117 protein-coding genes (1 of these 117 only partly in view) are annotated in these 109,149 nt (G+C 65.0%); 58 read left to right on the forward strand and 59 right to left on the reverse strand.

What is annotated here, in order from left to right; all coding sequences use genetic code 11:
- Positions 1–1,139 (reverse strand): elongation factor Tu (gene tuf / locus BMX43_RS15170; RefSeq protein WP_091302899.1); only part of this gene is annotated, 1,139 nt, incomplete at its 3' end.
- Between the two features lie 89 nt (positions 1,140–1,228).
- Positions 1,229–1,855 (reverse strand): hypothetical protein, encoded by a 627-nt coding sequence (locus BMX43_RS15175; protein WP_091302901.1) that lies wholly within the window; start codon positions 1,853–1,855, stop codon positions 1,229–1,231.
- A gap of 115 nt (positions 1,856–1,970) precedes the next feature.
- Here BMX43_RS15175 and BMX43_RS15180 point away from each other — a divergent pair, with 115 nt between their 5' ends.
- Positions 1,971–3,323, forward strand: coding sequence for a cytochrome P450 (locus tag BMX43_RS15180; protein ID WP_091302903.1), 1,353 nt, complete (start codon positions 1,971–1,973; stop codon positions 3,321–3,323).
- Positions 3,324–3,422: 99 nt separating this feature from the next.
- On the opposite strand, the gene BMX43_RS15185 is transcribed toward BMX43_RS15180, so the two are convergent.
- Positions 3,423–4,412 carry a hypothetical protein gene (locus BMX43_RS15185; protein WP_091302905.1) on the reverse strand — a complete coding sequence of 330 codons (990 nt, stop codon included), beginning with the start codon at positions 4,410–4,412 and terminating at the stop codon, positions 3,423–3,425.
- Between the two features lie 14 nt (positions 4,413–4,426).
- The gene (greA, locus tag BMX43_RS15190; RefSeq protein ID WP_175482132.1) at positions 4,427–4,897 is read right to left on the reverse strand and encodes a transcription elongation factor GreA; all 471 of its coding nucleotides are present in this window, start codon (positions 4,895–4,897) and stop codon (positions 4,427–4,429) included.
- A 287-nt stretch (positions 4,898–5,184) separates the two neighbouring features.
- Here greA and BMX43_RS15195 point away from each other — a divergent pair, with 287 nt between their 5' ends.
- From BMX43_RS15195 to BMX43_RS15205, 3 genes are all read left to right on the forward strand, one after another.
- On the forward strand, positions 5,185–6,828 hold the full coding sequence (locus BMX43_RS15195) for an electron transfer flavoprotein-ubiquinone oxidoreductase (protein ID WP_091302908.1): 1,644 nt from the start codon (positions 5,185–5,187) through the stop codon (positions 6,826–6,828).
- Between the two features lie 107 nt (positions 6,829–6,935).
- Complete coding sequence (locus BMX43_RS15200; RefSeq protein WP_091302910.1) at positions 6,936–8,711, forward strand: tetratricopeptide repeat protein; 1,776 nt, start codon at positions 6,936–6,938, stop codon at positions 8,709–8,711.
- Positions 8,701–9,534, forward strand: coding sequence for a 4-(cytidine 5'-diphospho)-2-C-methyl-D-erythritol kinase (locus tag BMX43_RS15205; protein ID WP_091302912.1), 834 nt, complete (start codon positions 8,701–8,703; stop codon positions 9,532–9,534). Before BMX43_RS15200 ends, BMX43_RS15205 begins: the two co-directional genes overlap by 11 nt.
- On the opposite strand, the gene BMX43_RS15210 is transcribed toward BMX43_RS15205, so the two are convergent.
- Complete coding sequence (locus tag BMX43_RS15210) at positions 9,527–10,528, reverse strand: polyprenyl synthetase family protein (protein ID WP_091303150.1); 1,002 nt, start codon at positions 10,526–10,528, stop codon at positions 9,527–9,529. The two genes, BMX43_RS15205 and BMX43_RS15210, sit on opposite strands and share 8 nt — an antisense overlap.
- 56 nt (positions 10,529–10,584) lie before the next feature.
- Between BMX43_RS15210 and BMX43_RS15215 the strand changes: the two genes are divergently transcribed.
- From BMX43_RS15215 to BMX43_RS15225, 3 genes are all read left to right on the forward strand, one after another.
- Positions 10,585–10,800 carry a putative signal transducing protein gene (locus tag BMX43_RS15215; protein ID WP_091302914.1) on the forward strand — a complete coding sequence of 72 codons (216 nt, stop codon included), beginning with the start codon at positions 10,585–10,587 and terminating at the stop codon, positions 10,798–10,800.
- The gene (locus BMX43_RS15220) at positions 10,800–11,558 is read left to right on the forward strand and encodes a tRNA1(Val) (adenine(37)-N6)-methyltransferase (RefSeq protein ID WP_091302916.1); all 759 of its coding nucleotides are present in this window, start codon (positions 10,800–10,802) and stop codon (positions 11,556–11,558) included. Before BMX43_RS15215 ends, BMX43_RS15220 begins: the two co-directional genes overlap by 1 nt.
- Positions 11,559–11,655: 97 nt before the next feature.
- Positions 11,656–11,823, forward strand: a complete 168-nt coding sequence (locus tag BMX43_RS15225; RefSeq protein ID WP_091302918.1) for a YdcH family protein — start codon at positions 11,656–11,658, stop codon at positions 11,821–11,823.
- On the opposite strand, the gene yddG is transcribed toward BMX43_RS15225, so the two are convergent.
- From yddG to BMX43_RS15245, 4 genes are all read right to left on the reverse strand, one after another.
- Positions 11,814–12,683 (reverse strand): aromatic amino acid exporter YddG, encoded by an 870-nt coding sequence (yddG, locus tag BMX43_RS15230; protein WP_091303151.1) that lies wholly within the window; start codon positions 12,681–12,683, stop codon positions 11,814–11,816. The genes BMX43_RS15225 and yddG overlap by 10 nt on opposite strands.
- Positions 12,684–12,780: 97 nt before the next feature.
- Positions 12,781–13,506: an acetoacetyl-CoA reductase gene (phbB, locus tag BMX43_RS15235; RefSeq protein WP_091302920.1), complete on the reverse strand. Its 726-nt coding sequence runs from the start codon at positions 13,504–13,506 to the stop codon at positions 12,781–12,783.
- Positions 13,507–13,686: 180 nt separating this feature from the next.
- Complete coding sequence (locus BMX43_RS15240; RefSeq protein ID WP_091302921.1) at positions 13,687–14,862, reverse strand: acetyl-CoA C-acetyltransferase; 1,176 nt, start codon at positions 14,860–14,862, stop codon at positions 13,687–13,689.
- Positions 14,863–14,996: 134 nt separating this feature from the next.
- Positions 14,997–15,833 (reverse strand): EAL domain-containing protein, encoded by an 837-nt coding sequence (locus BMX43_RS15245; RefSeq protein WP_091302923.1) that lies wholly within the window; start codon positions 15,831–15,833, stop codon positions 14,997–14,999.
- A gap of 99 nt (positions 15,834–15,932) precedes the next feature.
- Between BMX43_RS15245 and BMX43_RS15250 the strand changes: the two genes are divergently transcribed.
- Entirely contained in the window at positions 15,933–16,505 is a 573-nt protein-coding gene (locus BMX43_RS15250) for a DNA-3-methyladenine glycosylase I (RefSeq protein ID WP_091302924.1), read from the forward strand.
- A 138-nt stretch (positions 16,506–16,643) separates the two neighbouring features.
- Positions 16,644–17,183, forward strand: a complete 540-nt coding sequence (locus tag BMX43_RS15255; protein ID WP_091302926.1) for a DUF2087 domain-containing protein — start codon at positions 16,644–16,646, stop codon at positions 17,181–17,183.
- Here BMX43_RS15255 and BMX43_RS15260 read toward each other — a convergent pair.
- The gene (locus BMX43_RS15260) at positions 17,161–17,715 is read right to left on the reverse strand and encodes a TlpA family protein disulfide reductase (RefSeq protein WP_091302928.1); all 555 of its coding nucleotides are present in this window, start codon (positions 17,713–17,715) and stop codon (positions 17,161–17,163) included. The two genes, BMX43_RS15255 and BMX43_RS15260, sit on opposite strands and share 23 nt — an antisense overlap.
- A gap of 21 nt (positions 17,716–17,736) precedes the next feature.
- On the opposite strand from BMX43_RS15260, the gene argH reads away from it, so the two are divergent.
- The 6 genes from argH (at position 17,737) to BMX43_RS15285 (ending at position 23,684) form a co-directional block, all read left to right on the forward strand.
- Positions 17,737–19,140: an argininosuccinate lyase gene (gene argH / locus BMX43_RS15265; RefSeq protein ID WP_091302930.1), complete on the forward strand. Its 1,404-nt coding sequence runs from the start codon at positions 17,737–17,739 to the stop codon at positions 19,138–19,140.
- A gap of 30 nt (positions 19,141–19,170) precedes the next feature.
- Positions 19,171–19,317, forward strand: a complete 147-nt coding sequence (locus BMX43_RS19535) for an argininosuccinate lyase (protein WP_175482133.1) — start codon at positions 19,171–19,173, stop codon at positions 19,315–19,317.
- Entirely contained in the window at positions 19,314–19,550 is a 237-nt protein-coding gene (locus BMX43_RS15270; RefSeq protein WP_091302932.1) for a hypothetical protein, read from the forward strand. The genes BMX43_RS19535 and BMX43_RS15270 overlap by 4 nt, the downstream gene beginning before the upstream one ends.
- The gene (locus BMX43_RS15275; RefSeq protein ID WP_091302934.1) at positions 19,551–19,868 is read left to right on the forward strand and encodes a DUF2834 domain-containing protein; all 318 of its coding nucleotides are present in this window, start codon (positions 19,551–19,553) and stop codon (positions 19,866–19,868) included. It begins immediately after the preceding gene.
- Positions 19,869–19,937: 69 nt separating this feature from the next.
- On the forward strand, positions 19,938–21,203 hold the full coding sequence (gene lysA / locus BMX43_RS15280) for a diaminopimelate decarboxylase (RefSeq protein WP_091302936.1): 1,266 nt from the start codon (positions 19,938–19,940) through the stop codon (positions 21,201–21,203).
- A 27-nt stretch (positions 21,204–21,230) separates the two neighbouring features.
- Positions 21,231–23,684 carry a DUF4175 domain-containing protein gene (locus BMX43_RS15285; protein WP_091302938.1) on the forward strand — a complete coding sequence of 818 codons (2,454 nt, stop codon included), beginning with the start codon at positions 21,231–21,233 and terminating at the stop codon, positions 23,682–23,684.
- Between the two features lie 37 nt (positions 23,685–23,721).
- Here BMX43_RS15285 and BMX43_RS15290 read toward each other — a convergent pair whose 3' ends face one another.
- A complete protein-coding gene (locus BMX43_RS15290) occupies positions 23,722–24,519 on the reverse strand; it encodes a zinc-ribbon domain-containing protein (protein WP_091302940.1) in 798 nt (265 codons plus the stop codon).
- Positions 24,520–24,687: 168 nt separating this feature from the next.
- Here BMX43_RS15290 and BMX43_RS15295 point away from each other — a divergent pair, with 168 nt between their 5' ends.
- From BMX43_RS15295 to BMX43_RS15305, 3 genes are read left to right on the forward strand one after another with little or no spacing between them, the layout of a single operon-like run.
- Entirely contained in the window at positions 24,688–25,359 is a 672-nt protein-coding gene (locus BMX43_RS15295; RefSeq protein WP_091303152.1) for a cell division ATP-binding protein FtsE, read from the forward strand.
- Positions 25,356–26,252, forward strand: coding sequence for a cell division protein FtsX (locus tag BMX43_RS15300; protein ID WP_091302942.1), 897 nt, complete (start codon positions 25,356–25,358; stop codon positions 26,250–26,252). The genes BMX43_RS15295 and BMX43_RS15300 overlap by 4 nt, the downstream gene beginning before the upstream one ends.
- A complete protein-coding gene (locus tag BMX43_RS15305) occupies positions 26,252–26,986 on the forward strand; it encodes a lysophospholipid acyltransferase family protein (RefSeq protein WP_091302944.1) in 735 nt (244 codons plus the stop codon). Before BMX43_RS15300 ends, BMX43_RS15305 begins: the two co-directional genes overlap by 1 nt.
- Positions 26,987–27,007: 21 nt before the next feature.
- Here BMX43_RS15305 and BMX43_RS15310 read toward each other — a convergent pair whose 3' ends face one another.
- Positions 27,008–27,967: an acetyl-CoA carboxylase carboxyltransferase subunit alpha gene (locus tag BMX43_RS15310; RefSeq protein WP_091302945.1), complete on the reverse strand. Its 960-nt coding sequence runs from the start codon at positions 27,965–27,967 to the stop codon at positions 27,008–27,010.
- 264 nt (positions 27,968–28,231) lie between these two features.
- Entirely contained in the window at positions 28,232–29,197 is a 966-nt protein-coding gene (locus BMX43_RS15315; RefSeq protein WP_091302947.1) for an L-malyl-CoA/beta-methylmalyl-CoA lyase, read from the reverse strand.
- 242 nt (positions 29,198–29,439) lie between these two features.
- Here BMX43_RS15315 and BMX43_RS15320 point away from each other — a divergent pair, with 242 nt between their 5' ends.
- On the forward strand, positions 29,440–30,300 hold the full coding sequence (locus BMX43_RS15320) for a D-amino-acid transaminase (protein WP_091302950.1): 861 nt from the start codon (positions 29,440–29,442) through the stop codon (positions 30,298–30,300).
- A 2-nt stretch (positions 30,301–30,302) separates the two neighbouring features.
- Here the strand turns inward: BMX43_RS15320 and BMX43_RS15325 are convergent, their stop codons facing one another.
- Positions 30,303–30,887, reverse strand: a complete 585-nt coding sequence (locus BMX43_RS15325) for a hypothetical protein (RefSeq protein ID WP_217643969.1) — start codon at positions 30,885–30,887, stop codon at positions 30,303–30,305.
- Between the two features lie 121 nt (positions 30,888–31,008).
- Positions 31,009–31,749: an N-formylglutamate amidohydrolase gene (locus tag BMX43_RS15330; RefSeq protein WP_091302954.1), complete on the reverse strand. Its 741-nt coding sequence runs from the start codon at positions 31,747–31,749 to the stop codon at positions 31,009–31,011.
- 184 nt (positions 31,750–31,933) lie between these two features.
- Between BMX43_RS15330 and pyk the strand changes: the two genes are divergently transcribed.
- The 5 genes from pyk (at position 31,934) to pheS (ending at position 35,598) form a co-directional block, all read left to right on the forward strand.
- Positions 31,934–33,379, forward strand: coding sequence for a pyruvate kinase (gene pyk, locus BMX43_RS15335; protein WP_091302956.1), 1,446 nt, complete (start codon positions 31,934–31,936; stop codon positions 33,377–33,379).
- Positions 33,380–33,411: 32 nt separating this feature from the next.
- A complete protein-coding gene (locus tag BMX43_RS15340; RefSeq protein WP_091302962.1) occupies positions 33,412–33,636 on the forward strand; it encodes a hypothetical protein in 225 nt (74 codons plus the stop codon).
- A gap of 121 nt (positions 33,637–33,757) precedes the next feature.
- A complete protein-coding gene (rpmI, locus tag BMX43_RS15345; protein WP_091303153.1) occupies positions 33,758–33,958 on the forward strand; it encodes a 50S ribosomal protein L35 in 201 nt (66 codons plus the stop codon).
- A gap of 12 nt (positions 33,959–33,970) precedes the next feature.
- Positions 33,971–34,336, forward strand: coding sequence for a 50S ribosomal protein L20 (gene rplT / locus BMX43_RS15350; protein ID WP_091302965.1), 366 nt, complete (start codon positions 33,971–33,973; stop codon positions 34,334–34,336).
- A gap of 182 nt (positions 34,337–34,518) precedes the next feature.
- Positions 34,519–35,598, forward strand: a complete 1,080-nt coding sequence (pheS, locus tag BMX43_RS15355) for a phenylalanine--tRNA ligase subunit alpha (protein WP_091302967.1) — start codon at positions 34,519–34,521, stop codon at positions 35,596–35,598.
- A 32-nt stretch (positions 35,599–35,630) separates the two neighbouring features.
- Here the strand turns inward: pheS and BMX43_RS20405 are convergent, their stop codons facing one another.
- On the reverse strand, positions 35,631–36,455 hold the full coding sequence (locus tag BMX43_RS20405) for a calcium-binding protein (protein ID WP_091302969.1): 825 nt from the start codon (positions 36,453–36,455) through the stop codon (positions 35,631–35,633).
- A gap of 69 nt (positions 36,456–36,524) precedes the next feature.
- Positions 36,525–38,828, reverse strand: coding sequence for a DNA topoisomerase IV subunit A (gene parC / locus BMX43_RS15365; RefSeq protein WP_091302971.1), 2,304 nt, complete (start codon positions 38,826–38,828; stop codon positions 36,525–36,527).
- 137 nt (positions 38,829–38,965) lie between these two features.
- Here parC and BMX43_RS15370 point away from each other — a divergent pair, with 137 nt between their 5' ends.
- The 6 genes from BMX43_RS15370 to BMX43_RS15395 all read left to right on the forward strand — a co-directional run bounded on the left by BMX43_RS15370 (position 38,966) and on the right by BMX43_RS15395 (position 42,999).
- A complete protein-coding gene (locus BMX43_RS15370) occupies positions 38,966–39,424 on the forward strand; it encodes an SH3 domain-containing protein (protein WP_091302973.1) in 459 nt (152 codons plus the stop codon).
- Between the two features lie 65 nt (positions 39,425–39,489).
- Positions 39,490–40,323 (forward strand): SDR family NAD(P)-dependent oxidoreductase, encoded by an 834-nt coding sequence (locus BMX43_RS15375; RefSeq protein ID WP_091302975.1) that lies wholly within the window; start codon positions 39,490–39,492, stop codon positions 40,321–40,323.
- A gap of 69 nt (positions 40,324–40,392) precedes the next feature.
- Complete coding sequence (locus BMX43_RS15380; RefSeq protein WP_091303154.1) at positions 40,393–40,602, forward strand: twin transmembrane helix small protein; 210 nt, start codon at positions 40,393–40,395, stop codon at positions 40,600–40,602.
- Complete coding sequence (locus BMX43_RS15385) at positions 40,602–41,174, forward strand: cob(I)yrinic acid a,c-diamide adenosyltransferase (RefSeq protein WP_091302977.1); 573 nt, start codon at positions 40,602–40,604, stop codon at positions 41,172–41,174. The genes BMX43_RS15380 and BMX43_RS15385 overlap by 1 nt, the downstream gene beginning before the upstream one ends.
- 137 nt (positions 41,175–41,311) lie before the next feature.
- The gene (locus BMX43_RS15390) at positions 41,312–42,073 is read left to right on the forward strand and encodes an electron transfer flavoprotein subunit beta/FixA family protein (RefSeq protein WP_091302979.1); all 762 of its coding nucleotides are present in this window, start codon (positions 41,312–41,314) and stop codon (positions 42,071–42,073) included.
- Complete coding sequence (locus BMX43_RS15395) at positions 42,073–42,999, forward strand: electron transfer flavoprotein subunit alpha/FixB family protein (RefSeq protein ID WP_091302981.1); 927 nt, start codon at positions 42,073–42,075, stop codon at positions 42,997–42,999. The genes BMX43_RS15390 and BMX43_RS15395 overlap by 1 nt, the downstream gene beginning before the upstream one ends.
- Before the next feature lie 62 nt (positions 43,000–43,061).
- Here BMX43_RS15395 and BMX43_RS15400 read toward each other — a convergent pair whose 3' ends face one another.
- Complete coding sequence (locus BMX43_RS15400) at positions 43,062–43,865, reverse strand: DUF6473 family protein (protein ID WP_091302983.1); 804 nt, start codon at positions 43,863–43,865, stop codon at positions 43,062–43,064.
- Positions 43,866–44,027: 162 nt separating this feature from the next.
- Between BMX43_RS15400 and BMX43_RS15405 the strand changes: the two genes are divergently transcribed.
- The gene (locus BMX43_RS15405) at positions 44,028–44,903 is read left to right on the forward strand and encodes a 3-hydroxybutyryl-CoA dehydrogenase (protein WP_091302985.1); all 876 of its coding nucleotides are present in this window, start codon (positions 44,028–44,030) and stop codon (positions 44,901–44,903) included.
- A 52-nt stretch (positions 44,904–44,955) separates the two neighbouring features.
- Here the strand turns inward: BMX43_RS15405 and BMX43_RS15410 are convergent, their stop codons facing one another.
- Genes BMX43_RS15410 through BMX43_RS15440 form a run of 7 tightly spaced genes read right to left on the reverse strand, consistent with a single transcriptional unit; the run spans position 44,956 to position 50,264 of the window.
- Positions 44,956–45,831 (reverse strand): lysophospholipid acyltransferase family protein, encoded by an 876-nt coding sequence (locus BMX43_RS15410; protein WP_425431809.1) that lies wholly within the window; start codon positions 45,829–45,831, stop codon positions 44,956–44,958.
- Positions 45,815–46,084: an HPr family phosphocarrier protein gene (locus BMX43_RS15415; RefSeq protein ID WP_091302989.1), complete on the reverse strand. Its 270-nt coding sequence runs from the start codon at positions 46,082–46,084 to the stop codon at positions 45,815–45,817. Before BMX43_RS15415 ends, BMX43_RS15410 begins: the two co-directional genes overlap by 17 nt.
- Positions 46,081–46,500 carry a PTS sugar transporter subunit IIA gene (locus BMX43_RS15420; RefSeq protein ID WP_091302991.1) on the reverse strand — a complete coding sequence of 140 codons (420 nt, stop codon included), beginning with the start codon at positions 46,498–46,500 and terminating at the stop codon, positions 46,081–46,083. The genes BMX43_RS15415 and BMX43_RS15420 overlap by 4 nt, the downstream gene beginning before the upstream one ends.
- 7 nt (positions 46,501–46,507) lie before the next feature.
- A complete protein-coding gene (gene rapZ, locus BMX43_RS15425) occupies positions 46,508–47,419 on the reverse strand; it encodes an RNase adapter RapZ (protein WP_091302992.1) in 912 nt (303 codons plus the stop codon).
- Positions 47,420–47,431: 12 nt separating this feature from the next.
- Positions 47,432–47,863, reverse strand: coding sequence for an HPr kinase/phosphorylase (locus BMX43_RS15430; RefSeq protein WP_091303155.1), 432 nt, complete (start codon positions 47,861–47,863; stop codon positions 47,432–47,434).
- Complete coding sequence (locus BMX43_RS15435) at positions 47,863–49,554, reverse strand: sensor histidine kinase (RefSeq protein ID WP_091302994.1); 1,692 nt, start codon at positions 49,552–49,554, stop codon at positions 47,863–47,865. Before BMX43_RS15435 ends, BMX43_RS15430 begins: the two co-directional genes overlap by 1 nt.
- A gap of 8 nt (positions 49,555–49,562) precedes the next feature.
- A complete protein-coding gene (locus tag BMX43_RS15440) occupies positions 49,563–50,264 on the reverse strand; it encodes a response regulator transcription factor (protein WP_091302996.1) in 702 nt (233 codons plus the stop codon).
- Between the two features lie 398 nt (positions 50,265–50,662).
- On the opposite strand from BMX43_RS15440, the gene BMX43_RS15445 reads away from it, so the two are divergent.
- Complete coding sequence (locus tag BMX43_RS15445; protein ID WP_091302998.1) at positions 50,663–52,261, forward strand: phosphoenolpyruvate carboxykinase; 1,599 nt, start codon at positions 50,663–50,665, stop codon at positions 52,259–52,261.
- Between the two features lie 189 nt (positions 52,262–52,450).
- Positions 52,451–54,115 (forward strand): acyl-CoA dehydrogenase family protein, encoded by a 1,665-nt coding sequence (locus BMX43_RS15450; protein WP_091302999.1) that lies wholly within the window; start codon positions 52,451–52,453, stop codon positions 54,113–54,115.
- Between the two features lie 32 nt (positions 54,116–54,147).
- On the opposite strand, the gene BMX43_RS15455 is transcribed toward BMX43_RS15450, so the two are convergent.
- From BMX43_RS15455 to folK, 12 genes are all read right to left on the reverse strand, one after another.
- Entirely contained in the window at positions 54,148–55,365 is a 1,218-nt protein-coding gene (locus BMX43_RS15455; RefSeq protein ID WP_091303002.1) for an MFS transporter, read from the reverse strand.
- 152 nt (positions 55,366–55,517) lie between these two features.
- On the reverse strand, positions 55,518–56,240 hold the full coding sequence (recO, locus tag BMX43_RS15460) for a DNA repair protein RecO (RefSeq protein ID WP_091303004.1): 723 nt from the start codon (positions 56,238–56,240) through the stop codon (positions 55,518–55,520).
- Positions 56,241–56,370: 130 nt separating this feature from the next.
- Positions 56,371–56,706, reverse strand: a complete 336-nt coding sequence (locus tag BMX43_RS15465) for a DUF1491 family protein (RefSeq protein ID WP_091303006.1) — start codon at positions 56,704–56,706, stop codon at positions 56,371–56,373.
- A 19-nt stretch (positions 56,707–56,725) separates the two neighbouring features.
- The gene (gene era / locus BMX43_RS15470) at positions 56,726–57,640 is read right to left on the reverse strand and encodes a GTPase Era (protein ID WP_091303008.1); all 915 of its coding nucleotides are present in this window, start codon (positions 57,638–57,640) and stop codon (positions 56,726–56,728) included.
- Positions 57,633–58,322: a ribonuclease III gene (gene rnc, locus BMX43_RS15475; RefSeq protein WP_091303010.1), complete on the reverse strand. Its 690-nt coding sequence runs from the start codon at positions 58,320–58,322 to the stop codon at positions 57,633–57,635. Before rnc ends, era begins: the two co-directional genes overlap by 8 nt.
- Complete coding sequence (lepB, locus tag BMX43_RS15480; RefSeq protein WP_091303013.1) at positions 58,319–59,107, reverse strand: signal peptidase I; 789 nt, start codon at positions 59,105–59,107, stop codon at positions 58,319–58,321. Before lepB ends, rnc begins: the two co-directional genes overlap by 4 nt.
- 55 nt (positions 59,108–59,162) lie before the next feature.
- Positions 59,163–59,588: a holo-ACP synthase gene (gene acpS / locus BMX43_RS15485; protein ID WP_091303016.1), complete on the reverse strand. Its 426-nt coding sequence runs from the start codon at positions 59,586–59,588 to the stop codon at positions 59,163–59,165.
- Between the two features lie 31 nt (positions 59,589–59,619).
- Complete coding sequence (locus BMX43_RS15490) at positions 59,620–60,366, reverse strand: pyridoxine 5'-phosphate synthase (RefSeq protein ID WP_091303018.1); 747 nt, start codon at positions 60,364–60,366, stop codon at positions 59,620–59,622.
- 28 nt (positions 60,367–60,394) lie between these two features.
- Positions 60,395–61,087, reverse strand: coding sequence for a DUF2062 domain-containing protein (locus BMX43_RS15495; RefSeq protein WP_091303020.1), 693 nt, complete (start codon positions 61,085–61,087; stop codon positions 60,395–60,397).
- A gap of 21 nt (positions 61,088–61,108) precedes the next feature.
- Complete coding sequence (locus BMX43_RS15500) at positions 61,109–63,226, reverse strand: RelA/SpoT family protein (protein WP_091303022.1); 2,118 nt, start codon at positions 63,224–63,226, stop codon at positions 61,109–61,111.
- A 29-nt stretch (positions 63,227–63,255) separates the two neighbouring features.
- The gene (rpoZ, locus tag BMX43_RS15505; RefSeq protein ID WP_091303024.1) at positions 63,256–63,615 is read right to left on the reverse strand and encodes a DNA-directed RNA polymerase subunit omega; all 360 of its coding nucleotides are present in this window, start codon (positions 63,613–63,615) and stop codon (positions 63,256–63,258) included.
- An 88-nt stretch (positions 63,616–63,703) separates the two neighbouring features.
- Positions 63,704–64,408 (reverse strand): 2-amino-4-hydroxy-6-hydroxymethyldihydropteridine diphosphokinase, encoded by a 705-nt coding sequence (gene folK / locus BMX43_RS15510; protein WP_091303025.1) that lies wholly within the window; start codon positions 64,406–64,408, stop codon positions 63,704–63,706.
- Here folK and BMX43_RS15515 point away from each other — a divergent pair, their 5' ends adjacent.
- The 5 genes from BMX43_RS15515 (at position 64,409) to pheT (ending at position 69,706) form a co-directional block, all read left to right on the forward strand.
- Positions 64,409–64,981, forward strand: a complete 573-nt coding sequence (locus BMX43_RS15515) for a LabA-like NYN domain-containing protein (RefSeq protein ID WP_091303027.1) — start codon at positions 64,409–64,411, stop codon at positions 64,979–64,981.
- Between the two features lie 47 nt (positions 64,982–65,028).
- Entirely contained in the window at positions 65,029–65,523 is a 495-nt protein-coding gene (locus tag BMX43_RS15520) for a hypothetical protein (RefSeq protein WP_091303030.1), read from the forward strand.
- A complete protein-coding gene (locus BMX43_RS15525) occupies positions 65,520–65,963 on the forward strand; it encodes a YqaA family protein (protein WP_091303032.1) in 444 nt (147 codons plus the stop codon). The genes BMX43_RS15520 and BMX43_RS15525 overlap by 4 nt, the downstream gene beginning before the upstream one ends.
- A gap of 44 nt (positions 65,964–66,007) precedes the next feature.
- Entirely contained in the window at positions 66,008–66,961 is a 954-nt protein-coding gene (gene ispH / locus BMX43_RS15530) for a 4-hydroxy-3-methylbut-2-enyl diphosphate reductase (RefSeq protein ID WP_091303034.1), read from the forward strand.
- 327 nt (positions 66,962–67,288) lie between these two features.
- Positions 67,289–69,706 (forward strand): phenylalanine--tRNA ligase subunit beta, encoded by a 2,418-nt coding sequence (gene pheT / locus BMX43_RS15535; RefSeq protein ID WP_091303036.1) that lies wholly within the window; start codon positions 67,289–67,291, stop codon positions 69,704–69,706.
- 108 nt (positions 69,707–69,814) lie between these two features.
- On the opposite strand, the gene BMX43_RS15540 is transcribed toward pheT, so the two are convergent.
- Positions 69,815–70,468, reverse strand: a complete 654-nt coding sequence (locus BMX43_RS15540) for a DUF1523 family protein (RefSeq protein WP_091303038.1) — start codon at positions 70,466–70,468, stop codon at positions 69,815–69,817.
- A gap of 14 nt (positions 70,469–70,482) precedes the next feature.
- Positions 70,483–70,749 carry a hypothetical protein gene (locus BMX43_RS15545; protein WP_091303040.1) on the reverse strand — a complete coding sequence of 89 codons (267 nt, stop codon included), beginning with the start codon at positions 70,747–70,749 and terminating at the stop codon, positions 70,483–70,485.
- 198 nt (positions 70,750–70,947) lie between these two features.
- On the opposite strand from BMX43_RS15545, the gene BMX43_RS15550 reads away from it, so the two are divergent.
- Positions 70,948–72,243, forward strand: coding sequence for an acetylornithine deacetylase/succinyl-diaminopimelate desuccinylase family protein (locus tag BMX43_RS15550; protein ID WP_091303156.1), 1,296 nt, complete (start codon positions 70,948–70,950; stop codon positions 72,241–72,243).
- A 68-nt stretch (positions 72,244–72,311) separates the two neighbouring features.
- Here the strand turns inward: BMX43_RS15550 and panC are convergent, their stop codons facing one another.
- A complete protein-coding gene (gene panC / locus BMX43_RS15555) occupies positions 72,312–73,151 on the reverse strand; it encodes a pantoate--beta-alanine ligase (protein ID WP_091303042.1) in 840 nt (279 codons plus the stop codon).
- Positions 73,148–73,987 (reverse strand): 3-methyl-2-oxobutanoate hydroxymethyltransferase, encoded by an 840-nt coding sequence (gene panB / locus BMX43_RS15560; RefSeq protein ID WP_091303044.1) that lies wholly within the window; start codon positions 73,985–73,987, stop codon positions 73,148–73,150. Before panB ends, panC begins: the two co-directional genes overlap by 4 nt.
- A 163-nt stretch (positions 73,988–74,150) precedes the next feature.
- On the opposite strand from panB, the gene BMX43_RS15565 reads away from it, so the two are divergent.
- Positions 74,151–74,492: a cupin domain-containing protein gene (locus BMX43_RS15565; protein WP_091303046.1), complete on the forward strand. Its 342-nt coding sequence runs from the start codon at positions 74,151–74,153 to the stop codon at positions 74,490–74,492.
- Between the two features lie 59 nt (positions 74,493–74,551).
- Here BMX43_RS15565 and BMX43_RS15570 read toward each other — a convergent pair whose 3' ends face one another.
- Complete coding sequence (locus BMX43_RS15570; protein ID WP_245749499.1) at positions 74,552–75,364, reverse strand: L,D-transpeptidase; 813 nt, start codon at positions 75,362–75,364, stop codon at positions 74,552–74,554.
- A gap of 152 nt (positions 75,365–75,516) precedes the next feature.
- On the reverse strand, positions 75,517–77,685 hold the full coding sequence (locus BMX43_RS15575) for an esterase-like activity of phytase family protein (RefSeq protein ID WP_091303157.1): 2,169 nt from the start codon (positions 77,683–77,685) through the stop codon (positions 75,517–75,519).
- Between the two features lie 179 nt (positions 77,686–77,864).
- Between BMX43_RS15575 and BMX43_RS15580 the strand changes: the two genes are divergently transcribed.
- Positions 77,865–78,197 (forward strand): GYD domain-containing protein, encoded by a 333-nt coding sequence (locus BMX43_RS15580; protein ID WP_091303050.1) that lies wholly within the window; start codon positions 77,865–77,867, stop codon positions 78,195–78,197.
- A gap of 35 nt (positions 78,198–78,232) precedes the next feature.
- Here BMX43_RS15580 and BMX43_RS15585 read toward each other — a convergent pair whose 3' ends face one another.
- Complete coding sequence (locus BMX43_RS15585) at positions 78,233–79,438, reverse strand: M24 family metallopeptidase (protein WP_091303052.1); 1,206 nt, start codon at positions 79,436–79,438, stop codon at positions 78,233–78,235.
- 331 nt (positions 79,439–79,769) lie between these two features.
- Between BMX43_RS15585 and BMX43_RS15590 the strand changes: the two genes are divergently transcribed.
- Positions 79,770–80,819, forward strand: coding sequence for a Hint domain-containing protein (locus BMX43_RS15590; RefSeq protein ID WP_091303054.1), 1,050 nt, complete (start codon positions 79,770–79,772; stop codon positions 80,817–80,819).
- A gap of 74 nt (positions 80,820–80,893) precedes the next feature.
- The gene (locus BMX43_RS15595; RefSeq protein WP_091303058.1) at positions 80,894–81,895 is read left to right on the forward strand and encodes a P1 family peptidase; all 1,002 of its coding nucleotides are present in this window, start codon (positions 80,894–80,896) and stop codon (positions 81,893–81,895) included.
- A 22-nt stretch (positions 81,896–81,917) separates the two neighbouring features.
- Here BMX43_RS15595 and BMX43_RS15600 read toward each other — a convergent pair whose 3' ends face one another.
- The 3 genes from BMX43_RS15600 to pgsA are packed head-to-tail and all read right to left on the reverse strand — an operon-like array spanning position 81,918 to position 83,273.
- Positions 81,918–82,358 carry a molybdenum cofactor biosynthesis protein MoaE gene (locus BMX43_RS15600; protein WP_091303060.1) on the reverse strand — a complete coding sequence of 147 codons (441 nt, stop codon included), beginning with the start codon at positions 82,356–82,358 and terminating at the stop codon, positions 81,918–81,920.
- A gap of 1 nt (position 82,359) precedes the next feature.
- Positions 82,360–82,605 (reverse strand): molybdopterin converting factor subunit 1, encoded by a 246-nt coding sequence (gene moaD / locus BMX43_RS15605; RefSeq protein WP_091303158.1) that lies wholly within the window; start codon positions 82,603–82,605, stop codon positions 82,360–82,362.
- A gap of 5 nt (positions 82,606–82,610) precedes the next feature.
- On the reverse strand, positions 82,611–83,273 hold the full coding sequence (gene pgsA, locus BMX43_RS15610) for a CDP-diacylglycerol--glycerol-3-phosphate 3-phosphatidyltransferase (protein WP_091303062.1): 663 nt from the start codon (positions 83,271–83,273) through the stop codon (positions 82,611–82,613).
- Positions 83,274–83,379: 106 nt separating this feature from the next.
- Here pgsA and BMX43_RS15615 point away from each other — a divergent pair, with 106 nt between their 5' ends.
- Complete coding sequence (locus BMX43_RS15615; RefSeq protein ID WP_091303064.1) at positions 83,380–84,624, forward strand: Hsp70 family protein; 1,245 nt, start codon at positions 83,380–83,382, stop codon at positions 84,622–84,624.
- A gap of 12 nt (positions 84,625–84,636) precedes the next feature.
- On the opposite strand, the gene queF is transcribed toward BMX43_RS15615, so the two are convergent.
- The 7 genes from queF to BMX43_RS15650 all read right to left on the reverse strand — a co-directional run bounded on the left by queF (position 84,637) and on the right by BMX43_RS15650 (position 92,179).
- On the reverse strand, positions 84,637–85,101 hold the full coding sequence (gene queF, locus BMX43_RS15620) for a preQ(1) synthase (RefSeq protein ID WP_091303066.1): 465 nt from the start codon (positions 85,099–85,101) through the stop codon (positions 84,637–84,639).
- Positions 85,102–85,310: 209 nt separating this feature from the next.
- Positions 85,311–85,532: a formate dehydrogenase subunit delta gene (locus BMX43_RS15625; protein WP_091303068.1), complete on the reverse strand. Its 222-nt coding sequence runs from the start codon at positions 85,530–85,532 to the stop codon at positions 85,311–85,313.
- A complete protein-coding gene (gene fdhD, locus BMX43_RS15630) occupies positions 85,522–86,331 on the reverse strand; it encodes a formate dehydrogenase accessory sulfurtransferase FdhD (RefSeq protein WP_175482134.1) in 810 nt (269 codons plus the stop codon). Before fdhD ends, BMX43_RS15625 begins: the two co-directional genes overlap by 11 nt.
- Entirely contained in the window at positions 86,328–89,204 is a 2,877-nt protein-coding gene (gene fdhF, locus BMX43_RS15635) for a formate dehydrogenase subunit alpha (protein WP_091303072.1), read from the reverse strand. The genes fdhD and fdhF overlap by 4 nt, the downstream gene beginning before the upstream one ends.
- Positions 89,201–90,733 (reverse strand): formate dehydrogenase beta subunit, encoded by a 1,533-nt coding sequence (locus tag BMX43_RS15640; RefSeq protein WP_091303074.1) that lies wholly within the window; start codon positions 90,731–90,733, stop codon positions 89,201–89,203. Before BMX43_RS15640 ends, fdhF begins: the two co-directional genes overlap by 4 nt.
- Positions 90,733–91,200 carry a formate dehydrogenase subunit gamma gene (locus BMX43_RS15645; protein WP_091303076.1) on the reverse strand — a complete coding sequence of 156 codons (468 nt, stop codon included), beginning with the start codon at positions 91,198–91,200 and terminating at the stop codon, positions 90,733–90,735. The genes BMX43_RS15640 and BMX43_RS15645 overlap by 1 nt, the downstream gene beginning before the upstream one ends.
- A gap of 85 nt (positions 91,201–91,285) precedes the next feature.
- Positions 91,286–92,179: a LysR family transcriptional regulator gene (locus BMX43_RS15650; RefSeq protein ID WP_091303078.1), complete on the reverse strand. Its 894-nt coding sequence runs from the start codon at positions 92,177–92,179 to the stop codon at positions 91,286–91,288.
- Positions 92,180–92,265: 86 nt separating this feature from the next.
- Between BMX43_RS15650 and BMX43_RS15655 the strand changes: the two genes are divergently transcribed.
- From BMX43_RS15655 to BMX43_RS15675, 5 genes are all read left to right on the forward strand, one after another.
- Positions 92,266–93,066, forward strand: coding sequence for a S49 family peptidase (locus BMX43_RS15655; RefSeq protein ID WP_091303080.1), 801 nt, complete (start codon positions 92,266–92,268; stop codon positions 93,064–93,066).
- A gap of 1 nt (position 93,067) precedes the next feature.
- Complete coding sequence (locus BMX43_RS15660; RefSeq protein ID WP_091303082.1) at positions 93,068–93,247, forward strand: hypothetical protein; 180 nt, start codon at positions 93,068–93,070, stop codon at positions 93,245–93,247.
- 62 nt (positions 93,248–93,309) lie between these two features.
- Positions 93,310–94,086 carry an SDR family oxidoreductase gene (locus BMX43_RS15665; RefSeq protein WP_091303084.1) on the forward strand — a complete coding sequence of 259 codons (777 nt, stop codon included), beginning with the start codon at positions 93,310–93,312 and terminating at the stop codon, positions 94,084–94,086.
- Between the two features lie 350 nt (positions 94,087–94,436).
- The gene (uvrC, locus tag BMX43_RS15670) at positions 94,437–96,281 is read left to right on the forward strand and encodes an excinuclease ABC subunit UvrC (RefSeq protein ID WP_091303159.1); all 1,845 of its coding nucleotides are present in this window, start codon (positions 94,437–94,439) and stop codon (positions 96,279–96,281) included.
- A 185-nt stretch (positions 96,282–96,466) separates the two neighbouring features.
- Positions 96,467–96,673, forward strand: a complete 207-nt coding sequence (locus tag BMX43_RS15675; RefSeq protein ID WP_091303086.1) for a cold-shock protein — start codon at positions 96,467–96,469, stop codon at positions 96,671–96,673.
- Between the two features lie 108 nt (positions 96,674–96,781).
- Here the strand turns inward: BMX43_RS15675 and BMX43_RS15680 are convergent, their stop codons facing one another.
- Both BMX43_RS15680 and mnmC2 read right to left on the reverse strand, forming a co-directional pair.
- Positions 96,782–97,681: a DMT family transporter gene (locus BMX43_RS15680; protein ID WP_091303088.1), complete on the reverse strand. Its 900-nt coding sequence runs from the start codon at positions 97,679–97,681 to the stop codon at positions 96,782–96,784.
- 40 nt (positions 97,682–97,721) lie between these two features.
- A complete protein-coding gene (gene mnmC2 / locus BMX43_RS15685) occupies positions 97,722–98,396 on the reverse strand; it encodes a tRNA (5-methylaminomethyl-2-thiouridine)(34)-methyltransferase MnmC2 (RefSeq protein WP_091303090.1) in 675 nt (224 codons plus the stop codon).
- 49 nt (positions 98,397–98,445) lie between these two features.
- On the opposite strand from mnmC2, the gene BMX43_RS15690 reads away from it, so the two are divergent.
- Entirely contained in the window at positions 98,446–99,486 is a 1,041-nt protein-coding gene (locus tag BMX43_RS15690; protein WP_091303092.1) for an NAD(P)/FAD-dependent oxidoreductase, read from the forward strand.
- Positions 99,487–99,578: 92 nt separating this feature from the next.
- Here BMX43_RS15690 and BMX43_RS15695 read toward each other — a convergent pair whose 3' ends face one another.
- Both BMX43_RS15695 and BMX43_RS15700 read right to left on the reverse strand, forming a co-directional pair.
- Entirely contained in the window at positions 99,579–100,184 is a 606-nt protein-coding gene (locus BMX43_RS15695; RefSeq protein ID WP_091303094.1) for an MlaC/ttg2D family ABC transporter substrate-binding protein, read from the reverse strand.
- Position 100,185: 1 nt separating this feature from the next.
- On the reverse strand, positions 100,186–101,025 hold the full coding sequence (locus tag BMX43_RS15700; RefSeq protein WP_245749495.1) for an MlaA family lipoprotein: 840 nt from the start codon (positions 101,023–101,025) through the stop codon (positions 100,186–100,188).
- 102 nt (positions 101,026–101,127) lie between these two features.
- On the opposite strand from BMX43_RS15700, the gene BMX43_RS15705 reads away from it, so the two are divergent.
- The 7 genes from BMX43_RS15705 (at position 101,128) to BMX43_RS15735 (ending at position 107,946) form a co-directional block, all read left to right on the forward strand.
- Complete coding sequence (locus BMX43_RS15705) at positions 101,128–102,876, forward strand: type I secretion system permease/ATPase (protein WP_091303098.1); 1,749 nt, start codon at positions 101,128–101,130, stop codon at positions 102,874–102,876.
- An 89-nt stretch (positions 102,877–102,965) separates the two neighbouring features.
- Complete coding sequence (locus BMX43_RS15710; protein ID WP_091303160.1) at positions 102,966–104,318, forward strand: HlyD family type I secretion periplasmic adaptor subunit; 1,353 nt, start codon at positions 102,966–102,968, stop codon at positions 104,316–104,318.
- Positions 104,319–104,407: 89 nt separating this feature from the next.
- The gene (locus BMX43_RS15715) at positions 104,408–104,866 is read left to right on the forward strand and encodes a RidA family protein (RefSeq protein ID WP_091303100.1); all 459 of its coding nucleotides are present in this window, start codon (positions 104,408–104,410) and stop codon (positions 104,864–104,866) included.
- Entirely contained in the window at positions 104,866–105,633 is a 768-nt protein-coding gene (locus tag BMX43_RS15720; protein WP_091303102.1) for a glycerophosphodiester phosphodiesterase family protein, read from the forward strand. Before BMX43_RS15715 ends, BMX43_RS15720 begins: the two co-directional genes overlap by 1 nt.
- A 96-nt stretch (positions 105,634–105,729) precedes the next feature.
- Entirely contained in the window at positions 105,730–106,914 is a 1,185-nt protein-coding gene (locus BMX43_RS15725) for a GNAT family N-acetyltransferase (protein WP_091303103.1), read from the forward strand.
- A gap of 43 nt (positions 106,915–106,957) precedes the next feature.
- Positions 106,958–107,569 carry a glutathione S-transferase family protein gene (locus tag BMX43_RS15730; RefSeq protein ID WP_091303105.1) on the forward strand — a complete coding sequence of 204 codons (612 nt, stop codon included), beginning with the start codon at positions 106,958–106,960 and terminating at the stop codon, positions 107,567–107,569.
- Complete coding sequence (locus tag BMX43_RS15735) at positions 107,566–107,946, forward strand: 4a-hydroxytetrahydrobiopterin dehydratase (protein ID WP_091303107.1); 381 nt, start codon at positions 107,566–107,568, stop codon at positions 107,944–107,946. The genes BMX43_RS15730 and BMX43_RS15735 overlap by 4 nt, the downstream gene beginning before the upstream one ends.
- Before the next feature lie 18 nt (positions 107,947–107,964).
- Here BMX43_RS15735 and BMX43_RS15740 read toward each other — a convergent pair whose 3' ends face one another.
- Positions 107,965–108,453 carry a peroxiredoxin gene (locus BMX43_RS15740; protein WP_091303109.1) on the reverse strand — a complete coding sequence of 163 codons (489 nt, stop codon included), beginning with the start codon at positions 108,451–108,453 and terminating at the stop codon, positions 107,965–107,967.
- A gap of 101 nt (positions 108,454–108,554) precedes the next feature.
- On the opposite strand from BMX43_RS15740, the gene BMX43_RS15745 reads away from it, so the two are divergent.
- Positions 108,555–109,149: the 5' end (the start) of an NAD(P)/FAD-dependent oxidoreductase gene (locus BMX43_RS15745; RefSeq protein ID WP_091303111.1), read on the forward strand. It continues 614 nt past the right edge of the window; 595 of the gene's 1,209 nt are visible here — the first part of the coding sequence; it begins with the start codon at positions 108,555–108,557; its stop codon lies beyond the right edge, outside the window.

The raw sequence follows: 109,149 nt of genomic DNA on the forward strand, positions 1-109,149 counted from the left end.
GTACGGCCGCCTTCACGGATGGCGAAGCGCAGCTTCTCTTCCATGGCGATCGGCGCGATCAGTTCGACGTTGAACTTCAGGTTGTCGCCCGGCATCACCATTTCCGTGCCTTCCGGCAGTTGCACCGTCCCCGTCACGTCGGTCGTGCGGAAGTAGAACTGCGGACGGTAGTTCGCGAAGAACGGCGTGTGACGGCCGCCTTCTTCCTTGGTCAGGATATAGGCCTCGGCTTCGAACTTGGTGTGCGGTTTCACCGAACCGGGCTTGCACAGCACCTGGCCGCGCTCGATCCCGTCACGGTCCACGCCGCGCAGCAGCAGGCCGACGTTGTCGCCCGCTTCGCCCTGATCCAGCAGCTTGCGGAACATTTCGACGCCGGTGCAGACGGTTTTCTTGTTCGGGCGGATGCCGACAATCTCGACTTCCTCGCCGACCTTCACCACGCCACGCTCGATCCGGCCGGTGGCAACGGTGCCGCGGCCCGAGATCGAGAACACGTCTTCGACCGGCATCAGGAACGGCTGGTCAACCGCGCGCGCCGGGGTCGGGATATAGGCATCCACCGCCGCGATCAGCTCGCGGATCGACTTCTCGCCAATTTCCGGGTCGGTGCCGTTCATCGCCGCCAGAGCCGAGCCCTTGATGATCGGAATGTCGTCGCCGGGGTAATCGTAGGAGGACAGAAGCTCGCGCACTTCCATTTCCACCAGTTCCAGCAGTTCCGGGTCATCAACCTGATCGACCTTGTTCATGTAGACGACCATGTAGGGAATGCCCACCTGACGCCCGAGCAGGATGTGCTCGCGCGTTTGCGGCATCGGGCCGTCCGCCGCGTTCACAACCAGAATCGCGCCGTCCATCTGCGCCGCGCCGGTGATCATGTTCTTCACATAGTCGGCGTGGCCGGGGCAATCGACGTGGGCGTAGTGACGGGTTTCCGACTCGTATTCCACATGCGCCGTCGAGATCGTGATCCCGCGCGCACGCTCTTCCGGCGCACCGTCAATCTGGTCATAGGCCCGGAATTCGCCGAAATACTTCGTGATCGCAGCGGTCAGAGTGGTTTTGCCGTGGTCAACGTGGCCGATCGTCCCGATGTTGACGTGCGGTTTCGTCCGTTCAAACTTTGCCTTTGCCATGGTGGCCCTCGCGGATTGGGGGGCCCTGGAGCGGGGCCCGTGATCTACACCGGGCGCGATCTATCCATTGGCACAAGGAAAATCAAGCCTCACTTGCCCGCAGCGGGCGGGGTGTCGGTCCCGGCGGGCCCGGCCGCCGGGGCCGGTTTCGTCCCCGGGGGAACAGCGGTTTTCGGCGGCAGGCCGAACCATTGCGGGTTTTCGAGGAACCAGCCCTCCACCGCCTTGACCGCGTTATAGGACAGTGCCGCCATCTGCTGTTCCTTGGTGCGCGTCAGGCCGGTGCCGATGACGTTTTCGCCGTCGAAGTTTTCCCAGATGGTGAACTGCTTGCCCTCGGCGTTCAGCTTCTGGCCCTTGGCGTCGTCCCAGACATTGGCGGTGATCACCAGCACCGATTTCGGCGCGGCAACGACGGGGATGCCGGGCGGGGCCAGCGCATAGGCATCAATGGAAATGCCGACATTGTAGATATGGCTGCCCTCGTAGCGCCCGAAGCGGTCGTCCACCGCCTGTTTCATCGCGGCCTCCCAGGCCTCGATGCTCGCCTCGCGCGAGATCGGCACCTTCTGCACCTTGTCGGCCACGACGATGTTCAGGCCAAGCACGAAATCCCCCAGATCGGCAGGCGGATCGGCGAGATCGTTCTTCGCACAGGCGGCAAGCGCCAGAAGGCTGAGGGCAGCGGCGCGCAGTGCGGGGCGGATGGCGGGCATCGGGGGCTCCGGTCAGGGTTCCCCCCTCGCATAGCCGCTTGGCCTGCGGCACGCAACGGGCGCGGTTTGCCCCGCGCCGGGCAGCGCCTATATGACAGGGGAAAGGAGCCCCGCCATGACCCCACCCCCCGCCCTGCCCGTCCGCGTGCCCCTGGCGACCGATCCGCTGGGGATCTGGGGATCGCTGCAGGCCGGGCGGCGCAATGTGCTGGAGCTGATCCCCGAGATCGCCACCCATGCGCCGATCCTGTCGGGGCGGACCGGCAAGCGCTGGCATATGGTGATGGAACCCGGCGCGCTGAAACGCATCCTGCGCGACCGCGTGGCGGACTATCCGAAATCGCTGGTGACCAAGCTGATTCTGGAACCGGCGATCGGCGACAGCCTGTTCGTCGCGGAAGGCGCCAGCTGGATGTGGCAGCGGCGCACGGCGGCGCCGGTGTTTTCGCATCGCAACGTGGCGGCGCTGGCGCCGGTGATGACGGCCGCCGCCGAACGCGCCTGTGCCCGGCTGGACCACAGCGTGGGCCGCGCGGCGGATCTGTTCGACGAGATGGTGACGACGACCTTCGAGGTGATCTCGGATGTGACCTTTTCGGGCGGCGGCGCGTTTGACCGGGCGGCGGTGCATCGCGCGATCGAGCATTACATCGCGGGCACGGCCAAGATCTCGGTCTTCGACATTCTGGGCCTGCCGGGCTGGGTGCCGCGCCCGGCGCGGCTGATCGCGGGCGGGCAGATGCGGGCGATGAAGGCCATGGCGGATGCGGCGATTGACCGGCGCCGGGCCGAGGGCGGCGCCCCGGTGCCCGATCTGCTGGATCTGCTGATGGCGGGGCATGACCCGGAAAGCGGGCGGCAGATGACGACGGGCGAACTGCGCGACAACCTGCTGACCTTCATCGTCGCGGGGCACGAGACGACGGCACTGACGCTGGGCTGGGCGCTGTATCTGTGCGCCTTCGCGCCCGAGGTGCAGACCCGCGCCCGGGCCGAGGCGCAGGCGGTGCTGGGCGGGCGCGCGGCCACGGCAGAGGATATGGCCGCCCTGCCCTATACCCGCGCCATTGTCGAAGAAACGCTGCGGCTCTACCCGCCCGCCGCCTTTCTGTCGCGCACCGCCCAAAGCGACGATGCGCTCTGTGGCCGCGAGGTGCGGCGCGGCGATACGGTGATCCTGCCGATCTATGCGCTGCACCGCCACCATGCGTTGTGGCGCGACCCCGATGCCTTCGACCCCACGCGCTTTCTGGACAAGCGCCCCGAACGGTTCAGCTTCCTGCCCTTCGGCGACGGGCCGCGCATCTGCATCGGGGCGAATTTCGCGCTGCAAGAGGCGGGGATCATCTTGGCGACCCTGCTGTCGCGCTTCCGTTTCGCCCCGGTGCCGGGCCGCGCCCCAAAGCCGGTGATGATCCTGACCCTGCGCCCGCAAGGCGGCGTCTGGCTGCAGGTGGAGCGCGCCTGAGCCTGTTCATTTTCTGTTCAAAAATATCCCGGGGTCCGGGGCAGAGCCCCGGTCCGCCCTCAGCCACCTGGCGCCGTGCCGTGTGGAAGCGGAGAAAGATCAGTCAAACACGCCGGCGACGCGGCCCAGCAGCATGAAGGCGCGGGCGGTGCGGGTATCGGCCAGATCGACCAACTCGCTGTCGGTGGCGTTCTTTTCGAACTCGGCGAAGGTGCGGTCGAAGGTGCGCAGGAAATGGTGGGCGGCATCGCGGAAGATCGGGTCTTCGCGCATCCGCCCGGCGGTCAGCGCCAGCGACGAGCGGTCGCGGATGCCGCCAAGGCCCGAAATCGCCCGGCCCCGTTCGCCCTGCGCGAAGGTGCGCCACAGTTCCGGGCGGGCGCGGTCGGGTTTGAGGTCATCCATGTAGATGCCCTCCTGGCTGAGCAGGGTCAGCACGTCCTGTGCGGCGCGGATCAGCTTGGCGACGGTGCGGTCTTCCAGCGCCAGACGCAGCGCGCGAAAGCCTTCCTTGTCATCGGGGTTTTCGGGGAATTGCAGCGCGCGGATGAAATCGCCCACCGACAGCGGCGCGCGCAGATCCTCGGCCGGGGTGCCAAGGGCGAGGGCGGGCTGGTCATCGGCGGGGGCGGCTTTGGCGGGGGCCGTCAGTGCCGCCTTGCGATCGGCCGATGGCACGGCCAGCGCGGTATCGCGGCGCGTGGAGAAGGTGGCCAGCACGGTTTCCGCCGTCTTGGCCGCGCGTTCGATCTCTTCGAGCTTGCGCTCCATCTCGGGCGGGGTCTGGCGGCTGGTATAGGCGTTGCGCATCGCCTCGACCGCCGATTGCAGCCGCGCCGCCTCGGCCCGCAGATCCTGCACCGAGCGCAGCGTGGTGACGGTGACCCAGATCAGCGCGATGGGCAGGAACACCATCATCAGCGTCATCACCAGCCCCAGCGGCCCGGCCTCGTCCGGCCCGGCATAGACATAGGCCGCGACCGCCACGATCCACACGAGGCTCAGCCCCGCGGCCGCCGCCTCGGTCGCGGTGACGCGGCTGCGGGGGGCGGGGGCGGTGAAAAGCGGTTTGTCCTGCGGCTCGGCCATGGGCGTTCCTGGGGTCAGAGGTAGCGGATGTTCAGCACTTCGTAGCTGCGCTGGCCGCCCGGGGTTTTCACCTCGACACTGTCGCCTTCGTCCTTGCCGATCAGGGCGCGGGCGAGGGGCGAGCGGATGTTGAGCAGGCCGCGTTCGATGTCGGCCTCCACCTCGCCGACGATCTGGTAGGTCTTTTCCTCGTCGGTGTCTTCATCGACAAGCGTCACGGTGGCGCCGAACTTGATGGTGCCCGAGAGTTTCGCCGGGTCGATCACCTCGGCCAGCGACAGGATCCCTTCGAGCTCTTTGATTCGGCCTTCGATGAAGCTCTGCTTTTCACGCGCCGCGTGGTATTCGGCGTTTTCCGACAGGTCGCCATGTTCGCGCGCCTCGGCAATGGCGCGGATCACGGCGGGACGCTCCACCGATTTCAGAACTTTCAGTTCTTCGTCCAGCGCGACAAAGCCCGCGCGGGTCATGGGTATTTTTTCCATAGGCCTCTCACCCAAAAAACAAAGCCACGGCCCGGCAAGGCCATGACTCTGTGACATGTTGCGATCACCTGACCCCAGCGGGGCGGCAAATGCAAGGGGGCGAGGTGTGGAAACGGCATGGGGCGGCCTGGAAGCGGCATGAGGGCCGCAAGAATATTGCGCCTATGCCGCGATGCGGCGTTTTGATGTTGCGTCACGATTGACGCCTGCCTTCCCTTGGGGCAGAGAAAACCGTCAGTTTCAAGCAAGGCGCCCGTCCGGGCGCCGGATGCCAGAGGGGAGTTGCGATGAGCGGGATCGAGCGCGAAAGCATGGACTATGATGTCGTCATCGTCGGCGCGGGGCCGTCGGGGCTTTCGGCGGCGATCCGGCTGAAGCAACTGGACCCCGATCTGTCGGTGGTGGTGCTGGAAAAGGGCTCCGAGGTCGGCGCGCATATCCTGTCGGGCGCGGTGCTGGACCCGTCGGGGCTGGATGCGCTGCTGCCCGACTGGCGCAGCATGGATGCGCCGATCAAGACCGAGGTGAAGGAGGACAACTTCTATATCCTCGGGCCGGCCGGGCAGATGCGGATCCCGAACTGGCCGATGCCGCCCTTGATGAACAATCACGGCAATTACATCGTGTCGATGGCCAATGTCTGCCGCTGGATGGCGGGGGTGGCCGAAGGGCTTGGGGTAGAGATTTTCCCGGGCATGTCGGCCTCGGCGCTGGTCTATGACGGCGACCGGGTGGCGGGCGTCGTGGCGGGCGAATTCGGTCTGGGCGAGGATGGCCAGCCGGGCCCGAACTATGAGCCGGGGATGGAACTGCGCGGGAAATATGTCTTCCTCGGCGAAGGCGTGCGCGGGTCTCTGGCAAAGGAAGTCATTGCGAAATATGATCTTTCCAAAGGCCATTGCCCGCAGAAATTCGGGCTGGGCATGAAGGAGATCTGGGAGATCGACCCGGCCAAGCACAAGCTGGGGACGGTGACCCATACGATGGGTTGGCCGCTGGGCAGCAATGCCGGGGGTGGCTCGTTCATTTACCATCTGGAAGGGAATCAGGTGTATGTCGGGTTTGTGGTTCACCTGAACTACGCCAACCCGCATCTGTATCCTTACATGGAGTTCCAACGGTTCAAGCATCATCCCATGGTGGCGGAGCTGCTGAAAGGCGGCAAGCGCGTGGCCTATGGCGCAAGGGCGATCAGCGAGGGCGGCTGGCAGTCCATGCCCAAGATGGTGGCGCCGGGCGTGGCGCTGCTGGGCTGCTCGGTCGGCATGGTGAACGTGCCGCGCATCAAGGGCAACCACAACGCCATGCTGTCGGGCAAGGCGGCGGCAGAGGCGGCTTATGCGGCGATCACCGCCGGGCGCGAAGGGGACGAGCTTTCGGATTACGAGGCCGAGGTGCGGGGCGGCGCCATTGGCAAGGATCTGAAGAAGGTCCGCAACGTCAAACCGATGTGGTCGAAATTCGGGCTGGTCGCCTCGCTGATGGCGGGGGGCGCCGATATGTGGGCCAATACTTTCGGGCTGACGGTGCTGGGCACGCTGCGCCATGGCAAGAGCGATGCGGCGGCCACCGGGCTGGCCAAGGATCATGCGCCGATCGACTATCCGAAGCCCGATGGCAAACTGTCGTTCGACCGGCTGACCAATGTGGCCTTCAGCTTTACCAACCATGATGAAAGCCAGCCGGCGCATCTGAAGCTGAAGGATGCGGGCATCCCCATTCTGGTCAACCTGCCGAAATATGACGAACCGGCGCAGCGCTATTGCCCGGCGGGGGTGTATGAGGTGATCGGCGAGGGGGCGGACGCGCGGTTCCAGATCAACTTCCAGAACTGCGTCCATTGCAAGACCTGTGACATCAAGGACCCCAGCCAGAACATCAACTGGACGACGCCGCAGGGCGGCGACGGGCCGAACTACCCCAATATGTAAACACTTCTGCGCGAGTTTGCGCCGGTGCGGGGCGGTCTTCGGGCCGCCCCGCATTGCGTCTGTCCCGGCCCGGCCCTAGGCTGGGCAAGACCCCTGCGGAGACCCTGATGCGCCTGAGCCAGACTGCCATCGCCCTTGCCCTTGCCCTGCTTGCCGCAGCCCCGCTGCGCGCGGAAACCAAGCCCGCCCCCAAACCCGCGCCCGAGGCTCAGACCGGGGCGCAGACCGGGACGGAAGGCGCGGGCACGCAGAACGCAGGCGCCTATCTGGCCGCACGCGTCGCAGCCGCCGAAAGCGATTACCGCGCGGCGCTCGGCTGGTTCACCCTTGCGCTGCAAAGCGACCCGGACAACCCGCAACTTCTGGACAGTGCGGTGATTTCGGCGCTTGCCGTCGGGGATTTCGACAGTGGTGCCGCCTTTGCGGAGCATATGGCCAAGCTGGGCCAACGCAGCCAGATCGGCGATCTGGCGCTGATCGCGGCCAAGGCCAAGGCAGGCGATTATGCCGGCCTGCTGGCGGCACAGAATGACGGCCGTTCCGTGGGGGCGCTGTTCGATCAACTGGTCGCGGCCTGGGCCAAGGCCGGGCAAGGCGAGATGAGCGATGCGCTGGCCACCTTTGACAAGGTGGCGGACACCCGGGGGCTGGAAGTGTTCGGCACCTATCACAAGGCACTGGCCCTGGCCTCTGTTGGCGATTTCGAGGGGGCAGATGCGCTGCTTTCGGGAAAGAGCAAGGACGAAATCAAACAGTTGCGCCGCGGCCTTCTGGCCCATGCCCAGGTGCTGAGCCAACTGGAGCGTAACCCGGATGCCGTGGCGCTGCTGGATGCGACCTTCAAGCGCGGGCAAGACCCGGCGGTCGATGTGCTGCGCGCGCGGCTGGTTGCGGGCGAAATCGTGCCCTATGACATTGCGATGGATGCGAAACAGGGGCTGGCCGAGGTGTTTTACACCATGGCGACCGCGCTGAACGGCGAGGCGGAGAACGGCTATACGCTGATCCACAGCCGCGCCGCAGCCTGGTTGCGGCCTGACCATACCGAAGCGGTGCTGATGTCGGCGGCGCTGCTGAATGATCTGGGCCAGCTTGATCTGGCGGCAGAAACCTATGACACCGTGCCGACCGATGCGCCGGAATTCTATCTGGCTGAAATCGGCCGGGCGGAAACGCTGCTGGCCTCGGATCGGGCCGATGCGGCGCTGGAGGTGATGCAGGCACTGGCGAAACGCCACCCCGATCTGCTGGCCGTGCAATCGACCTATGCCGAGATGCTGCGCCGCAAGGAAAAATTCGAGGAAGCGGTGGTGGCCTATGACCGCGCGATTGCCCTGCTGGGCACGCCCACGCAACAGAACTGGTCGCTGTTCTTCAGCCGCGGCATCTGCCACGAGCGCCAGAAGCGCTGGGATCAGGCCGAAGCGGACCTGAAACGCGCACTGGAGCTGAGCCCGGATGAGCCGCAGGTGCTCAACTATCTTGGCTACAGCTATCTGGAATTGAACAAAAATCTCGACGAGGCACTGAGCCTGATCCAGCGCGCGGTCGCGGCGCGGCCCGACAGCGGCTATATCACCGACAGTCTCGCCTGGGCCTATTTCCGGCTGGGGCGCTATGAGGAGGCGGTGAAACCGATGGAGGCCGCCTCGGTGATGGAGCCGGTGGACCCGATCGTGACCGACCATCTGGGCGATGTCTATTGGGCCGTCGGGCGCAGGCTGGAGGCGCAGTTCCAGTGGCGCCGCGCGCTGTCTTACGGGCCGCAGGATGCGGATGCCGCGCGCATCCGCCGCAAGCTGGAGGTCGGACTGGACAAGGTGTTGGCCGACGAGGGCGCGAAGCCGCTGGAGGGCGTGAAGGCGGCGCAGAATGACGGCTGAATTCGCGCCCGCGAAGGTCAATCTGACCTTGCATGTGACGGGGCGGCGGGCGGATGGCTATCATCTGCTGGACAGTCTGGTGGTGTTCGCAGCGGTGGGCGACGTGCTGCGCGTGACCCCGGCAGAGCGTTTGACGCTGCGGATCAGCGGGCCGCAGGCGCGCGCGCTGGCGGCAGAGGACGACAATCTGGTGCTGCGGGCGGCGCGGGCGTTCGGCTTGAACCGGGGGGCAGCGATCGAGCTGGAAAAACATCTGCCGGTGGCGAGCGGGATCGGCGGCGGCTCTGCCGATGCGGCGGCGGGTTTGCGCGCGCTGGCGCGGCTGTGGGGCGTGGCGCTGCCCGATGCGGCGACGGTGCTACGTCTGGGCGCGGATGTGCCGGTCTGTCTGGCCGGGCGGCCAGTGCGGATGGCGGGGGTGGGCGAGACCCTCACCCCCCTGCCCGCCTTGCCCGAAGCCTGGCTGGTGCTGGCCAATCCGGGCCTGGGTGTCAGCACGCCCGAGGTGTTCCGCGCGCTGGCCCGGCGCGACAATCGGGCGATGCCGGAGGTGCCGGGTTTTGCTGATGTGCGTGACTTTGCAGGGTTTCTGCGTGGGTTGCGCAATGACATGGAACCGGCGGCAGAGAGCTTGTTGCCAGTGATCGGCACGGTGCGCGCGGCGCTGGCGGCGCAGAAGGGCTGTCTGCTGGCGCGGATGTCTGGGTCTGGCGCCACCTGTTTCGGGCTGTTCGGCGCCGAGGCCCAAGCGCAGGAGGCCGCCCGCGCGGTGCAGGCGGCGCAACCGGGGTGGTGGGTTCAGGCCGGGCGGATGCTCAGTTGATCCGCGCCACGACGTAATCGGCAAGATCGGCCAGCATGGCGCGGATCGGATGATCGGGCAGCACGGCCAGCGCCACTTTCGCCTTGGCCGCCCAGCCCAGCGCATCGGCGCGCGCGGCCTCCATCGCGCCGTGGCGGGCCATGATCGCCAGCGCCTGTTCCAGATCGCCGTCGCGCTGGTCGCCCTTGGCGATGGTGCGCTGCCAGAAGGCCCGCTCGTCAGCATCGGCCTGCGCCACGGCCTTGATGACCGGTAGGGTCAGCTTGCGTTCGCGGAAATCATCGCCGGTGTTCTTGCCGATCACCGCGGTGGTGCCGCCGTAATCCAGCAGGTCATCGACGATCTGGAAGGCGATGCCCAGCGCGTCGCCATAGGTATAGAGCGCCTGGACCTGAGCCTCGTCACTGCCCGCGATCACCCCGCCGACCTCGGTCGCCGCCGAGAACAGTGCGGCGGTCTTGCCGCGCACCACTTGCAGATAGATCGCCTCGGTCGTGGCCAGATCCTGCGCGGCGGTGAGTTGCAGCACCTCGCCCTCGGCAATGGTGGCCGAGGCATTGGCGAGGATGTTCATCACCCGCATCGAGCCGGTTTCGGTCATCAACTGAAAGCTGCGGGCGAACAGGTAATCGCCGACCAGAACCGAAGATTTGTTGTCCCACAACAGGTTGGCTGTCGGGCGGCCCCGGCGTTGTGCGCTTTCATCCACCACATCATCATGCAGCAAGGTGGCGGTGTGGATGAACTCGACCGTGGCGGCGAGGTGGATGTGGTAGGGGCCGTCATAGCCGCACAGCCGGGCTGCGGCCAGCGTCAGCAGCGGGCGCAGGCGCTTGCCCCCGGCCTCGACCAGATGGGCGGTGACCTGCGGAATGCGCGGCGCATGTTCCGAGGCCATGCGGTCGCGGATCATCTGGTTCACCGCCTCCATATCGGCGGCGAGCCACGCGCTCAGGCGATCATGCGGCTTCTGCGCGACCTCGTCCAACCCCATCTTGCCCCCCGCTTCGCGTCTCGACATTTGCTGCCGATTGCGCACATCTGTTTGCCATGAAAGAGCTTCTGCGCAGCACCGACCCGACGATCATCGCCTTTGCCACAGCCCTTCTTGAGGGCGAGGGTATAGCGGTGTTTCCGCTGGACGTCCACATGAGCATCCTGGATGGCAGCCTTGGAATATTGCCGCAGCGGCTCATGGTGGCGGACCGGGACTTCTTCATGGCCGAGGTGGTGCTGCGCGACAATGAGGTGCCGACAGGGCGCTGATGTTTACCGAATCGCAACTCACCGATGACAAGTTCCTGTGTGGGCGGTTGCGGTTGTGGCAACCGGCGCAGGGCTATCGCGCGGCCACCGACCCGGTGCTGCTGGCGGCGGCCTGCCCGGCAGTGCCGGGGCAAAGCGTGCTGGATCTGGGATGCGGCGCCGGGGCGGCGGTGCTGTGTCTGGGGCTGCGCGTGCCGGGGTTGCAGTTGGCGGGGCTGGAGCTTCAGCCCGCCTATGCCGATCTGGCCCGGCGCAATGCGGCGCGCAACGGCGTAGCACTGGAGGTTGTGGAGGGCGATCTGCGCCAGATCCCGGCGGTGCTGCGCCGGGACTTCGACCATGTGATCTGCAACCCGCCCTATTACCCGGCGGGGGGCACGCCCTCGCCCATCGCAGCGCGGGCGACGGCGATGCAGGTGGAGGCGGTGCCGCTGGCGCTGTGGCTGGAGGTGGCTGCGCGGCGGTTGCGGCCCGGCGGCTGGCTGACCATGATCACCGGCGCCGATGCGCTGCCCGAATTGCTGGGCAGCCTTGGCAAGCTGGGCGCGGCTGCGGTGCTGCCGCTGGCGCCGCGCGAAGGCCGGGCGGCAAAGCGGGTGATTCTGCGGGCGCGGAAGGGCGGGCGGGCGCCGTTCCGGCTGCTGGCGCCCTTTGTGATCCATCACGGCGCCGCACATGACGGTGATCGCGAGAGCTATACCGATGCCGCGAACAGCATTTTGCGCATGGGCTGCGACCTGTCGGCGCAGTTCAGCTAATTGCACAGAATTGCCGCGACGCGGCGGTGACATTTTGATGACAGACGGGCCGAATCGTGCTGCAATCATCAAACCGAAACATCACAGGAGGTCTGGAATGTCTGTCGCTTCGCACGTCACCGAGCTGAAAAAGAAGCACGAACACCTCACGGAAATGGTGGAGCGTGCGCAGCGTTCGCCCGCCACCGATGACCTCAGGATTGCCGAGATGAAGAAGCAGAAACTCCGCATCAAAGAGGAGATTGCACGACTGTCTCACTCCTGATCGCGTCCGGCGCTGGCGCGAGCCGCCAGTGCTGCCCCCCCGGTGATGAAAATCGCCGCGACAAGGAGGAGAGGCGAAGGGGGCGCTATACCGGCAATCACCAGCACCAGCGTCGAAAGGAGCGGTGCAGCATAGGAGGCGACGCCCAGCAACTGGATGTCGCCTTTTTTCATGCCGATGTCCCAGGTGAAAAACGCGATCCCCACCGGCCCGATGCCCAGCGCCAGCACCGACAGCCAGCCCGCGGCGGTCGCAGGCCAGACGGTTTGTTCCAGCGCCAGATGGGCCAGCGCGGACAGAACCGCGGTGGCGAGGCAAAAGACCGTGACAGCGGCGGTCGGCACGGCCCCCAGGCTGCGCGAGGCGACGGAATAGAGCGCCCAGGTGACCGCGCAGGCGAAGGCCAGAATCAGGCCCAACGCCGAGCCTTCGGCCCCACCCGCCCGGTTCAGCACGATCAGCGCCGCCCCGGCAAAGGCGATCAGCGCGCCCAGAATATGCAGCGGGCGCAAGGTCTCGCCCGGCAGCAAGCCCGACAGCAGCACGATGAACAGCGGCCAGAGATAGGCGATGAGGCCGGTTTCCGCCGTGGGCGACAGGCGGAAGGCGGTGAAGTAGAGGAAGTGGTAACCAAAAAGCCCAACTGTGCCAAAGAGATAGACCTTCAGCGGCACGGCGCGCAGGCTGGCCAACTGGCCGGTGGCCAGCGTCCAGACCAGACCGATGGTGCCGCCCACGGCAAAGCAGATCGCGTTCAGCAGCAAGGCCGGCACCGGCGCCGAACCGATGGTGAACAGCGCCAGCAGCGCCCAGAGCAGGATGGCGGAAAAGCCGATGGCGGTGGCGCGGGAACGGGTCATGCAGGTCTCCAATCGGCGGGCACTCTGCCGCCCCACCCTGCGCCCTGCAAGCAAAAAGGCCCGCCAAAGCGGGCCTTTAGCCGGTCATCCGACCCGATCAGACGAAGAACTGGCCACCATTGGCGCTGATCGTCGCGCCGGTGATGAAGCCCGCATCATCGGCAGCAAGGAAGACGACGCAGCGCGCGATCTCTTCCGGTTCACCCAGACGACCGACCGGGATTTGCGGGATGATCCGCTCGTTCAGGACTTTTTCATCAATCGCGCGCACCATTTCGGTGCCGATGTAGCCCGGGCAGATGGCGTTGACGGTGATCCCGGCGCGCGCGCCTTCCTGTGCCAGCGCCTTGGTGAAGCCGAGGTCGCCCGCCTTGGCGGCGGAATAGTTGGCCTGACCGGCCTGGCCCTTCTGGCCATTGATCGACGAGATGTTGATCACACGCCCGAACTTGCGGTCACGCATCCCCGTCCAGACCGGATGGGTCATGTTGAACAGACCGGTGAGGTTGGTGTCCATCACCTCTTTCCACTGACCGGGGGTCATCTTGTGGAACATGGCGTCGCGGGTGATGCCCGCATTGTTCACCAGAACGGCGACCGGGCCCAGCTCCGCCTCGACCGTGGCGATGCCAGCGGCGCAGGCGTCGTAATCGGCGACCGACCATTTGTAGGTCTTGATCCCGGTCTCGGCGGTGAATTTCGCGGCAGCCTCGTCATTGCCCGCATAATTGGCAGCGACGGTATAGCCCGCGTTCTTCAGCGCAACGGAAATCGCCGCGCCAATCCCGCGCGAGCCCCCAGTGACCAATGCAACTTTCGACATGATTCCTCCTTCAAGTCCGTGTTGGAATCTTGCTATCCAATTCAAGACAGTAGCGCAACATTCTTCCAAATTATTTTTTGCCAGTGCAGCAATATTGCGTGACGGGCTGCACTCGCAGAAAAAAGGGGACGCACGAAGCATCGCGCGTCCCCGGTTTGCAATCAAGAGCAGAGTGCGCGATCAGGCGCGTTCGATGCACATGGCGACACCCATGCCGCCGCCGATGCACAGCGTGGCCAGGCCCTTGCCCGCACCCCGACGCTGCATTTCGAACAGCAGGGTGTTGAGGATGCGCGCGCCCGAAGCGCCAATCGGGTGGCCGATGGCAATGGCGCCGCCGTTCACGTTGACCACTGCCGGATCCCAGCCCATGTCCTTGTTCACGGCACAGGCCTGCGCGGCAAAAGCCTCGTTCGCCTCGACCAGATCGAGATCGGCAGCCTTCCAGCCCGCCTTGGCCAGCGCCTTGCGCGAGGCGAAGATCGGCCCGACGCCCATGATCGACGGATCAAGCCCGGCGGTGGCGTAAGAGGCGATGCGCGCCAGCGGCTTGAGCCCGCGCTTTTCGGCCTCTTCCGCCGACATCAGCAGCACGCCCGCCGCCCCGTCATTCAGACCCGAGGCATTGCCTGCAGTCACCGAGCCATCCTTGGTGAAGGCCGGTTTTAGCTTGGTCATCGCGTCGATCGTGGCGCCAGCGCGGATATATTCGTCGGAATCGACGGTGATATCGCCTTTGCGGGTCTTGATCAGGAAGGGGATGATTTCATCCTTGAACTTGCCGGCCTTCTGCGCGGCTTCGGCCTTGTTCTGGCTGGCCACGGCGAATTCGTCCTGCATCTCGCGGCTGATCTGCCACTGGTTGGCGACGTTTTCGGCGGTCTGGCCCATGTGATAGCCGTTGAAGGCATCCCACAGACCGTCCTTGATCATCGAATCGATGAACTTCATGTCACCCATCTTGGTGCCCGCGCGCAGATGCGCGACATGGGGGCTGAGCGACATGCTTTCCTGACCGCCCGCCACAACGATGGAGGCATCGCCAAGCTGGATATGCTGCGCCGCCAGCGCCACCGCCCGCAGGCCCGAGCCGCACACCTGGTTGAGCGACCAGGCCGAGGCTTCCTGCGGCAGACCGGCGCGGATATGCGCCTGACGGGCCGGGTTCTGGCCCTGACCGGCGGTCAGCACCTGGCCCAGAATGGTTTCCGACACTTCGGCCTTGTCGACCCCGGCGCGAGCAACCACCGCCTCGATCATGGCGGCGCCAAGCTCGTGCGCGGGGGTATTGGCGAAAGATCCGTTGAAGCTGCCCACAGCGGTGCGCGCAGCGGAAACAATAACGACATTGGTCATGGCTCTGGTCTTCTCCCCTTGGCCGGTGCGGTGGGGGCGCTCCCCCGCCGCTCTGCAGCGAGGGGTAAGCAAGAACGCCGCGTGACGCAAGAAAATTGCGCAATACGGGGGGCAATTTGGAACAGATGCGGCGATCAGGCGCGCTTGCGGCGCGGCTGCGGCATGAAGGCCGGGGTCATCGTCGGGGCACCGAACAGATAGCCCTGCAGGCAATCCACCCCCAGCTTTTGCAGGAACGCCGCCTCCTCGGGCGTTTCGACGGCTTCGGCGATGGCGAACATTTCGAACTGGCGGGCGATGGACAGCAGGGCACGGGTCAGCACCTGATTGTCGGGGTCGCTGTGGATATTGCGGATGAACTGACCATCGATCTTGATGATGTCGAAGAAGAAATCCTTGAAATAGCGGAAGGCGGTGAAGCCCGCGCCGAAATCATCCAGCGCGAAGGCGATCCCTTCGCGCTGCAACTCATCCATGAAGGCCGACACGATTTCCGGCACCAGAATCACCGAGCTTTCGGTGATTTCGAGAATCAGCCGTTCCGCCACCCCCGGCGCATCGGCAAGCCCCTGTCGCAGCACCTTCATCCAGCGGGGATAGCCGATGGAACGGGCGGAGAGGTTCACCGACAGGCGGATGCCGGGATATTGCGCCAGCGTCTGCAGGCCAAGCTCCAGCGCCGCGCAGTCAATCTCGCGCCCCAGCTCGTGCCCTTCCACGGCCCCCATGAAATCGCGCGCGGGGATGATGCGGCCGGTGTCATCCAGCACACGGATCAGGCCTTCGTAAAAGGCGACGCGGGTGGTGTCTTTCGACAGGACGATGGGCTGAAAGGCGAGGCGCATTCGTTTGTGTCGCAAGGCGGCTTCGACCAGCTTGATCGACTGGCGATCCTGTTCCGCCACCACGAAGCCGAGCGGGTTGGCATCCCGTTCAAAATCGACCCGGCTGCGCCGTCCCTGGTTGGCCATGATCCCCTCCGGCTTTGCGTTTTGACACAATGGCGGACCAGAGGTAAACACGGGGTGAACGTTCACATTTAGTTCTAATTTTTCACAAGGAACGGCAGCATGGAAAAGCGCTGTGGCTGGTGCGGCACCGATCCGCTTTATGTGGCCTATCACGATGAAGAATGGGGCGTGCCGGAATGGGACGCGCGCGCGCTGTGGGAAAAGCTGGTGCTGGACGGGTTTCAGGCCGGGCTGAGCTGGATCACCATCCTGCGCAAACGCGACAGTTTCCGCGCGGCCTTTGCCGGGTTTCAGCCCGAGATCGTGGCGGGCTGGGGCGAGGCCGAGGTGGTGCGGCTGCTGGGCGATGCGGGGATCGTGCGCCACCGCGGCAAGATCGAGGCGACGATTGCCGGGGCGCAAGCCTTTCTGAGAATCGAGGCCCGCGAAGGCTTTGCGCCCTTCCTGTGGAACTTCGTCGGCGGCGCGCCGATCCTCAATGCCCCGTCGGGCATGGCCGATGTGCCGACGCAAACGCCGCAATCACAAGCCATGGCCAAGGCGCTGAAGGCAGAGGGGTTCAAGTTCTGCGGCCCGACCATCACCTATGCCTTCATGCAGGCCACCGGCATGGTGAACGACCATATGGTCGGCTGCCCGGCGAGGCTTGCGGCACAGACGGTGGGACGCTAGATTATCATCAGGGTCCGCAGTTCACCCAGGCGTCACCAGCCGCACGGCCAGCTAAACCTGCCCCGCCTCGGATCATGGTTCCCCCATGCCCGACCGCCAAGGGTGACCAGCGCTTGCCGGGTATGAGTTGAGGATGCCATGAGCAGACTTTCCCTTCCCTATCAGGTCGATGACCTGTCTTCGCTTGCCCGCCATCTGAAGGTGCAGCTTGCCGCCACCGCCGAGGCGCCGGGCCATCTGGCGCTGATGAACATGCTGGCGCGTGGCGCCGGGTTTCGCAATTTCCAGCACTTCCGCGCCTCGGCAGCGGCAGGGGAGCGGCTGGCCACCCCGCCCGCCCCGCCCGTCGACCTGAAGGAGGTTGAACGGGTGCGCCGGTATTTCGACGCCGCAGGGCGGTTGACAAGCTGGCCCGCCAAGACCTCGGCCCAGCATCTGGCGCTTTGGGCGATCTGGGCGCAGGTGCCGAAAGGCGGGGTGTGGAGCGAGCGGGGATTTTCCGACCTGCTGCGCGCGTTGCACCTGTTCGGCGACCCGGCGATCCTGCGGCGCACCATGGCGCAGCGCGGCATGATTGCCCGCACGTCGGACGGGCGCGACTATCGGCGAATCGAACAGGCGCCCCCGGCGGAAGCTCTGGCCCTGATCCGCGCGATCAGGGCGCCATCAGCGCGGTAAGCACGGCGCGCGCCTCGGCGCTGTTCCAGTCGGCATCGCCGATCAACCGGCCAACCTCGGCGCCTTCGGGGTTCAGGATCACGGTGACCGGCAGGCCGACAATCCCCATCTCGCGCGACAGCGCGCCTTTCGGGTCGCGCAGCGCGGCGAGATGGGTCACCCCGGCCTCGGCCATGAATTTTTCGATCTGCGGCACGCCGTTGCGGCCTGCGGCCACGGTGACCACCTCGAATCCCGGGCCGCCGAGGCTGTGTTGCAACGCGCCAAGGCTGGGCATTTCGACCCGGCAGGGGGCGCACCATGTGGCCCAGAAATTGACCAGCACCCATTTGCCCTTGAATTCGTCAAGGCTGCGCGGCGCGTCATCAAGGCCCAGCAAGCCCACGGCAGGCACGGCATCGGGGGCGGCGAGGTTGAGCTTTTTCATGTCGCCCGCGCGCAGGGCATCGGCGGCCATGACATCGGCGGCAGCCGGGTTTGCACCGAAGAACAAGGCCGTATAAAGAGCGGCAAGACGAATGACAGGCAGCATTTCACCTCCAGAGGCAGGCCCATGAGCGCAGACACCCCCAAATCCTCCGCCAACGCCATGTGGGGCGGGCGTTTCAGCGCCGGGCCGGATGCCATCATGCAGGCGATCAACGCCTCCATCGGGTTCGACCAGCGGCTTTACGCGCAGGATATTGCCGGTTCGCGCGCCCATGCCGCGATGTTGGCGGCGCAGGGCATCCTTAGCGATAAAGATGCCGAGGCGATCCGGGAAGGCCTGCTCACGGTGTTGTCAGAGATCGAGGCCGGAAAGTTCGTGTTCCGGGTGGAACAGGAAGACATCCACATGGCCGTGGAAGCGCGGCTGACCGAGATCGTCGGCGAGGCCGGCAAGCGGCTGCATACGGCGCGCAGCCGCAACGATCAGGTGGCGGTGGATTTCCGGCTGTGGGTGCGCGACCAGTGCGACGCGGCGATCACCGGGCTGGAGGCGCTGATGCGGGCGTTTCTGGCACAGGCCGAGGCGGGGGCCGATTGGGTGATGCCCGGCTTCACCCATCTGCAAACCGCGCAGCCGGTGACCTGGGGCCACCATATGCTGGCCTATGTGGAGATGCTGGCGCGGGATCGGTCACGCTTCATCGATGCGCGCAAGCGGATGAACGAATGCCCGCTGGGGGCGGCGGCGCTGGCGGGGACATCCTTCCCGATCGACCGGCACATGACGGCGCAGGCGCTGGGGTTTGACCGGCCGACGGCGAACAGCCTGGACAGCGTGTCGGACCGCGATTTCGCGCTGGAGTTCCTGAGCGCCTCGTCGATCTGTGCCATGCACCTGAGCCGGTTTGCCGAGGAGCTGGTGATCTGGTCGTCTGCGCAGTTCCGCTTCGTGCGGTTGAGCGACAAGTGGACCACCGGGTCTTCCATCATGCCGCAGAAGAAGAACCCCGACGCGGCAGAGCTGCTGCGCGCCAAGCTGGGCCGGATTCTGGGGGCGACGGTGGCGCTGTTCACCGTGATGAAGGGGCTGGCGCTGACCTATTCCAAGGACATGCAGGAAGACAAGGAACAGGTCTTTGATGCCGCCGATACGCTGATGCTGGCGCTGGCGGCGATGACCGGCATGGTCAGCGACATGCAGGCGATGGTCGACAACCTGCGCGTGGCGGCGGCCAGCGGCTTTTCCACCGCCACCGATCTGGCCGACTGGCTGGTGCGCGAGTTGGGCCTGCCGTTCCGCGAGGCGCATCATGTGACCGGCACTTTGGTCGCCATGGCCGAGACCAAGGGCTGCGACCTGCCGGAACTGACGCTTGCGGATATGCAATCGGTTTATGCGGGTATCCGCGCCGATGTGTTCGACGTGCTGGGGGTGGTGAACTCCGTCAACTCGCGGCAGTCTTACGGCGGAACCTCGCCGGTTCAGGTGCGGGCACAGATCGCCCGCTGGAAGGCCACGCTGGCCTGAGCCAGACTGGCGGGAAAGATGGAGAGACCGATGACACGCCTGATCCCGCCGCTGCTGATGCTGAGCCTGCTTGCCGCCTGTGGCGCCGCAGGTGCCCCCGTGGCCCCCGCCGCCGCCCCTGCCCCGGGGGTTGCCCTGCATGGGCAGGTGAAGGTCGGCGTCGGCTATTCCGAATGATCCGGCTGGCGCTGGCCCACACATTGCTGTCGGCTGTGCTGTGCGCCAGCCTGCTGGCGGGCTGCGTCGGCCAGCGGCCCCGTGCCGGGGTGGATACCGTGATGACCCCGCAGGGGGTGCGCATGGTGCCCCATGCCGGGGTCGGCGTGGGCGGGGTGCGGCTGGGCGTCAACCCGAATGGCGGGCGCATCGGCACCCGGGTCGGGCCGCTGAATGTGGGCTGGGGGTTCTAGATGTCGGCACTGCGCATGGCCTATCTGGCGCTGGCGCTTTGGGGCGCGGTGCATCCGATGCTGTGGTTTCTGCGCCATATGCGCGACACCGGCACCGGCCTGTCGGGGCTGATCGACGCCTGGTATGTGAACGCCTCGACCACCGGGCTCACCTGGGATCTGACGATTGCCGCGCTGACGCTGACGCTGTGGGTGCTGGCGGAAACCTGGGTGCGGCGCAACTGGCTGGCGCTGGTGGCGATACCGGCGACGTTCTGCATCGGGGTCAGTTGCGGGTTGCCGCTCTATCTGTTCCTGCGCACGCGGCCCGTGGTGTGAGCGCCCCCTGCGATTGCACGGCGCGGGCGTTCTGCTATAGGCAGGATAACGGCGGCGAAGGGGCGGGCGATGGATCATTTTCTCTATAAAAACGGCAGCCTCCATGCCGAGGATGTGGCGCTTTCCGAAATCGCGGCGACGGTGGGCACGCCGTTCTACTGCTATTCCGCCGCGACGCTGACCCGGCATTATCAGTTGTTCAAGGACGCGCTGGCACCGATGCCGAACCTTGTGTGTTTCGCCATCAAATCGCTGTCCAATGTGGCGGTGCTGAAGCTGCTGGGCGATCTGGGCGCGGGCATGGATGTGGTGTCGGGCGGCGAATATCTGCGGGCGAAGGCGGCGGGCGTGCCGGGTGACCGGATCGTGTTTTCCGGCGTCGGCAAGACGCGCGAGGAAATGCGGCTGGCGCTGACCGGCGGCATCCGGCAGTTCAATGTGGAATCCGAGCCGGAGATGCGCGCGCTGTCCGAAGTGGCGGTGTCGCTGGGGGTGAAGGCGCCGATCGCGGTGCGGGTGAACCCCGATGTCGATGCGCGCACCCATGAAAAGATCGCCACCGGCAAAAGCGAAAACAAGTTCGGCATCCCCATCGCCCGCGCGCGCGAAGTTTACGCCGAAGCCGCCGCCCTGCCTGGGCTGGAGGTCGTGGGAATCGACGTGCATATCGGCAGCCAGTTGACCGAGCTGGAGCCGTTCGAGCAGGCTTTCACCAAGGTGGCCGAGCTGACCGTGGCGCTGCGCGCCGACGGGCATGACATCCGGCGGCTGGATCTGGGTGGCGGCTTGGGCATCCCCTACACAAGATCGAACGAGGCGCCGCCGCTGCCGATGGATTACGGCGCGCTGATCGCCCGCACGCTGGGCCATCTGGGCTGCGAGATCGAGATCGAGCCGGGGCGGCTGATTTCCGGCAATTCGGGGGTGCTGGTTTCGGGCGTCATCTATGTGAAGAATGGCGAGGGGCGCGATTTCCTGATCCTCGATGCGGCGATGAACGATCTGGTAAGACCTTCGATGTATGGTGCCCATCACGACATCGTTGCCGTTGCCGAACCCGCCCCCGGCGCGCCGACCCTGCCGTTCGACATTGTGGGCCCGGTCTGCGAAACCGGCGATACCTTTGCCAAGGCGCGCGAGTTGCCGCTGCTGGCAGAGGGCGATCTGGTGGCCTTCCGCTCGGCCGGGGCTTATGGCGCCGTCATGGCGTCGGAATACAATACAAGGCCCCTCGTGCCCGAGGTGCTGGTGAAGGGTGATCACTTCGCCGTCATTCGCGCGCGACCGAGCTTTGACGAAATTCTGAAGCGGGATAGCATCCCCGAATGGTTGTAACAGGGCCGCGCTGACGCGGCGGAGGGCATGGCAGACACAAGCTCCCCCGAGGTGATGCGGCGCATCCGTTGGCCCCTGCGGCTGACTTGGGCGGGGCTTTGGGCTGAACGCCTGTCGCGTGCCTTCTGGCCGCTGTGGTCGGTGCTGCTGGCCACACTGGCGGTGCTGGCCTTCGGCGTGCCCGACATGCTGCCGCTGGAGGCCGCCTGGGCGCTGCTGGTTGCGGCGGTGGCGGGCGGGCTGTGGTCGGTCTGGCACGGGGCGCGGCAGTTCCGGCGCCCCCGGCGGGCCGAGGCGCTGGCGCGGCTGGATGCCTCGCTGCCGGGGCAGCCGATTTCAGCTCTGGCCGATGATCAGGCCATTGGCAGCACCGATCCAGCCTCGGTTGCCGTTTGGCAGGCGCATCGCAGTCGCATGGCGGCGCGGGCGGCGCAGGCCCGCGCGGTGCGCCCCGATCTGCATCTGGCGCCGCGCGACCCCTTCGGGCTGCGCTATCTGGCGCTGACGGCGCTGGTGGTGGCGCTGATGTTCGGCTCGCTGTGGCGGGTTGCCGCGGTCGGCGGGCTGGCGCCCGGTTCGGCCGAAGCGATGAAGGCCGGCCCGACCTGGGAAGGCTGGGCGCAGCCGCCGCTGCATACCGGCAAACCGGCGCTTTACCTGAACGACATTCCCGCCGGGCCACTGAGCCTGCCGAAAGGCACGCGGGTGCAAGTGCGGCTCTATGGCCCGGTTGGCGCGCTGACGCTGAGCGAGACGGTATCGGGGGCAACCACGCCGCCCCCCGCCTCGGATCTCGCGCAGAAGTTCGAGGTGATGCAGGACGGCGCGGTGGCGATCAACGGCACGGGCGGGCGGGTGTGGCAGGTGGTGGCCCTGCCCGATCATGCGCCGAAAATCCGGGTGACCGGCGCGGTGACGCGCGAGCGGGATGGCAAGATGCGCCTGCCCTTCGCGGTGGAGGATGACCATGGCGTGACCGGCGGCAGCGCCACGGTGACGCTGGATCTGCCGCAGGTGACGCGGGCTTATGGGTTGGCGATGGAGCCCGAGCCGCGCGACCCTCTGGTGCTGGACCTGCCGCTGCCGATCAGCGGCAACCGCGCGACCTTCGAGGAGGCATTGGTCGAAGACATCTCGCAGCATCCTTTCGCCAATCTGCCGGTGGAGATCCGGCTGAGCGCGACCGATGCGATGGGCCAGACGGGCAATGCCGAGGTGGTGAAGGTGGTGCTGCCCGGCAAACGGTTCTTCGACCCGCTGGCGGCGGCGATCATCGAGTTGCGCCGCGATCTGCTGTGGAACCGCGCAGGCGCGCCGCGGGTGGTGCAGATCTTCCGGGCGATCACCCATCTGCCCGAGGGGCTGGTGCGGGATGAGAAGACCTTCGCGCGGCTGCAGGCGGCGCTGGCGCGGCTGGATGCCGATGCGGCAAGCCTAGCGCCCAAGCTGCGTGACGAGCTGGCGGCTGAGCTGTGGCAGATCGCGCTGCTGGTCGAAGAAGGCGATCTCGCCTCGGCCCGCGCGCGGCTGCAACGCGCGCAGGACCGGCTGAACGAGGCGATCCGCAACGGCGCCGACCCTGCCGAAATCCAGAACCTGATGGACGAGCTGCGCGAGGCGACCCGGGATTACTTGCAGATGCTGGCCGATCAGGCGCAGCGCAATCCCGACCGCGACATGGCCGAAAACCAGCAGCGGATGGAAATGACCGGCGACCAGATTCAGGAGATGATGGATGAAATCCAGCGTCTGCTGGAGGAAGGCAAGATGGACGAGGCCGCGCAGGCCATGGCCATCTTGCAGCAATTGCTGGAGAATATGCAGATCACCGAAGGCGGCAGTGGCGGTCAGGGCGGCCCCACCATGCCGGGCATGGGCGAATTGCAGGACACGCTGCGCGACCAGCAAGGCCTGTCGGACGAGGCGTTCCGCGAGCTGCAGCAGGGCGACAGCGGCCAGCAACCCGGGCAGGAGCCGGGCGAAGGCGGCACGCTGGCCGACCGGCAGGGCGCCTTGCAGAACCAGCTGGACCGGCTGAATGGCGACCGCCTGCCCGGCGCAGGCACCGAAAAGGGCGAGGCCGGGCGGCAGGCGCTGGACGAGGCGGAACGCGAGATGCAAGAGGCCGAACGGGCCCTGCGCGACGGTGATCTGTCCGGCGCGCTGGACCGGCAGGCCGAGGCGATGGACCGGATGCGCGACGGGATGCGCGCGCTGGGCGATGCGCAGGCAGAACAGCAGCGGCAGGAACAGGGCGACGGTCAGGCGCAGGGCCGGTCTGATCCGGGCAACCAGCGCGACCCGCTGGGCCGCCAGCAGGGCGAAGCCGGGCGGATCGGATCGGACCGGAACCTCTTGCAGGGGCAGGATGTCTATCGCCGCGCGCAGGATCTGCTGGACGAGATCCGCCGCCGCGCGGGCGAACAGCAACGCGCGGAAACCGAACGCGATTACCTCAAGCGGTTGCTCGACCTGTTCTGAACCGGGCTGTTCTGAACCGGGTCACATGGCGACAGGCTCAGCCCTGCACCAACGCGAGCGCCTTGCGCACCACCCCATCCAGCCCCATGCGCAGCGAATCGACGATCTGGACATAGGCTTTCAGCACCCCCGCCAAAGCGGGCACCTTCTGCGTCAGCCCCGGAGCCAGCACGTAAAGCGCCACCAGCGCCACAGCCAGCAGAACCATCGCGGCAAAACCGCTGCGGAACGCATTGCGCGCCGCCTCGATATCGGCCACCGGCACATGATCGAGCAGCGTGTTGTCCCGGTCCGATGGGCGCAGGGTGGAGTTGATTTCTTCGATATCCGGCAGAAGGTCGCGGCCCTTTGGAACGCTGATGGGGGCGGAAGCTTCGTCCTCGATCGCTTTCAGCGCCGCAAGACGGCGGGCCGAGGGGCTGACCGCGACGGCAGGCGCTGCCATGTCCAGCCCCAGCTCGCCCTGCATCTCCAGCGGGCGCGGCTCTTCGCGCGACCGGGCCTGCACCTCGCGCTCCGCCTCTTCGCGCAGCACGGCCAGCAGGCTTTCATCCACCGCCCGGCGGGCACGGGGCGGCGGTGCATCGGCAGGCGCAGACTCGGCCCCGGGCAGATCGGCGAGCAGTTCCTCGGGCAGCGGCGCCTCTTCCGGCTCCTCTTCCGGGAGCGGCGGCTCGAACAGCGCGGCCTCCTCCTCCTCCTCGGCGATCAGATAAGGTGCGCGCTGAAACCACGCATGGCCACAGCTGGAGCACTGCACATCGCGCCCGTCCTCGGGGATGGCATCCTCCGGCACTTCATATTGCGCATCACAATTCGGGCATATCAGCCGCATCTGTCCCCGCCCCACCGATTTACGGCTTGTTGCTCAACCGTTTGTAGCAACCATAACCTTTAATTCCAAGCGTTGCACAGTCAGGAAATTTCGCCTAGGCCCGGCCTGCCCGTTGAAAGCGCCGCGCCGCTGGGCGATTGTGCGGCGCAGGTGCGCGAGAGGCAGACCGTGATAGCTTTCGAGAATGTGGCCTATAACTATGGCGGGGGGGAACTTCTCTCCGACATGTCCTTGCGTCTGGCGCCGGGATCGTTTCATTTCCTGACCGGGCCATCCGGTTCGGGCAAATCGACCTTCCTCAAGCTCTGCTATGCCGAGCTGAAGCCCACGGCGGGCCATGTCACGCTGTTCGACCGCGAAGTGCGCACGCTGGCGCGCGATGATGTGGCGCAGATGCGGCGCCGGATCGGGGTGGTGCATCAGGATTGCCAGTTTCTGGATCACCTGCCGCTGGCCGCCAATGTCACCCTGCCGCTGACGGTCTCGGACCGCGAGGTCAGCCCCGAGGATGTCGGCGATCTGCTGGGCTGGGTCGGCCTGCGGCATCTGGCCGATGCCCTGCCGCCGCAGCTTTCGGGGGGCGAGCGGCAGCGGGCGGCGGTGGCGCGGGCGGTGATCATCGGGCCGGATGTGATTCTGGCCGACGAGCCGACCGGCAACCTGGATTGGGAACTGTCGCTGCGGCTGCTGAAACTGCTGGTGGAGCTGAACCGCATGGGCAAGACCATCGTCGTGGCGACGCATGACATGAACCTGATCCGGCAGACAAAATCGCAGGTCGCCGCACGGGTGCTGCGCATCCAGAACCGCCGCATCCAGCTTGCGGGGGCCGATCTGTGACGCGCTTTTTCACGCTTTTGCTGCATGGCGACCGCCACGCCGACCGGGTGGTGCCACCGACCGGGCACACCGCCTGGCTGACCAGCTTCACCGCCGGCGCGATGACCTTTCTGGCGGTGTTCGCGCTGGCGCTGAGCCTGGCCTCGGGGCGCATGGCGGATCGCTGGTCCGATGCGCTGGCGCGCACGGCGACGGTGCGCATCTCTGCCCCCGCCGATCAGCTGGATTTCCAGACCCGCGCGGTGCTGGATGTGCTGGCCACCACGCCCGGCGTGGAAAGCGCCCGCGCGATGACGGATGAGGAACAGCGCAAGCTGCTGGAGCCGTGGTTCGGCCCCGATCTGCCGGTGGATGCCCTGCCGATCCCGCGACTGGTGGAGCTGACCGAGGCGTCGGACGGGTATGACAGCGAGGGCCTGCGCCAGCGTCTGGCAGCCGAGGCGCCGGGCGCGGTGCTGGACGATCACACCCGCTGGCGCCGCCCGCTGGCCACCGCCGCCGGGCGGCTGCGGCTGCTGGGCCTTGCGTCGATCCTGCTGATCGGGGTGACCATGGCGGCGATGATCACGCTGGCCGCCAATGCCTCGCTGGCCGCCAATGCGCAGGTGATTCAGGTGCTGCGGCTGGTCGGGGCGCGCGACACCTATATCGTGCGCGCCTTCGTGCGCCGCTTCACCTTCCGCGCGCTGGCCGGATCGGCGGCGGGGGCGCTGGCGGCGATGATCGGCGTGGCGCTGCTGCCGTCGGCCGATGCGGCGGGCGGCTTTCTGACCGGGCTGGGCTTCACCGGCTGGGGCTGGCTGCTGCCCTTGGCCCTGCCGCTGCTGGCCGCCCTCGTCGCCTTCTTCGCCACCCGCACCGCCGCCTTCCAGAAACTGAAGGAGCTGCCCTGATGCGCCGCATCCTGCCGCTGCAATGGCTGCTGTCGCTGGTCTTCATCATCCAGATGTATCTGGTGATGACGCTGATCGGGATCTTCTACCTGATCCCGGCGCTGATCGACCGGCGGTTCGCGCAGGCCGCCTGCCGGCATTTCTGCATCTATGTGCGCGAATCGCTGCATGTGATCTGCGGGCTGCGCAGCGAAACGCGGGGCACGGTGCCGCAGGACGAGGTGCTGATTGCCGCGAAGCATCAAAGCTTTCTCGACATCATCCTGATCTTCGCCGCCGTGCCGCGCGGCAAGTTCGTGATGAAGAAAGAGCTGCTGCGCGCGCCGGTGCTGGGCTGGTATGCCACGCGCATCGGCTGTGTCGCGGTCGATCGCAGCAAGCGGGGCGGCGCGATCAGCAAGATGGTGGCGGATGTGAAATCCACGGCGGGCCTGCCGGGGCAACTGATCATCTATCCGCAGGGCACGCGGGTCGCGCCGGGGGTGAAGGCGCCCTACAAGGTGGGCACGGCGCTGCTGTATCACCAGCTGAAGCAGGATTGCGTGCCGGTGGCGACCAATGTCGGGCTGTTCTGGCCCAAGCGCAGCATCCTGCGCAAACCGGGGGTGGCGGTGATCGAGTTCCTGCCGCGCATCCCGCCGGGGCAAAGCCATGGCAGCTTCATGGCGCGGCTGGAGGCCGAGGTGGAGGCCGCCTCGGATGCGTTGCTGGTCGAGGCGCAACAGGCGCGCTGAGGCGCGCGCCCGTAAGCCGGTTCAGGCGGCCAGACCGCGCGACCCCATGTCGAGGAATTTCTGCCGCCGGTCGCGGATCAGCACCTCGGGCTTCTTGCCCGACAGCTCTTTCAGCATGGTTTCCAGCGCCTTGCCCACCGCTTCGATGGTTTCCTTGCGGCCGCGCTGCGCACCGCCCAGCGGTTCCTTGATGATCCGGTCGATCACGCCCAGCTTTTGCAGATCCTGCGCCGTCAGCCGCAGCGCCTCGGCGGCTTCGCGCATCTTTTCGGCATCCTTCCACAGGATCGAGGCGCAGCCCTCGGGCGAGATCACCGAATAGACGCTGTGTTCCAGCATGGCGATGCGGTTCGCCGTGGCAAAGGCCACTGCCCCGCCAGATCCCCCCTCGCCGATCACCACCGAAATCAGCGGCACGCCGATCTGCAGGCATTTCTCGGTAGACCGGGCGATGGCCTCGGCCTGCCCGCGTTCTTCGGCGCCCTTGCCGGGATAGGCGCCGGGCGTATCGACCAGCGTCACCACCGGCAGGCCAAAGCGATGCGCCATGTCCATCAGCCGGATCGCCTTGCGATAGCCTTCGGGCCGGGCCATGCCGAAATTCCGCTCGATGCGGGATTTGGTGTCATTGCCCTTTTCCTGCCCGATCACCACCACGGCCTGATCGTTGAACCGCGCCAGCCCGCCCATGATGGCGTGATCGTCGGCAAAGTTCCGATCCCCCGCCAGCGGCGTGTATTCGGTGAACAGCGCGTCGATGTAATCCTTGCAATGCGGCCGGTCGGGATGGCGCGCGACCTGGCATTTCCGCCAGGGGGTCAGATCCTTGTACAGATCCTTCAGCAGCACATCGGCCTTCTTGTCGAGTGCGGCGGCCTCTTTCTCGACATCCATTTCCGAATTGGCCCGCGCGAGCGCCCGCAGCTCTTCTGCCTTGCCTTCGATCTCGGCCAGCGGCTTTTCGAATTCGAGATAGTTCATCGCGCTCTCCAGTTCGGAACCGCTTCTATATGGCCAAGCTGGGGCCAAGATGCAACTCGCCAAGATTTGCGCAGGATAGGGTCGCAGCGCGGGGGCTTAAAATGGCAGCGCCCCGTAGCTTGCGCTACAGGGCGTGCTCCTCCCGACTTGCTGCGGCGGGGCCTCCTCTCCCCTCCGCAGCGCGGATAACCTTCTTCTCAGATCGCTTAAAAGTTCACCGATGATTTAGGTAGCTTGCACACCAGCAAGGCGACCTGTCAACGATTATTCCGTGCCCGAGGCGATCATTTCAGACTGCCGCACGATGACTTCGGCCTGTTTGATCGAGGCGATGTCCACCAACCGGCCCTTGTAGACGGTGGCGCCTTCGCCCCGGGCCTTTGCGGCCTCCATCGCAGCCAGAATCTCGCGCGCTTCGGCGACGGCGGTTTCCGACGGGGTGAACACCTCGTTGGCCAGCGCGATCTGTTTCGGGTGGATCGCCCATTTGCCCACCATGCCCAGCGTGGCCGAGCGGCGCGCCTGCGCGCGATATCCTTCGTCGTCGCTGAAATCACCGAACGGGCCATCGACCGGCAGAATGCCATGGGTGCGGCAGGCGGCCACAATGGCGGCCTGCGCCCAATGCCACGGGTCCGACCAGTATTTCGCGCCTTCGCGCAGCATGTAATAGTTTTCCTGCGTCCCGCCGATGCCGGTGGTCTGCATCCCCATGCTGGCCGCGAAATCGGCAGCACCAAGGCTCATCGCCTGCAAACGCGGCGAGGAGGCGGCGATTTCTTCGACATGGGCGATGCCGGCGGCCGATTCGATGATCACCTCGAAGCTGATCGGCTTGGTGCGGCCCTTGGCACGCTCGATCGCCGTCACCAGCGCATCGACGGCGTAAACATCGGCGGCGCAGCCCACCTTGGGGATCATGATCTGGTCCAGCCGGTCACCCGCCTGTTCCAGCAGATCGACGACATCGCGATACCAATAGGGCGTATCCAGCCCGTTGATGCGGACCGAGAGGTATTTCTTGCCCCAGTCCAGCGTGTTGATCGCCTCGATGATATTGGCGCGGGCCTGATCCTTGTCGGAGGGCGCGACCGAATCTTCCAGATCAAGGTTGATCACATCCGCCGCCGAGGACACCATCTTGGCGAACAGGGCAGGACGGGAACCCGGCCCGAACAACTGGCAGCGGTTCGGACGGGCAGGCGCGGCAGGCTGGATGCGGAAGCTCATCGGCAGATTCTCGGCAATGATATTTCAGGGATCACGGCGCTTTGGTTATATTCTTGCGCGCGCGAAATCAAGCGCGATTTGCAGCCGCAGCAATCCTGCCGCGCCGCCGCAAAGCCCCGCGCTGTGGGAAACTCTGCCCTGCAAGGGCCGCGCAACCCTTGACGTGCCGCGCCGGGTGGCCCAAACCCGCCTCAGCCCGGACCATCCGGGGCAACCACCCGATGCCAGCTGTGGGGGACTGAATGAGCCGCACCGTCTATGTGAACGGAGACTACCTGCCGGAAGAAGAAGCCAAGGTCTCGGTCTTCGACCGGGGTTTCCTGATGGCCGACGGCGTTTACGAGGTGACCAGCGTGTTGGGCGGCAAGCTCATCGACTTCGCGGGCCATTGCAAACGCCTCGCCCGCTCGCTGGCAGAGCTGGACATGACCAACCCGCACAGCGATGACGACTGGCTGGCGATCCACCGCGAACTGGTGGCGCGGAACGGCATCGACGACGGCATGGTTTACCTGCAGGTCACCCGCGGCAATCCCGGCGACCGCGATTTCGCCTTCCCGCCCGCCGATCTGCCGCCGACAGTGGTGTTGTTCACCCAGGCCAAACCCGGCCTTGCCGACAACCCGATGGCGCAAACCGGCATGCGCGTGATCTCGATCCCCGACATCCGCTGGGGGCGGCGCGACATCAAGACGGTGCAACTGCTCTATCCGTCGATGGGCAAGATGATGGCCAAGAAGGCCGGCGTCGATGACAGCTGGTTCGTCGAGGATGGGCTGGTGACCGAGGGCACCTCGAACAACGCCTATATCGTCAAGGGCAACAAGATCATCACCCGCGCGCTGTCGAATGACATCCTGCACGGCATCACCCGTGCCGCCGTGCTGCGGTTTGCCGCCGAAGCGCAGATGGAGGTTGAAGAGCGCAGCTTCACCATCGACGAGGCCAAGACGGCAGACGAGGCGTTCATCTCCTCCGCCTCGGCCTTCGTGATGCCGGTGGTGGAAATCGACGGCGCCGCAATCGGCACCGGCAAGGTGGGCCATGTGGTGCCGCGCCTGCGCGAGATCTATCTGGACGAAATGCGCAAGGCGGCGGTCTGAGGTCAGGCCAGCAACGAAATATCATCCGGCCCGATCTGATCGGGCTGGATGCCTTGCAGCAGCGCCACAGTATCGGCGCCGATCTGCACCAGTGTGCCCGAACCATCCTCGGTGGCGGTCAGCATCAGATCTTCGGGGCTTTCGCCCTCGACCAAAGACACTTCCAGCACATCTTCACCGGGGCGGAAATCGGTCAACGCCACCGGATCGGCCATGGAATTGGTCATGGGATCGGTAGTGGGGGCAGGCTCTGCCGCCTCTTCCGTCTCGGCGGTTTCCGGGAAAAGGTCGGCCTCGGGCGCCGTCTCGGCTGGCGCGGCGGCGTCCTCGGGGGCGGGGCCTTCCGGCGCAGGGGCCGCAGCTTCCTCAGCCACAGCCGTATCTTCTGCCGCCTCGGGCATCTCCCCGTCAACAGCGGGGTCCGGCGCGGTCAGATCGCCCATCTCGGGCGGCGCCTCGTCTTCCATCAGGGCGGCGTGGCGATCTTCCTCCCCCTCGTCCTCCTCATCGTCATGGTCGTTCAACCCACCCAGACTCATGCCGAACAGGGCCAGCGGTAGGGTGACAAGCATGGCGAGGATTTCCAAGGGGCGCACCTTTCTGATGGCAGGCGCACAGTATCCGCCAGCCCCGGCGCGGGCGTCAAGAAACCGGCCCTGCGCTGCCCCGCAGCGGAAACGATGCAGCCCTGCAGCTAGGATTGTCGCGTCAGCTCAGCCCCGCCAGCACATCCGACAGAATCGGCGCCAGCCGCGCGGCCCAGGCCTGCTGCGCCTCGGGCGTGGCGATCAGGTCATTTCGCAGCTCGATCAGCGTGTTGTGCCGCCCCGGCTGCAAGGCGTGCCGGTCAATCGCATCGCCGGGCAGATAACCGGAATAGGGCTGGTTATCACCGATGCACAGATCGGGTTCTAGCCGCAGCCGCGCGATCAGCGGCGCCGACAGGCGCACATCCTGTTCGGCATACAGCACACCCACATGCCAGGGCCGGGGCGCACGCCCGCGCAGGCAAGGGGTGAAACTGTGGATCGCCAGAATGACCGTATCCGCCCGTCGCGCCGCAAGCCCCGCCAGCGCCGCATGATAGGGCCGATAGAGCGTCGCCATGCGCCGCTCCACCTCGGCCGCATCCACCGTGCGGTTGGTGGGGATGATCGTGCCGTCATAGAGTTTCATCACCAGCGTCGGGTCATGTTCCCCGCGATTCGGATCGATCACCAGCCGCGAGTAATCGGCGCAGATCACCGGGCTGTCCAGCGCTTCGCCCAATGCCTCGGCCAGCCCCGCCGCGCCCGGATCATAGGCGATATGGCGCTGCATATCCTCGGGCGCGATGCCCAAAGAGCCGCCGCCGATATCGGCAGGCACGCGGTTCGTGGCATGATCGCAGGTAACAAGCCAGCGTCCCGGTCGGGTCTGGCCGGAAATCCAGTAGGGATTATGTGTCATGGTCCGGTCATTTTGCGGGGCGAAACGGCCGGATGCAATGCCCCGTCCTCGGGATCGGAACTTTTTCGCCACTTTTCCAAGAGGAAATGTTACCGCTAACAAATGTCGGATTGCCGCATGGCGCATTATCGGTCATAACGCCGATGGCCCCCCAATGACGACCACTGGATAAGGAAACGGCAGCATGAGACGCCTGCGCAATGTCAAGATCGTGGCCACGCTCGGCCCTGCTTCGTCGGATTATGCCATGATCCGCAAGTTGTACGAGGCCGGGGCCGACGTGTTCCGCCTGAACATGAGCCACGGCACGCATGACGACATCCGCGCCCGCCACAGCATCATCCGCCAGATCGAGGCCGAAACCGGCATGCCGATCGCCATTCTGGCCGACCTTCAGGGGCCGAAACTGCGCGTGGGCACCTTCGCCTCCGGCGCGGCCGATCTGGAAGAGGGCCAGCATTTCCGCTTTGACCTTGACCCGACGCCGGGCGAAGGCCACCGCGTGCAGCTGCCCCACCCCGAGATTTTCGCGGCGCTGGAACCCGGCGCCTCGCTGCTGGTCAATGACGGCAAGATCCGCATGAAGGTGGAAACCTGCGGCGCCGATTTCGCCGATTGCATCGTGACGGTGGGGGGCACCATCTCCAACCGCAAGGGCGTGAACGTGCCCGACGTGGTGCTGCCGCTGGCAGCCCTGTCCACCAAAGACCGCGCCGATCTGGAATTTGCCTGCGAACTGGGCGTGGACTGGCTGGCGCTGTCTTTCGTGCAGCGCCCCGAAGATGTGCTGGAAGCCCGCGCTCTGGCCAAGGGCCGCGCCGCGATCCTGTCGAAGATCGAAAAACCCGCCGCCGTGAAGGCCTATGATGCGATCCTCGCGGTGTCCGACGGCATCATGGTCGCCCGCGGCGATCTGGGGGTGGAACTGCCGGTCCATGCCGTGCCGCCGATCCAGAAGCGCCTGATCCGCGGCGCCCGCGCCGCCGCCAAGCCGGTGATCGTGGCGACGCAGATGCTGGAATCCATGATCGAAAGCCCGATGCCGACCCGCGCCGAAGTCTCGGACGTGGCGACAGCGATCTATGAAGGCGCCGATGCGGTGATGCTGTCGGCCGAAAGCGCCGCCGGTCAATACCCGATCGAGGCGGTGACCACGATGAACAACGTGGCCATCAGCGTTGAAAGCGATCCGACCTATCGCGACGTGATCGAAGCCTCGCGCAAGGCCAAGCGGCAGACCGTGGCCGACGGCATCGTGGCCGCCGCGCGCGAGATTGCCGAAACCACCGATATCAAGGCGATCTGCTGCTTCTCGCAGACCGGCACGACCGTCAGTCTTGTGGCCCGCGAACGACCCCGCGTGCCGATCATCGCGCTGACGCCGCTGGTGCGCACCGCGCGGCGGCTGTGCCTGACCTGGGGCACCACCTGCACGCTGACCGAAGAGCAGGAACGCTTCAAGGGCGCGGTGATCTCGGCGGTGCGGGCGGCGCGCAAGTTCGGTTTCGCCACCGAAACCGATCAGATCGTGGTCACGGCGGGTGTGCCCTTCAACACCACCGGCACCACCAACATCCTGCGCGTGGCCCCCTGTGACGAGCGGTTGATTCACCGCGCCGACCCGGAGTAACCTGCCCCCATTCCGGGCACGAGGTATATGCGGTGAACCCTGACCTGTTTCTGGTGATCGGCATCATCCTCGGCGTCCTGTCCCTGCCCCCGATGCTCTCGGCCCTGTCAGAGGGCCGGGCGCCCCGGGTCGCGGCGATTCTCGTGCTGATCGCCGGGGCCCTGATCGTGACCGCCTTCACCAAAAAGCCGGGCGGTTACACGGTGCGCGACATTCCGACGGCCTTTTACCAGGTCATCGGCGACTTGCGGCACTGAACCGGGCGTTTTCGCCCTTGCACGACCACCGGATGGGCCCTATACGGCCCGCTCTATACCCGCGCGACCGGCCCCTGTGGCATTGCCGAGTCGTGCGTTCACCCTCAACGAGGAGATGGAAATGCCCAAGATGAAGACCAAATCGGCGGCGAAGAAGCGGTTCAGCTTCACGGCTTCCGGTCGCGTGAAAGCTGGCCCCGCCGGCAAACGCCACGGCATGATCAAACGGACGACCAAGTTCATCCGCGACGCATCGGGAGCCATGATCCTGTGCGCGAGCGATGCGAAGATCGTCAAGAAATACATGCCGTACGACCGGTAAGGAGAGCTTCACATGTCCCGCGTTAAATCCGGCGTCGTCACCCACGCCCGCCACCGCAAGGTGATCAAGGCCGCGAAAGGCTATTACGCCGCTCGCTCCACGAACTTCCGCACCGCAACTCAGGCCGTTGACAAGGCCAACCAGTATGCGACCCGCGACCGCAAGACCCGCAAGCGCAACTTCCGCGCCCTGTGGATCCAGCGGATCAACGCCGCTGTGCGTCTGTTCGATCTCGAAATGACCTATTCGCGTTTCATCAACGGTCTGGCGAAAGCCGGGATCGAAGTGGACCGCAAGGTTCTGGCCGATCTGGCCGTGCATGAGCCGGAAGCGTTCAACGCGATCGCCGCTCAGGCCAAGGCCGCTCTGGCAGCCTGATTTTCTGCGAAAATCAGCAAAGGCCCCGCCCCGGCGGGGTCTTTTGCATTTCTGGCGCAGGGGGCGCTGCCCCCGCCGCCTGCGGCGCCTCCCCCGGGATATTTGGGCCAAGATGAAGGGGGGCGGTCTTGCAAATAAGGCCCGGCGCAGCTAGCACCGGGGCCGTAAGACAGAGGTGGACCATGGACCTGAGCGAACTGCGTGGCAAATACATCGAGGCCGTCGCCAAGGCTGCCGACGAAGCGGCACTGGAAGAGGTGCGACTGGCCGCGCTTGGCAAGAAGGGCGAGATTTCGGCCCTGATGGCCACGCTGGGCAAGATGGACCCCGAGGCACGCAAGGCCGCAGGGGCCCAGCTTAATGTGCTGAAGGACGAGATCGACGTGGCGCTGCGTGCGCGCAAGGCCGGGCTGGCCGATGCCGCGCTGGATGCCCGGCTGAAATCGGAATGGCTGGATGTGACGCTGCCGGGCCGCCCGCGCCGCATGGGCAGCATCCACCCGGTCAGCCAGGTGATGGACGAGCTGACCGCGATCTTCGCCGACATGGGCTTTTCGGTAGCCGAAGGGCCGCAGGTGGAAAGCGACTGGTATAATTTCGACGCGCTGAACATCCCGCCGGAACACCCGGCGCGGCAGGAGCATGACACCTTCTTCATGCACCGGGCCAAGGGCGACAATCGCCCGCCGCATGTGCTGCGCACGCATACCTCGCCGGTGCAGATCCGCGCCATGCTGGCACAGGGCGCGCCGATCCGGGTGATCGCGCCGGGCCGCGTCTACCGCATGGACATGGACCAGACCCATACCCCGATGTTCCATCAGGTCGAGGGCATGGCGATTGACCGCGACATCTCCATGGCCAACCTGAAATGGGTGCTGGAAGAATTCTGCCGCGCCTTTTTCGAGGTGGACAAGGTGGAACTGCGCTTCCGCGCCAGCCACTTCCCCTTCACCGAACCCTCTGCCGAGGTGGACATCCGCTATTCCAATGTCGGCGGCCAGTTGAAGATCGGCGAGGGCGACAAGTGGATGGAGATCCTCGGTTCCGGCATGATGCACCCGAAGGTGCTGGCGGCGGGCGGGATTGACCCCGACAAATGGCAGGGCTTCGCCTTCGGCATGGGGATCGACCGGATCGCCATGCTGAAATACGGCATCCCCGACCTGCGCGCCTTCTTCGACGCCGATCTGCGCTGGCTGCGCCATTACGGCTTTTCACCGCTGGATATGCCAGACCTGCCGGGCGGGTTGAGCCGTTGAAATGAAGAAGGGGGCTGCGGCCCCCTTCCCTGTCAGATGATGTCGAAATGCGCGAAGGTCAGCGCCGTGCCATCGGCCACTTCGGCGATCAGAATCTGGTCGGCACTGCCGGTGCCGTCGCGGTCATAGAAAATCTGGCCGCTGCTCCGGTCATAGATGATCCGGTCCCCGGGATCACCAGCCTCGGTGCCGCGCACAAAGCGCCCCTCTACCAGATCGCCATCGGCGCCAAGCCTGGTGAAGATCTCGTTGTCCAGCTCGATCCCGTCCTGCCGGACCGCGAAGTTCAGGATCACGTCGAAATTCGCGTTCCCCGCCTTCGTATCAAACCGGAAGGTATCCGCCCCTGCCGCGCCGTCCAGCGTGTCATTCCCCGCGCCCCCGGCCAGCACGTCATTGCCAAGCCCGCCATTCAGCACATCGTTGCCACCCAGCCCCGACAATACGTCGCGCCCAGTGCCGCCGATCAGCCGGTCATTGCCGCCGACGCCGCTGATCCGGTCATTTCCCGACAGCAGCAGATCGACCGCCGCCTCCGAATCGCCGCCGATGATCAGCCCGGCAAGATCATGGGCATCGACATTCAGCCCGGTGACGCCCAGCCCCACAATGCCGCCGCTGATATGCGACAATCCGGTGATCGTGCCGGAATTCACCCCGACCACAATGCCGAAAAACGTCTCGTAGGTCAGACCCGTTCCCAGAAAGCTGAACGAATCGCCGCCCCCGGCAAAGCGCAGCTCGGTCGATGTTGCCGCATCCACATCCATGTCGCCGATCACATCGGCGAAACTGTTGCGCACATCCACCAGATCGACCGAGCTGTAGACCTGCGCCGAAAATTTCCAGACAGCCATCGGAACCTCCTCCAAAACCTGCCTGACTATCCGCCTGATCCCCTGCTGCGTCAACGACGCCGCGCGGTATCAGGTGAACCGATTGTCGCGCGGGAAGCCGCGCGGCGCCATCGCGCCGGTCGAGGCGCGCATCCCCTGCCATTGCGCCAGATCCGTCTCCAGCCGCGTGCGCCCCGCCGGGTCTTTCCAGCTCAGCCCCGAGGCAAGGGTGAAGGTGATCGCATCCGACAAGCCGCCATCCTTGTATTTCTGCAACCGCACGCCCTTGCCCTTGGCCATTTCCGGCAACTGGATCAGCGGGAAGACCAGCAGCTTGCGGTTTTCGCCCACCACCGCCACGGAATCGCCCGACACCCGGCGGCACAAAGCGGTCTTCACCCCCTCGCGCACGGTCAGCACCTGCTTGCCCGCCCGCGTCTGCGCCACCACCTCTTCCGAGGCGACCACGAACCCGTCGCCCGCGGTCGAGGCGACCAGCAGCTTTTCCCCGCCGCGCCAGATCATCAGATCGACGATCTCGCTGTCATTGGGCAGATCGACCATCAGCCGCACGGGTTCCCCCATGCCGCGCCCACCGGGCAGGTTGGCACCGATCAGCGTATAGAACCGGCCATTGGCGCCGATCAGCAGGATCTTGTCGGTGGTTTCGGCGTGGAAGATGAAGCGGCCTTCGTCGCCATCCTTGAACTTCACCTCGGTTTCCAGCGCGACATGGCCCTTCATCGCGCGGATCCAGCCCATCTTGGAACAGATCACCGTGATCGGCTCGCGCTCGATCATCGCTTCGAACGGCACCTCTTCCGCGTCGGTCCGGTCGGCGAAATCGCTGCGGCGCTTGCCCATCGCGGTGCCCTTGCCGAACAGCTTTTGCACCTCGGCCAGATCGCGGCCGATGCGCGCCCATTGCAGCCCGGCATCCGCCAGCAGCGCCGCCAGATCGGCCCGTTCGTCGCGCAGCGCGTCGCGTTCGGCGATCAGCTCCATCTCCTCCAGCTTGCGCAAGCTGCGCAGCCGCATGTTCAGGATCGCTTCGGCCTGCACCTCGGACAATTCGCCCTTGCCGGGTTTCGGCGGCACATAATCGTCTTCCGAGGTGGCCCGCTTGTGCTTGCGCCCCCAGACCTCTGCCATCAGCGCCGCCTTCGGCTCGCTGTCATAGCGGATGATGTCGATCACCCGATCCAGATTGAGGAAGGTGATGATGAACCCTTCCAGAATCTCCAGCCGGTGGTCAATCTTGTCGATCCGGTGCTGGCTGCGCCGCTGCAACACGTCGCGGCGGTGATCCAGAAACGCCCGCAGCACCTCTTTCAGGCTGCACACCTTCGGCACGCGCCCGTCGATCAGCACGTTCATGTTCAGGTTGAAGCGAATCTCCAGATCCGAATTGCGGAACAGCATCCCCATCAGCATGTCCGGGTCCACCGTGCGGCTGCGCGGTTCCAGCACGATGCGCACATCCTCGGCGCTTTCGTCGCGCACATCGGCGAGGATCGGCACCTTCTTGGTCTGGATCAGTTCGGCCAGCCGCTCGATCAGCTTGGATTTCTGCACCTGATAGGGAATCTCGGTGACCACGATCTGCCAGGCCCCGCGCCCCAGATCCTCCACCGCCCAGCGCGCCCGCAGCCGGAAGGCGCCGCGCCCGGTGCGATAGGTTTCCAGAATCGTCTCGCGCGGTTCCACGATCACGCCGCCCGTCGGGAAATCGGGGCCGGGCACCAGCCGCACGATCTCGTCATCGCTGGCCTCGGGGTCGTTCAGCATCAACTGGCAGGCGTCGATCAGCTCGTGCAGGTTATGCGGCGGGATATTGGTCGCCATCCCCACCGCGATCCCGCTGGATCCATTGGCCAGCAGGTTGGGAAAGGCGGCGGGCATCACCACCGGCTCTTCCAGCGTGCCGTCATAGTTGGGGCGGAAATCGACCGCGTTTTCCGCCAGCCCTTCCATCAGCGTCTCGGCAATCGCCGTCAGCCGCGCCTCGGTATAGCGGCTGGCGGCCGGGTTATCGCCGTCGATATTGCCAAAGTTGCCCTGCCCATCGACCAGCGGGTAGCGCACGTTGAAATCCTGCGCCAGACGCGCCATCGCATCATAGATCGCGGCATCGCCATGCGGGTGATAGTTGCCCATCACGTCGCCGGAAATCTTTGCCGATTTACGGAACCCGCCGGTGGGGGAAAGCCTTAGCTCCCGCATGGCATAAAGGATGCGCCGATGAACAGGTTTCAACCCGTCGCGCGCATCGGGCAGTGCCCGGTGCATGATGGTGGACAGCGCATAGGTCAGATAGCGCTCGCCGATCGCGCGGCGCAGCGGTTCCGAATGCTCGGTGGGCTCGATCTTGGGGGCGTCGGTCTTTTCGGTCATGGATGTGGTGTAAACGCCTGCCCCCGCACGGTCCAGACGGATTTGCGGCAAGGGGGGAGCGTTACCAGAATTTCCCCCGGCAAACCGTTGCACGAATCTGCTAAAGTCACCGTATTCTGCGTGAGTGAGGGTGTGTGATGATCCGTTTGATTCTGCTTCTTTCCGCCGTGCTTTTTCTGACCCTGCAAGTCGCAGGCCGGGACTTCGGACAGAAGCGCCCCGGCCTGATGGCCGCGCAAGAGACCGGCATTGCCGCGCCCGCCACGCCGCCACAACAGGCAGCCGCCCAGCCCGAAGTCTATGTCGCCAGCAATCTGCCGGTCGTGCAGCCGCTGGCGAAAGCCGCCCTTCTCCAACCTGCGCCGACCGTCATCGCAGTGCAGGATGACGAATTCGAGGTCCGCTATGTCACCGCCAAATCGGTGAATGTGCGCGAAGGGCCTTCGACCGAATTTGCCGTGGTGGATCGGCTGTCAAAAGGCGATGCCGCCCGGGTGATCGCCGAAGAGGAAAATGGCTGGGTTCTGATCCTGATCGAAGGCGATGGGATTGAAGGCTATGTTTCGGGGCGGCTGCTGGCCACAACCGCGCCCTGACCGGCAGCGCGATTGCGCAAGCGCAGCATTGCCCCTATTGCGGTTGCAAACCACCGGAGCCGCAGATGCCATCCCCTCGCACCCTTCTGATCACCGGCTGTTCCTCGGGCATCGGTTACGATGCCGCCCATGCGCTGAAATCCCGCGGCTGGCGCGTTTTCGCCACCTGCCGGCAAGAGTCCGATTGCGCCCGCCTGCGTGCCGAGGGGCTGGAAAGTTTCGTGCTGGATTACGCCAACGAGGCGTCGGTCGCGGCGGCGGTGGAAGAGGTAAGATCCCGCACCGGCGGCACGCTTGACGCGCTGTACAACAACGGCGCCTTCGCCTGCCCCGGCGCCGCCGAAGACCTGCCGCGCGGCGCCCTGCGCGAGATTTTCGAGGTCAACCTGTTCGGCTATCACGACCTGACCCGCCGGGTGATCCCGATGATGCGCGCGCAAGGCCATGGCCGAATCATCAACTGTTCTTCCGTGCTCGGTCTGGTCGGCATGAAATGGCGCGGCGCCTATGTCGCCACCAAATTCGCGCTGGAAGGTCTGACCGACGTGCTGCGAATCGAGATGAAGGGCACCGGCATCGACGTGATCCTGATCGAGCCCGGCCCGATCCCGACCCGCATCCGCCAGAACTCCATCCCGCATTTCGAACGCTGGATCGACTGGAAACATTCCGCCCGCGCCGAGGAATATCGCCAGCTTCTGGGCCGCCTCTATGAACCGAAATCCGGCCCCGACCTGTTCGAGCTGCCCTGTTCCGCCGTCACCGCCAAGCTGATCCGTGCGCTGGAAAGCCCGCGTCCGCGCCCGCGCTATTACGTCACCAATGCCACGCATCTGATGGGCCTTGCCCGCCGCATCCTGCCCACCCGCGCGCTGGATTGGCTGATCGCCAAGGGCTGAGCCCAGAAACCTCTCGCCTTTCCGGCAGGGGCCGCTACATCTCGGGCAAAATGAAGGGGAACCGCCATGCTGCTTCACGATCCGCTTTTCCTCGTCGCCGCAGGGGCGGCCCTTGTCGTGCTGGTGATCCTGATGATCGGCATCGGCGGCTTCGCCAAGGGGGGTGAGTTCAACCGCAAACATGCCAACCGCCTGATGCGCTACCGCATCATTGCGCAGGCGGTGGCGGTGCTGCTGATCCTTGCCTTCGCCTATTTTCACGGAAAACGGGGGGCCTGATGGTCGTTTTGTCGAAAATCTACACCAAAACCGGCGATGCGGGCGAAACCGCGCTCGGCAATGGCGCCCGCGTCGCCAAACACGCGCTGCGCGTTTCGGCCTATGGCACGGTGGATGAAACCAACGCGACGCTCGGCATGGCCCGGCTTCATGCGACGGGCGAGATGGATGCCGCGCTGCAACGCATCCAGAACGATCTGTTCGATCTGGGGGCTGATCTGTGCCGCCCCGACATGGCCCGCGACCACGAGGCCGGTTACACGCCGCTGCGCATCCTCGACACCCAGGTCGAACGGCTGGAAGCCGAGATCGACGCGATGAATGCCCGCCTCACCCCGCTGCGCAGCTTCATCCTGCCCGGCGGGTCTGCGCTGGCGGCGCATCTGCACCTGTGCCGCACCGTCTCGCGCCGGGCCGAACGGCTGACGGTCGAACTGGCCACGATGGAAGAGATCAACACGGCGGCGGTGAAATACCTCAACCGTCTCAGCGACTGGTTCTTCGTCGCGGCGCGCATCGCCAATGACGATGGCAAGGCCGATGTGCTTTGGGTGCCCGGCCTGACCCGGTGACGTAAGGTAAATGACGCGGCGTCGCGGCGTCGCGGCGCGTCGCTTTTGGATTGTTTTCTGCGCGCCCTACGGGCTAACAACGCTGCGGAGAGCTTGGGATGGCCCCTCGGGGCCGGGTATCTAGGAGATTGCCGCTGATGAAGGTTTTGGTGCCTGTCAAACGCGTGATTGACTACAACGTGAAGGTCCGCGTGAAGGCGGACGGAAGCGGTGTCGATCTTGCGAATGTGAAGATGTCGATGAACCCGTTTGACGAAATCGCGGTGGAAGAGGCGATCCGTCTGAAGGAAAAGGGCGTCGCGTCCGAGATCATCGTGGTTTCGATCGGCGTGAAACAGGCGCAGGAAACCCTGCGCACCGCGCTGGCGATGGGCGCCGACCGGGCGATCCTGATCGAGGCGTCGTCGGACGTGCATCAGGACATCGAGCCGCTGGCGGTGGCCAAGCTGCTGGCTGGCGTGGTCAAGGCCGAAGAGCCGGGCCTCGTGCTGACCGGCAAGCAGGCGATCGACAATGACATGAACGCCACCGGCCAGATGCTGTCGGCGCTGCTGGGCTGGGCGCAGGCGACCTATGCCTCTGAACTGGCCGTCGAGGGCGATTCTGCCACCGTGACGCGCGAAGTCGATGGCGGGTTGCAGACGATCAAGGTGAAGCTGCCCGCGGTGATCACCGTGGACCTGCGCCTGAACGAGCCGCGCTATGCCTCGCTTCCCAACATCATGAAAGCGAAGAAGAAGCCGCTGGAAGAAAAGACCGCCGCCGATTACGGCGTCGATGTCACGCCGCGCCTGACCGTGATCAAGACCACCGAGCCCGCTGGCCGGAAGGCCGGGATCAAGGTCGCCTCGGTGGACGAGCTGATTGCGAAACTGAAAGATGAAGCGGGGGTGATCTGATGGCCGTTCTCCTGATTGCCGATGTGCATGGTGGCCATCTTGCCACCGATTCGGTTGCCAAAACGTTGACGGCGGTGAAGTCGCTGGGTGACGTGCATGTGCTGGTCGCAGGCGAGGGTGGCGATGCCGCCGCCGCCGAGGCCGCGACGCTGGCTGGCGTGTCGAAGGTGCTGTTCGCTGCCGATCACGCCTTCTGCCACGGCATGGCCGAAGCGACCGCCGACCTGATCGTGTCGCTGGCGCCGGGCTACAGCCACATCGTCGCCCCGGCGACGGCGGGCGCCAAGAACGTGCTGCCGCGCGTCGCCGCCCTGCTGGACGTGATGGTGCTGACCGATGTGACCGCCGTGATCGACGCCGACACGTTCGAGCGCCCGATCTATGCCGGCAACGCGATCCAGACGGTGAAATCCACCGATGCAACCAAGGTTGCAACGATCCGCACCGCCTCGTTCGAGGCGGCGGGCAAGGGCGGCGCCGCCCCGGTCGAGGCCGTGTCGGCCGCTGGCACCTCCGGCCTGTCGTCCTGGGTCGAAGACAAGGTTGCCACCTCCGACCGGCCGGAACTGACCTCGGCCAAGATCGTCGTCTCGGGCGGGCGCGGTGTCGGCTCCGAAGCCGATTTCGCACTGATCGAGGCGCTGGCCGACAAGCTCGGCGCCGCTGTCGGCGCCTCGCGCGCAGCCGTGGATTCGGGCTTTGCCCCGAACGACTGGCAGGTTGGCCAGACCGGCAAGGTGGTTGCCCCGGCGCTCTACGTCGCCGTCGGCATCTCGGGCGCGATCCAGCACCTCGCCGGGATGAAGGATTCGAAGGTCATCGTCGCCATCAACAAGGACGAAGAGGCCCCGATCTTCCAGGTCGCCGATTACGGCCTGGTCGGTGACCTGTTCACCGTCGTCCCGGAACTCACCGGCAAACTCTGATCCTGAAGGGTGGGTGACCCCGCACTTCACAAAAGGCCGCGCCGCAAGCGCGGCCTTTCTGTTTACGCCAGCACCGCCGCCAGCCGCCGCGCCGCCACCTGATGCGCCACCGCCCCCGGCAGGCCCAGCAATTCCGGCTGGGCAAACAGGTGCGGCCCTGCCCGGCCCGGCGGCGTCATGCCCCCCGTCACCACCTCCAGACAGGCCGCGGCCTGCGCCTGCACGGCGCGCAGCATGGCCGCATCGACCAGCAACGGGTCGCAGCCAAGGTCCGCCTGTGGCGCCTCTGGCGGCGCATGTTCGGCGAACCAGAACAGCACCGGCTGTGGCAGCAGGGCCAGCAACTGCCCCATCCGCTCCACCCAAAGCCGCTGCACCTCTGCCGCAACCACCGCAAACCGCTCGACCGATATCCGCCGCAGCCCATGCAGCAGATGCCGGGTAAAGCTGAACTCGGTGAAATCCACCTCGGGGAACAGCGCCCGAAGCTCTGGCCGCGCCGCGACAAACCGGTCATTGCGCCGAGGATGCACCGCATAGAAGCGGTTCGTCAGGTTCTGCGCCCCCATCACCTGCACCACCACCCGCTGCGCCTGCGTCGCGATCCGCAGCAGCGCCGGGTCGTGCAGATACAGATCAAGCCCGGCATTGATCACGCCCAGGTTCACGCAACCCGTTCCCAATTCCTCCTCCAGCAGCGCGCCATAGGGCTGCGCGATGAACTTGCCATAAGTCTCCGTCCCGCCCAGCAGGGCGATATACGGCCGGTCCAACCGCCTGCGCGGCCCCCGGAACTGCAGCTTCGACATGCCATAAAGGCACGGCTCATAGTCGAGCGCCCCCGCGCCCTGAGCAACATAGGCCATTGCACCCACCCAGATTTTTCAACACCCGGGACTCAGTTTGCGCCACAGCCCTTGCCAAAAGCCTAACGTCGCAATTTGTATCGAATTCCATCACTTGCGATCAGCCCTTGCACCTGCCGCGCCCCGCCGCATAAGCTTTCGCCGAAGTGAGTGGAGGCAGGAATGGCAATCGAAACGGTAGGCGTGGTGGGCGCCGGGCAGATGGGCAACGGCATCGCGCATGTCTTTGCGCTGGCGGGGTACAACGTGCTGCTGAACGATGTCAGCGAGGCGAGCCTGTCCAAAGCCTTGGACACCATCGGGAAAAACCTCGACCGCCAGGTCAGCCGCGGCAAGATCACGGCCGAGGAAAAGCAGGCGGCCATGGGGCGCATCAACACCACCATGACGCTGGCCGATCTGGGCCAGACCGATCTGGTGATCGAGGCTGCGACCGAGAAGGAAGTGGTCAAGCAGCAGATCTTCGACGCGCTGCTGCCGCATCTGAAACCGACCACGATCCTGACCTCGAACACCTCGTCGATCTCGATCACCCGGCTGGCCAGCCGCACCGACCGGCCCGAAAAGTTCATGGGGTTCCACTTCATGAACCCCGTGCCGGTGATGCAACTGGTCGAACTGATCCGCGGCATCGCCACCGATCAGGAAACCTATGAATTGCTGCACGAGGTGGTGCGCAAGCTGGGCAAGACTGCGGCCAGCGCCGAGGATTTCCCGGCCTTCATCGTGAACCGCATCCTGATGCCGATGATCAACGAGGCGGTCTATACGCTGTATGAAGGCGTGGGCTCGGTGAAATCCATCGACGAATCGATGAAACTTGGCGCCAATCACCCGATGGGGCCGCTGGAGCTGGCCGATTTCATCGGGCTGGATACCTGCCTTGCCATCATGAACGTGCTGCATGAAGGGCTGGCCGACACCAAGTATCGCCCCTGCCCGCTGATGACGAAATATGTCGAGGCGGGCTGGCTGGGCCGCAAAACCGGTCGCGGCTTCTACGATTACCGCTCGGGCACGCCGGTTCCCACGCGCTGATCCCGGCTCTGGCTGCAAGGCCACACAGGCGGCTCTGCGCGCAAGAGCCGCCTTATTTCCCCAGATTCAGCGTATGCTCGCGCATCCACGCCAGAAACCCGCGCGGATTGCCGTCCCACTGCTTCAGTTCTTCGGGCGAGATCGGCGCGCCGATATGCGGGCGCTGCGGCTTGAACAGCGCGCGGCGGATCTCGTACAGCAGCAGCCCCTGCCGCAGCGTCGCCGACAGCTTGTTGGCAATCTGATAGGCCCGGCTGTTCTGCCCGGTGAAATGGATCGGCACCACCGTCGCGCCGGACCGCATGATCATCTTGTGGGTGAACGGGTTCCATTCCGGCTCCACCGCCGGGCCGAACCACCCTTCCGAGGTGGCAACCTTGCCCGCCGGGAACAGGATCACCAGCCCACCGCTTTTCAGATGCGCCATCGTGTCATTGCGCATCTTCAGCCCCAGTTCGCGCGCGTTTTCCTCATGTGGAAACGGCACCGGGATCATGAATTCCTCGATCTCGGGGATGCCGGTCAGCAGGGACCGCGTTAGGATCCTGAAATCCCCGCGCACCCGCGCCACCATCTCTGCCATGATCATGCCATCCACCAGCCCATGCGGATGGTTGGCCACCACCACCACCGGCCCGGTCGCGGGGATACGCGCGATCTCTTCCGGCGGGGTCAGGATGTCGATGCCCATCTGCCGGATCGCCTTGGGCCAGAACGGCACCCCGAAGGGCGCCCCCGAGGCTTCGAACTCGCGGATCAGGCGCAGCAGCGTGATCTTCGCGGTCACCCATTCGATGGTGCGGATGGTACCCGCCTTGAACGGATTGGTGAATGTCCCGGCATAGGACAGGCGCCGCATGTCATACTGACGTGCGGCAGGCGTCTCGGTCTTCCGGCGTTGCGTCACATTGTCACCGGTCTTCGCCAAAGCGATTTGCCACCAATTGTTCCAGCGCATCGGCCAGGGCCGCGGCCTCGGCGCCGCTGGTCGTCACGCCGATCATCGTCCCGCGCGAGGCGCCCAGCATCAGCAGCCCCATGATCGAATCGCCCGAAACGGTCATCCCGTCCTTGGACACCTCGGCGCTGGCGTCGAACCCTTCGACACATTCCACGAACTTCGCCGAAGCGCGGGCGTGGAGCCCCTTTTCATTCACGATAGGCAGACTGCGGCTGGTCATTCTTCCCCTCCCTGCCCCGGCGCGGCATCGCCGCCCAGATCAAGGCTGTTGATATACTTCCTGCCAGCGTCGAGCGCGAGGTTCACCGCATCGGCAAGCGGAAGATCGCGCGATTTGGTCAGCTTGATCAGCATCGGCAGGTTCGCCCCATACAAAATCCGGCGATTGCGCGCGGTGCAGGCGGGCAAAGACAGGTTGGCAGGCGAGCCGCCAAACATATCGGCCACCACGACCACACCTTCCCCCCGATCAACGGAATCGGCGGCGGCGCTGATTTCGGCGGCCTTCGCTGCGCGGTCGTGATCATCCTCGATGGAGATCGCGGCCATGGCCTGCTGGCTGCCCACAACATGCTCCACGGCGGACAGGTATTCCCGCGCCAAACCACCATGAGCCACGATCACGATACCGATCAAACCCCGATCACCCAGATCCTTGCGGTCGCCCGTTGGCAGACCTGCGTTCCAGTTCCCTGTGTCGTTTTGACACCGACCAGCCTGCTTCTGCAAGCGCATTGCCCATGATTTCTGCAACGGCAACCGACCTGTGTTGCCCGCCGGTGCAGCCAAAGCCGATGGCCAGATGCGCCTTGCCCTCCTCCATCTGCGCCGGAAGCAGAAACAGGATCAGGTCGCGCAGCTTCTGATTGAATTCCGGGAATCGCGGGTCCGAGGTCACATAATCGGCCACCGCCGCATCCCGCCCGTCCAACCCGCGCAGATCCGGCACCCAATGCGGGTTCTGCAAGAACCGGCAGTCGAAAATCATGTCGAGCCCACGCGGCACGCCCCGCTTGTAGCTGAAGCTTTGCACCGAAACCGCCAGCCCCGGCGCGCCCGCACGGCGAAACCAGCCGCCGATTTCGGCCTTCAGGTCATGGGGCGACATCTCGCTGGTGTCGATCAGATGGTCGGCGCGCACCCGGATCGGCGCCAGCAGGTCAGCTTCCAGCGCGATGCCCTGTGCCGGCGATTCCACCGGCGCCAGCGGATGGCGGCGGCGGGTTTCCGAATAGCGGCGGATCAACTCCCCCGGCGCGCAGTCCAGAAACAGCACTTCCAGCGTCACCCGTGGGTCGGCGGTCAGCGTGTCGATCAGCTCGATCAGCGCCGTGGCGTTGAAATCACGGTTGCGCACGTCGATGCCCAGCGCGATGGGGCGACCGGCCGTCGGCTCGTCGATCAGCATCGGCACCAGCCGCAGCGGCAGGTTGTCGATCGTCTCATAGCCCAGATCCTCCAGCGCATTGATCGCCGTCGTCCGCCCGGCGCCCGAGGGGCCGGTGACCAGCAGCAATTCATGCTCCCGTGGAAGGTCTGCCTTGGTTCCGTCCATCACGCTGTCCGATCACGCCACCCGGCCACCGCGCAGATATTGCAGCAGCCCATAGGCAAAATGGTCTCCCCCGCCGCGCAAGGCAAGGGCAACCGGCAGGCCGAGCAGCTTTATCTGCCGCTGCTCCGGCAATCGTGTTGTTTCGGCCTGTGCCAGATCGGCCACCAACGCCACCGGCGCCGCCTCCAGCGCTTCGGCGCGCAGCAAGCCCAGCCCCCGCGCCTCGATCAACCCGCGCAGCGCCACCGGGCAGCGGGCGATCACCGTATCGCCCTGCCGCAGCAGATCCACCCGGTCATCCGCCACCAACTGCCCGCCCAGCGCCATGATTTGCAAGGCCAGCGCCGATTTCCCCGCCCCGGATGGGCCAAGGATCAGCAGCCCCCGCCCGGCAACGGCGACGCAACTGCCATGGATATTCGCAAAATTCCCCGCGTTCGGGATCACACCGGCAAGCCCACGACGAACCGCGCACCCAGCGGGTCCGAGGTCATGTCGGCATGGGTCGGGCGGATGTTTTCGGCCCAGATCACCCCGCCATGCGCCTCGACGATCTGTTTGGAAATCGCCAGCCCAAGGCCGGAATGGTTGCCGAAATCGCCCTGTGGCCGTTCGGAATAGAACCGCTTGAACACCTTGGTCAGCGCCTGTTCCGGGATGCCCGGCCCGGTATCTTCCACCACCACCAGCACGCGGTTGTCGCGCCGCCGGGTCCAGACCCGCACCGCATCGCCGTCTTCGCAGAAGGAAATCGCGTTGGTGATCAGGTTCACGAAGACCTGCGCCAGACGCGCCTCCAGCCCGCGGATCAGGATCGGTTCGGGCGGCAGATCGGTGATAAACTCCACCCCCTTCTGCCCCGCCTGCTGACCCAGATATTCCGAGATATTGGAGAGGGTCTTGATCAGGTTGAACTCTTCTTCCTCCTCCTTCACCAGCTCACTGTCGAGCCGCGAGGCGTTGGAGATATCGCTCACCAGCCGGTCAAGGCGGCGCACGTCATGGTCGATCACCTCCAGCAGCCGGGTGCGCTGGTCATCGCGCTTGGCCAGATGCAGCGAGGCGACCGCCGAACGCAGCGAGGCGAGCGGGTTCTTGATCTCATGCGCCACATCGGCGGCGAATTGTTCGTTGGCGTCGATCCGGTCATACAGCGCCGCCACCATGCCGCGCATCGCCACCGACAGGCGCCCGATCTCGTCAGGCCGCGCTGTCAGGTCGGGGATGCGCACCCGCCCCGGCGACATCTTGCGCGCATCGCGGTCGCGCCCCAGTTCCGCCGCCGCCGCCAGATCGCTCAGCGGGTTGGCAATGGTCGAGGCCAGAACGAGGCTCAGCCCGATCGACACCAGCAGCGCGATCACGAACACCTGCAGCACCTGTTCGCGTTCATAGCGCACCAGCCGGTCGATCTCGCCCTCGGCCGAGGTCAGCGCCACCACGGCGACCACCTGCCCCGCCTGCATCACCGGCGCCGCGACCGAAAACATCGCCCCGCCTTCCGGCGCACGCGCGGTATTCACTGCGGTCACGCCGGTCTGCGCCTTGGGCAGCACCTGCTCGGCCAGACTCAGCGCCGAGGGGGGCGGGCTGGGAGTCTGCCCCGCGGTCAGCACATCGGAAATGCCGCTCCACACCCGGTTCAGGAAATCGGTGATCATGGTGGAACGCGGGGGTTCCAGCACCGGGCGCTCGGCCCCCAGCGCGCGGGCCAGCACACGGCCTGCCGGATCGAAGACAAACACCTCGACCCCCGGTCCCAGCTTCACCCCGGCCAGTGCGGCCTGCGCGGCGTCCAGCGGCACGCCCGCTGCGATCTGCGCCTCCACCACATCGGCCACCAGTTCCGTCTCGGTGATCAGCCCCTGTTCGCGCTGCAGCACCAGACTGTCGCGGAACGGGTTCAGGAACAGCACCCCCGCCACCATCACCACGATGGCCAGCATGTTGAAGATCACGATCTTGCGCGCCAGCGGCGAGCGGTTCAGCGCCGCAAAACCACGCCGCCCGCGCCCCGCCCGCAATTCCTGATCGGCCAGCGCCTCCGGCGTTACCCAATCTTCCCCCAGCAGAAGCCCGCCCTTGGGTCCGCTTTCCTCTGCCTTGTCCGTCCCGGTCCGCTGTGCCGCGCCCATCACGAGTCTTATTCCTCGTTGTAGCGATACCCGATGCCATACAGCGTTTCGATGGCCGAGAAATCCGGGTCTGCCGCGCGCATCTTCTTGCGCAGGCGCTTGATATGGCTGTCGATCGTGCGGTCATCGACATAGACCTGATCGTCATAGGCCACATCCATCAGCTGATCGCGGCTTTTCACGAAACCGGGGCGCTGCGCCAAGGCCTGCAGCAGCAGGAATTCCGTCACCGTCAGCGCCACATCCTGGCCCTTCCAGGCGACGGCATGGCGCAGCGGGTCCATCCGCAGCTGGCCCCGCTCCATGATCTTGCTTTCTTCCGTCACCGCGACCTCGCCGGTCGAGATCGCCTCCTGCCGGCGCAGCAGCGCGCGGATGCGTTCCACCAGCAGCCGCTGCGAGAACGGTTTCTTGACATAATCGTCGGCGCCCATGCGCAGGCCCAGCACCTCGTCGATCTCGTCATCTTTCGAGGTCAGGAAGATCACCGGCATCGAGGTCTTCAGCCGCAGCCGCTGCAGCAGGTCCATCCCGTCCATCCGGGGCATCTTGATATCGAGCACCGCCATATCCGGCAGCCGCCGGTTGAAGGCGTCCAGCGCCGACTGTCCGTCATTATAGGTTTCAACCTCGAAACCTTCGGCTTCCAGAGTCATGGCGACCGACGTCAGGATATTCCTGTCGTCGTCCACAAGGGCGATCCTCGACATGTCAGTTTTCCTGTAATGCTCTTGTTCTGATTTTCGAAACATTGTCCTGTTTCCATCGCGAATAATCAACAGCAAACTGCGAATCACCCACCCCTACAGGAACAAGTGCAACCCTTTTTTCTGAATAAATGACTAATTTGCCCCAACGGGCCCCGGCGGCATATCGGGGCTGTCAAGGGGGCCTCCACATCGGCGGCAGTTCGCCACTGCACGAAATGGTTGCGCTAAAGGCGAAATGGTTGCGCTAACCACCCAAATGCGCGCTATTCTGTCACGAAAGCCTCATGTTATAGGGCACCTGTCAGCCCGGGTTCCGGGGCTGGCCGGTAGCTGTTTGGCCCAGGCTGCCGATTTGAACCTGATTTCGCCGCCCTCGCGCGGCACCGGGAGCTTGCACTATGACGCATGGACGCGTGAACCCCAGCCAGACCCTCGAAGCCCAAGGCATCAGCGGGCTGGGGACGGTCTATTACAACGACATCGAACCTGCACTCGTCGAACAGGCTGTGAAGCGCGGCGAAGGTCGTCTGGGCAAGGGCGGGGCGTTCCTCTGCTCCACCGGGCAATTTACCGGCCGCTCGCCGAAAGACAAATTCGTGGTTCGGACCCCCTCGGTCGAAAACAGCATCTGGTGGGAAAACAACGCCCCGATGGTCCCCGAGGCGTTTGACCGCCTCTATGCCGACATGCTCGACCACATGAAGGGCCGCGACTACTTCGTGCAGGATCTCTATGCCGGTGCCGACCCCGAGCACCGTCTCGACGTGCGTGTTGTGACCGAGCTGGCCTGGCACGGGCTGTTCATCCGCCACATGCTGCGCCGCCCGGATCGGGCCGAGCTGGACAGCTTCGTGCCGGAATTCACCATCATCAACTGCCCGTCGTTCAAGGCCGATCCGGCCAAGCATGGCTGCCGCACCGAGACCGTCATCGCGCTGAACTTCGAAAAGAAGGTCATCCTGATCGCCAACACCGAATATGCGGGCGAAAACAAGAAATCGGTCTTCACCCTGCTGAACTACATCCTGCCCGCCAAGGGTGTGATGGCGATGCACTGCTCGGCCAACCATGCCATCGGCAACCCGGAAGACGCCGCCGTGTTCTTCGGCCTGTCGGGCACCGGCAAGACCACGCTGTCCGCCGATCCGTCGCGCATCCTGATCGGCGATGACGAACATGGCTGGTCGGAAAAGGGCACCTTCAACTTCGAAGGCGGCTGCTACGCCAAGACCATCAGCCTGAGCGCCGAGGCAGAGCCGGAAATCTACGGCACCACCTCGAAATTCGGCACCGTGGTCGAAAACATGGTCTACGACCCCGAAACGCTGGAACTGGATTTCGAGGATGCCAGCCTGACGCAGAACATGCGTTGCGCCTATCCGCTGGAATACATCTCCAACGCCTCGCCGACCGGCATGGGCGGCCAGCCGAAAAACGTGATCATGCTGACCTGCGACGCTTACGGCGTGCTGCCGCCGATCGCGCGGCTGACCCCGGCGCAGGCGATGTATCACTTCCTCTCCGGCTTCACCTCGAAAACCCCGGGGACCGAGCGTGGCGTTCTTGAACCGACGCCGACCTTCTCCACCTGTTTTGGCGCCCCGTTCATGCCGCGCCGGCCCGAGGTTTACGGCAAGCTGCTGCAGGAAAAGATCGCCGAAACCGGCGCCACCTGCTGGCTGGTCAACACCGGCTGGACCGGCGGCGCCTTCGGTTCGGGCAAGCGGATGCCGATCCGCGCCACCCGCGCGCTGCTGACCGCCGCACTGGACGGCTCGCTGGCCAAGGTCGAATTCCGCAAGGATCCGAACTTCGGCTTTGAAGTGCCGGTCGAAGTGCCGGGCGTCGATGCGACCCTGCTGAACCCGCGCGCCACCTGGGCCGATCCGGCCGCCTATGACGCGCAGGCGCAGAAACTGGTCGGCATGTTCGCCGAAAACTTCGGCCAGTATGTGCCCTATATCGACGCCGACGTGAAAGCCGCCGCCATCGGCTGATCTGCCCGGCAGCACCAGGTTTCAAACGCCCCGGCATAGCTGGGGCGTTTGTCATTTCAAGGCCACGCACCCTCAAACAATGGTCGCAGCGACATTTTGCTTCACCACCCGCATCGCGTTTGAATTTTTGTTGCGCTGCGACTGCAAAGAGATTACCCCATTTGCAACCGCAGAAACCGAGGAATCGCCATGCCGCATGATGGACAAGCCATGACCCCCGCGCCCCTGCTCGCCGATCTGCAAGGCCTGACCGCCGCCGCCCTGCCCGAAGTCGAAGCGCTGTTCATCTCGGCGCGTGAGGCGCTGCGCGACCGCGTGACCGTGGGCGGCAAGATCTCTGGCGCGGCGCTGGAAGAACACCAGTTCGCCGCCCATGCGCTCAGCTGGCTCGCCACCTACACCGAGGCGCTGCGCCAGATGCACGCCTGGGCCGGCCGTCTGGCCGAATCCGGCAGCTTTGGCGAAATGGAATCGCTGCTGCTGCAGATCGGCTATGGCGAATACCTGTCGCAGATCCTGGGCGGCATCCCGATGTCGCAGAACGAAATCGCCCGCCTCGCCGATCTGGGGCAAAGCTGGGCGCCCGGCGCCGCCGCCACCCGCCTGATGGCCGAGGGCAATACGCACGCCGCCCGTGCCCGCCTCGTTGCCCTGATGCGCGACAATCACGGTCGCGCCACCTTCGGCGCCACCGGGCTGGACGAAGAGCTGGAGATGATCCGCGACCAGTTCCGCCGCTTTGCCGATGAACAGGTCGTGCCCTTCGCCCATGAGTGGCACCTGAAGGACGAGCTCATCCCGATGAGCATCATCGAAAGCCTGGCCGAAATGGGCGTGTTCGGCCTGACCATTCCCGAAGAATTCGGCGGCTTCGGCCTGTCGAAAGCCTCGATGGTCGTGGTGTCCGAAGAACTGTCGCGCGGTTATATCGGCGTCGGCTCCCTTGGCACCCGCTCCGAAATCGCGGCCGAGCTGATCCTGTGCGGCGGCACCGCCGAACAGAAGGCGCACTGGCTGCCGAAACTCGCCAGCGGTGAAATTCTGCCGACCGCCGTCTTCACCGAACCCAATACCGGCTCCGATCTCGGTTCGCTCCGCACCCGCGCGGTGAAAACCGAAGACGGCTGGGAGGTGACCGGCAACAAGACCTGGATCACCCACGCCGCGCGCACCCATGTGATGACGCTGCTCGCCCGCACCGATCCGGCCACCACCGATTACCGTGGCCTGTCGATGTTCCTCGCCGAAAAGACCCCCGGCACCGATGAAGCCCCCTTCCCCACCCCCGGCATGACCGGCGGCGAGATCGAGGTACTGGGCTATCGCGGCATGAAGGAATACGAGCTTGCCTTCGACGGCTTCAAGGTGAAAGCCGACAACCTGCTGGGCGGGGTGGAAGGTCAGGGTTTCAAGCAGCTGATGCAGACCTTCGAATCCGCCCGCATCCAGACCGGCGCCCGCGCCATCGGCGTCGCGCAATCCGCGCTGGAATCCGGGATGCGCTATGCCGAAGAGCGCAAGCAGTTCGGCAAACCGCTGATCGAATTCCCGCGCATCGCCTCGAAACTCGCCCTGATGGCGGTGGAAATCATGGTGGCGCGCCAGCTCACCTATTTCTCCGCCTGGCAGAAAGACCACGACAAGCGCTGCGATCTGGAGGCCGGCATGGCCAAGCTGCTCGGCGCCCGCGTCGCCTGGGCCTGCGCCGACAATGCGTTGCAGATCCATGGCGGCAACGGCTTCGCGCTGGAATATCAGATCAGCCGCATCCTGTGCGACGCGCGCATCCTCAACATCTTTGAAGGTGCCGCCGAAATTCAGGCGCAGGTCATCGCCCGCCGCCTGCTCGACTGAGCTTTCGCCTGCCGGATGGCCCCCGGCAGGCGCTACACCCCGCCTCGTGACGGCCTTGCGCCGCCGAGGCGGGGATGCAGCCGCCCGGCAATCAGCCAGGCCGCCGCAAATCCCATTCCCCCCGCGACAAACACCCCCGCCACCGGCGCGAAAGCCAGCACCAGCCAGGCCGCGCCCGGCGTCAGAATCCCCGACACGTCGCGGAAGCTGGAATAGACCGCCGCCATTTCCACCCGCTCTGACGGTTTCACCGACAGCATGAAGGGCAGCCCGCCTGCCGCATCCAGCATCACCAGCCCGGCCGAGCCCAGCATCAACCCGATCACCGCCGCCCAGGGCCAGCCCGACAGCAGCCCCGCCGCGGTGAAACACACCAGACACAGCGCAAAGGCCTGCCGCACCACGATGCGCACCGAACTGCGATGCACCAGCCGCAGCAGGAAGGGCGTGGTGAACAGCAGCGCGTTCGACAGCGACAGCGCCACCCCGCCCACTTTCGGCCCCAACCCGGCCTCGACGCAGAAGATCGGCAGATAGACGACGTAAATCCACCAGCCGCAGCTGCGCAGCACCGCAAACAGCCAGCCCGCGATCAGCCGGGGCTGGCGGAAGAACCGCCCCAGATAGGCCAGCGGGTTCACCGCAGGCCGTTTCGCCCGCTGGATCTGCTTGCCATTGCCCAGCCGCAGCACCCAGAACGCCGTCAGCAGCAACAGCGCGAACCCGGCCGCCACCAGAAACGGCAGCGGCGCCCAAAGCTCCTGCAGCCAGACCCCGAGCATCGGCCCCACCGCCCAGGGTGTGGCGGCATACAGCATCTGCAGGCTCTGCGTCCGCCCCAGATCTGCCCGCGCCACATAATCCAGCACATAGGCGTTGAAACACACGAAACAGGTCGCCGTCGCCAGCGCGGCACACATCAAGGCCAGCGGCACCGCGACCGGACCGCCCGAAACCGCCAGCCCCATCGCCACCAGATACAGCCCGCAGCCCAGGCTATACATCCAGCGCCGCGGCACCCAGCGCGTGGCCCAGGGCACCATCAACCCCCAGATCAGGGAGGCGATGCCGACGAAGAAATAGATCCGGCTGACAATCGCCGCATCCTGCACCGCCGCATAGATCGTCAGCGGCATCACCGAAATCAGCGTGCCCCGCACCGCCGCCTCCAGCCCGGCCAGCAGCGCAAAAGCCTCAAGCCGGGGCGAGGTGGAGTGTCGCAGGAAAAGGGGGATGTATTTGTTGGCCATATCGCGTTCCTGCCGGATTGACCCCCATTCCCCTGTCGGCGTCTGTATCACCCGCGACATTTCACGTCGCAGCCCGACTTTCCTGCTCCCGCCCATACCCCCCGCCGCCGGGTTGCCCGCAGCCGCAAGCCCCGCCGCATCCCCCCTTGCCATCACGATCCCCGCGCCAGCAGATCCAGCAACCGCGCCCGCGCCTCCGGCAAGGCCGGGCGGCCCCGCAGCCCCGGCAGCTCCCGCCCGAGAAAATGCCCCGTCACCGCCAGCCCCTGCATCAGTTCCGGTCCCGGCAACGGCCCCTGCCCCAGCAGCCCCTGCGGCAGCGGCAGCAGGCGCGACGCCCAATCCCCCGCCGCCCCGCGGCTGACCGCCCGGCCGGTGCGCGGACTGACAAAGGCCAGATCGTCGCGCTGCCCCGTCACCGCGCAGCGCGCAAGGTCCAGCCCGAAGCCAAGCTCCTCCAGCAGCAGCATCTCCCAGCGCAGGTATCGCGCCGACCAATCCACCTCGATGCCCAGCGCATCCAGCAATGCCTCTGTCCGCAGATACAGCACCGGATGGGCCTCGCGTTCCGGCAGGGCCAGATGCAGCAGCGCGCAGATCGCATTCAACCCGGCCAGCGCCAGCCGATCCGCCAGCAGCCCCGCCCGGCTGCGCAGCGGTTCGGCGCTGTAGGTGCCCAGATGATCGTCCAGCCGCGCCCGCCAGACCACCGCGAGATGCGCGCCGGGTTGCAGCATCGGCGCAACCTTCCGCGAGATGCCGCCCCGCACCACCCCGGCATGTCGCCCATGCTGCGCCGTGAATACCTCGATGATCGCCGCCGTCTCGCCATGCGGGCGCATCGAGATTACCGTTCCTTCATCGCTCCACTCCATGCCCTAGTCTCTGATTCCCCAAGCATGGCGGCAAGAGGTCAAGAAAAGGTAAATGGGTGAAAGTGCGGCACGGCGCGGCACCGGCGGTGTACAGGGGGTGCCGCCCCGGTGCACACTTGTCACCCCGCCTTCAATGGGACAGACCGTCCTCTTGCAGCAGCGTGCGCCCGGCACGATCCTCGACCTCGATGATCCACAGATCGGGGTCGGCACGCCGCGCCCGGGCCAGCACGGCATCCACGTCCGGCTCGGCGCCCTCGGCCAGAACCACCCAGGTGCGGCGGTCGTTCAGCAGGTCAAAGCTGCGCGAAAACGCACAAGCCCGCCCGTCCAGCGTGGCCGATTTCACCACCACCGCGCCCGCCGTCGCATCGCCTTTCGCGGTCACGAAAGCCGGAATATCGGCAAGCCGCAGCCGGGTAAGATAGGCCGAAACCCAAAGACCAGAGGCAAGGCGTGGCTCCATAACCCGTTGATCCTAAGTCTTAATCTCCGTCCTTGAAATCAAGGCCCATCTCGGAATAGCGGTCGGGTTCGTCCAGCCAGTTGGGCCGCACCTTGACCTGCAGGAACAGATGCACCGGCCGCTCAAGGAAGGCCACCAGATCAATGCGCGCGGCCTGGCCGATTGCCTTGATCGTCTCGCCCTTGTTGCCCAGAACGATGCCCTTGTGGCCATCGCGCGCGACATAGATCACCTGGTCGATGCGGGTGGACCCGTCGGGGCGATCTTCCCATTGCTCGGTTTCGACAGTGAGCTGATAGGGCAACTCCTCGTGTAAACGAAGCGTCAACTTCTCGCGGGTAATCTCGGCGGCAATCATGCGCATCGGCAGATCGGCGATCTGGTCTTCGGGGTAGAACCACAGCCCTTCAGGCATCTCGCTGGCAAGCCATTCGCGAAGCTTGTCAACACCATAGCCTTTTTCGGCGGAAATCATGAAGGTCTCGACGAAGGGAAACGCCTCATTCAACTGGGCCGACAGCGCCAGCAGGGTTTCGGCCTTCACCCGGTCGATCTTGTTGATCGCCAGCGCCACTTTCTGGCCCTGGGGGATACGGTCCTTCATCGTGTCGATGATCGCTGCCGTCCCTTCGGTCAGGCCGCGATGGGCCTCGACCAGCAGCACGATGATATCGGCATCCGCCGCACCGCCCCAGGCCGCAGCAACCATCGCACGGTCCAGACGACGACGCGGGCGGAACAGGCCGGGCGTATCGACGAAGACGATCTGCGCCTGCCCCTCCATGCATACGCCGCGAATCCGCGCACGCGTGGTTTGCACCTTATGGGTGACGATGGAGACCTTGGCGCCCACCATCCTGTTGAGAAGTGTGGATTTTCCGGCATTCGGTTCGCCGATCAGGGCCACGAATCCCGCGCGTGTCGTTTCAGCCATTCCGGCCCTCCAGTCGCGCCAGAAGCGCCTTGGCAGCGGCCTGTTCAGCCGCGCGTTTCGTGCCCGAACGGGCGATTTCCGTCTCGCCAGAGACCAGCCGCACTTCAACCGTGAAAACCGGCTGATGGTCCGGCCCTTCGCGCCCCAGCGCCGTATAGCTTGGCGGGTTCTGGCCGCGCGCCTGAACCCATTCCTGCAGCGCGGTCTTGGCGTCGCGCGCATCCTGCTGCACATCGCCGATCCGCGCGCCCCAGTGTTGCAGAATGACCGTGCGGGCCGCCTCGAACCCGCCGTCGAGATAGACGGCGGCGATCACCGCCTCCATCGCATCGCCCAGCAGCGCATCCTTGCGCCGCCCGCCCGACATCATCTCGGACCGGCCGAGCTTCAATACATCGCCGATCCCCAGATCCCGCGCAACATCGGCACAGGTTTCCTTGCGGACCAAGGCGTTGAAGCGCGGGGCCAACTGCCCTTCCGCCGCGCGCACATCGGCAGACAGCAGCGCCTCGGCCATCACAAGGCCCAGCACCCGGTCTCCCAGAAACTCCAGCCGCTGATTGTCGGGGCGGTTCGCAGATGAGATCGAGGCATGGGTCACCGCGCGCACCAGCAGTTCCGGGTTGCGGAACGCGTGCCCGATGCGCGCCTGAAAGGCGAGGAGATCGGCCGACAGCTTCACTCGATCGCCGCAAAGAAACGGTCGGACCGCCAGGTCCAGAAGGCCAGCATGGATGTTCCGGCAGACGAGAAGATCACCCGGTCGGCGCGGCCGATCAGATATTCCTCAGGCAGCATCCCGACGCCGCCCACGGCTTGGCTATAGCGGCTGTCGGTCGAATTGTCGCGATTGTCGCCCATGAAGAAATAATGGCCCGGCGGCACAGTGAAGACATCGGTATTGTCGCCAAACCCATTGGTGTCGATATTCAGCACATGGTGCTTCACACCATTCGGCAGCGTCTCGATGAACCGCGAGCGGGTGCAAAGTCCCCCTTCGCCCACCGGGCCATTCTCGCAGCGCGGCAGGTTGCCCATCGGGCCTTGGCGCTCATAGATCTCTTCAAACGTACCTGCAGGTTCCTGCGGCACTTCTTGGCCATTGATCCACAGAATCCCGTTCTTCATCTGGATCTTGTCACCGGGCAAGCCGATCAGCCGCTTGATGAAATCGGATCCGTTCACCGGATGCCGGAACACCACCACATCGCCCCGCTCGGGTTCCGTGGCCAGAATACGACCGCTGATCGGGCAGAAGGAGAAGGGGCAGGAATAGCGCGAATAGCCATAGGCCATCTTGTTGACGAACAGGAAATCACCGATCAGCAGCGTGTCTTTCATCGATTCCGACGGAATCCAGAATGGCTGAAAAAACAGCGTGCGAAACACCCCTGCAATCAGCAGCGCGTAGACAACGGTCTTGATCGTTTCCACGATGCCGCCTTCGGATTTCGCCTTGCTCGCCATATGCGCAGCCTCTCTCTTGTTCTGCCGCGCTTCATGCGCGCCAGAGGGGGCGGAGTCAAGTTTGCCCGGCTTGTGCCTGCAGCACGGGCCGGGCCTCGATCACCACAAAGGCTTGCGCCCAAGGGTGATCGTCGGTCAAAGTCAGATGCACGGTTGCGCTGTGGCCCGGCGGCGTCATTTCGGCCAGGCGTGTTGCCGCCCAGCCGGTCAGATGCATCACCGGCTGGCCGGTTTCCAGATTCGTGACCGCCATGTCGCGCCAGCTGATGCCCATGCGCAGCCCGGTGCCCAGGGCCTTGGAACAGGCTTCTTTCGCAGCCCAGCGTTTGGCATAGGTCGCGGCCACAGCACGGGGGCGGCTTTCGGCCTTGGCCTGCTCGCGGTCCGTAAAAACGCGGGTGCGAAATCGCTCACCATGGCGGGCAAGCGTCGCCTCGATCCGGTCGATATTGCACAGGTCCGATCCAATGCCGAGGATCATGCCTGCGCAGGCTCCGATACCATCACCAGCGTCACACCCGCGCCTCGTCCATACGCCGCCGCATTTTTTCGATGGCCGCTTCCAGCCCCAGGAAGATCGCCTCGCCGATCAGGAAATGGCCAATATTCAGCTCCATCACCTCGGGGATCGCGGCAATCGGGGCGACGTTTTCATAGGTCAACCCATGCCCGGCATGAACCTCCAGCCCCAGCGAGGCGGCCAGACGGGCCCCGTCGCGCAGGGCGGCAAGCTCCGCCTCGGCCTCGGCCAGGCGGCCTTCGGCATGAAGATCGGAATAATGGCCGGTATGCAGTTCCACCACCGCAGCGCCGATGCGAGCCGAAGCCTCGATCTGGCGGGCGTCATGCCCGATGAACATGCTGACCCGACACCCCGCATCCCGCAGAGGCGCGATGTAGGTGGCCAACCGGGCCTCATCACCGGCGACATCCAGCCCCCCCTCGGTCGTCCGCTCTTCGCGGCGTTCGGGCACAAGGCAGACGGCATGGGGTTTCAGCCGCAGCGCAAAGGCCTGCATTTCATCCGTGGCCGCACATTCAAAATTCAGCGGAATCCCCAACCCGACGGCCAGCGCCTCCATATCCGCATCGCGGATGTGGCGACGGTCTTCGCGCAGATGGGCGGTGATGCCATCGGCCCCCGCCGCCTCTGCCAGCAGCGCCGCGCGCAACGGGTCCGGCCAGGCCGAGCCGCGCGCGTTGCGCACCGTGGCCACATGGTCGATGTTCACGCCAAGCCGCAATTTGCCAGATGCCATATCGCTCTCCTTCCACGCCGCGCGCAGCTTACGGTGCGCCCGGTCCCTCGTCATCCCCGGTTTCGCGCGCTTTCGCTGCCGCCGCAACCGCCGCGATACGTGCTTTCAAGGCTTTGCGCTTTTCAGCCTTGTCGCGCAGCTTGCTGGTGCGCAGCTTCTGATAGGCGTGAACCAGCGGCAGTGACAGGTAATAGGCGACGAAGCTGAACAAGATCCCCGGCAGGATCGAGCCGATCAGGTAGGGCCAGTAAATGAACCAGAAAAAATCATTCAGCTTGTCCCAGCGCGTCGGATCGGAGGTGAAGATCGCGACGAAGTTTTCCCAAAGCTGACTGCTCGCATGGGTGAAGGCGGCGAAGACGAAGTTGAAATCCATCGGCGCTTCGATGCCCAGCATCCAATGGCCAAGCTTCAACGACCCCATGGCGATGAACGGTGTCGTCAGTGGATTGGACAGGAAAGTGGCCAGCAATGCCGCGATTATATTGCCGCGCAGCACCCAGGCTAGGCCCGCTGCCGACAGCATCTGCACCCCGAACAGTGGCGGGAAGTTGACGAACGTCCCCGCGAACACCCCGCGCGCGATGCGGTGGGGACGATCCGGCAGGCGCCGCATCCGGTGGATCACATACCGGATGGCGCGCCGGAATCCACCTTTTGGGTAGATGAAATCCCGCGCGATCTGCCAGTAGGACCGCTTGTCGCGCCGCTTGAATACCACGTCTCTCTTCCCTGCCCTTTGTCAGGGCCTTTTCCTGGCGGCGCGGTGCCGCGCGATCTGGGCCACGTCCGTCTCGGCTTCGAGCGCGGTCATCACCATATGCAGGTGCTCAAGGTCCCGCAATTCGACATCAATCACCAGTTTGTAAAAATCTGGCTTCCGATCGACGAAATGCAGGTCCGAGATATTGGCCTTCTGCTCGCCAATCAAGGTGCAGATCCGGCCTAACACGCCAGCGTCATTGGCGATGGTCAATTCGAGGCTGACGGTGTTCACTGCCGCATGGCGCCCGGCCTGCCAGCGCAGATCAACCCATCGTTCCGGCTGTTCTTCGTATTCCGCCAGTTCCGGGCAGTCGATGGCATGGACAACCACCCCTTGCCCGCGATGGGTGATGCCGACAATCCGTTCGCCCGGCACCGGCTGGCAGCAGGGGGCGCGGCGATAGCTTTGATCGTCGGCCAGGCCGATCAGCGGGCGGGTGGCGTCCACCTCGTTCGGGTTGGCCACCTGAAGCTCGGGATACAGCACCTCCAGCACCTTGCGCGCGGCCAGTTCAGCAGAGCCCAGTTTTTCCAGCAGTTCCTGCTCGTCCGGCAGGCCCATCATCTTGGCGGCGGTGCGCAGCGCCTTGTCGGTGGCCTTCTTGCCCGCGTGGTCAAAGGCGGCGCGGACGAGTTCCTGCCCCAGCTTGATGAACCGGCCCCGGTCTTCCTCGCGCAGCGACCGTCGGATCGCGGCCTTGGCGCGGCCGGTGGTCACGATGTCGATCCAGCTCGCTTGCGGGCGCTGGCCTTCGGCGGTCAGGATTTCAACACTTTGGCCGTTCTTCAGCCGGGTCCACAGCGGCACGCGGATGCCGTCCACCTTGGCCGACACGCAGGAATTGCCGATGCGGGTGTGGATCGCATAGGCGTAATCCAGTGGCGTGGCCCCGCGCGGCAGCTGGATCACATCGCCCTTGGGGGTGAAGCAGAATACCTGATCGGTATACATTTCCAGCTTCACGTTTTCCATGAAGTCGTCGTGGTCTTCCTCACCCAACCGTTCGGTCAGGCTGGCAACCCAACGGGCCGGATCGACAGCAAAGGGGTTCTGCGCGCGCACACCCTCGCGGTAGGACCAATGCGCGGCGACCCCCGATTCGTTGACCTCGTGCATCTGGCGGGTGCGGATCTGCACCTCCACCCGCTTGCCGTCACGCCCCGAAACCGTGGTGTGGATGGAACGGTAGCCGTTGGATTTCGGCTGGCTGATGTAATCCTTGAACCGCCCCGGCACCGCACGCCAGCGCTGATGGATCAGCCCCAGCACGCGGTAACAATCGGCTTCATTGAGGGTGATGACGCGAAAGCCGTAAATGTCGGACAGGCGCGAGAAGGCAAGATCCTTCTCCTGCATCTTGCGCCAGACGGAATAGGGCTTCTTGGCGCGCCCGAAGACATCGCCCTCGATCTGGGCCTTTTCCATCTCGTGGCGGATATCGGCGCTGATCTTGTGCACCACATCACCCGCCTCGCGCTGCAAGGTGATGAAGCGGCGGATGATCGAGTTGCGGGCATCGGGGTTGATGACGCGGAAGCTCAGGTCTTCCAGCTCCTCGCGCATCCATTGCATCCCCATGCGACCGGCCAGGGGGGCAAAGATCTCCATCGTCTCGCGGGCCTTCTGCGCCTGCTTTTCCGGGCGCATCGACTTGATGGTGCGCATGTTGTGCAGACGGTCGGCCAGTTTCACAAGGATCACCCGCAGGTCGCGCGACATGGCGACGAACAACTTGCGGAAGTTCTCGGCATCCTTGGACTGGGTGGAGGACAGCTGAAGATTGGTCAGCTTGGTCACGCCGTCCACCATTTCGGCGATTTCATGGCCGAACAGGCGTTCGACCTCGGCATAGGTGGATTTCGTGTCTTCGATCGTGTCGTGCAGCAGCGCGGTCACGATCGTCGCGTCATCCAGCCGCTGTTCGGTCAGAATCGCGGCCACGGCGACAGGATGTGTGAAATAGGGCTCGCCCGACTTGCGGAACTGCCCTTCATGCATCTGCTTGCCATAGGCATAAGCCGACCGGATCAGATCGGCATTGGTGCGCGGATTGTAATTGCGGACGAGGGCGATCAGGTCTTCAACGTCGATCATCCCCGCCCGATCCTTGCACTGTCAGCGGCTCAGTTGCCGCCCTGCGCTTCCATCAGGGCGCGCAGCAGTTTTTCTTCCGACATGTCGTCCTGAGCCGGACGATCCACCATGTCACCATTGCCCATCAGCAGCGCCATCTGATCGTCTTCCGGCTCATCCACCTCGATCTGGGTCTGATAGCTTTCGATCATCCGTTCGCGCAGCGAATCGGTATTCTGGGTTTCTTCGGCGATTTCGCGCAGGGCGACCACCGGGTTCTTGTCATTGTCCCGATCAATGGTCAGCAGCGAGCCCGACGCGATTTCGCGCGCACGATGGGCTGCAAGCATCACCAGCTCGAAACGGTTGGGGACCTTGTCAACACAATCTTCGACCGTCACGCGGGCCATGGGGTACTCCGTTGCGGATTGGGGGCATGGAAGGCGCTTCTTATGCCGATCAAAGGCTCTTGACAAGCGGCTCTGTGGCAAACAGCGCTCAAAGCGGCGTGACCTCGGCGCGCAGCTTCGGCGGAAGGGCCTCCAGCATCTCGCGCACGGTGCGGCCCAGCAGCGGATGGCGCCAGTCCGGCGCCACATCGGCCAAGGGCACCAGCACGAAAGCCCTGTCCTGCAAGCGCGGATGCGGCAGGATCAGCCGGTCGGGCGCCTCGGTCGCCTGCTGGTCGGGGGGCAATGCCCGCCAGCGTGCCTGTTCCGCCGCATCGGGCAGAATTTGGTCGCCGATCGCCAGCAGATCGAGATCCAGCGTGCGCATCCCCCAACGCCGCACCCGCTCGCGCCCGAATCGCAGCTCTACCCGGTGCAGCGCCTCCAGCACCGCCTGCGGTGACTGCCCGCCGCTCACGATCCGCGCCGCCACATTCACATAATCGGGACCGGCCCCTGGCGGAAAGCAGGGGGTCGCATAAATCGGACTCATGGCCGTAACCGGTAGCCCTTCGTCCGCCAGCGCGCCCAGTGCGGCGACCAGCGTTTCCGCCGGAGGTTGCGCATCAAATGGCAGGTTTGCGCCTAGGGCGATCAACGCCTCGTTTGCAGGAAAGGTTGGCAATGATAGTCTCTTAAGTATGGCTTGCGCGAGGCGCAGGCGGATTGGTATCCAGCTTTGTTTCGTTCCCTCCCTATCGCGTCCACCACTCGCGCGGGGAAAGGTTCGGGCGCATTTTGAGGGGAAAGACATATGTTTTACAAGGACGAACGGCTTGCGCTGTTCATAGACGGGTCAAACCTTTACGCGGCTGCAAAGGCGCTGGGGTTCGACATCGACTACAAGCTGCTGCGGCAGGAGTTCATGCGCCGGGGCAAGCTGCTGCGCGCGTTCTACTACACGGCCCTGCTTGAAAACGACGACTACTCGCCCATCCGCCCGCTGGTGGACTGGCTGCATTACAATGGCTTCACCATGGTGACCAAGCCCGCCAAAGAATACACCGACAGCCAGGGGAGGCGGAAGGTGAAGGGCAATATGGACATCGAGTTGACGGTCAACGCGATGGAGCTTGCACCGCGGGTCGATCACATCGTGCTGTTCTCGGGTGATGGCGACTTCAAACCGCTGGTCGAAAGCCTGCAGCGCCAAGGGGTTCGGGTGTCTGTCGTCTCGACCATCCGCAGCCAGCCGCCGATGATCGCCGATGAATTGCGCCGTCAGGCCGACAACTTCATCGAGCTGGACGAGCTGCGCGAAGTGATCGGTCGCCCGCCGCGCGAACCGCGGGTGGAGCGCGAGGATATTGCCATCGAGGCCAAGTGAGCGGACTGGCGGGGCGATCTGCCAGTCCGGCTGATCCGCAGGCGCCCTTGCGGTGCCTGCGATACGAGATCGGGCAAGGGGATGCCCTGATCTGGCAGCGCCAGCCGCGAGAGCTTCGCGGCTGGCGTTACTTTGCCTTGTTCGCCACGCCGGTGGCCTGTGGCATGGCCTATGCGGCAACCGAGGAATTTCTTGCCCTGGGCGCGCGGCTGACAGCGGCAGCGGGTGCAGGGATTGCGGTTTTCCTGCTGGCGCAGGTGCTGTTCCAACTGGCGGACCGTCGCGCGGCGCGGCGACAGGTTCCGACGCAGCAAGAGGCCACGCTGGAAATCTGGGGCGATCACCTGTGCGAAACGCGCGGCGGCATCACGCGGAATTTCACGCCCGAACTGAACCGGCAGGTCGTGCTGACACCCCACCATCTGTTCATCGAGGATGCGGGCGGGTTGCTGATCCTGCCGCTGACCGCCTTTGAGGATCGGCCCGACATGGAGCGCTTTGCGGCACATTGGGACGGGCTGGCGCGGGACGCGCAGCCGTGATTGCCGAAGTCTCGGTTCTTGGCCTCGCCTTGGCGGCGTTTCTGGCGGCCACACCCTTGCCGCTACAATCGGAGCCGGTATTCGTGGCCTTACAGGTGGCCGAACAAGCCCCGCTCTGGCTGCTGATCGCGGTGGCGGGGCTGGCGAATACGGCTGGGTCGGTCGTCACCTGGGCGCTGGGGCGTGGCGCGCGGCGGCTGGAGGGGCGCTTTGCTCTGGCCGAGGCGCAACTGGCGCGCGCCGAAGCGTGGTTCACCCGCTGGGGGCGGCTGACGCTGCTGCTGGCCTGGGCGCCACTGGGCGATGTGATCTGCTTCATCGCGGGCGGGATGCGCGTGCCGCTGTGGCAATTCGCGCTGATCGTCGGCTTCGCCAAGACCGCGCGTTATGGCGTGCTGGCAGCGATCACCGCCGGGGTGATCGGCTGGGGCTGGACCTGAGCGCGCAGAGCGCTTACCTCGGAGACAACCGAACGAGGCCCGCCATGACCGAGAAACCCGCCCTCACCCTGTATCTTGCCGCGCCCCGCGGCTTTTGCGCCGGTGTGGACCGGGCGATAAAGATCGTGGAGATCGCGCTGCAGAAATGGGGCGCGCCGGTCTATGTCCGGCACGAGATCGTGCATAACAAATATGTGGTGGACGGGCTCAAGGCGCTTGGCGCCGTGTTCGTCGAGGAACTGGACGAAGTGCCGGATGACCGCCCGGTGATCTTTTCCGCCCATGGCGTGCCCAAGGCCATCCCGGCCGAGGCGGCGCGGCGCGAGATGATCTATGTCGATGCCACCTGCCCGCTGGTCAGCAAGGTGCATATCGAGGCGGAACGCCACCACGAGGCCGGGTTGCAGATGGTGATGATCGGCCACGCCGGCCACCCCGAAACCATCGGCACCATGGGGCAACTGCCCCCCGGTGAAGTGCTGCTGGTGGAAACGGTCGAGGATGTGGCGCGCGTGGCGCCGCGCGATCCGCAAAAGCTGGCCTTCATCACCCAGACCACCCTGTCGGTTGATGATACCGTCGCGATTGTGGCAGCACTTCAGGCGCGGTTTCCGGCGATCATCGGGCCGCACAAGGAAGACATCTGCTATGCCACCACCAACCGGCAGGCCAGCGTCAAGGCCATCGCGGGCAAGATCGATGCGCTGCTGGTGATCGGCGCCCCGAATTCGTCAAATTCGCGGCGGCTGGTCGAGGTTGGACGGGCGGCGGGTTGCAACTATTCGCAACTGGTGCAGCGCGCCAGCGAGATCGACTGGCGCGCGCTTCAGGGCATCCGCTCTGTCGGCATCAGCGCCGGGGCCAGTGCCCCCGAAGTGCTGGTGAACGAGGTGCTGGATGCCTTCCGCGACCGTTATGAAACAACGGTGGAACTGGTTGAAACGGCAAAGGAATCGGTCGAATTCAAGGTGCCGCGCATCCTGCGCGCGGCAGACTGAGCCTGCCTTCAGGTATAGGCGGCAGCGTGCAGCACCATCAACAACAGGCTAAGCCCCATCATCAGCGAAAGCCGGACCGGATGGGCGGCAGGACGATCCTGCGGAATTTGAAGACAGATCTGCACAATACCCTCTTGCACCAATTTGGCCCCCGCCTTTCATATTGATACCACAATTTCACCACAAATGTTAAAAGACGGCAGGCCTCATCGGGAACAACCCGTTTCCCCAGCGGAAACCCAGCCGCGCCCCGCTCTTTTCCTTTTCGCGCTGATGCGCTAAGGCCAAGGCGCTGTTGTCCGAAGAATTGCCCCGGGGGGCCCTGCCATGAAATTTACCCTGTCCTGGTTGAAGGATCATCTCGAAACAAGCGCCACGCTGGACGAGATCCTGTATGCGCTGACCGATCTCGGCCACGAGGTCGAGGAGGTGGAGAACCCCGAGGACAAGCTGGGCGCCTTCCGCATCTGCCGCGTGATCGAGGCGGTGCAGCACCCCAATGCCGACCGGCTGCGCGTCTGCCGTGTGGCCACCTGGCCGAACGGGCCGGAGGGCGCGATGGAAGAGGTGCAGGTGGTCTGCGGCGCGCCCAATGCGCGCACCGGGCTGGTGGGCGTGTTCGCCCCCACCGGCACCCATGTGCCGGGCACCGGTGTGGACCTGAAGCCGGGCAATATTCGCGGCGTCGATTCCAACGGGATGCTGTGTTCGGAACGCGAGCTGGAGCTTTCGGACGATCACAACGGCATCATCGACCTGCCGGAAGATGCGCCGGTGGGGGTGCGTTTCATCGACTATCGCGGCGTCAATGATCCGATGATCTATGTGAAGATCACACCGAACCGCCCCGACGGGCTGGGCGTGCGCGGTCTGGCGCGCGATCTGGCAGCGCGGGGCCTTGGCACGTTGAAGGCGCTGGACATCCCGCAGATCGAGGCGAAATTCGCCGCACCGATCAAGGTGGTGATTGCCGACGAGTTGAAGGCCAAGGGCTGCCCGGTTTTCGCTGGGCGGGTGATCCGCGGCGTGAAGAACGGCCCCTCGCCGGACTGGCTGGCCGCGCGGTTGAAGGCCATCGGCCTGCGCCCGATATCGACGCTGGTCGATATCACCAACTATTTCACCTTCGGGCTGAACCGCCCGCTGCATGTGTTCGACATGGCCAAGGTGCGGGGCGATCTGCGCATCCATCCCGCGCAAGGCGGCGAGGAACTGCTGGCGCTGGACGGCAAGACCTATGCGCTGCACCCCGGCATGATGGTGATTTCCGACGATCAGGGGCCGGAAAGCCTTGCCGGGATCATGGGGGGCGAGCTTTCGGGCTGTTCTGACGCGACCACCGATGTCTTTCTGGAAAGCGCCTTCTGGGATCCGATCACCATCGCTACCACCGGCCGGGCGCTGCGGATCAATTCGGATGCGCGCTATCGGTTTGAACGCGGTGTGGACCCGGCTTTCACCCTGCCGGGGCTGGACCTTGCCACCGCCATGGTGATCGACCTGTGCGGCGGCGAGCCGTCCGATCTGGTGATCGACGGCGCCGTGCCCGATACCGCACGCAGCTATCCGTTCGATCCGGCCCGTGTCGTTTCGCTGGTCGGGATGGAGATTGCCGAGGCCGATCAGCGTGCGACGCTGGCCGCCCTGGGCTTCACGCTGACAGGCGATCAGGCGGCCCCGCCCAGCTGGCGCCCCGATGTGCAGGGCGCCGCCGATCTGGTGGAGGAAGTGGCCCGCGTCGCCTCGCTGACCAAGCTGGTCGGCAAGCCGATGACCCGCGCCCTGCCCGGCGTGCCGAAACCGATCCTGACGCCCTTGCAGCAGCGCGAGAAGGCCGCACGGCGGCAGATCGCGGCGCTGGGGTACAATGAATGTGTGACCTACAGCTTCATCGACCAGACGGCGGCAGCACTGTTCGGCGGCGGCACGGATGCCGTGCGGGTGGACAACCCGATCTCGTCGGAAATGACCCACCTGCGCCCCGACCTGCTGCCCGGCCTGCTGCGGGCGGCGGCGCGCAATCAGGCACGCGGCTTCATGGATCTGGCGCTGTTCGAGGTTGGCCCGGTTTTTGCGGGCGGCGAGCCCGGTGAACAGGCGCTGCAGGCGACCGGCCTGTTGATCGGTGCCGCAGCGCCGCGCGATCCCTATGGCTCGCGCCGCCCGGTGGATGTGTTCGACGCCAAGGCCGATGCCGAGGCGGTGCTGGCGGCACTGGGCGCACCGGCCAAGGTGCAAGTCTCGCGCAAAGTGGCAGGCTGGTGGCATCCCGGCCGGTCGGGCGTGATCGGGCTGGGGCCGAATGTGCTGGCCGCTTTCGGTGAGGTGCATCCCCGCGTGCTGGCCGCGCTGGACGTGAAGGGCCCGGCAGTCGCCTTCACCGTGCAGGTGGCCAATGTGCCGATGCCCAAGGCGAAAACGCCGACGAAACCGGCGCTGGCGATCTCGGACCTGCAGGCGGTGGAGCGTGATTTCGCCTTCGTGGTAGACATGGGGGTCGAGGCGCTGACGCTGGTCAATGCCGCACAGGGCTCGGACAAGGCGCTGATCGAAAGCGTGCGCGTGTTTGATCAGTTCACCGGCGAGAAGGCCGAGGCGCAGATGGGGGCAGGCAAGAAATCCATCGCCTTCACCGTGCGCCTGCAACCGCAGGACAAGACCCTGACCGAAAAGGACATCGAGGCCGTATCGGCCAAAATCGTCGAAAAGGTCAGCAAGGCCACCGGCGGCACGCTGCGCGGCTGAGCGCGCGATATGAGTATTTGAGCCAGGGTGAAAGCACGATCAGTTCGGCCTTCATCCTGGCAAAAATACTCATCTTTGCGACGGCGGGGTCAAGGGCCTCGCCTCTGCTCAACGGCGCGAAAACAGCCGAGACCACAGCCCCCGTGCACGGGCTTTCGCCTGATCAGCCCGCGCATCTACCGCATCCAGCCTGTTGTTCAAATCATCCATCGCGGGTTCGATCATCCGTTCCTTGAACTGCTGCCACATGCGCCACAGCATCCCCAACCCCGCCGCCAGCAGCACCAGAACCACGATATTCACCCATGGGACCAGCCGCACATCCGGCCCCGCCACTGCGCGCACCTTTACCGCGTTAGGATAGATCGACAGGATCGAGAGCCGCCAGCCATAATGGGTAACCGCCACCCATTGCGGATTGTCCTTGCCGCTTTCAAGGTTCGTTGCCTCGGCCTGCAGGTTGGAACTGTCATATTTGAAGTAAGGCGGCCAGATCCAGCCGGTATCCTCGTTGCGGTAAACCATCACGTCGCCATCGGGAAACACCGCCTCGATGAAGCGGATGTCGCGTTTCTCGGTCGTGGCGGTGGTCGTACCACTGTCGGGCGAGGCGTAGAACATGCCATTGGCGCCGATCTCGGTCAGCCGGTTATAGGTGCCGGTGATCCGCACGATATCGCGCTGCGGCAGGGTGTAATGCAGGAAGGCCACCACAAGCAGCAGCAGCGCAAGGCCGATCCCGCGTTTGATCCAGGTCCACATGCGGCAGTCACTCCTCAGTCGTAATTCACGGAATAGATAATCGCGGCGATGGCCAGCAGTGGCAGGACATAAACCAGCCAGACCAGCCTCAGCCGCAGGCTGCGCCCATAGTCTGCCATCCCTGCCTTGATATAGGCATCGCGGTCGCCCGGCACATCCCCTGCATCGAAGCGTTTCTCCAGCTTTTCCCGATGGGTGGAGCGGAAATAGACCCGCAGCATCCAATAAATCACCGAGAGCAGGATGAAGGCGATGGCCCAGGCACGGAGAATGGCGAACATGCGGGGCTCCTCAGGAGGCTCGTTCGGGCACAGCATAGCCGGGATGCGGCGATGGGGCCAGTGGGTGGCGGAGCCGCCTCTCTCCCCCTCACCCTGCCCTCTCCCCCAAGGGGAGAGGGAGGCGTTGCGCGGGATGGGTGGGAGAGCGCCGTGCCCGAGAGGGATTGTCTCGGCGCGTGCGGGCGCTAGGCTATGGCCATGGATCTGACAGACCGCCTGAGCGCCGAAATCCGCAGCCGCCGCGAGAGCCTGATTGCGCTCACGCAGGATCTGATCCGCATCCCGACGCTCAACCCGCCGGGGCTGCATTACCGCGAGATCTGCGACTACCTGTCGGACCGGCTGTCGGCGCAGGGGTTCGTGACCGCGCTGGTGCGGGCCGAGGGCGCGCCGGGCGACAGCGAGGCCCATCCGCGCTGGAATCTGGTGGCGCGGCGCGAGGGGGCCGCGCCCGGCGACTGCGTGCATTTCAACAGCCATCACGATGTGGTGGAGGTCGGCCATGGCTGGACGCGCGACCCGTTCGGCGGCGCATTGGAGGACGATGGGCAGAATGGGGGCCGCATCTATGGCCGGGGCGCCTGCGACATGAAGGGCGGGCTGGCGGCCTCGATCATCGCGGCCGAGGCGTTTCTGGCGGTATGCCCGGCGTTTCGCGGCGCCATCGAGATTTCGGCCACGGCAGACGAGGAGTCGGGTGGCTTTGGCGGCGTGGCCTATCTGGCGCAACAGGGCTGGTTCGACCCGGACCGGGTGCAGCATGTCATCATCCCCGAACCGTTGCACAAGGACCGCATCTGTCTGGGCCATCGCGGCGTCTGGTGGGCCGAGGTGGAGACGAAGGGGCGCATCGCCCATGGATCCATGCCGTTTCTGGGCGACAGTGCCATCCGCCACATGGGCGCGGTGCTGGAAGAGGTGGAGCACAGCCTTTACCCGCTGCTGGCCACCAAACGCACCGCCATGCCGGTGGTGCCCGAAGGCGCGCGGCAATCGACGCTGAACATCAACTCGATCCATGGCGGTGAGGCGGAACCCGAGCCGGGCTATACCGGCCTGCCCGCCCCCTGCGTGGCGGATCGCTGCCGCATCATTCTGGACCGGCGTTTCCTGATCGAAGAGGATATTGCCGAGGTGAAGGCCGAGGTGACGGGTTTGCTGGACGGGTTGAAGGTGCGGCGGGCCGGGTTCGACTATGACATCCGAGATCTGTTCGAAGTGCAGCCGGTGATGACCGACCGCGAGGCACCAGTGGTGCGATCCACCGCAGCGGCGATCGAGCGGGTGCTGGGGCGGGTGGCAGATTATGTGGTGAGCCCGGGCACCTATGACCAGAAGCATATCGACCGGATCGGGCGGCTGAAGAATTGCATCGCCTATGGGCCGGGACTGCTGCATCTGGCGCATCAGCCGGATGAATGGGTCGGCGTGCAGGATATGGAGGACAGCGCGCTGGTCATGGCGTTGGTGCTGGCGGATTTACTGGCGGCGTGAGGGGCGGCCCCCCCGGGGGGCTCGCCCCCCGGACCCCCGAGAGTATTTGGGCCAGGATGAAGGGGGCTTCAGACCGGGATATTGTCGATCAGGCGCACACCGCCGATCCAGGCGGCGGCCAGCAGGCGGGCGGGGGCGTCGAGCACCTCCATCGGGTCCAGCATGGCGGCGGTGCGCAGGTCGATATATTCGACCTCGGTAAACCCGGCGAGGCGCAGGTCTTCGCGCGCCTGGCCCAGGACCGCAGCGGGGGCGCCGCCGTCGCGCAGCGCCGTCGCCGCGCGGGTCATCACCTTGTACAGCGCTGGCGCCTGCGCCCGCGACAGCGGATCGAGCCGCACATTGCGCGACGACATGGCCAGCCCGTCATGTTCGCGGATCGTCTCGCAGCCCACCACCTCGACCGGCAGGTTGAGATCGGCGACCATGCGTTTGACGACCTGAAGCTGCTGCCAGTCCTTCTGGCCGAAATAGGCGCGGTCGGCCTGGGTCATGCCGAACAGCTTGGCCACCACGGTCGCCACGCCATCGAAATGGCCGGGGCGCATCGCGCCTTCCATCGGGGCCGTGATGCCGGAGACCGAGACCTTGCTGGCAAAGCCCTTGGGATAGACCTCGTCGGGCAGCGGCGCGAACAGCAGGTCCACGCCTTCGGCGGCGAGCATCGCGGCATCGTGGTCTTCGGTGCGCGGATATTTCGCCAGATCATCGGGGTTGTTGAACTGCATCGGGTTGACGAAGATCGTGACGATCACCCGGTCGCAGCCACGTTTGGCGGCGCGCACCAGGCTCATATGGCCTTCATGCAGCGCACCCATGGTCGGCACTACGCCGACCTGCCGCCCATCCGCCTTCCAGCCACGCACCCGGGTGCGCAATTCGCCTACGGTCCTGAGGATCTGCATCAGTTTTTCGTTCCCTTCGGGGGCAGCACATCGGCAAAGGCATGTTCCGGCGCCGGGAAGGCGCGGGCGCGCACATCGGCGGCATAGGCGGCAATCGCCTCGTCTGCCGTGCGGCCCAGTTCGGCATAGCGTTTCACGAATTTCGGGCGGAAATCGGTGAACAGGCCCAGCATGTCATCGACCACCAGCACCTGCCCGTCGCACCGCACACCCGCACCGATGCCGATGGTCGGAATGGCGAGCGCTTGCGTGATGCGGGCGGCGAGCCCTTCGGGCACCTTTTCCAGCACCACGGCGAAGGCACCGGCAGCGGCCACCGCCTCGGCATCGGCCATGACCTTTTCCGCCTCGCCATCGCGGCCGACCACCTTGTAGCCGCCCAGCGTGTTCACCGATTGCGGGGTCAGGCCGATATGCGCCATCACCGGCACGCCGCGTTTGGTCAGAAATGCAATGGTTTCGGCCATATGGGTGCCGCCTTCCAGCTTGACCGCCGGGGCGCCGGTTTCGGCCATCAGCCGGGCCGCGTTGCGATAGGCCTGTTGCGGGCCTTCCTCATACGAGCCGAAGGGCATGTCGATCACCGGCATGGATTTCTGGCAGCCGCGAACCACGGCGCGCCCGTGCAGGATCATCATTTCCATCGTGACGCCGATGGTCGAGGGCAGGCCGTGCAGCACCATGCCCAGCGAATCCCCCACCAGCGCCACATCGCAATGCGCATCGACGATGCGCGCCATGGGCGTGGTATAGGCGGTCAGCACCACGAGGGGCGTGCCGCCCTTGCGGGCCAGAATATCGGCGGGCAACACCGGGCGGACAGGGCTTGACGCGCTCATGTCTCTCTTGCTCTCCCTCAAGAGGAATGGTTGCTGACTGTATAGCGGTGCCCCCCATGCCGCGCCAGCGCAAAGCGCCCGGAGAACGGGGGGTGGATCTGGCTTGACCCGGCATGGGCAGAGGGGGCCAATACCGCCGCAACAAACACCAAAGGACAGGCCAATGACCCTGCTTCACCGCATCGACCGCAGCGCGATCATCCCCGAGGAAGCGCGCCCTGCCCCGGAAATCGTGCTGGACGGAGACCCGGTGCACACCACATGGAACATGGAGGACCGTGACGGGCTGTATTGCGGCATGTGGCAATCGACGCCGGGCAAATGGCGCGTGTCCTATGCGGAGTGGGAATATGTCTATATCCACGAAGGTGTTTCGGTGCTGACCGATGCGGCGGGCACGGCCACCATGCTGAAGGCGGGCGACAGCTGGATCATCCGCCCCGGATTCGAGGGCACCTGGGAGGTGATCGAGACCACGCTGAAGGATTATGTGATCCTGTCCTGAACGGCAGACATGCAAACGGCCCCGGACGACGCCGGGGCCGTTTGCACAGGTGTGCCGGGTCAGCCTTGCTGATCGACGCCCAGTTGCTGCTTTGCGGCCTCTTCTTCGGCCCGAAGCTGGGCTTCCAGCTTGGCTTCGTTGATGGCACGTTTCGCGGCGATCTCTTCCAGACGGGTTTCATCATAGGGGATCAGCAAGCCCCATTCGTCTTCCATCAACCGGCCTTCCAGCCGGACCGATTCCTCTTCGGTGCGGACGCGGACATGGGTGCCCAGCGTCACACGCTCATACAGATCCATCGCATCCTGATTGAACAGGCGGATGCAGCCCGCCGAGGTCGCCCGCCCGATGGAACGGTTGTCGATCGTGCCGTGGATGCGGAAATAGGTGTCGCGCCCGTTGCGATAGAGATAGAGCGCGCGCGATCCAAGCGGGTTTTCAAGCCCGCCCGGCAAGCCCCCGGCATAGGCAGCATACATATCGGGCATGGTGCGGATCATGTTGGCGGTCGGCTGCCAGCTGGGCCATTTTTCTTTGCGGCTGACCACGGCACTGCCCCGGAAACCCAGCCCGGCCCGGCCCACGGCGATGGAGTAGCGCATCGCGCGCCCGCCTTCGAGCACATAGTAAAGCTTCCGGGCAAAGGGATCGACCACAATGCTACCGGGACGGTCGGGCTCTGTATAGGCGACCTCTTCACGCGGCGGAGAGCCGATGAACTGGCGCGGCTGAACCGCCGGAATCAGGAAACCGCCATCCTCGACGGCCTCATAGCCGGGCGGCACTGCAGCAGGCGGCGCATCCACCTTTGCAGGGGCACCACAGGCGGCAAGAACCAGAAAGGCAAGGCAGGCAGAAATGCGGGTCAATATTGGCGTCACGGTGCTCTCGAAACCCTGATGATTTTGCATGACTAGAGCGTCATGCCGGGCCTGCAGGTCAACCCCCTTGTCACAGCCGGGCAAACAAAATCCCCCGGCATGGCTGCCGGGGGACATATTTCCGTCGTCTAGAGCGAAGGCCGTCAGTTCACCGCGCCGATGGACCAGAACAGCGTTTCGCCCGAACTGTCGTCGGTGCCGTCATTGTCGGTTACCACCCAGCCCTGACCGGCGGCGTCGATGGTAAAACCTTCGACCTTGTCCACGGTATAGCCGTTCAGCACCGCCAGATCGGGCAGCAGATCGCGGACGATTTCCTTCTTCACCACCGGCAATGCTTCGCCCAGCGGCGCGGGCTTCAGATCCGCCAGCGCGACGCGGGTGATCTGCTTGACCTTGGCGGCGGCGCCGATGCCATTGTCCCGCTCGATGAAATAGGCCCAGTCGCCGGTGATCTGCATTTCGGACAGGCCCATCCAGCCGCCTTCTGCCGCAGCCTCCAGCGGGTAATGCACGGCACCCCAGCTTTCGGCCTCGGTATCATAGGCCAGCAGTTTGACCATGCCCTTCGGATCGTCCTTCCATTCACGCTGCATGGCAAGCCAGAGCGTCTTGCCCTGCACCGCGATGCCTTCGGCGCCGTAACGGGTCTGCACGCCCAGCAGTTCTTCCGGCAGGGCGATTTCTTCATCAATCGCGCCTTCGGCATCGACATGGTAGATCGCGTGCGGGATCAGCTTGTCGGCCCGGCCTTCCGAAGCCAGCCAGAAGCCGCCTTCGCCATCGGGGGCGATGCCTTCCAGATCCAGCTTCTGCGCCGCGTCGCCACCACGGGTGACCGTCAGGGCGGCGGTGATGCGGGCCGGGGTCTGCGTCGCGTCGAGGGTGTAGATGGTCGGGGCGCCGCCATACACACTGTCCGACACCGCGAACAGCTTGCCCGGAGTCGCCGGATCGGCGGCAAGGCCCGACAGGGCGCCCCAGCCGATCAGTTCGGCGCTGCCTTCCGAGGTGATCATCGGATAGGCCGCTTTGCCCTCGGCCCGTTCATAGATCATCACATGGGCGCGCACGCCGCCATCTTCGACCAGATCCACCTCGTTGGCCGTGGCGAACAGGTTGCGCGACGGGATCGCCACCATGCCTTCGGGGCTGATACCCGAGGGCAGAAGCTGGGTCAGCACCGGCTTGGCAAGGTCGGTCATGTCATAGACACCGATGACCGACGCGCGTTCCGAGGCGACGAAGCCCATGGGCGTATCGCCAAAGGTGGCAAACTCCACCGATTCCAGTTCGGCGCCCTTCTTGTTGCGATGGTCGGGGTAATGGCCGAGGGCGGCAATTGCCCGTTCCAGCGCCGCGCCATCTTCATAGGCAACCGAGCCGTCGCGGTTGAACACGGTCCAGCCGCGCGCGCCGCCCTTCCAGTCGCCCTCGTTGGCGACGGCGATGTGATCCGCGTCGATCCACTTCACCCCGTCCGGCTCGCGCAACGCGCCCTCTTTCTTGCCGGTGAAACGCAGGGCGCCGTCTTTCTTGGTGTCGATCCCGTCCAGATCCACCGCGCCCGCGCTGAAATGGCTGGCCACCTTGCCATCGGCGCCGATGATGACGATGTGGTTATTCTCCTGCAAGGTCACCACGATCTCGCCCGCGTCGTTCACGTCGATGAACTCCGGCTCCGGGTCTTCGGCGCCAATTTCGGCAAGGCCGGTCACTTCGATCTTCTGCAGGCCCGCGCAATCCACCGCGCCATCCACAACCGGCAGCTTGACCACATAGCCGGCAGGCATCTGCGGCAGATCACCGTCATTCACCTCTTCGTCGCGCTCGTTCTCGATCGCTACGGCAAGGAAGCTGCCGTCCTTGGCGCGGGCCACCGAATCCGGCTGGCCGCCCAGATCACATTCGGCCACGATCTTGCGGTCGGCCAGATCCACCGTCACCAGCTTGCCCGACGGCGCGGTGAAGCTTTCCGAGGTGTTCACGCCGACGAACACCTTGCCGCCGATGTCCTTTGCCGTGGTCGGCTCGCCGCCCATGGCGATATTGCCCATGGCTTTGGGGGCTTTGGGGTCGGTGATGTCGATCAGGCCGATCACGCCCAGCGGGCTGTCGGTATAGATCAGCGTCATGCCGTCTTCGCTGGCGGTGATGATCTCGGCGCTGGTCGGGCGGGCCTGATCTTCGCCTTCGGCCATGTTCAGCGGCGTGGCAAAGCTGGCAATGCGATTGAAGCTGGTCTCGGCGGCCACCGGCATGGCGGCGGCGAGGGCGAGAAGCGAGGTCATTCCGGCAAGACGCGGAAACATGCGGCACATCCTTCTGTCTGGGTCCGGGTGACGCATGGCCCCCGCGCGCAACAGGTGCATGACAGCGGGATGAAACTTCTGCGGCGACGGCGCGGCAAATGTGCTAGCCTGACTTCACTCGGGTCCGGTGCCCGAGGCAGCCCGCCCGGGACCGGTCGAGGAAGGTCTGGGAGGACGGAATGGCCAAGTTCATCGTGACCGGCTGCTACACCCCGGCAGCCATGAAGGGGATGCTTGCGCATCCCAGCGATCGGGAAGCCGCTACGCGGGCGCTGATCGAGTCGTCGGGCGGCAAGCTGTCGCTGTATCTGCTGACCACCGGAGAAAGCGATTTCCTGATGGTGGTGGAAACGGACGACATCCGAAAAGTTCTGCCCGCGCTGATCGTGGCCAGTGCTGCGGGCGCCGCCACCGGGTTTCGCACCGTGCAGGCCTTTACCGCGCAAGAATTTCAGGCCGCACAGGTCGCCGCCGGGGATCTGGCGCTGCGGTATACCCCCCCGGCCCGCTAAGGTGATGCCCCCGGCAGAGCCGGGGGCGCCATCGGTCAGCCCACCACGTTGAATTCGGGGCCGAACGGATATTTGGTAATATCCTCGTTGCCGTTCTCGGTGATGAACAGGATGTCATGCTCGCGGTAGCCCCCCGCCCCCGGCTGGCCTTCGGGGATGGTCAGCATCGGTTCCATCGAAATCACCATGCCCGGTTCCAGCACGGTGTCGATGTCTTCACGCAGTTCCAGACCGGCCTCGCGGCCGTAGTAATGCGACAGCACGCCAAAGCTGTGGCCATAGCCGAAGGTGCGGTATTGCAGCAGTTGGCGTTCCTCGAAGAAGGCGTTGATCTTCGCCGTCACCTCGGCGCAGGAGGCGCCGGGTTTCAGCAGGCTGATGCCATACTCATGGGCGGCGACATTGGCCTCCCAGATCTTCAGCGACGCGGCATCGACCTCTTTCACGAACAGCGTGCGTTCCAGCGCGGTGTAATAGCCTGAAATCATCGGGAAGGTATTGAGGCTGAGGATGTCGCCGCGCCGCAACTGCCGCGCCGTCACCGGGTTATGTGCGCCATCGGTATTGATGCCCGACTGGAACCAGACCCATGTATCCCGGTATTCGGCATCCGGGAAGCGTTTGGCGATTTCCAGTTCCATCGCATCGCGGCCGGCCATGGCGATGTCGATCTCGCGCGCGCCTTCGCGGATCGCCTCGCGAATGGCAAAGCCCCCCACATCGGCCACGGCAGCACCGGCGCGGATCAGGTCAAGCTCGGCCTGCGATTTGCTCATCCGCTGCTGCATGGTGGCCTGCGCGATATCCACCCCGCGCGACGGTTTCAGGAAGGCATTCAGCTTTTCGCTTTGCACCAGCGTCAAGTGATCCGCCTCGCAGCCGATCACCTTGCCAGTGCCGGTGACCGAGGCAATGGCCCGCCAGTAATTGTCGCGCTGCCAGTCGGTATAGGTGATGTTGTCACCATGGCAGCGCCGCCACGGCTGAGCGGCGTCGATGCCCGCGCTGATCGTCACGCTGTCGCTGGCGGTGACCACAAGGCCATAGGGCCGCCCGAACGAGCAATAGAGGAAGCCCGAGTAATAGGCGATGTTGTGCATCGAGGTGAAGACGCAGGCGTCGATCCCCTGATCGGCCATGATCGCGCGCAGCTCGGTCAGGCGCGCATCATATTCCGAAGCAGCAAAGGGCAGAACCCGGTCACCTTGGTGAAAGCGGTAGAATTGCGGACGTTCCGTCATGTCAGACCTCAGGATAGGGGTCCAACGTGCACGGCAGCGAGACCCCGAAAGATCCCGGCGTGCAGGACTGTGGCAGGTTTCCCTGCAAGCGGCGGGGGATAACCCCTGCGGCGACGCCATCGCCACGGCTCAGCCTGACTGTGGCAGAAATGCTCCGGAAATGCAAGAGGCACACCATCGGACCGATGCCAAAACCCTGTGCCGGAAGCCGCATTTTAGCCATGGACGGGCCATGCCAAGGGACCATTTCCGAAGAACAAATCAACTCAGACGGTAACTGGTTCGATATCCTTTCCGAGTATCCCATCTCCATGGACAAGGATGCACGTCGATGGCCGACTATGCGGTTCAAGGCTATGTCTACAATGGTTCTCTGCTGGCGGCGAACCTGCTGTCGCAGCAGACAACACTGCTGCTGTCCTCTTTCAGCGGCGCCTATAGTTGCACCATTTCGGACGACAGCGATCAGCTGACCATCGGCGAGCAGATCCAGATCAATGGCAATGACTTCGTGATGGTCGCCTCGGGCACGGCACAGCCGGGGGTGAACCTGCTGGGCCTGACCATTCCAACCGGACTGCCGCGCGATCTGGTGGTGCTGCAATCCATGTCCACCGGTCAGCTGCATTTTGTCTTCCCCGATGGGGTGCCCAATGCCACGGGCATGATCGCCATGGTGATCGACCTTGAAGCGGTGGGATACGATCTGATCAGCAAAGGCCCGCTTTGCTTTGCGGTGGGCACGCTCATTGCGACAACCGCCGGGCCGCGCCGGGTCGAAGATCTCTGCGCAGGGTGCACGTTGGTCTGCCCTGATCGCGGCGCGGCGCGGGTGAAGGCTGTTCTGCAGGTGCCGCCGGCCCCTGGACCTTTGGCACGCAACATGGCGGTGTGCATTCACGCCGGGGCGCTTGACAACGGCCTGCCCCATCACGACCTGCGCCTTTCACGACAACATCGCATCGCCGTTTCGGGCGCCGGGCTGGAGCTGATGTTCGGCCTGTCCCAAGCCCTGATCCCTGCCGCCGCCCTAGTGGATTTCGACCGTGTGACCTATGTGCAGCCGCGCGAAACCCCGGGTTATGTGCATCTGTTATGTGAGCAGCACAGCATTGTTCTGGCTGAAGGGGTCGCTGCGGAAACGCTGTTGTGGTCCGACTTGGCGCAGGACCATTTCGGTGCAGCCGAGGTCGCCGCGCTGCACAGCCGCCATCCCGAGCTTGCGGCCCAAGATGCCCATCCATGCCTGCCTCAATTGAGCATGACCGATGCCCGGATCCTGACCCGCGCCGCCCGCAACCAATCCGGTTTTGCGATCTCGATCGGCGATCCCTGCGCTTTCACCCCTGACGAACCCCGACAGATATACGCGCAGCGGTGACCCTCCACTTTCCACCTTGCGGTGAGCCTGTGGCTGGCTCAGCCTTGCCTGCAAATCAGGCAAGGAGAGGTGCCATGCGGCCGGGCGTACGCAATCTGATCACCGATGTGGCGGGGCTGCGGGTCGGCCACGCTGAAGATGCACGGCTGCGCAGCGGTTGCACGGTGCTGCTGGGCGATGTGCCGTTCACGGCGGCAGTCAGTGTGATGGGCGGGGCCCCCGGCACGCGAGAGACGGATCTTCTGGCACCAGACCGGCTGGTGCAGCAGGTGGATGCGCTGGTGCTTTCGGGCGGGTCGGCCTTCGGGCTGGATGCCGCATCCGGGGTGGCCGACGGCCTGCGCGCACTCGGGCGCGGCTTTGCGGTCGGGCCGCAGCGGGTGCCCATCGTGCCGGGCGCCATCCTGTTCGACCTGTTGAACGGCGGCGAGAAGGATTGGGAGGAGAATCCTTACAAACCACTGGGGCAACAGGCGTTGCAGGCGGCTGCGGTGGATTTCCGGTTGGGCACGGCGGGTGCGGGCTATGGCGCGGCGACCGGCTGGCTGAAGGGCGGGCTCGGTTCCGTCTCTTGCGTGCTGGACAGCGGCATTACCGTCGGCGCGTTGGTGGCGGTGAATGCGCTGGGGTCGGTGACGGTGGGCGACGGGCCGGAATTCTGGGCCGCCCCATGGGAGCTGGCGGGCGAGTTCGGCGGGCTGGGCCTGCCGCGCACCTTCCCCGCCGGGGCCGAAGTGCTGCCGACGAAACGGCAGGGCGAGGCCACCACCATCGCCATCGTCGCCACCGATGCGCGGCTGACCCAGGCCGAGGCGCAGCGCGTGGCAGTGGCGGCCCATGACGGCATGGCGCGGGCCATCGTGCCCTCGCATACGCTGTTCGACGGTGATCTGGTCTTTGCCGCTGCAACCGGCGCGCGGGATATGGCTGAACCGCTGCGCGACCTGTACCAGATCGGCCATGCGGCGGCCTGCTGTCTGGCCCGCGCCATTGCACGCGGCGTGTATACAGCGCAGACCCTGCCCGGCGATCTGCAACCGAGTTGGGCGGCGCGGTTTGCCCGGCAGAGGCGATAATGCGAAAGCGCGGGGGCGGCGCCTACCAGCGGGTCAGCGCTGCCTCGTCACTGTCTTTTGCGGCCACCCATTCCGTCCCGTCCGCGCCGATTTCCTTCTTCCAGAACGGCGCGCGGGATTTGAGGTAATCCATCAGAAACTCTGCCGCAGCGAAGGCATCGGCCCGGTGTATGGCGGCGGTGGCCACCATCATGATCGGCTCATCCGGCCCCAACCGCCCATGGCGATGGATCACCATCGCATCGGCCAGCGACCAGCGCGCCTTCGCCTCTTCCATGATCGCCGCAATGGCGCGTTCGGTCATGCCAGGATAATGCTCGATTTCCATCGCCGACAGTCTGCCACCATTGTCGCGCACCAGCCCGATGAAGGTGACCACGGCCCCTGCCCCGGCCAACCCGGCAATGAAGCCTTCGGTCTCGCGGCCAATGTCAAAGCGATCTTCCTGCACCACAAGCTGCATTTCAGCCCCCGGTCATCGGTGGGAAAAACGCCACCTCGCGCACCCCGGCCAAGGGCGCCGCGAAATCCGCAAGCTCCTGATCCAGCGCCACGCGCAGGGCGGGCAGATCGGCGAAGGCATAGGCATACCGTTCTTCCCGCGCGCAAAGCTCGGCAATCAGATCAGCCACGGTTTCGGCCTGCGTCTCCACCTTCTCGCGCGGCAGGCCGATGCGTTCGCGGACCCAGGCGAAATAGAGCACGTCGATCTTCATCACTTGTCCCGCAGGAAAGGCAGGGCCTTGCGGAAGTAATCCCAGCCGGTGAGGAAGGTCAGTATGGCCGCGATCCAGATCAGCACCAAGCCGATATTGGTCGCAAAGGCCGCGCAATCGCGGTTGCCACAGGTGCGGATCGGATCGGCCACGCCCGCCTCGACCGCGGCGGCATATTGTTCGGGCGTCATGCCGCGCAGCGCGATGCCCTCCAGATATTCCAGCCCGGTGCCCAGAAACAGGACGGCAATCGCCACCATCTGGGCGGTGGTCTTCCACTTGGCCAGCTTCGTCACCTTCAGCAACCCAGCGGTATTGCCCAGAAATTCGCGCAGGCCAGACACGAAAACCTCGCGGAACAGGATCAGCGTCGCGGGCAGGATCAGCCAGGGATTCATGCCGGAATAGCCGGTGATCACCATGATCGCGATGACCACCATCGCCTTGTCAGCGATCGGATCCAGCATGGTGCCGAATTTCGATTCCTGCTTCCACAGCCGCGCAAGATAGCCATCGAACCAATCTGTCACCGCTGCGGTGATGAACAGCGACAGCGCAAACCAGTCGGCATAGGGGCGGCGGAAATACAGGAACATCACCGCCACGCCGGGCGCAGCAAGCAGACGCAGGATCGTCAGGAGGTTCGGAATGTTCCAGTTCATGGGGTAATTCGTATCCGATGGGCGTCACGGGGGGAAGAGGGCCGAAGCCTTTACACGCGCCACGCGGCGCATTACGTCGGGCGTTCGGCGGAAAATGGAGAGGCAGATGCGAGCCTGCGGCATAGATTTCGGCACCTCGAATTCCACCGTGGGTGTGGCGGATGCACAAGGCGGGCGGCTGCTGGCTCTGGAGGGTGAGGCGCAAACCCTGCCCTCGGCGGTGTTCTGGCACGAGGACGGTGCGCCCGATTTCGGTCGTGCTGCGATTGCCGCCTATGTGGAGGGTGACGATGGCCGCCTGATGCGTGGGCTGAAAAGCACGCTCGGATCTTCGCTGATCGCCGAACGCACGCGAGTCGGCAACCGTGCCGTCAGCTTCCGCGAGGTGCTGGCGCGCTATATCGGCCATCTGCGCGCCCGGCTGATCGCCGCCGAAGGCCCGATCGAGGCGGTGGTGATGGGCCGCCCCGTGCATTTCGTCGATGACGACGCCGAGGCCGACGCCCGCGCCCAAGCCGTTCTGGCGGAAATCGCGCGCGAGGTCGGCTTTCGGGATGTGGAGTTCCAGTATGAACCCATCGCCGCCGCACTGCATTACGAGGCGGGGATTGCGGAGGAGGAACTGGTCCTGATCGTTGATATCGGCGGCGGCACCTCGGACGTGTCGCTGGTGCGGGTCGGGCCTATGCGGCGACAGCGGGCCGACCGCGCCTCCGACATTCTGGGCAATGACGGTATCCGCGTCGGCGGCACCGATTTTGACCGGCTGCTGAGCCTTGCCGAAGTGATGCCACATCTGGGTTTCGGCGCGGCCACCAAAGGCGGCACCGGCACCATGCCGCGGCACTATTTCCTTGATCTGGCGACCTGGCACCGGATCAACTTCCTGTACACCCAAAACACCACCGCCGACCTGAAGGCCCTGCGCCACGAGGCTGACCGGCCCGAACTGATCGACCGGCTAGCGCAGGTTATCGCGGGCCGCAAGGGCCATGCCGTGGCGATGGAGGTCGAAGCCGCGAAGATCGCGCTGTCCGAAACCGAGGTGACCCGGCTCACCCTTGCCGGGCTGACTGGTGGACCGAACCCGCTGGCGAAACGGGAACGGTTCGAAGAGGCGGTCGAGGCGCCGCTGGCCCGGATCGGCACTTTGCTGCGCGCGGTGCTGGCGCAGGGCGGGGTGACCGCCGATCAGGTCGGCACGGTGTTCCTGACCGGCGGGTCAAGCCAGCTTCCGGTGCTGCAAGCCGTGGTCCGCGACGTTCTGCCCGGCGTGCGACTGGCCAGCGGCGACATGTTGGGCAGCGTCGGCACCGGGCTGGCGCTGGATGCCGCCCGGCGCCTCGGCTGAACCCGGCGGACCTTAGCCCCGGCCGCGATAGGGGGGCACGCCCTGATCGGGGATCCAGACATCGGCCGGTGCAGCACCGCTTTGCCAGAACACGTCGATCGGGATCCCGCCACGCGGATACCAATAGCCCCCGATCCGCAACCATTCCGGCTGCAGCAGATCGACCAGCCGCCGGGCAATGGATACGGTGCAATCTTCGTGAAAGGCCCCGTGGTTGCGGAACGAGAACAGGAACAGCTTGAGCGACTTGCTTTCCACCAGCCAGTCGCGCGGGATATAGTCGATCACCAGATGTGCGAAATCCGGCTGGCCGGTCATCGGACACAGCGAGGTGAATTCGGGTGCGGTGAAACGCACCACATACCGCTGTCCCGCTTGCGGATTGGCCACCTTTTCCAGCACCGCCGCTTCCGGCGAAGCGGGCATGGAGGTCGGGCTGCCAAGTTGCTGCAGGCCGGAATAGATTGTCTCACTCATGGAAATGCCCTCGGTCAGGGCCTCCGCGCCGCACTTTGATCCTTGTTTTAACCGGGTAGGCTGCGACCGGAGGCAGGTTTGCCTTCGATCAGCCGTACCAGCAGTGCCCCCACCTGACAACCGTCGCCGGGGGCGGAGACAAGCAGCCAAAGGCTGCGCAGGCGACCTGAAAGGCTTGCGCGCGCCAGCGCGCTCCGTTTGGTGGCGGGTCAGGCGGCGGCGGGGCGGCGGATCTGGCTGGCGGCTTCCATCACCAACGGGCGCAGGCCGTCTCCACCGTGATCGATCAGGTCGAACAATTGGCGGCGCATCCGCGGTTCCCAGAAATCATTGATATGCCCGGCAAGCCCGGACACCCCTTCGGCATGTGGTTTGCTTTCCATGAACCGGGCGATCTGGTTGGCCATGGTGACGAGTTTCTCATGCGACATGGGCGGCCTCTGACGATGCGATACGGTGGGGATGGGTGAAACATTCGAACCCGTCGGGGCGGGCCAAAGCGATGAGGGTGAGACCAGCGGCTTCGGCGGCATCCACAGCTGTAGCAGTGGGGGCCGAAACCGCGATCAGCACCGGCGCGCCGAAGACACAAGCCTTTTGCACCATGTCGATCGAGGTGCGGCAGGTCAGCACCAGCGCCCCCGGCCCGCGCGGCGTGCGGATCAGGCTGCCGATCAGCTTGTCGAGCGCGTTGTGCCGACCGACATCCTCGCGCGCCGCCACAATCGCCCCAGCGGTCCAGAATGCAGCGCAATGGGCGGCGCGGGTGGCATCGTGCAGTGGCTGATGCGCGGGCAGATCGGCCACCGCCTGCATCACCTGCGCAGGCGTCAGGGCAAAATCCGACGGCGCGATCGGTCGTGGCAGGCGCAGCGCCTCTTCCAGACTGTCGATGCCGCACAGGCCGCAGCCGACTGGCCCGGCCATGCTGCGCCGACGCTTTGCCTGCCGGGCCGCTGCGGCTTCGGTCAACCAGATCTGCAGGTCGATACCCTGCGCCGTCTCCACCACGTCAACGCTTGCGATCTCGTCCGGCGTCGCGATGCCTTCGGTCAACGAAAAGCCATAGGCGAAATCCACCAGATCCGCCGGGGTCGCCATCATGACCGCATGGGTGGAGCCGTTATAGCTCAGCGCCACTGCCACCTCGGCGGGCAGCACCCGGCTGCCCGCGCGCAGGGCGCCTGCCTGAAACGACAGACGCGGCAGGGGGCGCCGGGTCTCCATCACTCTGCCGCCGCGATCCGGCGCGAGAGGGTGGCCTGCGCCTCGTATTGCTCCTGCCATTCCGACGGGCCGTTGGAGGGGCTGACCTGCACCGCCGTCACCTTGTATTCTGGGCAGTTGGTCGCCCAATCCGAGAAATCGGTGGTGATGACATTGGCCTGCGTCGTCGGGTGGTGGAAGGTCGTGTAGACCACGCCTGGCGACACCCGGTCGGTGATCTGTGCCCGCAGCGTGGTTTCGCCCGAGCGCGAGGCGAGCCGCACCCAATCGCCATCCCGGATACCGCGGTTTTCGGCATCATGCGGGTGAACCTCGAGCACGTCTTCCGGGTGCCAGACCACGTTCTCGGTGCGCCTTGTCTGCGCGCCGACGTTATACTGGCTGAGAATGCGCCCGGTGGTCAGCAAGAGCGGGAAGCGCGGGCCGGTCTTTTCATCCGTCGCCACATATTCGGTGCGGATGAACTTGCCCTTGCCGCGCACGAAACCGTCGATATGCATCAGCGGCGTGCCCTCGGGCGCCTTTTCGTTGCAGGGCCACTGGACCGAGCCCATCGTCTCCAGCTTTTCATAGCTCACCCCGGCGAAGCTGGGGGTCAGCAGCGCGATTTCGTCCATGATCTGGCTGGGATGGGTATAGCCCCAGCCCGCACCCATGGCATTGGCGAAAAGCTGGGTCACCTCCCAGTCGGCATAGCCCTGTTTCGGCGCCATCACCTTGCGCACGCGGTTGATGCGGCGTTCGGCATTGGTGAAGGTGCCGTCCTTTTCAAGGAAGGACGAACCGGGGAAGAACACGTGCGCATAATTGGCGGTCTCGTTCAGGAACAGGTCATGGACGATGACACATTCCATCGCCGCCAGACCCGCCGCGACGTGTTTGGTATCAGGGTCGGATTGCAGGATGTCTTCACCCTGGCAATACAGGCCCTTGAAGGTGCCCTCCACCGCCGCATCCAGCATGTTGGGGATGCGCAGACCGGGTTCATTGTCGATCTTGGTGCCCCAGACCTTTTCGAACACCGCGCGCACGTCATCGTTTTTCACATGGCGATAGCCGGGCAGCTCATGCGGGAACGACCCCATGTCGCATGATCCCTGCACGTTGTTCTGGCCGCGCAACGGGTTCACCCCCACGCCGGGCCGACCGATATTGCCGGTCAGCATGGCAAGGTTGGCAATGCCGATCACGGTGGTCGAACCTTGGCTGTGTTCGGTCACGCCCAGCCCGTAATAGATCGCGCCATTGCCGCCCTTGGCGAACAGCCGCGCCGCTGCGCGCAGTTCCTCCGGCGGCACACCGGTCAGCAGATGGGTGGCCTCGGGGCTGTGTTTCGGATCGGCCACGAACTCGGCATAGTCCTGGAACTCGTCCCAGTCGCAGCGGCTGCGGATGAAGTCTTCATCCATCAGCCCTTCGGTCACGATCACATGCGCAAGTGCTGTGACCACGGCGACATTGGTGCCGGGGGTCAGGGCGAGGTGATGGGCGGCGCGGATATGCGGGCTTTCGACCATCTCGGTCCGGCGCGGGTCGATCACGATCAGTTGCGCGCCCTGCCGCAGGCGTTTCTTCAGGCGGCTGGCAAAGACCGGGTGCCCCGAGACCGGGTTGGCGCCGATCACGATCACCACATCGGTTTCCTCGACCGAGTCGAAATCCTGCGTGCCAGCTGAGGTGCCAAAGGTCTGGCCAAGGCCATAGCCGGTGGGCGAATGGCAGACGCGGGCGCAGGTGTCCGTGTTGTTGTTGCCCCAGACCGCGCGAGTCAGCTTTTGCACCAGATAGGCTTCTTCATTGGTGCAGCGGCTGGAGGTGATGACGCCGACAGACTGGCGGCCATATTTCTCCTGAATGCCCTTCATCCGGTTCGCGGCAAACTCCATCGCCTCGGGCCAGCTCACCTCTTGCCAGGGGTCGTTGATGCTGTCGCGGATCATCGGGTGCAGGATGCGGTCCTTGTGGCTGGCATAGCCATAGGCGAAACGGCCCTTCACGCAGCTATGGCCGCGATTGGCCTTGCCGTGCTTGTAAGGCACCATCCGCACCAGCTCGTCCCCACGCATTTCGGCCTTGAACTGGCAGCCGACGCCGCAATAGGCGCAGGTGGTCAGGATCGCGCGTTCGGGCGTGCCGATCTCGATCACCGATTTCTCTTGCAGGGTCGCAGTCGGACACGCCTGCACGCAGGCGCCGCAGGACACGCAATCCGACGACAGGAAATTGTCTTCCGCCATGCCTGCCGACACGCGGCTGTCAAACCCCCGGCCCGAAATGGTCAGCGCGAAGGTGCCCTGCACTTCCTCGCAGGCCCGCACACAGCGGTTGCAGACGATGCATTTGGCCGGATCATAGCTGAAATACGGGTTGCTGTCGTCTTTTGGCAGGTATTGCGGATTGGCGGCGCCAGAATTGTCCTTGGCACGGAAATGGGTATCCACCGCCTCATAGCGCACATCGCGCAGGCCCACGGCACCCGCCATATCCTGCAGCTCACAATCGCCATTGGCGGAACAGGTCAGGCAATCCAGCGGGTGATCCGAAATATAAAGCTCCATCACCCCACGACGCAGCTGTTTCAGCTTGCTGTTCTGGGTGTGGACCTTGATCCCCGCCGCAACCGGCGTGGTGCAAGAAGCCGGGGTGCCATTGCGCCCTTCGATTTCCACCAGACACAAGCGGCACGACCCGAAAGCGTCCATGTTGTCAGAGGCGCAGAGCTTCGGCACGGTAATGCCCAGTTCCGCCGCCGCGCGCATGATCGAGGTGCCCTCGGGCACCGTCACGTCAAACCCGTCGATATTCAACGTGACCATGGTTTTCGATTTGGCCGCCGGGGTGCCGAAATCGCGGTCGGGGATGATGAAGTCTTTCATTCGGCGGCCTCCTTGTGGGTCGCGGTGAAATCATCGGGGAAATGGGTCAGGGCGGACATGACCGGATAGGGGGTGAAGCCCCCCAGAGCGCAAAGCGAGCCGGATTTCATCGTCTCGCACAGGTCGGTCAGCAGCGGAATGGCCGCCGCATCGCCGCGTGCGATACGGTCCACCGTTTCGACGCCGCGCACCGCGCCGATGCGGCAGGGGGTGCATTTGCCGCAGCTTTCGATGGCGCAGAATTCCATGGCGAAGCGGGCCTGTTTCAGCATGTCGGCGCTGTCGTCGAACACCACGATGCCGGCATGGCCGATCAGCCCGCCCTGCCCGGCATACTCTTCGTAGCCGAAGGGGGTGGCGAACAGCGCGCGCGGGAAATAGGCACCCAAAGGCCCGCCCACCTGCACCGCCTTGACCGGACGGCCCGAGGCGGTGCCCCCCGCCAGATCATCGACGATCTCGCCAAGGCTCATGCCGAAGGCCGCCTCGAACAGCCCGCCGCGTGCCACATTGCCCGCGATCTGCAAAGGGATCGTGCCGCGTGACCGGCCGATTCCCAGCGCCGCATAAGTGGCGGCGCCGCGTTCAAAGATCACCGGCACGGTGGCCAGCGAAATCACGTTATTGACCACGGTCGGCTTGCCCAGAAAGCCTTCCAGCGCAGGGAGCGGGGGCTTGGCGCGCACCACGCCGCGCTTGCCTTCCAGCGAGTTCAGCAGCGCGGTTTCTTCGCCGCAGACATAGGCACCGGCGCCCACCCGCAGCTCCAGGTCAAAGGCATGGGCAGACCCAAGCACCGAAGGCCCGATCACCCCTGCCGCCCGGGCGAGGGCAATGGCCTCGCGCATCGTGGCATTGGCATCGGGATATTCGGACCGGGAATAGATGTAACCGCGCGTCGCGCCACAGGCGAGACCGGCAATCACCATGCCTTCGATCAGCGTGTAGGGGTCGCCCTCCATCAGCATCCGGTCGGCAAATGTGCCGCTGTCGCCTTCGTCGGCATTACAGACGATGTATTTCTGGTCGGCCTTGGCCTGTCGCACGGTGTCCCATTTGATGCCGGTCGGGAAACCCGCACCGCCGCGCCCGCGCAGGCCCGAGGCTTTCACCTCGTCCACCATAGCTGCGCCGGTCATGCTCAGGGCGCGTTCCAGCCCTTTGAGGCCACCATGGGCGCGATAGTCGTCAAGGTTCAGTGGATCAATCACGCCACAACGGGCAAAGGTCAGCCGCGTCTGCGCCTTCATCCATGGCAGATCTTCGGTCGGCCCCAGCGCCTTCGGATGGTCCTGCCAGCCCGCTTCGAACAGCGCGGGCACGTCCTTGGCGCAGACCGGGCCAAAGGCCACACGCCCCGTCGCGGTTTCCACCTCGACGAGCGGTTCCAGCCAGACCATGCCGCGCGTGCCATTGCGGATGACGGTCACATTCAGACCCCGGCGCGCGGCCTCGGCCTGAATGGCGGCGGCAACGGCATCGGCACCCAGCGCCTTGGCGGCAGCGTCGCGGGGGACGTAGATCTTCATCAGCGCACCTCTTCCAGCAGGCTGTCCAGCCGCGCTTCATCCACCCGGCCCACCACGCGCCCATCCACCATCGCGGCGGGCGCACAGGCGCACAGGCCCAGACAGAACACCGGCTCCAGCGTCACGGCGCCGTCTTTCGTCGTCTCGTGCCATTCGATCCCCAACGCCTTGCGCGCATGATCCGCCACGCGGTCCGCCCCCATCGACTGGCACGCCTCGGCGCGGCACAGTTTCAGCACATGCCGCCCCGCCGGTGCTTCGCGGAAATCGTGGTAGAAGCTCATCACCCCATGCACTTCGGCGCGAGACAGGTTCAGGTTCTGCGCGATCAGCGGCAGGCTGGCTTGCGGCACATGGCCGAACGCCTCCTGAATGGCGTGGAGAATGGGCAGAAGCGGCCCTTCCATCCCCTGATGCGCGTCGAGAATCTCCTCGACCCGCGCGATGATGGCGGCATCATTCTGCATGGCTGACCTCCGGTTGGCTTGAACGGGTAATACGCCGATCAATAGGCGGATCAATATTGAAAACCCGTCACCCGATAGAGGATGTCTATCGCACAGAATCCTCTGCCACCCGCCGTGCCGCATCCAGAAGGGCTGTGATCAGGGGCGTCGCCGGGTCGCGCTGCGCGGCGATGAGCCCCACCAGATGCTCGACCTCTGGCCCGAGGATCGGGATCGCTTTCAGCCGCCCCGATTGCACGAACAGATCCGCCAGCTTTTTGGGTAGCACCGATACCCATTGCCCGGTCATCACATGCGCCAACAGCGCGATGGTGGAGTTGGATTCGACCATGGGCAGGCCAGTCACCCCCGCCTCGGCCAGATGCTGGCTGACGATCCGGCGGTTCTGCATGTCGCCGGTCAGCAGGCACAGCGGCAAGCCTGCCAGATCTGCCCATGTCACCTCAGCGCGCGCCGCCAAGGGCGAGCCGGGGGCGCAGATCAGGCGGTAAAACTCGGAATACAGCGGCACCTGCGCCACGCGGCCCAGCGGTTCGTTGTCCAGATAGGTGATGCCCGCATCCAGATCCAGCCGCTCGATTCCCGCCAGAATCTCGACACTGGTGCGCGACAGGATGGTCACCCGCACATTGGGATGGCGGCGGGTGAACGGGGTCGTCAGATCCGAGATCATCGGCAGCGCGGTAGGGATGACCCCGATGCGCAGATTGCCCGCAAGCCCGGTGCGCAGCGCCCGCATCTCGTCGCGCAGCGCGCGGGTGTCGCCGACGATGCGGCGGGCCCGGTCCAGCACGCGCTGGCCTTCGGGGGTCAGCCCCTGAAAGCGCGAGCCGCGAAACACCAGTTGCACGCCCAACTGTTCTTCAAGCTGCTTGATCGCCGAAGACAGCGTGGGCTGCGTCACGCCGCAAACCTCGGCGGCGCGGCCAAAATGGCCCTCCTTGGCCAAGGCGATGAACATTTCCAGCTTGTCGATCATGGCGTTTCATCGCAGCAAAAGCCAAGCCGTGCAAGAAATGCGCGCAAGCCTTGTTCGGCACCGCCCGCCCCTCTACATCGGAAGGTATGACAATCCGCATCCCCTTCCTCAAGAAACCGCCGCTTGTGCCGGTGATCCGCCTGCAAGGCGCCATTGGCATAGGCGGGCGCTTCGGCGCGGGCCTGAACGACGCGGCGCTGGCGCCGCTGATCGAAAAGGCGTTTCGCATGAAACCTGTGGCCGTGGCGCTGGCGATCAACTCGCCCGGCGGTTCGGCGGCGCAATCCTCGCTGATCGCCGCGCGCATCCGCAGGCTGGCCGAGGAGAAGAAGGTTCCCGTTCACGCCTTTGTCGAGGATGTGGCGGCCTCGGGCGGCTATTGGCTGGCCTGCGCGGCGGATGACATCTGGGTGGATGAAACCTCGCTGGTCGGCTCCATCGGCGTGATCTTCGCCGGGTTCGGCTTTCACGAACTGATGCAGCGGCACGGGGTGGAACGCCGGGTGATCACGGCGGGCCGGTCGAAATCGCTCGCCGATCCGTTCCAGCCGGAAAAGCCCGAGGATGTGGCGCGGCTGAAAGCGCTGCAAACGCCGATCCATCAGGCCTTCATCGACCATGTGACTCGCCGCCGGGGCAGCCGACTGGCCACTGGCGCCGATCTGTTCAACGCCGACATCTGGGTCGGGCGGCAGGCGGTGGACCTGGGGCTGGCCGACGGGGTGGCGCATCTGATGCCGCGGCTTCAGGCGCTTTACGGCGCCAAGGTGAAGCCGGTGATGATGGGCCAGCGCCGTGGCCTAGTGCAGCGGTTGACCGGCGCTGCGGTTGAAGGCGCGCTGGCGGGGATCGAAGACAGGGCGGGCTTTGCCCGGTTCGGGCTGTAAGATGATGATCAAGGCCGTCACGTTGTTCCTGCTGATCATGGGCATCGCCGCTGTGGTGTTCAACTTCCGCACCACAGGCGGGCGCCGAAGGGTTGCCAAGCCGCAGACCTGCCCTAAATGCGGTCGGCACATCATCGGCTCCGGTCCTTGCCCTTGTGGGAAACCGGCAAAAAAGGGGTAAGGCGGCATGGCGCGGAATGCGGGCTTGGGCGCGGCAACGCGTAACGAAGGGCGGTTTGCCTGATGCGGGCGCTGGTGACGGGGGCTGGCAAGCGGCTGGGCCAAGCCATGGCGATCCATCTGGCAAGGCGCGGGTATGACGTGGCCGTGCATTATGCCGGTTCAGCCGAGGGCGCTGCAGACACCGTGGCGCAGATCACCGCGCTGGGGCGCCATGCCGTGGCGCTGCAGGCCGATCTGCTGCACGAGGATGCCACGGCAGACCTTGTGAGCCGCGCCGTTGCCGCGCTTGGCGGGCCGCTGACCGTGCTGGTGAACAACGCCTCGATCTTCGAATATGACACGCTGGCCAGCGCCACCCGGCAAAGCTGGGACCGGCATATGGAAAGCAACCTGCGCGCGCCCTTCGTGCTGACGCAGGCCTTTGCCGCGCAGGTGCCAGAGGCGGCGCGCGATGCGAGGGGCGAGCCGGTTGCCGCCGGGCTGATCATCAACATGATCGACCAGCGGGTGCAGAAACTGACGCCGGAATTCATGACCTACACGCTGGCCAAGATGGGGCTTTGGGCGCTGACACGCACCGCCGCGCAGGCGCTGGCACCGCGCATCCGCGTCAACGCCATAGGCCCCGGGCCGACCCTGCAGGGCGCCCGCCAAAGTGCAGACCATTTCGCCGGGCAGCGCCGCAACACCATTCTGGAACGCGGCGCCTCCCCCGCCGACATCTGCGCAGCACTGGCTTATTTTCTGGATGCTCCGGCCGTAACCGGGCAACTTTTGTGCGTGGATGGCGGCCAGCATCTGGGCTGGAAAACCCCCGACATCCTAGGTGTCGAATGACGCTGCGGAGGCAGGCCGCGACGAGTTGTCCACTTGCCGCCATTTCTTCACGAAACCGTTAAGATTCCTTAAGGTTTTCAGGTATTTGACAAGTGTGTAATTATTTTTCCTTAAAAATCATGTGGTTATTTTTAAGCCTATTTTTTAATCAGGTCGAGAAACACGTATGAAAACAAGGAAATTTTCCCCCGTTCCGGCTTTTCTCCGCAGACTTATCCACAGAAACAGTGGACAGCTTTCCTCTTGCTCTCGACCGGCTATCATTGCAGCGAAGAGCGGGAATCGATGACTCCGAAAAGGTGATTTTCGTGCAGGGTGACGCGCCAGAAACCGGCCCAGAAACCAGTCCGGTGAAGACCGGGCATGAGGTCATTCAGGATTACCTGAAAACGCTTGATGGGTCGCCCGGCGTCTATCGGATGATAAATGCGGCGAGTGAAGTGCTTTACGTCGGCAAGGCGCGCAACCTGCGGGCACGGGTGTCGAACTATGCCCGCCCCTCGGGGCATTCGGGGCGCATCGCGCGGATGATCCACGAAACTGCGTCGATGATGTTCCTGACCACGCGCACGGAAACCGAGGCGCTGTTGCTGGAACAGAACCTCATCAAGCAGCTGAAACCGCGCTACAACGTGCTGCTGCGCGATGACAAGAGCTTTCCCAATATCCTGATCCCGACAGGGCACCCGTTTCCGATGATCAAGAAGCATCGCGGCAAGCGGGCGGAAAAGGGCGCCTATTTCGGCCCCTTTGCCAGTGCGGGGGCGGTGACACGCACGCTCAACCAGTTGCAGCGGGTGTTCTTGCTGCGCACCTGCACCGATGCGGTATTTCAAAGCCGCACCCGCCCCTGCCTGCTGTTCCAGATCAAGCGCTGCGCCGGGCCCTGTGTCGGCAAGGTGACCGAGGCGGACTATGCTGGTCTCGTGGACGATGCGATGCGGTTTCTGGAGGGAAAGACGACCACGGTTCAGGCCGATCTGGCCCGCGCGATGTCCGATGCCTCGGACGCGATGGAGTTTGAACGTGCCGCCGCCCTGCGCGACCGGATCAAGGCCCTGACACAGGTGCAAAGCGCCCAAGGCATCAACCCGCGCGGCGTAGCCGAGGCGGATGTGGTTGCGCTGCATCTGGAAGGCGGGCAGGCCTGCGTGCAGGTGTTCTTCATCCGCGCGCATCAAAGCTGGGGCAACCGCGACTTCTATCCCAAGACCGGCGCCGGGGCCGAAGAGCCGGAGATCCTTGAGGCGTTCCTGAGCCAGTTCTATGACGACAAGGAACCGCCCCGGCTGATCCTGCTGTCGCACCCGGTGGAAAACGAGGATCTGGTGACGCAGCTTCTGTCAGACCGGGCCGGGCGCAAGGTGGAAATTGCCGTACCCCAGCGCGGCGAAAAGGCCGAACTGGTGGAAAACGCCGCGCGCAATGCCCGCGAAAGTCTGGCGCGCAAGATGGCCGAAAGCTCCACCCAGAACAAACTTCTGGCCGGTCTGGCCGAGGCTTTCGATCTGGACGCACCGCCGCAGCGGATCGAGGTCTATGACAACAGCCATATTCAGGGCGCCCATGCGGTGGGCGGCATGATCGTGGCCGGGGCCGAAGGCTTCCTGAAATCGCAATACCGCAAGTTCAATATCAAATCCGACGCTGGCGCCAACAGCGACGATTTCGGCATGATGAAAGAGGTGCTGACCCGTCGGTTCGAACGCCTGCTGAAAGAAGACCCGGAGCGCAAATCCGGCGCCTGGCCCGATCTTTTGCTGATCGACGGGGGCGCCGGGCAGGTCAGCGCCGTGGCCGAGATCATGGCCGAACTGGGCGTGGATGACATCGCCATGGTCGGTGTTGCCAAAGGGGTGGACCGCGATCACGGCAAGGAAGAATTTCACCGACCGGGCGAGCCGCCCTTTGCCCTGCGGATGAATGACCCGGTGCTGTATTTCGTGCAACGCCTGCGCGACGAAGCGCACCGCTGGGCCATTGGTGCCCACCGGGCCAAACGCGCAAAGACCACCACCGCCACGCCACTGGACGAGATCCCCGGCGTCGGCGCCACCCGCAAGCGGGCCTTGCTGCAACATTTCGGCAGCGCGAAAGCGGTGTCACGCGCAGGGGTCGAGGACCTTATGGCTGTCACCGGGATTTCCGAGGCGATGGCGCAGACCATTCATGATTTCTTCCACGAACGGGGCTAGGAAAACCGAACGGGGTTTATTTTGCCCACCCCCTTGCGCGAATCCGAAGGTGGGCATACATGGATCACAGCAAAGCATCTTCGTTCGACCTTCTGTCTCCTCGCGGCTTCAGTTGCTCTTTCTGACGACACTGAGCCGGGCCGTCGCGTGTTGTGGACGGCAATACAATACTAGGAGACATCACGATGGCTAATGGCACCGTGAAATGGTTCAACTCGACCAAAGGTTTCGGCTTCATCGCACCGGCGCAAGGCTCGAAGGACGTTTTCGTCCACATTTCGGCTCTGGAACGCGCTGGCATTCGTGAACTGGCTGATGGCCAAGCTGTGAGCTTCGACATCGAGCGCGACCGCAATGGCCGCGAATCGGCGACGAACCTCGTTCTCGCCTGATCTTCGATCAGTCGTAAGAATTGAAGGCGGGGATGACATCGGTCATCCCCGCCTTTTCTATTGCGCGCATGCGATCGGGCCACCCTGCCAGCCGGTCCACCCGTGCGTTCAGGCAGATGGCCCCAGCGCCCGGCGCGCCGCAACCCGCGCTCGCCACAGCGTGAACAGCGCCGCCGCCATGACGATAGCCGCCCCCAGCACCACATTCAGCCGCAGATCCTCGTTGAACACGGTCAGGCCCAGAATGGCGATGAACACCAGTTGCAGCAGCGCAAAAGGCTGAATGTCGCTGGCTTCGGCCACTTCATAGGCCTTGATCATCATGTAATGCGCCCCTGCCCCGGTCAGGCAAAGCAATAACATCCAGCCCCAATCCGGCGCCGTCATCGGTTGCCAGAACCACAGGCCAACCGGGGTGATTGCCACGGCCGCCACAAGCCCCGTCCACAAAAAGCTGGTCCCCGCCGTATCACCCTGCGCCACATAACGCGTCAGCAGGCCATAAAGCGCGAACATGAAGGCGGATAGCAGCGGCACCAGCGCCCAGGGTGAAAACACCGCCACACCCGGCTGCAGGATGATCAACACACCGACGAAGCCCACCCCGATCGCCAACCAGCGCCGCCAACCCACGCTTTCCCCCAGCACCGGCCCCGACAGCGCCGCCACCATCAACGGATAACAGACAAACACGGCATGCGACGCAATGAGCCCCAGCTTCACGAAAGCCAGAATCATGATGCAGACCTCGACGATCAGCAGCACCCCCCGCGTCAGCTGCAACCAAGGGTGGCGGGATCGCAGCTGCCCCCCAATCCCACCTGCACCACGCGCGGAAAGCGCCAGCGCAAAGGCTGCGAAGAACCAGAAGCGGATCATCACCACCATATAGACATTGTATTCCCCGGCCAGGTGGCGCGACACGCCATCCTGCAAGGCGAAGACCAGCGCCGTGGCCGACATCAGCAGGATGCCAAGGCCGGTATTCTGTCGGACGCGCGGGATCATGCTGCTTTTTCCTTGATGAACGGGCTCAAGTCAGGGCCAGTCAGGGCTGACGACGGCCCACGGTCATATGCCGCTTGCGCCCATGCCCCTGCACCCGCTCTACCTGAAACCCAGCCGCCTGCAAGGCCCGCCGCACCCCGCCCGCCGCCGTATAGGTGGCAAAGCTGCCCTGCGGCGCGGTATGCGCACCCACCTCGGCCATCAGCACATCTGACCACAGTTCCGGGTTCTTGGCGGGCGAGAAGCCGTCAAGGAACCACGCATCCGCCTGCCCCGGCCAGCCGGGCAAGGTGTCGCGTGCATCGCCCAGCACAACCTCTACCGCGATGCCCGGCAGATCAAAGCGCGTGGCGCCCTGCGCCCAGGCGGCCAGAAACGGCCCGGCCACCGCCTGCGCTTCAGGGAAATGCGCAAGCGCCCGCGCAATATCCTCCGCCCCCATCGGAAAAGCCTCGAAGCTCGTATAGCGCAGCACACCCGGCGCGCCCATCGCCGCCCACAACATCTGCACCGCCAGCAGGTTCAGCCCGGTACCGAAGCCCAGTTCCGCAATGTGAAAGCCGTCGCGCAGCCGGGCCGCCAGTTGGTTGCCCGCCAGAAACACATGCCGCGTTTCGGCCAGCCCGTCATTCAGGCTGAAATACGGGTCGTCGAAACGGGTGGAAACCGGGATCACCCCGTCGCGCCAATCCAGCGCGGCCCTCTGGTCTGCCATGGTGCTTTGTCCTAGTGAAGTGGCGCGAGACTGCGGAAAGGGCCGGGAAATGGCAAGGCACGAAGTCACGGTGCGCGGCGGCGGGATCTTCGGCCTCGCCTGCGCCTATACACTGGCGCGGCGCGGGGCACAGGTGCGCCTGATCGAGACGCAGCGCATCGGCGCAGGCGCCTCGGGCGGGCTGGTCGGCGCCCTGGCCCCGCATGTGCCCGAACAGTGGAACCCGAAGAAACAGTTCCAACTGGAAAGCCTGCTGATGGCCGAAGCGTTCTGGGCGGGGGTAAGCGCGGCCTCGGGCCTACACAGCGGCTATGCCCGGCTGGGTCGCCTGCAACCGCTTGTAGATGCGCAGGCCGTGGCAACCGCACAGGCGCGCAGCGCGTCGGCGCAGGGACTGTGGCAGGGTCAGGCACACTGGCACGTGATCCCCGCCACTTGCGCCGCATGGGAACCCGCCAGCCCCAGCGGCTTGCTGATCCACGACACGCTGTCGGCCCGCCTGCATCCGCGCATGGCCGCTGCGGCGCTGGCCGCCGCGATCACGGCCCTCGGTGGCGAGGTGGTGATCGGCGACGCGAAAGAACGCGGGCAGGTGCTGCACGCTACCGGCGCGGCAGGTTTGGCCGCCCTGTCCGATGCCTTGGGGCGCCCTGTCGGCGGTGGGCAGAAAGGGCAGGCCCTTGCGCTGCGCTTCGACGCCGCCAACCAGCCGCAACTCTATGTGGACAGCCTGCATATCGTGCCCCATGCCGACGGCAGCGTGGCCATCGGCTCCACCTCCGAGCGCGATTATACCGATCCGACCAGCACCGATGCCAGCCTTGATGCCCTGCATGCCCGCGCCATTGCCGCCCTGCCCTGCCTGCGCGATGCCCCGGTGATCGACCGCTGGGCCGGACTGCGCCCGCGTAGCCGCTCGCGCGCACCGATGCTTGGCGCCTGGCCCGGGCGGCCCGGCCATTTCATCGCCAATGGGGGCTTCAAGATCGGCTTCGGCATGGCTCCCAAGGTGGCCCAAGTGATGGCCGACCTGCTGCTGGAAAACCACGATACGATTCCGCAGGGATTCCGTGTCGAGGACAACCTCTGACCCGGCCTTTCATCTTGGCTCAAATATCCTCAGGGGGTGAATGTGCGCCTTGCGCACAGAGGGGGCGCGAGCGCCCCCTGTCTGACGCGGCCTCAGGCCGCGTTCAGGTCGCCGATCAGCGCCTTCAGATTGCCATTGCGCTTTTTCAACATCGCGCCGATCTCTTCCCGCTCCGACGCGAGCATGTTTACGCCTTCGATGATGATGTTGAAAAACAGATCGCGCCCCGATTTGTTCGACACATGCCAGCGCAGATCGAACGGCGCCTCGCCCTGCAGATGCGCGACCGAGATCACCTCGAAATAGCTTTTCAGCGGCTTGGCATCGACCACCTCGATCTTGCCGCCAATGAATTCGCGGAAGCGGCGACCGTATTTGCGGCTGATATAGCCCTGATAGGCCTTGGTGAAGGCGGCCATCTCGCTCGCCGAAGCCGAGCGTGCGGCCGGGCCGAGTGCCGAACGGGCAATGGCCGACACATCGGCATACCGCACAAAGATCCGCTCAAAATCACCAAACATCGCCGACTCCGACTTGCCGGAGTTGATGACCGTATTCACTTCGCCGATCGCCTTGTTGATCAGCGCCCGGGCCGATGCCAGATCCAGCGCCATGGCAGGCCCGGCAAGTGCAACACCCGCAGCCCCTGCAATCAGTGCCGCGCCAAAACCGCGCCGGGTGAAATCCAGATTGGCCATGTCATTCCTCGTAGGGATCAATGAAATCGTCGCCTCCGCTTGCGCTTTCTGCCGTCTGCCCCAACTCGAAATGCCGGTTCTGCAGATAGAGCAGCCGCGCCTGCGCATAGCTGTCAGCGCTGTCATATAGGACGGAATCAACCGTGGCGGAATAGCGGTCCCGATCACCAAGTTTTGAAGCGATCTTGAACCCCGTTGCATAGGTGCTTTCCGGTGGCTGAAGTGCGACACTCGCCGGGTTCAGCGCGAAATCGACGGCCGTGCCCACTGCGTCACGCATGGTCGAGGGGCCGAAGGCGGGCAGTTCCACATAGGGGCCTTCTCCCACGCCCCAGACATGCAGCGTCTCGCCAAAATCGGTCTTGTCCTGCGGCACACCAATCGGGGTGGCCGGATCAAACAGCCCCAAAACTCCGATGGTGGAGTTGATCAGGAAGCGGAACCCGTTCTGAACCACACGCTTGGGATTGCCCTGCAAGGCGCCATTGGCCATATCTGCCGGCAAATCAAGGTTCGAGGCGACGTTCGAGACTCCCTGCCGCACCGGCGCAGGCAGCAGGAATCCATATCCCTTGGCCGCCGGGCGGACCAAGTTCCGGTCCAGTGCTAGGTTGAACGCATGAATACTGCGGTTCGTACTCTCGAACGGATCATAAGGAGTCGCAGGCGGGGGCGGCGCAGCGCAGGCGGCCAGCCCCAGCACGGCAACCGCAAGCCCTGAAAAGGCCAGCGTTTTTTTTACCGGAAGCCGAAAATTCAATGGAAATGAGCGTGCCATCTGCCTAGTGTCCCGCGAAATGCACCGGCCAAGCACCGTTTTCCAGACCGGAAGGCAACCCATAAGGCGCCAGCCGGTTGAAGACAACCGCGAAGCGTGGCATCCCGGTGACGTTACGAACAAGGAATTGGTCTGTTTCGCCAGACGCCAAAGGAGTAGGCAGCAATGAGCCGGAATGAGGCGGGGTTGAATGTGGCCCCTGGTCTTGCGGAATTGCGCGCGGCCCGCCGCGACTCGCGCGGACTGATCCTGTCGGCCTTCGTGTTCAGCGTCGTCGTCAACATCCTGATGCTGACCGGCCCGCTCTACATGCTGCAGGTCTATGACCGGGTGTTGGGCAGCCGGTCCGAGGCGACACTGGTCGCGCTGTCGGTGCTGGTCGTGTTCCTGTTCCTCGCCATGGGGGTGCTGGATCACGCACGGGGCCGGGTCATGGCACGGGTTGGCGCGCATTTTCAGGCCAAGCTGGACCGCCGCGTGTTCGAGGCCGCCTTGCGCCGCAGTCAGGTCGCACCGTCCGATCCCGCCGCCACCGCCGCGCAGCGCGATCTGGAATCTGTGCAGCGGCTTTGGGCCTCGCCCGTGCTGCTGGCGCTGTTCGATATCCCATGGACCCCGCTGTTCATCGCCGCGATTTTCGTCTTTCACGCCTGGCTCGGCTATCTGGCGGTTATGGGCGGGGTGATCCTGATCGTGATGACCGTGCTGAACCAGCGCTTTACCAAGCTGCCGCTGATGCGCGCCAACAGCGCCACCATCACCGCCGAACGCATGTCGGACAACCTGAAAGCCGAGGCCGAGGTGGTGCAGGCGCTGGGGATGCAATCCGCCGGCTTTGATCGCTGGCAGCGCGCACGCAGCGCCGCTTTGGCCGAAAGCCTGTCGGCCACCGATCTGGGCGGTACCTTCTCGGTGCTGACCAAGACCTTCCGCATGTTCCTGCAATCCGCCATGCTGGGCCTTGGCGCCCTTCTGGTGCTCAAGGGCGAACTGTCGGCGGGCGCCATGATCGCCGGTTCCATCCTGATGGGCCGCGCGCTGTCCCCGATCGAGATGGCGGTGGGCCAATGGGCCGTGGTGCAGCGGGCGCAGGAAGGCTGGGCCCGGTTGTCCGAACTGTTCACCCGCGTCCCGCAGGAACCGCCCCGCACCCAGTTGCCCCGCCCCAAGGCGGATCTGGAGGCGCAGAACCTGACGGTCGTGCCGCCGGGCGAAAGCTATGCCACGCTGCGCATGATCAATTTCCGCATGCAGCCGGGGCAGGCGCTTGGCGTCATCGGGCCTTCGGGTTCCGGCAAATCCACGCTGGCCCGCGCCCTGATCGGCTCCTGGAAACCGGCAGGCGGCAAGGTGCGGCTCGATGGTGCCTCGCTCGACCAATACGACCCCGATGTGCTGGGCAGCTATGTGGGCTACCTGCCGCAGCGTGTGACCCTGTTCGAAGGCACCATTGCCGAAAACATCGCCCGCCTGCAGGGCAAGCCTGACGGGCTGAAGGTGGTCGAGGCCGCCAAGAAAGCCGCCGCCCATGACATGATCGTCAAACTGCCCGATGGCTATGACACCCGTGTTTCAGCCCTTGGCGGGCGGCTGTCCGGCGGTCAGATCCAGCGCATCGGCTTGGCCCGCGCCATGTATGGCGATCCGGTCATGATGGTGCTGGACGAGCCCAACTCCAACCTTGACAACGAAGGTTCCGTCGCGCTGAACGTTGCGATCCGCGCGATGAAAGAAGCGGGCTGCGCCATTCTCATCATGGCCCACCGCCCCGCTGCCATTCAGGAATGTGATCTGCTCATGGTGATGGAGGAGGGCACCCGCCGCGCCTTCGGTCCCCGCGATCAGGTGCTGCGCGAGATGGTGAAAAACCATACCGATATCGTGAAGAACGCAGGCCCCGGAGGCGTGACATGAGCGACCCGATCCAGAACGACGGCAAGCAGGGCGAGGTTCTGCCCGCGCCCGCCGTCGAGCCCAAGCCGCCCGTCGCCGCCCGGCCCGACATGCCTCCTGCACGCGCCTCTGCCCCGCCCAGTCTAGCGCGCCCGGTAGATGCCGCAGCGCCGCCCGCACAATCCGCGCGCCGCTTCCTCATCCTCGGCTTCGGGATGCTGGCCATCCTGCTTGGCGGCTTTGGCATCTGGAGCGTGACAACCCAGATCTCGGGCGCCGTGGTGGCTTCGGGCCAGATCGAGGTCGAACAGCATCGCCAGATCGTGCAGCACCCCGACGGCGGGGTGGTGGAACAGATCGCGGTGCAGGATGGCGACACGGTGAAGGCTGGCGACCTGCTGATCAAGCTTGATGGCAGTATTCTGGCCTCTGAACTGGCCATTGTCGAAGGCCAGCTTTACGAAATTCAGGCCCGCCGCGCCCGCCTCGCCGCCGAACGTGACGATGCGACCAGCATCACCTTCCCGCCAGAACTGCTGGCGCTTGGCAAGGCCCGCCCGGAAGTTGCAGAACAGATCGAGGGGCAAATTCACCTGTTCGAAGCCCGCGCCGACACGCTGTCCAAGCAAACCGCCCAACTGGGAGAGCGCAAAGCCCAGACCCGCAGCCAGATCGACGGCATCACCGCGCAGAGCATCGCGCTGGATTCGCAGCTCTCGCTGATCCTTGAAGAACTGGCTGACCAGAAATCCCTGCTCGACAAGGGGCTAGCCCAAGCCAGCCGCGTGCTTGCCCTGCAGCGCGAAGAGGCACGGCTGCGCGGGCAGGTAGGCGAGTTGATCGCCAGCAAGGCACAGGCCGAAGAAAGCATTTCCGAGATCGAACTGGAAATTCTGCGCCTGCAGGCCACACGCCGCGAAGAAGCCAACAGCCAGTTACGCGACCTTGGCTATCAGGAACTGGAACTGGCCGAACGCCGCCGCGCCCTTGTGGAGCGCATCGCCCGGCTGGAAATCCGTGCCCCGGTTTCTGGCATCGTGCTGGGCCTGCAGGTCACCACCCCACGCTCGGTGCTGCGCCCGGCCGATCCCGTGCTCTACCTCATCCCGCAAGATCGCCCGCTGGTCATCGCCGCCCAGGTCTCGCCGCTGCATGTGGACGAGGTTTATGCCGGGCAAGAGGCACGTGTGCATTTCGCTTCCTTCTCTTCGCGCACTACACCCGAGTTGATGGGCCGGGTCGCCGTGGTCTCGGCGGATGCGCTGCAGGATCAGAAATCGCAGGTTTCCTACTATCGCGCCGAAGTCGTGCTGGAGCAGGGGGAATTGCAAAAGTTGGACGGGCTTGTGCTGCTGCCCGGGATGCCGGTCGAGGTCTTCATCAAGACAGGCGACCGCACACCACTGGCCTATCTGGTGAAACCCTTCACCGATTACTTCGCCAAGGCATTTCGTGAAAACTGAGGTCGCGTTGCGACGACACGCTGTCGGGGGCGGCCTTGCCGCCCCTTTCGCTTGACGCTAGCCTGCCGCCAACCGCAAAGGAGCCTGCCATGACCATCGACGCCCGCCTTGCCGAACTCGGCATCACCCTGCCCGACGCCCCCGCTCCGGCAGCCAACTATGTGCCCTTCGTGCTGGTGGGCAATCTGCTGCACATCTCGGGCCAGATCAGCGCCAATGCCGACGGTATGGTGAAGGGCAAACTTGGCGCCGATTTCAGCGTGGAACAGGGTGCAGAAGCGGCCAAATGCTGCGCCATCTCGCTGCTGGCGCAGGCGAAGAAAGCCTGTGGCGGCGATCTGGCCCGCATAAAACGGCTGGTGAAACTGGTGGGCTTCGTCAATTCCACCGCCGATTTCACCGATCAGCCCAAGGTGATCAATGGCGCTTCCGACCTGATGGTCGCCGTGCTGGGCGATGCCGGACGCCATGCCCGCTCTGCCGTCTCTGCCGCCTCGCTGCCCTTCGGCGTCGCGGTCGAGATCGAGGCGATTTTCGAGCTCGCCTGATGCGCATCCCCCTGCCCGCCGCGTTCCTGCACTTGCCGATTGCCCATCGCGCCCTGCATGACCGCGCGGCGGGCAGGCCGGAAAACAGCCGCGCGGCGATCCGGGCGGCGGTGGCGGCAGGCTATGCGATCGAGATCGACCTGCAGCTTTCCGCCGATGGCGTGGCGATGGTTTTTCACGACGAAACGCTGGACCGGCTGACCGAAGCGACCGGCTGGGTGAAGGATCACAGCGCTGCCACCCTCGGCACCACCCGCCTGCGCGATGCGGTGGATAGCATCCCGGCCCTGGCAGAGGTGCTGGAGATCGTGAACGGCGCCGTGCCCCTGCTGATCGAGGTGAAGGACCAGACGCTCACCCCCGCAGGCACCATCGGCCCGCTGGAAGCCGCCACCGCCCGCACCTTGGCCACCTACTCCGGCCCGGTGGCCCTGATGTCCTTCAATCCCGACAGCGTGGCCGAACTGGCCCGGCTCTGCCCCACCCTGCCGCGTGGCCTGACCACCGGCAGCTACGATCCTGACGAATATGCCCCGATCCCGCCCGCCCTCTGCGACCACCTGCGCGGCATCCCTGATTACGACCGCACAGAGGCCAGCTTCATCAGCCACGAAGCGGCAGACCTCATCCGCCCCCGCGTAGCCGAGCTGAAATCCCAAGGCGCCGCCATCCTGTGCTGGACCATCCGCTCAGCCGAAGCCGAGGCAAAAGCCCGCAAGATCGCCCAGAATATCACATTCGAAGGCTACGCCGCCCCTTTTCCTTGACCTTGCCCTCTTCCCCTTCATTTCCTGTCTGAAAATATCCTCGGGGGGCCCGGGGGGCAGACAGCCCCCGCCTCTCCGCCCAACCGGATCACGGGATTGAGCGACCTTATCATCACCCTCGCCGAAAGCATCATAGCCATCGCGCCCGCCGATTGGGACGCGCTGGCCTGCCCAGAAGCGGCAACAGGCCGCCCGCAAGACCCGTTCACCACCCACCGCTTCCTTGCCGCGCTGGAACGGTCCGGCTCCACTGGCCCCGGCACGGGCTGGCAATCGCGCCCGCTGCTTGTTCATCGCGACGGCACCCTGATCGCCGCCGCGCCTCTTTATGTGAAAACCCACAGTCAGGGCGAGTATATCTTCGACCACGGCTGGGCCGAGGCTTATGAGCGTGCCGGGGGCCGCTATTACCCCAAGCTCCAGATCGCCGTGCCCTTCACCCCCGCCACCGGCCGCCGCTTCCTGACGCTGCCGGGGGCGGAAACCGAAGGCATGGCCGCGCTGATCGACGGTGCGACGCGGATCGCCCGGCAGAACGGCCTGTCCTCGCTGCATGCCACCTTCTGCACCGCGACCGAGGCAGAGACCGGCGCGGCCATGGGGTTGATGCACCGTGTCACCCAGCAATTCCATTGGCACAACAGCGGCTTTTCCAGTTATGACGATTTCCTCGCCAGCCTCGCCTCGCGCAAACGCAAGGCGCTGCGCAAGGAACGCGACACCGCCAACAGCCATGGCCTGACCATTCGCAGCCTGACTGGCAGCGACATTCAGCCTGCCCATTGGCAGGCGTTCTGGGAATTTTATCAGGACACCGGCAGCCGCAAATGGGGCACCCCTTACCTGACCCGCGCCTTCTTTGACGAAATCCATGCCCATATGCGCGATGACGTGCTGCTGGTGCTGGCCTTTGACGGCAGCCGCCCGGTCGCAGGCGCGCTGAACTTCATTGGGCGTGATTGCCTTTTTGGCCGTTATTGGGGCTGCACGGTCGATCTGCCCTGCCTGCATTTCGAACTCTGCTACCACCGCGCCATCGACTGGGCCATTGCGCAGGGCCTGACCCGGGTCGAGGCGGGGGCGCAGGGCGAACACAAACTCGCCCGCGGCTACCTGCCCGTTGAGACCCATTCACTGCACTGGATCGCAGATTCCGGTTTTGCGCGCGCGGTGGGTGACTATCTCGCCCGCGAACGGGTAGCGGTCGAGGAGGAGATCGAGGTGCTGACCGCCTATGGCCCGTTCCGCCGCGGTGATCTGCAACAGCGCGAAGCCGACTGACAAGCCGCCCCCGCCATGGCACACTTTCCCAGCGGAGGATTCCATGGACAAGCTGACCCTTTACACCCACCCGATGTCACGCGCCCGCATCGCCCGCTGGATGCTGGAGGAACTGGGCGAACCCTATGAAACCGTGGTGCTGGATTTCGCAACCACGATGAAGGCGCCCGACTATCTGGCGATCAACCCGATGGGCAAGGTGCCCGCCCTGCGCCATGGCAGCCGCATCGTTACCGAATGTGCGGCGATCTGCACCTATCTGGCCGATGCTTTCCCCGAAGCCGGGTTGATGCCCGCCGACCGCGCCGCCTTCTATCGCTGGATGTTCTTCGGCGCCGGCCCGCTGGAACAGGCGGTCACCAATGCCGCGCTGAAGGTCGAAGTGCCGCCGGATCGACGCGGCATGGTGGGTTATGGCAGCCTTGAACAGGTGGTCGCCACGCTGGCGGCGCGGCTTGACCAATCGCCCTATCTTGCGGGTGAAACCTTCAGCGCCGCCGACGTCTATGTCGGATCACAGATCGGCTGGGGGATGCGCTTCGGCACCCTGCCAGCCGAACCCGCCTTCGTTGCCTATTGGGATCGCATCGGCCACCGCCCCGCCGCCATTGCCGCCCGCGAGAAAGACGATGCCTTGCTGGAGCAAAAACCATGATCACCTCCCTGACCGACACCGAACGCACCACCGCCCTGCCCGCCCTTGGCGAAACCGGCTGGCGCGCCCTGCCCGACCGTGACGCGATCCGCAAGATCTGGAAATTCCGCAGCTTTTCCGAAGCGTGGGGTTTCATGTCCCGCGTGGCGCTGGCGGCGGAAAAGGCCGATCATCACCCGGAGTGGCTCAATATCTACAATGTGGTCGATGTCACGCTGACCACCCATGCCTGCAACGGCCTCTCGGCGCTCGACCTCGCACTGGCGCGCAAGATGGACAAGCTGGCCGGCGCGGCATCGGTACAGGTGGACCATTCAGAACCCGTCGCCTGCCTGTGCCAGATCAAACACGGCGAGATCAAACACGGCGGGGCCTGACCCCGCCGTGTCTTGCGTTCAGATCGCCGCCAGCAGCGCCTCACCGCCCGAAATCTCGCAGATGCCGGGGCTTTCTTCCAAATGCAGCACCTTCACCACGCCATCCTCGGCATAAAGCGCATACCGTTTGGACCGGTCGATCAACCCGACCGGCGGCGCGCTGAACGTCAGCCCGATCGCCTTGGTAAAGCTGGCATCGGCATCGCCCAGGAAGGTGATCCCCGCCGCTGCCGCCCCGGTCGATTCACCCCAGGCCTTCATCACGAAGGGGTCATTGACCGAAACGCAGATCACCTCGTCCACGCCCTTTTCGGCAAATTTCGCACGGGTGCGCATGAAGCTCGGCACATGGGCGGTGGTGCAGGTGCCGGTATAGGCGCCGGGCAAACCGAAGATCACCACCTTGCGGCCCTTGAGCTTGTCGGCCAGTGCCACCTGCTCCGGCCCCTTGTCCCCGAACTGCAGCAGGGTCGCTTCGGGCAGGCTTTGCCCCTCAGAAATCGTCATGTTCCAGTCCTCGCGCGTTGCGTTTCCAACCTTGGCAGATATAGGGTCCGCCGCAGGACAGGGCCAGAGGCGAGGCGGGTTTCGCCGCAAGGGAGGGTGAAATGGCGCATTTCGTGGTGATCGGGGCCGGGCAAGCCGGGGCCTCGCTGGTGGCAAAACTGCGCAGCGCGGGTTTCGCGGGTGACATCACCCTGATCGGCGAGGAATCCGCCCCGCCCTATCAGCGCCCCCCCCTGTCGAAAGCCTACCTGCTCGGCGAGATGGAACTGGAGCGGCTGTATCTGCGCTCGCCCGAGTTCTACGCCGAAAACCACATCTCCCTGCGCCTAGGCCAGCCGGTTACCGCCATCGACGCGCAGGCGAAAACCGTGACGGTCGGTGGCGAGGTGCTGAGCTATGACGAACTGGCGCTGACCACCGGCTCCACCCCCCGCCGCCTGCCTGCGGCCATCGGCGGCGATCTGGCGGGTGTATACACGGTGCGCAGCCTTGCCGATGTCGATGCGATGCGCGACGAATTCGCCCCCGGGCGCTCGGTCGTCATCATCGGCGGCGGCTATATCGGGCTGGAGGCGGCGGCGGTGGCCGCCAAGCTGGGGCTGAAAGCCACGGTCGTCGAAATGGCGCCGCGCATCCTGCAACGGGTGGCCGCGCCAGAAACCTCGGCCTATTTCCGCGCGCTCCATACCAGCCACG

Origin of the sequence: Gemmobacter aquatilis (assembly GCF_900110025.1) — a bacterium.
GTDB classification, from domain to species: domain Bacteria; phylum Pseudomonadota; class Alphaproteobacteria; order Rhodobacterales; family Rhodobacteraceae; genus Gemmobacter; species Gemmobacter aquatilis.

What these genes read in the sequence shown, in the direction of transcription:
- BMX43_RS15205 (WP_091302912.1), top strand. Translation starts at nt 8,701, where the DNA reads ATGACGGCTGAATTCGCGCCCGCGAAGGTCAATCTGACCTTGCATGTG.
- BMX43_RS15210 (WP_091303150.1), bottom strand. Translation starts at nt 10,528, where the DNA reads ATGGGGTTGGACGAGGTCGCGCAGAAGCCGCATGATCGCCTGAGCGCG.
- BMX43_RS15400 (WP_091302983.1), bottom strand. Translation starts at nt 43,865, where the DNA reads ATGGCCTATGTTGCTCAGGGCGCGGGGGCGCTCGACTATGAGCCGTGC.
- ispH (WP_091303034.1), top strand. Translation starts at nt 66,008, where the DNA reads ATGACCGAGAAACCCGCCCTCACCCTGTATCTTGCCGCGCCCCGCGGC.
- mnmC2 (WP_091303090.1), bottom strand. Translation starts at nt 98,396, where the DNA reads ATGGCAGACCAGAGGGCCGCGCTGGATTGGCGCGACGGGGTGATCCCG.
- BMX43_RS15735 (WP_091303107.1), top strand. Translation starts at nt 107,566, where the DNA reads ATGATCACCTCCCTGACCGACACCGAACGCACCACCGCCCTGCCCGCC.
- BMX43_RS15450 (WP_091302999.1), top strand. Translation starts at nt 52,451, where the DNA reads ATGCCGCATGATGGACAAGCCATGACCCCCGCGCCCCTGCTCGCCGAT.
- BMX43_RS15545 (WP_091303040.1), bottom strand. Translation starts at nt 70,749, where the DNA reads ATGTTCGCCATTCTCCGTGCCTGGGCCATCGCCTTCATCCTGCTCTCG.
- BMX43_RS15310 (WP_091302945.1), bottom strand. Translation starts at nt 27,967, where the DNA reads ATGAACTATCTCGAATTCGAAAAGCCGCTGGCCGAGATCGAAGGCAAG.
- BMX43_RS15540 (WP_091303038.1), bottom strand. Translation starts at nt 70,468, where the DNA reads ATGTGGACCTGGATCAAACGCGGGATCGGCCTTGCGCTGCTGCTGCTT.
- BMX43_RS15240 (WP_091302921.1), bottom strand. Translation starts at nt 14,862, where the DNA reads ATGACCAATGTCGTTATTGTTTCCGCTGCGCGCACCGCTGTGGGCAGC.
- BMX43_RS15680 (WP_091303088.1), bottom strand. Translation starts at nt 97,681, where the DNA reads ATGATCCCGCGCGTCCGACAGAATACCGGCCTTGGCATCCTGCTGATG.
- rpoZ (WP_091303024.1), bottom strand. Translation starts at nt 63,615, where the DNA reads ATGGCCCGCGTGACGGTCGAAGATTGTGTTGACAAGGTCCCCAACCGT.
- BMX43_RS15565 (WP_091303046.1), top strand. Translation starts at nt 74,151, where the DNA reads ATGACCCTGCTTCACCGCATCGACCGCAGCGCGATCATCCCCGAGGAA.
- BMX43_RS15285 (WP_091302938.1), top strand. Translation starts at nt 21,231, where the DNA reads ATGGCAGACACAAGCTCCCCCGAGGTGATGCGGCGCATCCGTTGGCCC.
- BMX43_RS15195 (WP_091302908.1), top strand. Translation starts at nt 5,185, where the DNA reads ATGAGCGGGATCGAGCGCGAAAGCATGGACTATGATGTCGTCATCGTC.
- BMX43_RS15580 (WP_091303050.1), top strand. Translation starts at nt 77,865, where the DNA reads ATGGCCAAGTTCATCGTGACCGGCTGCTACACCCCGGCAGCCATGAAG.
- lysA (WP_091302936.1), top strand. Translation starts at nt 19,938, where the DNA reads ATGGATCATTTTCTCTATAAAAACGGCAGCCTCCATGCCGAGGATGTG.
- rplT (WP_091302965.1), top strand. Translation starts at nt 33,971, where the DNA reads ATGTCCCGCGTTAAATCCGGCGTCGTCACCCACGCCCGCCACCGCAAG.
- BMX43_RS15600 (WP_091303060.1), bottom strand. Translation starts at nt 82,358, where the DNA reads ATGCAGCTTGTGGTGCAGGAAGATCGCTTTGACATTGGCCGCGAGACC.
- BMX43_RS15315 (WP_091302947.1), bottom strand. Translation starts at nt 29,197, where the DNA reads ATGAGCTTCCGCATCCAGCCTGCCGCGCCTGCCCGTCCGAACCGCTGC.
- folK (WP_091303025.1), bottom strand. Translation starts at nt 64,408, where the DNA reads ATGTCTTTCCCCTCAAAATGCGCCCGAACCTTTCCCCGCGCGAGTGGT.
- BMX43_RS15740 (WP_091303109.1), bottom strand. Translation starts at nt 108,453, where the DNA reads ATGACGATTTCTGAGGGGCAAAGCCTGCCCGAAGCGACCCTGCTGCAG.
- BMX43_RS15175 (WP_091302901.1), bottom strand. Translation starts at nt 1,855, where the DNA reads ATGCCCGCCATCCGCCCCGCACTGCGCGCCGCTGCCCTCAGCCTTCTG.
- BMX43_RS15700 (WP_245749495.1), bottom strand. Translation starts at nt 101,025, where the DNA reads ATGGGTTGCCTTCCGGTCTGGAAAACGGTGCTTGGCCGGTGCATTTCG.
- rapZ (WP_091302992.1), bottom strand. Translation starts at nt 47,419, where the DNA reads ATGGACGGAACCAAGGCAGACCTTCCACGGGAGCATGAATTGCTGCTG.
- rpmI (WP_091303153.1), top strand. Translation starts at nt 33,758, where the DNA reads ATGCCCAAGATGAAGACCAAATCGGCGGCGAAGAAGCGGTTCAGCTTC.
- yddG (WP_091303151.1), bottom strand. Translation starts at nt 12,683, where the DNA reads ATGACCCGTTCCCGCGCCACCGCCATCGGCTTTTCCGCCATCCTGCTC.
- BMX43_RS15590 (WP_091303054.1), top strand. Translation starts at nt 79,770, where the DNA reads ATGGCCGACTATGCGGTTCAAGGCTATGTCTACAATGGTTCTCTGCTG.
- BMX43_RS15375 (WP_091302975.1), top strand. Translation starts at nt 39,490, where the DNA reads ATGCCATCCCCTCGCACCCTTCTGATCACCGGCTGTTCCTCGGGCATC.
- pyk (WP_091302956.1), top strand. Translation starts at nt 31,934, where the DNA reads ATGAGACGCCTGCGCAATGTCAAGATCGTGGCCACGCTCGGCCCTGCT.
- BMX43_RS15255 (WP_091302926.1), top strand. Translation starts at nt 16,644, where the DNA reads ATGAGCAGACTTTCCCTTCCCTATCAGGTCGATGACCTGTCTTCGCTT.
- BMX43_RS15440 (WP_091302996.1), bottom strand. Translation starts at nt 50,264, where the DNA reads ATGTCGAGGATCGCCCTTGTGGACGACGACAGGAATATCCTGACGTCG.
- BMX43_RS15435 (WP_091302994.1), bottom strand. Translation starts at nt 49,554, where the DNA reads ATGGGCGCGGCACAGCGGACCGGGACGGACAAGGCAGAGGAAAGCGGA.
- BMX43_RS15705 (WP_091303098.1), top strand. Translation starts at nt 101,128, where the DNA reads ATGAGCCGGAATGAGGCGGGGTTGAATGTGGCCCCTGGTCTTGCGGAA.
- BMX43_RS15645 (WP_091303076.1), bottom strand. Translation starts at nt 91,200, where the DNA reads ATGCAGAATGATGCCGCCATCATCGCGCGGGTCGAGGAGATTCTCGAC.
- BMX43_RS20405 (WP_091302969.1), bottom strand. Translation starts at nt 36,455, where the DNA reads ATGGCTGTCTGGAAATTTTCGGCGCAGGTCTACAGCTCGGTCGATCTG.
- BMX43_RS15215 (WP_091302914.1), top strand. Translation starts at nt 10,585, where the DNA reads ATGAAAGAGCTTCTGCGCAGCACCGACCCGACGATCATCGCCTTTGCC.
- era (WP_091303008.1), bottom strand. Translation starts at nt 57,640, where the DNA reads ATGGCTGAAACGACACGCGCGGGATTCGTGGCCCTGATCGGCGAACCG.
- BMX43_RS15415 (WP_091302989.1), bottom strand. Translation starts at nt 46,084, where the DNA reads ATGACCAGCCGCAGTCTGCCTATCGTGAATGAAAAGGGGCTCCACGCC.
- BMX43_RS15445 (WP_091302998.1), top strand. Translation starts at nt 50,663, where the DNA reads ATGACGCATGGACGCGTGAACCCCAGCCAGACCCTCGAAGCCCAAGGC.
- BMX43_RS15715 (WP_091303100.1), top strand. Translation starts at nt 104,408, where the DNA reads ATGACCATCGACGCCCGCCTTGCCGAACTCGGCATCACCCTGCCCGAC.
- queF (WP_091303066.1), bottom strand. Translation starts at nt 85,101, where the DNA reads ATGAGTGAGACAATCTATTCCGGCCTGCAGCAACTTGGCAGCCCGACC.
- BMX43_RS15390 (WP_091302979.1), top strand. Translation starts at nt 41,312, where the DNA reads ATGAAGGTTTTGGTGCCTGTCAAACGCGTGATTGACTACAACGTGAAG.
- BMX43_RS15595 (WP_091303058.1), top strand. Translation starts at nt 80,894, where the DNA reads ATGCGGCCGGGCGTACGCAATCTGATCACCGATGTGGCGGGGCTGCGG.
- BMX43_RS15200 (WP_091302910.1), top strand. Translation starts at nt 6,936, where the DNA reads ATGCGCCTGAGCCAGACTGCCATCGCCCTTGCCCTTGCCCTGCTTGCC.
- BMX43_RS15515 (WP_091303027.1), top strand. Translation starts at nt 64,409, where the DNA reads ATGTTTTACAAGGACGAACGGCTTGCGCTGTTCATAGACGGGTCAAAC.
- BMX43_RS15730 (WP_091303105.1), top strand. Translation starts at nt 106,958, where the DNA reads ATGGACAAGCTGACCCTTTACACCCACCCGATGTCACGCGCCCGCATC.
- BMX43_RS15650 (WP_091303078.1), bottom strand. Translation starts at nt 92,179, where the DNA reads ATGATCGACAAGCTGGAAATGTTCATCGCCTTGGCCAAGGAGGGCCAT.
- BMX43_RS15655 (WP_091303080.1), top strand. Translation starts at nt 92,266, where the DNA reads ATGACAATCCGCATCCCCTTCCTCAAGAAACCGCCGCTTGTGCCGGTG.
- BMX43_RS15690 (WP_091303092.1), top strand. Translation starts at nt 98,446, where the DNA reads ATGGCAAGGCACGAAGTCACGGTGCGCGGCGGCGGGATCTTCGGCCTC.
- BMX43_RS15625 (WP_091303068.1), bottom strand. Translation starts at nt 85,532, where the DNA reads ATGTCGCATGAGAAACTCGTCACCATGGCCAACCAGATCGCCCGGTTC.
- BMX43_RS15225 (WP_091302918.1), top strand. Translation starts at nt 11,656, where the DNA reads ATGTCTGTCGCTTCGCACGTCACCGAGCTGAAAAAGAAGCACGAACAC.
- parC (WP_091302971.1), bottom strand. Translation starts at nt 38,828, where the DNA reads ATGACCGAAAAGACCGACGCCCCCAAGATCGAGCCCACCGAGCATTCG.
- BMX43_RS15260 (WP_091302928.1), bottom strand. Translation starts at nt 17,715, where the DNA reads ATGCTGCCTGTCATTCGTCTTGCCGCTCTTTATACGGCCTTGTTCTTC.
- pgsA (WP_091303062.1), bottom strand. Translation starts at nt 83,273, where the DNA reads ATGAACTGGAACATTCCGAACCTCCTGACGATCCTGCGTCTGCTTGCT.
- BMX43_RS15330 (WP_091302954.1), bottom strand. Translation starts at nt 31,749, where the DNA reads ATGACACATAATCCCTACTGGATTTCCGGCCAGACCCGACCGGGACGC.
- BMX43_RS15575 (WP_091303157.1), bottom strand. Translation starts at nt 77,685, where the DNA reads ATGTTTCCGCGTCTTGCCGGAATGACCTCGCTTCTCGCCCTCGCCGCC.
- BMX43_RS15270 (WP_091302932.1), top strand. Translation starts at nt 19,314, where the DNA reads ATGATCCGGCTGGCGCTGGCCCACACATTGCTGTCGGCTGTGCTGTGC.
- BMX43_RS15185 (WP_091302905.1), bottom strand. Translation starts at nt 4,412, where the DNA reads ATGGCCGAGCCGCAGGACAAACCGCTTTTCACCGCCCCCGCCCCCCGC.
- BMX43_RS15385 (WP_091302977.1), top strand. Translation starts at nt 40,602, where the DNA reads ATGGTCGTTTTGTCGAAAATCTACACCAAAACCGGCGATGCGGGCGAA.
- BMX43_RS15640 (WP_091303074.1), bottom strand. Translation starts at nt 90,733, where the DNA reads ATGAAGATCTACGTCCCCCGCGACGCTGCCGCCAAGGCGCTGGGTGCC.
- BMX43_RS15675 (WP_091303086.1), top strand. Translation starts at nt 96,467, where the DNA reads ATGGCTAATGGCACCGTGAAATGGTTCAACTCGACCAAAGGTTTCGGC.
- pheT (WP_091303036.1), top strand. Translation starts at nt 67,289, where the DNA reads ATGAAATTTACCCTGTCCTGGTTGAAGGATCATCTCGAAACAAGCGCC.
- BMX43_RS15615 (WP_091303064.1), top strand. Translation starts at nt 83,380, where the DNA reads ATGCGAGCCTGCGGCATAGATTTCGGCACCTCGAATTCCACCGTGGGT.
- pheS (WP_091302967.1), top strand. Translation starts at nt 34,519, where the DNA reads ATGGACCTGAGCGAACTGCGTGGCAAATACATCGAGGCCGTCGCCAAG.
- BMX43_RS15720 (WP_091303102.1), top strand. Translation starts at nt 104,866, where the DNA reads ATGCGCATCCCCCTGCCCGCCGCGTTCCTGCACTTGCCGATTGCCCAT.
- BMX43_RS15710 (WP_091303160.1), top strand. Translation starts at nt 102,966, where the DNA reads ATGCCTCCTGCACGCGCCTCTGCCCCGCCCAGTCTAGCGCGCCCGGTA.
- greA (WP_175482132.1), bottom strand. Translation starts at nt 4,897, where the DNA reads ATGGAAAAAATACCCATGACCCGCGCGGGCTTTGTCGCGCTGGACGAA.
- BMX43_RS15245 (WP_091302923.1), bottom strand. Translation starts at nt 15,833, where the DNA reads ATGGCCAACCAGGGACGGCGCAGCCGGGTCGATTTTGAACGGGATGCC.
- BMX43_RS15180 (WP_091302903.1), top strand. Translation starts at nt 1,971, where the DNA reads ATGACCCCACCCCCCGCCCTGCCCGTCCGCGTGCCCCTGGCGACCGAT.
- BMX43_RS15305 (WP_091302944.1), top strand. Translation starts at nt 26,252, where the DNA reads ATGCGCCGCATCCTGCCGCTGCAATGGCTGCTGTCGCTGGTCTTCATC.
- BMX43_RS15695 (WP_091303094.1), bottom strand. Translation starts at nt 100,184, where the DNA reads ATGGCCAATCTGGATTTCACCCGGCGCGGTTTTGGCGCGGCACTGATT.
- BMX43_RS15370 (WP_091302973.1), top strand. Translation starts at nt 38,966, where the DNA reads ATGATCCGTTTGATTCTGCTTCTTTCCGCCGTGCTTTTTCTGACCCTG.
- BMX43_RS19535 (WP_175482133.1), top strand. Translation starts at nt 19,171, where the DNA reads ATGACACGCCTGATCCCGCCGCTGCTGATGCTGAGCCTGCTTGCCGCC.
- fdhF (WP_091303072.1), bottom strand. Translation starts at nt 89,204, where the DNA reads ATGAAAGACTTCATCATCCCCGACCGCGATTTCGGCACCCCGGCGGCC.
- BMX43_RS15250 (WP_091302924.1), top strand. Translation starts at nt 15,933, where the DNA reads ATGGAAAAGCGCTGTGGCTGGTGCGGCACCGATCCGCTTTATGTGGCC.
- panB (WP_091303044.1), bottom strand. Translation starts at nt 73,987, where the DNA reads ATGAGCGCGTCAAGCCCTGTCCGCCCGGTGTTGCCCGCCGATATTCTG.
- BMX43_RS15320 (WP_091302950.1), top strand. Translation starts at nt 29,440, where the DNA reads ATGAGCCGCACCGTCTATGTGAACGGAGACTACCTGCCGGAAGAAGAA.
- BMX43_RS15665 (WP_091303084.1), top strand. Translation starts at nt 93,310, where the DNA reads ATGCGGGCGCTGGTGACGGGGGCTGGCAAGCGGCTGGGCCAAGCCATG.
- phbB (WP_091302920.1), bottom strand. Translation starts at nt 13,506, where the DNA reads ATGTCGAAAGTTGCATTGGTCACTGGGGGCTCGCGCGGGATTGGCGCG.
- acpS (WP_091303016.1), bottom strand. Translation starts at nt 59,588, where the DNA reads ATGATCCTCGGCATTGGATCGGACCTGTGCAATATCGACCGGATCGAG.
- BMX43_RS15405 (WP_091302985.1), top strand. Translation starts at nt 44,028, where the DNA reads ATGGCAATCGAAACGGTAGGCGTGGTGGGCGCCGGGCAGATGGGCAAC.
- BMX43_RS15550 (WP_091303156.1), top strand. Translation starts at nt 70,948, where the DNA reads ATGGATCTGACAGACCGCCTGAGCGCCGAAATCCGCAGCCGCCGCGAG.
- argH (WP_091302930.1), top strand. Translation starts at nt 17,737, where the DNA reads ATGAGCGCAGACACCCCCAAATCCTCCGCCAACGCCATGTGGGGCGGG.
- BMX43_RS15490 (WP_091303018.1), bottom strand. Translation starts at nt 60,366, where the DNA reads ATGGCATCTGGCAAATTGCGGCTTGGCGTGAACATCGACCATGTGGCC.
- lepB (WP_091303013.1), bottom strand. Translation starts at nt 59,107, where the DNA reads ATGGCGAGCAAGGCGAAATCCGAAGGCGGCATCGTGGAAACGATCAAG.
- BMX43_RS15275 (WP_091302934.1), top strand. Translation starts at nt 19,551, where the DNA reads ATGTCGGCACTGCGCATGGCCTATCTGGCGCTGGCGCTTTGGGGCGCG.
- BMX43_RS15465 (WP_091303006.1), bottom strand. Translation starts at nt 56,706, where the DNA reads ATGGAGCCACGCCTTGCCTCTGGTCTTTGGGTTTCGGCCTATCTTACC.
- BMX43_RS15220 (WP_091302916.1), top strand. Translation starts at nt 10,800, where the DNA reads ATGTTTACCGAATCGCAACTCACCGATGACAAGTTCCTGTGTGGGCGG.
- BMX43_RS15585 (WP_091303052.1), bottom strand. Translation starts at nt 79,438, where the DNA reads ATGACGGAACGTCCGCAATTCTACCGCTTTCACCAAGGTGACCGGGTT.
- BMX43_RS15290 (WP_091302940.1), bottom strand. Translation starts at nt 24,519, where the DNA reads ATGCGGCTGATATGCCCGAATTGTGATGCGCAATATGAAGTGCCGGAG.
- BMX43_RS15455 (WP_091303002.1), bottom strand. Translation starts at nt 55,365, where the DNA reads ATGGCCAACAAATACATCCCCCTTTTCCTGCGACACTCCACCTCGCCC.
- recO (WP_091303004.1), bottom strand. Translation starts at nt 56,240, where the DNA reads ATGGAGTGGAGCGATGAAGGAACGGTAATCTCGATGCGCCCGCATGGC.
- BMX43_RS15395 (WP_091302981.1), top strand. Translation starts at nt 42,073, where the DNA reads ATGGCCGTTCTCCTGATTGCCGATGTGCATGGTGGCCATCTTGCCACC.
- BMX43_RS15500 (WP_091303022.1), bottom strand. Translation starts at nt 63,226, where the DNA reads ATGATCGACGTTGAAGACCTGATCGCCCTCGTCCGCAATTACAATCCG.
- BMX43_RS15660 (WP_091303082.1), top strand. Translation starts at nt 93,068, where the DNA reads ATGATGATCAAGGCCGTCACGTTGTTCCTGCTGATCATGGGCATCGCC.